Annotated in this window: 104 protein-coding genes (2 of these 104 running past the window's edge); 50 read left to right on the forward strand and 54 right to left on the reverse strand. The window is 64.3% G+C overall.

The genetic code is table 11. The features are described 5' to 3' along the window. A protein-coding gene (locus GGR23_RS00510; RefSeq protein WP_183364141.1) for an AMP-binding protein crosses the window boundary here: on the reverse strand, positions 1–371 show its start. 1,255 nt of this gene lie to the left of the window's left edge; 371 of the gene's 1,626 nt are visible here — the first part of the coding sequence; its start codon is at positions 369–371; its stop codon lies beyond the left edge, outside the window. Positions 372–592: 221 nt separating this feature from the next. Between GGR23_RS00510 and GGR23_RS00515 the strand changes: the two genes are divergently transcribed. Continuing rightward, complete coding sequence (locus GGR23_RS00515) at positions 593–1,420, forward strand: alpha/beta hydrolase (RefSeq protein ID WP_183364142.1); 828 nt, start codon at positions 593–595, stop codon at positions 1,418–1,420. A gap of 3 nt (positions 1,421–1,423) precedes the next feature. Here the strand turns inward: GGR23_RS00515 and GGR23_RS22985 are convergent, their stop codons facing one another. The 6 genes from GGR23_RS22985 to GGR23_RS00540 all read right to left on the reverse strand — a co-directional run bounded on the left by GGR23_RS22985 (position 1,424) and on the right by GGR23_RS00540 (position 5,978). Then, complete coding sequence (locus tag GGR23_RS22985; RefSeq protein ID WP_210296802.1) at positions 1,424–1,537, reverse strand: DUF2474 domain-containing protein; 114 nt, start codon at positions 1,535–1,537, stop codon at positions 1,424–1,426. Next, complete coding sequence (gene cydB / locus GGR23_RS00520) at positions 1,537–2,541, reverse strand: cytochrome d ubiquinol oxidase subunit II (RefSeq protein ID WP_183364143.1); 1,005 nt, start codon at positions 2,539–2,541, stop codon at positions 1,537–1,539. Before cydB ends, GGR23_RS22985 begins: the two co-directional genes overlap by 1 nt. After that, entirely contained in the window at positions 2,531–3,943 is a 1,413-nt protein-coding gene (locus tag GGR23_RS00525; protein ID WP_183364144.1) for a cytochrome ubiquinol oxidase subunit I, read from the reverse strand. Before GGR23_RS00525 ends, cydB begins: the two co-directional genes overlap by 11 nt. A gap of 192 nt (positions 3,944–4,135) precedes the next feature. Next, positions 4,136–4,492, reverse strand: a complete 357-nt coding sequence (locus tag GGR23_RS00530; protein ID WP_183364145.1) for a YbaN family protein — start codon at positions 4,490–4,492, stop codon at positions 4,136–4,138. 97 nt (positions 4,493–4,589) lie between these two features. Then, complete coding sequence (locus GGR23_RS00535) at positions 4,590–5,708, reverse strand: HPP family protein (protein WP_183364146.1); 1,119 nt, start codon at positions 5,706–5,708, stop codon at positions 4,590–4,592. 72 nt (positions 5,709–5,780) lie between these two features. Then, positions 5,781–5,978, reverse strand: a complete 198-nt coding sequence (locus GGR23_RS00540; RefSeq protein WP_183364147.1) for a heavy-metal-associated domain-containing protein — start codon at positions 5,976–5,978, stop codon at positions 5,781–5,783. A gap of 171 nt (positions 5,979–6,149) precedes the next feature. On the opposite strand from GGR23_RS00540, the gene GGR23_RS00545 reads away from it, so the two are divergent. Next, positions 6,150–8,606 carry a heavy metal translocating P-type ATPase gene (locus GGR23_RS00545; RefSeq protein ID WP_183364148.1) on the forward strand — a complete coding sequence of 819 codons (2,457 nt, stop codon included), beginning with the start codon at positions 6,150–6,152 and terminating at the stop codon, positions 8,604–8,606. Between the two features lie 2 nt (positions 8,607–8,608). Here GGR23_RS00545 and cueR read toward each other — a convergent pair whose 3' ends face one another. Beyond that, on the reverse strand, positions 8,609–8,998 hold the full coding sequence (cueR, locus tag GGR23_RS00550; protein WP_183364149.1) for a Cu(I)-responsive transcriptional regulator: 390 nt from the start codon (positions 8,996–8,998) through the stop codon (positions 8,609–8,611). Between the two features lie 182 nt (positions 8,999–9,180). Between cueR and GGR23_RS00555 the strand changes: the two genes are divergently transcribed. Further along, a complete protein-coding gene (locus tag GGR23_RS00555) occupies positions 9,181–10,617 on the forward strand; it encodes an aldehyde dehydrogenase family protein (protein WP_183364150.1) in 1,437 nt (478 codons plus the stop codon). Positions 10,618–10,676: 59 nt separating this feature from the next. Here GGR23_RS00555 and GGR23_RS00560 read toward each other — a convergent pair whose 3' ends face one another. Next, positions 10,677–10,889 (reverse strand): hypothetical protein, encoded by a 213-nt coding sequence (locus tag GGR23_RS00560; protein ID WP_183364151.1) that lies wholly within the window; start codon positions 10,887–10,889, stop codon positions 10,677–10,679. 221 nt (positions 10,890–11,110) lie between these two features. Between GGR23_RS00560 and GGR23_RS00565 the strand changes: the two genes are divergently transcribed. Continuing rightward, the gene (locus GGR23_RS00565; RefSeq protein ID WP_183364152.1) at positions 11,111–12,061 is read left to right on the forward strand and encodes a phosphoribosylaminoimidazolesuccinocarboxamide synthase; all 951 of its coding nucleotides are present in this window, start codon (positions 11,111–11,113) and stop codon (positions 12,059–12,061) included. Between the two features lie 180 nt (positions 12,062–12,241). Here GGR23_RS00565 and GGR23_RS00570 read toward each other — a convergent pair whose 3' ends face one another. Then, entirely contained in the window at positions 12,242–14,212 is a 1,971-nt protein-coding gene (locus GGR23_RS00570) for a polysaccharide biosynthesis protein (RefSeq protein WP_246364800.1), read from the reverse strand. Positions 14,213–14,432: 220 nt separating this feature from the next. On the opposite strand from GGR23_RS00570, the gene GGR23_RS00575 reads away from it, so the two are divergent. Continuing rightward, positions 14,433–15,884 carry an APC family permease gene (locus GGR23_RS00575; protein WP_183364153.1) on the forward strand — a complete coding sequence of 484 codons (1,452 nt, stop codon included), beginning with the start codon at positions 14,433–14,435 and terminating at the stop codon, positions 15,882–15,884. 91 nt (positions 15,885–15,975) lie between these two features. Beyond that, entirely contained in the window at positions 15,976–16,632 is a 657-nt protein-coding gene (locus GGR23_RS00580) for a GntR family transcriptional regulator (protein ID WP_183364154.1), read from the forward strand. On the opposite strand, the gene GGR23_RS00585 is transcribed toward GGR23_RS00580, so the two are convergent. Further along, positions 16,633–17,349: a glutamine amidotransferase-related protein gene (locus GGR23_RS00585; RefSeq protein ID WP_183364155.1), complete on the reverse strand. Its 717-nt coding sequence runs from the start codon at positions 17,347–17,349 to the stop codon at positions 16,633–16,635. A 112-nt stretch (positions 17,350–17,461) separates the two neighbouring features. Between GGR23_RS00585 and GGR23_RS00590 the strand changes: the two genes are divergently transcribed. From GGR23_RS00590 to GGR23_RS00600, 3 genes are all read left to right on the forward strand, one after another. Next, entirely contained in the window at positions 17,462–18,724 is a 1,263-nt protein-coding gene (locus GGR23_RS00590) for a cytochrome P450 (protein ID WP_183364157.1), read from the forward strand. A gap of 64 nt (positions 18,725–18,788) precedes the next feature. Further along, a complete protein-coding gene (locus GGR23_RS00595) occupies positions 18,789–20,063 on the forward strand; it encodes a type I glutamate--ammonia ligase (protein ID WP_183364159.1) in 1,275 nt (424 codons plus the stop codon). 34 nt (positions 20,064–20,097) lie between these two features. Continuing rightward, complete coding sequence (locus GGR23_RS00600; RefSeq protein WP_183364161.1) at positions 20,098–20,412, forward strand: 2Fe-2S iron-sulfur cluster-binding protein; 315 nt, start codon at positions 20,098–20,100, stop codon at positions 20,410–20,412. A 135-nt stretch (positions 20,413–20,547) separates the two neighbouring features. On the opposite strand, the gene GGR23_RS00605 is transcribed toward GGR23_RS00600, so the two are convergent. After that, positions 20,548–21,567: an ABC transporter substrate-binding protein gene (locus GGR23_RS00605; RefSeq protein WP_183364163.1), complete on the reverse strand. Its 1,020-nt coding sequence runs from the start codon at positions 21,565–21,567 to the stop codon at positions 20,548–20,550. A gap of 330 nt (positions 21,568–21,897) precedes the next feature. Between GGR23_RS00605 and GGR23_RS00610 the strand changes: the two genes are divergently transcribed. The 8 genes from GGR23_RS00610 to GGR23_RS00645 all read left to right on the forward strand — a co-directional run bounded on the left by GGR23_RS00610 (position 21,898) and on the right by GGR23_RS00645 (position 30,028). Further along, on the forward strand, positions 21,898–22,953 hold the full coding sequence (locus tag GGR23_RS00610) for a glycoside hydrolase family 5 protein (protein ID WP_183364165.1): 1,056 nt from the start codon (positions 21,898–21,900) through the stop codon (positions 22,951–22,953). An 87-nt stretch (positions 22,954–23,040) separates the two neighbouring features. Beyond that, positions 23,041–23,736 (forward strand): uracil-DNA glycosylase, encoded by a 696-nt coding sequence (ung, locus tag GGR23_RS00615; protein WP_343066588.1) that lies wholly within the window; start codon positions 23,041–23,043, stop codon positions 23,734–23,736. Between the two features lie 240 nt (positions 23,737–23,976). Further along, a complete protein-coding gene (locus tag GGR23_RS00620; RefSeq protein ID WP_183364169.1) occupies positions 23,977–25,404 on the forward strand; it encodes an aldehyde dehydrogenase family protein in 1,428 nt (475 codons plus the stop codon). A 184-nt stretch (positions 25,405–25,588) separates the two neighbouring features. Further along, the gene (locus tag GGR23_RS00625; RefSeq protein WP_183364171.1) at positions 25,589–26,482 is read left to right on the forward strand and encodes a DMT family transporter; all 894 of its coding nucleotides are present in this window, start codon (positions 25,589–25,591) and stop codon (positions 26,480–26,482) included. Then, the gene (locus GGR23_RS00630; protein ID WP_183364173.1) at positions 26,479–28,002 is read left to right on the forward strand and encodes an alkaline phosphatase family protein; all 1,524 of its coding nucleotides are present in this window, start codon (positions 26,479–26,481) and stop codon (positions 28,000–28,002) included. Before GGR23_RS00625 ends, GGR23_RS00630 begins: the two co-directional genes overlap by 4 nt. 76 nt (positions 28,003–28,078) lie before the next feature. Beyond that, complete coding sequence (locus tag GGR23_RS00635) at positions 28,079–28,735, forward strand: exopolysaccharide biosynthesis protein (protein ID WP_183364895.1); 657 nt, start codon at positions 28,079–28,081, stop codon at positions 28,733–28,735. 35 nt (positions 28,736–28,770) lie between these two features. Continuing rightward, a complete protein-coding gene (locus GGR23_RS00640) occupies positions 28,771–29,223 on the forward strand; it encodes an RbsD/FucU family protein (protein WP_183364175.1) in 453 nt (150 codons plus the stop codon). A 10-nt stretch (positions 29,224–29,233) separates the two neighbouring features. Further along, positions 29,234–30,028, forward strand: coding sequence for a carbon-nitrogen hydrolase family protein (locus tag GGR23_RS00645; RefSeq protein WP_183364176.1), 795 nt, complete (start codon positions 29,234–29,236; stop codon positions 30,026–30,028). An 89-nt stretch (positions 30,029–30,117) separates the two neighbouring features. Here the strand turns inward: GGR23_RS00645 and GGR23_RS00650 are convergent, their stop codons facing one another. Beyond that, positions 30,118–30,948: a MurR/RpiR family transcriptional regulator gene (locus GGR23_RS00650; protein ID WP_183364177.1), complete on the reverse strand. Its 831-nt coding sequence runs from the start codon at positions 30,946–30,948 to the stop codon at positions 30,118–30,120. Positions 30,949–31,170: 222 nt separating this feature from the next. After that, positions 31,171–31,965 carry an endonuclease III gene (gene nth, locus GGR23_RS00655; protein ID WP_183364178.1) on the reverse strand — a complete coding sequence of 265 codons (795 nt, stop codon included), beginning with the start codon at positions 31,963–31,965 and terminating at the stop codon, positions 31,171–31,173. A gap of 22 nt (positions 31,966–31,987) precedes the next feature. Here nth and GGR23_RS00660 point away from each other — a divergent pair, with 22 nt between their 5' ends. The 3 genes from GGR23_RS00660 to tal all read left to right on the forward strand — a co-directional run bounded on the left by GGR23_RS00660 (position 31,988) and on the right by tal (position 34,697). Continuing rightward, a complete protein-coding gene (locus tag GGR23_RS00660; RefSeq protein ID WP_183364179.1) occupies positions 31,988–32,485 on the forward strand; it encodes a DUF2244 domain-containing protein in 498 nt (165 codons plus the stop codon). A 60-nt stretch (positions 32,486–32,545) separates the two neighbouring features. Then, on the forward strand, positions 32,546–33,436 hold the full coding sequence (locus GGR23_RS00665) for a methylated-DNA--[protein]-cysteine S-methyltransferase (protein WP_183364180.1): 891 nt from the start codon (positions 32,546–32,548) through the stop codon (positions 33,434–33,436). A gap of 304 nt (positions 33,437–33,740) precedes the next feature. After that, complete coding sequence (tal, locus tag GGR23_RS00670) at positions 33,741–34,697, forward strand: transaldolase (RefSeq protein ID WP_183364181.1); 957 nt, start codon at positions 33,741–33,743, stop codon at positions 34,695–34,697. A 72-nt stretch (positions 34,698–34,769) separates the two neighbouring features. Here tal and GGR23_RS00675 read toward each other — a convergent pair whose 3' ends face one another. Further along, entirely contained in the window at positions 34,770–35,606 is an 837-nt protein-coding gene (locus tag GGR23_RS00675) for an amidohydrolase family protein (RefSeq protein WP_183364182.1), read from the reverse strand. A gap of 91 nt (positions 35,607–35,697) precedes the next feature. Beyond that, positions 35,698–36,516 (reverse strand): IclR family transcriptional regulator, encoded by an 819-nt coding sequence (locus GGR23_RS00680; protein ID WP_183364183.1) that lies wholly within the window; start codon positions 36,514–36,516, stop codon positions 35,698–35,700. 187 nt (positions 36,517–36,703) lie between these two features. Between GGR23_RS00680 and GGR23_RS00685 the strand changes: the two genes are divergently transcribed. Both GGR23_RS00685 and GGR23_RS00690 read left to right on the forward strand, forming a co-directional pair. Next, complete coding sequence (locus GGR23_RS00685) at positions 36,704–37,438, forward strand: SDR family oxidoreductase (RefSeq protein WP_183364184.1); 735 nt, start codon at positions 36,704–36,706, stop codon at positions 37,436–37,438. A 62-nt stretch (positions 37,439–37,500) separates the two neighbouring features. Further along, the gene (locus GGR23_RS00690) at positions 37,501–38,178 is read left to right on the forward strand and encodes a DUF1345 domain-containing protein (protein ID WP_183364185.1); all 678 of its coding nucleotides are present in this window, start codon (positions 37,501–37,503) and stop codon (positions 38,176–38,178) included. 239 nt (positions 38,179–38,417) lie between these two features. Here GGR23_RS00690 and GGR23_RS00695 read toward each other — a convergent pair whose 3' ends face one another. The 10 genes from GGR23_RS00695 to GGR23_RS00740 all read right to left on the reverse strand — a co-directional run bounded on the left by GGR23_RS00695 (position 38,418) and on the right by GGR23_RS00740 (position 50,180). Continuing rightward, positions 38,418–39,845, reverse strand: coding sequence for a gamma-aminobutyraldehyde dehydrogenase (locus GGR23_RS00695; RefSeq protein ID WP_183364186.1), 1,428 nt, complete (start codon positions 39,843–39,845; stop codon positions 38,418–38,420). A 33-nt stretch (positions 39,846–39,878) separates the two neighbouring features. Beyond that, the gene (locus GGR23_RS00700; protein WP_183364187.1) at positions 39,879–40,691 is read right to left on the reverse strand and encodes an ABC transporter permease; all 813 of its coding nucleotides are present in this window, start codon (positions 40,689–40,691) and stop codon (positions 39,879–39,881) included. Further along, the gene (locus tag GGR23_RS00705) at positions 40,681–41,634 is read right to left on the reverse strand and encodes an ABC transporter permease (RefSeq protein WP_183364188.1); all 954 of its coding nucleotides are present in this window, start codon (positions 41,632–41,634) and stop codon (positions 40,681–40,683) included. The genes GGR23_RS00700 and GGR23_RS00705 overlap by 11 nt, the downstream gene beginning before the upstream one ends. Next, entirely contained in the window at positions 41,631–42,620 is a 990-nt protein-coding gene (locus tag GGR23_RS00710) for an ABC transporter ATP-binding protein (protein ID WP_183364189.1), read from the reverse strand. The genes GGR23_RS00705 and GGR23_RS00710 overlap by 4 nt, the downstream gene beginning before the upstream one ends. A 168-nt stretch (positions 42,621–42,788) precedes the next feature. After that, positions 42,789–43,949, reverse strand: coding sequence for an ABC transporter substrate-binding protein (locus GGR23_RS00715; RefSeq protein ID WP_183364190.1), 1,161 nt, complete (start codon positions 43,947–43,949; stop codon positions 42,789–42,791). 147 nt (positions 43,950–44,096) lie between these two features. After that, a complete protein-coding gene (locus GGR23_RS00720; RefSeq protein ID WP_183364191.1) occupies positions 44,097–45,005 on the reverse strand; it encodes a LysR family transcriptional regulator in 909 nt (302 codons plus the stop codon). 25 nt (positions 45,006–45,030) lie between these two features. Next, a complete protein-coding gene (locus GGR23_RS00725; protein WP_183364192.1) occupies positions 45,031–45,984 on the reverse strand; it encodes a LysR family transcriptional regulator in 954 nt (317 codons plus the stop codon). A 76-nt stretch (positions 45,985–46,060) separates the two neighbouring features. After that, positions 46,061–47,704 carry a GMC family oxidoreductase gene (locus GGR23_RS00730; RefSeq protein ID WP_183364193.1) on the reverse strand — a complete coding sequence of 548 codons (1,644 nt, stop codon included), beginning with the start codon at positions 47,702–47,704 and terminating at the stop codon, positions 46,061–46,063. Positions 47,705–47,708: 4 nt separating this feature from the next. Beyond that, positions 47,709–48,620, reverse strand: a complete 912-nt coding sequence (locus GGR23_RS00735) for an NAD(P)-dependent oxidoreductase (protein WP_183364194.1) — start codon at positions 48,618–48,620, stop codon at positions 47,709–47,711. 345 nt (positions 48,621–48,965) lie between these two features. Next, positions 48,966–50,180, reverse strand: coding sequence for a mandelate racemase/muconate lactonizing enzyme family protein (locus tag GGR23_RS00740; protein ID WP_183364195.1), 1,215 nt, complete (start codon positions 50,178–50,180; stop codon positions 48,966–48,968). Positions 50,181–50,482: 302 nt separating this feature from the next. Here GGR23_RS00740 and GGR23_RS00745 point away from each other — a divergent pair, with 302 nt between their 5' ends. The 3 genes from GGR23_RS00745 to GGR23_RS00755 all read left to right on the forward strand — a co-directional run bounded on the left by GGR23_RS00745 (position 50,483) and on the right by GGR23_RS00755 (position 56,113). Further along, positions 50,483–52,930, forward strand: a complete 2,448-nt coding sequence (locus GGR23_RS00745) for a GcvT family protein (protein ID WP_183364196.1) — start codon at positions 50,483–50,485, stop codon at positions 52,928–52,930. 55 nt (positions 52,931–52,985) lie between these two features. Continuing rightward, positions 52,986–54,533 (forward strand): trimethylamine methyltransferase family protein, encoded by a 1,548-nt coding sequence (locus GGR23_RS00750; protein WP_183364197.1) that lies wholly within the window; start codon positions 52,986–52,988, stop codon positions 54,531–54,533. A gap of 194 nt (positions 54,534–54,727) precedes the next feature. After that, a complete protein-coding gene (locus GGR23_RS00755) occupies positions 54,728–56,113 on the forward strand; it encodes a hypothetical protein (protein WP_183364198.1) in 1,386 nt (461 codons plus the stop codon). 85 nt (positions 56,114–56,198) lie between these two features. Here GGR23_RS00755 and lysS read toward each other — a convergent pair whose 3' ends face one another. The 5 genes from lysS to GGR23_RS00780 form a co-directional block, all read right to left on the reverse strand. Next, on the reverse strand, positions 56,199–57,695 hold the full coding sequence (gene lysS, locus GGR23_RS00760; protein ID WP_183364200.1) for a lysine--tRNA ligase: 1,497 nt from the start codon (positions 57,693–57,695) through the stop codon (positions 56,199–56,201). A 15-nt stretch (positions 57,696–57,710) separates the two neighbouring features. Further along, positions 57,711–59,168, reverse strand: coding sequence for a glutamate--tRNA ligase (gltX, locus tag GGR23_RS00765; protein ID WP_183364201.1), 1,458 nt, complete (start codon positions 59,166–59,168; stop codon positions 57,711–57,713). A 131-nt stretch (positions 59,169–59,299) separates the two neighbouring features. Beyond that, the gene (locus GGR23_RS00770) at positions 59,300–61,072 is read right to left on the reverse strand and encodes an SLC13 family permease (RefSeq protein WP_183364202.1); all 1,773 of its coding nucleotides are present in this window, start codon (positions 61,070–61,072) and stop codon (positions 59,300–59,302) included. Positions 61,073–61,261: 189 nt separating this feature from the next. Next, positions 61,262–62,005, reverse strand: a complete 744-nt coding sequence (locus GGR23_RS00775; RefSeq protein ID WP_183364203.1) for a TerC family protein — start codon at positions 62,003–62,005, stop codon at positions 61,262–61,264. 160 nt (positions 62,006–62,165) lie between these two features. Continuing rightward, entirely contained in the window at positions 62,166–62,843 is a 678-nt protein-coding gene (locus GGR23_RS00780; protein ID WP_183364896.1) for a TetR/AcrR family transcriptional regulator, read from the reverse strand. A 136-nt stretch (positions 62,844–62,979) separates the two neighbouring features. Between GGR23_RS00780 and GGR23_RS00785 the strand changes: the two genes are divergently transcribed. The 5 genes from GGR23_RS00785 to xylA all read left to right on the forward strand — a co-directional run bounded on the left by GGR23_RS00785 (position 62,980) and on the right by xylA (position 69,879). After that, the gene (locus tag GGR23_RS00785) at positions 62,980–64,194 is read left to right on the forward strand and encodes an HlyD family secretion protein (RefSeq protein ID WP_183364204.1); all 1,215 of its coding nucleotides are present in this window, start codon (positions 62,980–62,982) and stop codon (positions 64,192–64,194) included. A gap of 126 nt (positions 64,195–64,320) precedes the next feature. Further along, the gene (locus GGR23_RS00790; protein ID WP_183364205.1) at positions 64,321–65,913 is read left to right on the forward strand and encodes a DHA2 family efflux MFS transporter permease subunit; all 1,593 of its coding nucleotides are present in this window, start codon (positions 64,321–64,323) and stop codon (positions 65,911–65,913) included. A gap of 116 nt (positions 65,914–66,029) precedes the next feature. Further along, a complete protein-coding gene (locus GGR23_RS00795; protein WP_183364206.1) occupies positions 66,030–67,055 on the forward strand; it encodes a LacI family DNA-binding transcriptional regulator in 1,026 nt (341 codons plus the stop codon). Between the two features lie 27 nt (positions 67,056–67,082). Continuing rightward, a complete protein-coding gene (gene xylB / locus GGR23_RS00800; protein WP_183364207.1) occupies positions 67,083–68,537 on the forward strand; it encodes a xylulokinase in 1,455 nt (484 codons plus the stop codon). A gap of 31 nt (positions 68,538–68,568) precedes the next feature. Further along, positions 68,569–69,879: a xylose isomerase gene (gene xylA, locus GGR23_RS00805; RefSeq protein WP_183364208.1), complete on the forward strand. Its 1,311-nt coding sequence runs from the start codon at positions 68,569–68,571 to the stop codon at positions 69,877–69,879. 160 nt (positions 69,880–70,039) lie between these two features. Here xylA and trhO read toward each other — a convergent pair whose 3' ends face one another. The 4 genes from trhO to GGR23_RS00825 form a co-directional block, all read right to left on the reverse strand. Beyond that, positions 70,040–70,984: an oxygen-dependent tRNA uridine(34) hydroxylase TrhO gene (gene trhO / locus GGR23_RS00810; RefSeq protein ID WP_183364209.1), complete on the reverse strand. Its 945-nt coding sequence runs from the start codon at positions 70,982–70,984 to the stop codon at positions 70,040–70,042. Positions 70,985–71,053: 69 nt separating this feature from the next. Continuing rightward, a complete protein-coding gene (locus GGR23_RS00815; protein ID WP_183364210.1) occupies positions 71,054–71,530 on the reverse strand; it encodes an EVE domain-containing protein in 477 nt (158 codons plus the stop codon). 3 nt (positions 71,531–71,533) lie between these two features. Then, positions 71,534–71,899 carry a VOC family protein gene (locus tag GGR23_RS00820; RefSeq protein ID WP_183364211.1) on the reverse strand — a complete coding sequence of 122 codons (366 nt, stop codon included), beginning with the start codon at positions 71,897–71,899 and terminating at the stop codon, positions 71,534–71,536. A gap of 84 nt (positions 71,900–71,983) precedes the next feature. After that, on the reverse strand, positions 71,984–72,679 hold the full coding sequence (locus tag GGR23_RS00825) for an HTH domain-containing protein (protein ID WP_183364212.1): 696 nt from the start codon (positions 72,677–72,679) through the stop codon (positions 71,984–71,986). A 170-nt stretch (positions 72,680–72,849) separates the two neighbouring features. On the opposite strand from GGR23_RS00825, the gene GGR23_RS00830 reads away from it, so the two are divergent. From GGR23_RS00830 to GGR23_RS00845, 4 genes are all read left to right on the forward strand, one after another. Further along, a complete protein-coding gene (locus GGR23_RS00830) occupies positions 72,850–73,488 on the forward strand; it encodes a 2-dehydro-3-deoxy-phosphogluconate aldolase (protein ID WP_183364213.1) in 639 nt (212 codons plus the stop codon). Between the two features lie 96 nt (positions 73,489–73,584). Beyond that, positions 73,585–74,286 carry a tellurite resistance TerB family protein gene (locus GGR23_RS00835; RefSeq protein ID WP_183364214.1) on the forward strand — a complete coding sequence of 234 codons (702 nt, stop codon included), beginning with the start codon at positions 73,585–73,587 and terminating at the stop codon, positions 74,284–74,286. An 84-nt stretch (positions 74,287–74,370) separates the two neighbouring features. Continuing rightward, entirely contained in the window at positions 74,371–75,066 is a 696-nt protein-coding gene (locus tag GGR23_RS00840) for a GNAT family N-acetyltransferase (RefSeq protein ID WP_183364215.1), read from the forward strand. Further along, positions 75,063–75,266 (forward strand): hypothetical protein, encoded by a 204-nt coding sequence (locus GGR23_RS00845; protein ID WP_183364216.1) that lies wholly within the window; start codon positions 75,063–75,065, stop codon positions 75,264–75,266. The genes GGR23_RS00840 and GGR23_RS00845 overlap by 4 nt, the downstream gene beginning before the upstream one ends. A gap of 9 nt (positions 75,267–75,275) precedes the next feature. Here GGR23_RS00845 and GGR23_RS00850 read toward each other — a convergent pair whose 3' ends face one another. The 3 genes from GGR23_RS00850 to GGR23_RS00860 are packed head-to-tail and all read right to left on the reverse strand — an operon-like array spanning position 75,276 to position 77,938. Continuing rightward, positions 75,276–76,328: a nickel/cobalt transporter gene (locus GGR23_RS00850; protein WP_183364217.1), complete on the reverse strand. Its 1,053-nt coding sequence runs from the start codon at positions 76,326–76,328 to the stop codon at positions 75,276–75,278. After that, entirely contained in the window at positions 76,322–76,963 is a 642-nt protein-coding gene (locus GGR23_RS00855; protein WP_183364218.1) for a DUF1007 family protein, read from the reverse strand. The genes GGR23_RS00850 and GGR23_RS00855 overlap by 7 nt, the downstream gene beginning before the upstream one ends. 60 nt (positions 76,964–77,023) lie before the next feature. Then, positions 77,024–77,938, reverse strand: coding sequence for a LysR family transcriptional regulator (locus tag GGR23_RS00860; RefSeq protein WP_183364219.1), 915 nt, complete (start codon positions 77,936–77,938; stop codon positions 77,024–77,026). 527 nt (positions 77,939–78,465) lie between these two features. On the opposite strand from GGR23_RS00860, the gene odc2 reads away from it, so the two are divergent. From odc2 to GGR23_RS00875, 3 genes are all read left to right on the forward strand, one after another. Next, positions 78,466–79,599 carry an ornithine/lysine decarboxylase gene (odc2, locus tag GGR23_RS00865; protein WP_183364220.1) on the forward strand — a complete coding sequence of 378 codons (1,134 nt, stop codon included), beginning with the start codon at positions 78,466–78,468 and terminating at the stop codon, positions 79,597–79,599. 80 nt (positions 79,600–79,679) lie between these two features. Continuing rightward, positions 79,680–80,252, forward strand: coding sequence for a GNAT family N-acetyltransferase (locus tag GGR23_RS00870; protein ID WP_183364221.1), 573 nt, complete (start codon positions 79,680–79,682; stop codon positions 80,250–80,252). 248 nt (positions 80,253–80,500) lie between these two features. Further along, complete coding sequence (locus GGR23_RS00875; protein WP_183364222.1) at positions 80,501–81,190, forward strand: OmpW/AlkL family protein; 690 nt, start codon at positions 80,501–80,503, stop codon at positions 81,188–81,190. A gap of 135 nt (positions 81,191–81,325) precedes the next feature. Here GGR23_RS00875 and GGR23_RS00880 read toward each other — a convergent pair whose 3' ends face one another. The 4 genes from GGR23_RS00880 to GGR23_RS00895 all read right to left on the reverse strand — a co-directional run bounded on the left by GGR23_RS00880 (position 81,326) and on the right by GGR23_RS00895 (position 84,841). Beyond that, positions 81,326–82,315, reverse strand: coding sequence for a WD40 repeat domain-containing protein (locus GGR23_RS00880; RefSeq protein ID WP_183364223.1), 990 nt, complete (start codon positions 82,313–82,315; stop codon positions 81,326–81,328). Then, entirely contained in the window at positions 82,315–82,674 is a 360-nt protein-coding gene (gene imm45, locus GGR23_RS00885) for an Imm45 family immunity protein (RefSeq protein WP_183364224.1), read from the reverse strand. Before imm45 ends, GGR23_RS00880 begins: the two co-directional genes overlap by 1 nt. A 4-nt stretch (positions 82,675–82,678) precedes the next feature. Then, positions 82,679–83,839 carry a CobW family GTP-binding protein gene (locus tag GGR23_RS00890; protein ID WP_183364225.1) on the reverse strand — a complete coding sequence of 387 codons (1,161 nt, stop codon included), beginning with the start codon at positions 83,837–83,839 and terminating at the stop codon, positions 82,679–82,681. Positions 83,840–84,001: 162 nt separating this feature from the next. Continuing rightward, on the reverse strand, positions 84,002–84,841 hold the full coding sequence (locus GGR23_RS00895) for an SDR family oxidoreductase (RefSeq protein WP_183364226.1): 840 nt from the start codon (positions 84,839–84,841) through the stop codon (positions 84,002–84,004). 132 nt (positions 84,842–84,973) lie between these two features. On the opposite strand from GGR23_RS00895, the gene GGR23_RS00900 reads away from it, so the two are divergent. Next, positions 84,974–85,345, forward strand: coding sequence for a winged helix-turn-helix transcriptional regulator (locus GGR23_RS00900; protein WP_183364227.1), 372 nt, complete (start codon positions 84,974–84,976; stop codon positions 85,343–85,345). On the opposite strand, the gene GGR23_RS00905 is transcribed toward GGR23_RS00900, so the two are convergent. Further along, complete coding sequence (locus GGR23_RS00905; RefSeq protein WP_183364228.1) at positions 85,312–86,082, reverse strand: creatininase family protein; 771 nt, start codon at positions 86,080–86,082, stop codon at positions 85,312–85,314. The genes GGR23_RS00900 and GGR23_RS00905 overlap by 34 nt on opposite strands. A 113-nt stretch (positions 86,083–86,195) precedes the next feature. Here GGR23_RS00905 and GGR23_RS00910 point away from each other — a divergent pair, with 113 nt between their 5' ends. Beyond that, positions 86,196–86,717, forward strand: coding sequence for a MarR family winged helix-turn-helix transcriptional regulator (locus GGR23_RS00910; RefSeq protein WP_183364229.1), 522 nt, complete (start codon positions 86,196–86,198; stop codon positions 86,715–86,717). A gap of 113 nt (positions 86,718–86,830) precedes the next feature. Then, positions 86,831–87,847, forward strand: coding sequence for a LacI family DNA-binding transcriptional regulator (locus GGR23_RS00915; protein WP_183364230.1), 1,017 nt, complete (start codon positions 86,831–86,833; stop codon positions 87,845–87,847). Between the two features lie 12 nt (positions 87,848–87,859). On the opposite strand, the gene GGR23_RS00920 is transcribed toward GGR23_RS00915, so the two are convergent. Continuing rightward, on the reverse strand, positions 87,860–88,618 hold the full coding sequence (locus GGR23_RS00920; protein WP_183364231.1) for a gamma-glutamyl-gamma-aminobutyrate hydrolase family protein: 759 nt from the start codon (positions 88,616–88,618) through the stop codon (positions 87,860–87,862). Positions 88,619–88,869: 251 nt separating this feature from the next. Here GGR23_RS00920 and GGR23_RS00925 point away from each other — a divergent pair, with 251 nt between their 5' ends. After that, positions 88,870–89,976 (forward strand): TRAP transporter substrate-binding protein, encoded by a 1,107-nt coding sequence (locus tag GGR23_RS00925; protein ID WP_183364232.1) that lies wholly within the window; start codon positions 88,870–88,872, stop codon positions 89,974–89,976. A 58-nt stretch (positions 89,977–90,034) separates the two neighbouring features. Here the strand turns inward: GGR23_RS00925 and GGR23_RS00930 are convergent, their stop codons facing one another. After that, a complete protein-coding gene (locus GGR23_RS00930; protein ID WP_183364233.1) occupies positions 90,035–91,606 on the reverse strand; it encodes a TRAP transporter large permease in 1,572 nt (523 codons plus the stop codon). A gap of 21 nt (positions 91,607–91,627) precedes the next feature. Beyond that, positions 91,628–92,167 carry a TRAP transporter small permease subunit gene (locus GGR23_RS00935; RefSeq protein ID WP_183364234.1) on the reverse strand — a complete coding sequence of 180 codons (540 nt, stop codon included), beginning with the start codon at positions 92,165–92,167 and terminating at the stop codon, positions 91,628–91,630. Positions 92,168–92,603: 436 nt separating this feature from the next. On the opposite strand from GGR23_RS00935, the gene GGR23_RS00940 reads away from it, so the two are divergent. From GGR23_RS00940 to GGR23_RS00950, 3 genes are all read left to right on the forward strand, one after another. Next, positions 92,604–94,892 (forward strand): putative bifunctional diguanylate cyclase/phosphodiesterase, encoded by a 2,289-nt coding sequence (locus GGR23_RS00940; RefSeq protein WP_183364235.1) that lies wholly within the window; start codon positions 92,604–92,606, stop codon positions 94,890–94,892. 177 nt (positions 94,893–95,069) lie between these two features. Continuing rightward, positions 95,070–95,897: an N-acyl amino acid synthase FeeM domain-containing protein gene (locus GGR23_RS00945; protein ID WP_246364804.1), complete on the forward strand. Its 828-nt coding sequence runs from the start codon at positions 95,070–95,072 to the stop codon at positions 95,895–95,897. Positions 95,898–96,108: 211 nt separating this feature from the next. Next, on the forward strand, positions 96,109–96,333 hold the full coding sequence (locus GGR23_RS00950) for an aa3-type cytochrome c oxidase subunit IV (RefSeq protein ID WP_183364236.1): 225 nt from the start codon (positions 96,109–96,111) through the stop codon (positions 96,331–96,333). 137 nt (positions 96,334–96,470) lie between these two features. Here GGR23_RS00950 and GGR23_RS00955 read toward each other — a convergent pair whose 3' ends face one another. Further along, positions 96,471–97,355 (reverse strand): tetratricopeptide repeat protein, encoded by an 885-nt coding sequence (locus tag GGR23_RS00955; protein WP_183364237.1) that lies wholly within the window; start codon positions 97,353–97,355, stop codon positions 96,471–96,473. 323 nt (positions 97,356–97,678) lie between these two features. Continuing rightward, entirely contained in the window at positions 97,679–97,906 is a 228-nt protein-coding gene (gene rpsU / locus GGR23_RS00960) for a 30S ribosomal protein S21 (RefSeq protein ID WP_183364897.1), read from the reverse strand. A gap of 299 nt (positions 97,907–98,205) precedes the next feature. On the opposite strand from rpsU, the gene GGR23_RS00965 reads away from it, so the two are divergent. The 6 genes from GGR23_RS00965 to GGR23_RS00990 all read left to right on the forward strand — a co-directional run bounded on the left by GGR23_RS00965 (position 98,206) and on the right by GGR23_RS00990 (position 104,066). Then, entirely contained in the window at positions 98,206–99,459 is a 1,254-nt protein-coding gene (locus tag GGR23_RS00965; RefSeq protein WP_183364238.1) for a sarcosine oxidase subunit beta family protein, read from the forward strand. A gap of 18 nt (positions 99,460–99,477) precedes the next feature. After that, the gene (locus tag GGR23_RS00970; protein WP_183364239.1) at positions 99,478–99,816 is read left to right on the forward strand and encodes a sarcosine oxidase subunit delta; all 339 of its coding nucleotides are present in this window, start codon (positions 99,478–99,480) and stop codon (positions 99,814–99,816) included. After that, complete coding sequence (locus GGR23_RS00975) at positions 99,813–102,809, forward strand: sarcosine oxidase subunit alpha (protein WP_183364240.1); 2,997 nt, start codon at positions 99,813–99,815, stop codon at positions 102,807–102,809. The genes GGR23_RS00970 and GGR23_RS00975 overlap by 4 nt, the downstream gene beginning before the upstream one ends. Then, a complete protein-coding gene (locus GGR23_RS00980) occupies positions 102,802–103,356 on the forward strand; it encodes a sarcosine oxidase subunit gamma (RefSeq protein ID WP_183364241.1) in 555 nt (184 codons plus the stop codon). The genes GGR23_RS00975 and GGR23_RS00980 overlap by 8 nt, the downstream gene beginning before the upstream one ends. Before the next feature lie 108 nt (positions 103,357–103,464). Then, entirely contained in the window at positions 103,465–103,746 is a 282-nt protein-coding gene (locus GGR23_RS00985) for a type II toxin-antitoxin system RelE/ParE family toxin (protein WP_246364808.1), read from the forward strand. Beyond that, entirely contained in the window at positions 103,746–104,066 is a 321-nt protein-coding gene (locus GGR23_RS00990) for an addiction module antidote protein (RefSeq protein ID WP_183364243.1), read from the forward strand. The genes GGR23_RS00985 and GGR23_RS00990 overlap by 1 nt, the downstream gene beginning before the upstream one ends. A gap of 1 nt (position 104,067) precedes the next feature. Here the strand turns inward: GGR23_RS00990 and GGR23_RS00995 are convergent, their stop codons facing one another. The 6 genes from GGR23_RS00995 to glgB form a co-directional block, all read right to left on the reverse strand. Then, positions 104,068–104,553 (reverse strand): MaoC family dehydratase, encoded by a 486-nt coding sequence (locus GGR23_RS00995; RefSeq protein WP_183364244.1) that lies wholly within the window; start codon positions 104,551–104,553, stop codon positions 104,068–104,070. 61 nt (positions 104,554–104,614) lie between these two features. Further along, positions 104,615–106,591 carry a glycogen debranching protein GlgX gene (glgX, locus tag GGR23_RS01000; RefSeq protein ID WP_183364898.1) on the reverse strand — a complete coding sequence of 659 codons (1,977 nt, stop codon included), beginning with the start codon at positions 106,589–106,591 and terminating at the stop codon, positions 104,615–104,617. Beyond that, the gene (locus tag GGR23_RS01005) at positions 106,588–108,216 is read right to left on the reverse strand and encodes an alpha-D-glucose phosphate-specific phosphoglucomutase (protein ID WP_183364245.1); all 1,629 of its coding nucleotides are present in this window, start codon (positions 108,214–108,216) and stop codon (positions 106,588–106,590) included. Before GGR23_RS01005 ends, glgX begins: the two co-directional genes overlap by 4 nt. Before the next feature lie 6 nt (positions 108,217–108,222). Further along, positions 108,223–109,665, reverse strand: a complete 1,443-nt coding sequence (gene glgA, locus GGR23_RS01010; protein ID WP_183364246.1) for a glycogen synthase GlgA — start codon at positions 109,663–109,665, stop codon at positions 108,223–108,225. Positions 109,666–109,670: 5 nt separating this feature from the next. Beyond that, positions 109,671–110,933, reverse strand: coding sequence for a glucose-1-phosphate adenylyltransferase (gene glgC, locus GGR23_RS01015; protein ID WP_183364247.1), 1,263 nt, complete (start codon positions 110,931–110,933; stop codon positions 109,671–109,673). 18 nt (positions 110,934–110,951) lie between these two features. Then, positions 110,952–112,628, reverse strand: partial view of a 1,4-alpha-glucan branching protein GlgB gene (gene glgB, locus GGR23_RS01020; RefSeq protein ID WP_183364248.1) — the 3' portion only. It continues 537 nt past the right edge of the window; the window shows 1,677 of its 2,214 coding nt (coding positions 538–2,214); the start codon falls outside the window, past its right edge; it ends in the stop codon at positions 110,952–110,954.

Below are 112,628 nucleotides of genomic sequence, written 5' to 3' on the forward strand. Positions count from 1 at the left end.
CGCAGCATGGGCATGGTATTGACGACGACGGCGCCGGCCTTGGTTGCGGCAAGCCAGCAGGCGATCATGGCGGGGTTGTTGGCGGAGCGGATCAGCACCCGGTTCCCGGGCTTCAGGCCGTAATTCTCGACCAGCGCATGGGCGAGGCGATTCGACCAGTCGGTCAGTTCCTTGTAGGTGCGCCTGCGGCCATTGCCGATCAGCGCGGTATTGTCGCCGAACCCCTTTTCCACCATGCGATCGGTGAGCTCCACGGCGGCGTTCAGGTAATCGGGATAGTCGAAGCCTTCGAGCAGGAAATCCGGCCATTCCTCCACAGGCGGCAGGTTCTTGCGGGCAAAATCGTCCACATGGGCTGACGGACTAAGCATCACGGGTGCTCCCCCCTTGGCGGGCTATTTTCGTTTTTGGATTATGGGTGCGCCTCTCTAAAGACGCTGGACCACTCCGGGTCCTCTACGGTCACCGCGTGTCACGGGCCGGAATGCACCCAAGTTTGCACACGGCTCGCTTTATTTCAAGCTTGAAATAACAGCCTTGATTGCCGCTGCCGGCGTGGCTAGGCTCCTGCCGACAGCAAGGGAGGACGGGCATGTTCGGACAGAGGGTAAGCGATTTCGAGGTTGCCTACCAGAACGGGGCGCATATCGCGGGGTCGGAGCGCTGGCCCGATGCCTGGGACAGGCCCGCAGCCCGCTTCCGCGCGGCGCTTCAGGAGAAGGGACGGGCGGAGCTCGACATCGCCTATGGCGACAATCCCCGGCATCGATACGATCTCTTCCTGCCGGAGGCCAAGCCGAAGGGACTGGCGGTCTTCGTCCATGGCGGCTACTGGATGGCCTTCGACAAATCCACCTGGTCGCATCTGGCGGCAGGCGCCCTGGCCCATGGCTTCGCGGTTGCCATGCCCTCCTACCGGCTCGCGCCGGAGGCGACGATTGCCGAAATCGCGCGGGATGTGGGTGCGGCCATCTCCGCGGCGGCCGGCCGGATCGGCGGGCCGATCCACCTTGCCGGGCATTCGGCGGGCGGGCACCTCGTCACCCGCATGGCCTGCATGGATGCGCCGCTGCCGGCGACCGTGCAGGCGCGGATCGCCCATGTGCTGTCGCTGTCCGGCGTCCACGATCTGCGCCCCATCATCCGCACGGACATGCGTCCGACGCTGAGGCTCGACGAGGAGACGGCGCGGGCCGAAAGTCCGGCGCTGCTGCGCCCCGTCGACGGCACCCGGCTGACCTGCTGGGCAGGGGGTGCGGAGCGGGCGGAATTCCGCCGGCAGAACGCGCTGCTCGCCAATATCTGGATCGGGCTCGGGGCAACCACCTTTGCCTGGGAAGAGCCGGACCGGCATCACTTCGACGTCATCGACGATCTGGCGGATCCCGCCTCGCTGCTCGTGCGCACCTGGATCGGCTGATCCTCACGCGCCGAGCCAGACCTTGATGACGAGCGCGACGAGCCCCGTCGCGCCGACGCCCAGCAGCCAGAGCGCCACGAACCAGACGAGCCGGCTTTTCATCGGGGCGCCTGCCATCAGTGGTACCCGTCGTCTTCCGAGATCTTGCCGCGGAACACCCAGTAGGAATAGGCGGTGTAGCAGAGGATCATCGGCACCAGCACGACGGCGCCGGCCAGCAGGAAGGCCAGGCTGGAATCGGGCGCCGCGGCATCCCAGATCGTCACCGACGGCGGCACGATATAGGGATAGAAGCTGATGCCGATGCCGGCATAGCCGAGCAGGAACAGCCCGAGCGAGGCCACGAAAGGCTTCCAGTCGTGCCCGTCCCTCAGGCCGCGCAGGATCACGTAGAGGCAGCCGAGCACGAGCACCGGGACGAGGAAGGAGAACACCGCCGTCGGCCCGTTGAACCAGCGTTCGACATAGAGCGGCTCGGTAAAGGGCGTCCAGAGGCTGAAGATGCCCATGGCGCCGACCGTGCCGAAGGCCGCGATCCGGGCGATCGTCCGGGCCCGTTCGTTGAGCGGTCCGTCGGTCTTCATGGCGAGCCAGGTGGCGCCGAGCAGCGTGTAGCCGATGACCAGCGCCACGCCCGTGGCGATGGAGAACGGGGTCAGCCAGTCCCACCAGCCGCCGGCATAGGCGCGGTTTTCCACCTTGATGCCCTGCACGAGCGCGCCGAGGGCAATGCCCTGGCAGAAGGCCGCGACGGTGGAGCCCCATGCAAAGGCGTGGTTCCAGAGGAATTCCGCCCGCCGCGTGCGCCAGCGGTACTCGAAGGCGACACCGCGGAAGATCAGCGCCAGCAGCATGATGATCAGCGGCATGTAGAGCGCCGGCAGCACGATCGCATAGGCGAGCGGGAAGACCGCGAGCAGCCCGCCGCCGCCCAGCACCAGCCAGGTTTCGTTGCCGTCCCAGACGGGGGCGACGGAATTCATCATCAGGTCGCGGTCGCGCTTTTCCGGAAAGAAGGGAAAGAGGATGCCGATCCCGAGATCGAAGCCGTCCATGACCACATAGGCAAGGACCGCGAAGGCGATGATGGCGGCCCAGAGGAAGGGGAGGTCAATGACCATCGTGCTCTCCTTTCGTGGCGGGATGGGCAGGGTTCGGCAGGGCGTGCGTGCGCAGCGGCCCTTCGTCCAGTTCCTCTTCCGGATCCTCCGGGAGACGCTTCATCAGGCGCAGGATGTAGAAGGTGCCGGCCCCGAAGACGAGGAAATAGACGATGATGAAGGCGATCAGCGAGGTCGCGACCGCGGGCGCGGCGATGGCCGAGCGCGATTCTGCCGTCAGCAGGTGGCCGTAGATCGTGTAGGGCTGCCGGCCGACCTCGGTGGTGATCCAGCCCGCCAGCACCGCGACGAAACCCGCGGGGCCCATGGCAAGGGCGAAGCGGTGCAGCCAGGGCGCCGTCGTCAGCGTGCCCTTGTAGCGGTGGTAGAGGCTGTAGAGGCCGAGCGCCAGCATCAGCATGCCGAGCCCCACCATCACGCGGAACGACCAGAAGACGATGGCGACGGGCGGTTCCTTGTCGTCGGGAATGGTATCGAGGCCCGCGACCGGCGCGGTCAGGCCGTGATGCAGGATGAGGCTCGAGAGATAGGGGATCGAGATCGCGTAGTCGACGCGCTTTTCCTCCTGGTTCGGCAGGCCGAAGAGGATCAGCGGCGCGCCGTTCGGATGGCTGTCGAAATGCCCTTCCATGGCCATCACCTTCGCCGGCTGGTGTTCGAGCGTGTTCAGCCCGTGCAGGTCGCCGGCAAGGATCTGGATCGGCGCGGTGATGGCCACCATGCCCATCGCCATCGAGAACATCTTCGAGGCGCGCGGATCGCGGTGGCGGGCAAGCAGATGCCAGGCGCCGACGGCACCGACCACAAGCGCGGTGGTGAGATAGGCGGCAAGCACCATGTGCGCCAGCCGGTAGGGGAAGGAGGGATTGAAGATGATCGCCCACCAGTCGACGGGGATGAACTGGCCGGCCTCGTTGATCGCAAAGCCCTGCGGCGTCTGCATCCAGGAATTCACCGCGAGGATCCAGGTGGCGGAAATCAGCGTGCCGACCGCCACCATCAGGGTGGCGAAGAAGTGCAGGCCCGGGCCGACGCGGGTGCGCCCGAAGAGCATGACGCCGAGGAAGCCGGCTTCGAGGAAGAAGGCCGTCAGCACCTCGTAGCCCATCAGGGGGCCGATCACCGGTCCGGCCTTGTCGGAGAAGACGCTCCAGTTCGTGCCGAACTGATAGGACATCACGATGCCCGAGACCACGCCCATGGCGAAGGCGATGGCGAAGATCGTCTTCCAGAAGTCGAAGAGCTCCAGGTAGAGCTTGTCCTTCTTCCACAGCCAGAGACCTTCCAGCACGGCCAGATAGCTCGCCAGGCCGATGGAGAAGGCCGGAAAGATGATGTGAAAGGACACGGTAAAGGCGAATTGCAGCCGGGCGAGCAGTTCGGCATCGGCAAAAAGGGACACGGTCGGTCATCCTCCGTTTCCGGTCGCGGCCTCTGCCACGACGCTTGCTATCGCCGGTAGAATGTCGCACTCTTTTGAGGAAGATCAAGATTATGCGGCATTATGCCTTCCGGACCGCGCAGATTGCCGCAGCGCGGCAGGATGTCCTGCGGCAAAGCGAGCCATTCCGATTGCACGCAAAAAGCGTATCCTCTACTCGTGCGGACGTGTCGCCACGAAGAGCGCGGGGGCTGCCATCAGCACGAAGACCAGCACCGCGAGGCGCGGGCCCGGCTGGTTGAGCAGGAAGAACAGGCCATAGCTTCCGGCGATCATGCTGCAGGCGACGATCTTGGCGCGCCTCGAGATCGCGCCCCGTTCACGCCAGTTGCGCAGGGGCTCGCCGAACAGCGGATGGGCCAGCAGCCAGGCTTCCAGCTCCGGCGAGGAGCGGGCAAAGCACCAGGCCGCGAGAATGAGGAAGATCGTCGTCGGCATGACCGGCAGAAAGGCCCCGATGATGCCGAGGGCGACGAAAAACCAGCCGAAGCCCAGATAGACGTAGCGCATGGAAGACCCGGCGGTTCGTGAAGCAGTCTGCCCTGATTACAGGATTCGCCCGCCGAGTGCGAAGCGGTTTTCCGTCGCGACTCACAGCCTCCCTCGCTCAGGCCACCTCGATCACGCTGCGCCGGGCAAAGAGGCCGGCGATCAGATCCGACTGGGTCAGCATGCCCGTCAGCCGCCCTTCGGCATCCACCACCGGCATGGCGTGCAGTCCGCGATCGGCCATGGCCGGCACCAGAAGGGCAATCGGCTGTTCGGCCTTCGCCGTCTCCACCTTCGCCGTCATGTAGTCGCCAACGGGATGCGTCAGCTCGTTGCGACCGTGCAGCGCCAGGGCCCGCATGAGGTCTGACTGGGTGAAGATGCCGCGCAGGTGGCCCGTCGGTTCCGTCACCGGCAGATCGCGGATGTCGTGGCGGGTCATGGCGGCCATTGCCGCCTCCAGCGTCGTGCCCGGTGCGACCGCCACCACGTCGCGGGACATGATGTGCTCCACCCGAATGCCGCCCGAGCGGCGCTCGAAGGTCTTCAGCTGAAGCTGCTGCAGGATCGCCTCCAGGTCTTCCGGGGCGATGTCGAGGATCTCGTCATACTGGGCGAGTGCGGCCTCCAGATCCGGCCGAAGGAGGCCGGCGCGCTGCGTCGGCGGCGGATCCTGGGTTGCATGCGGGACGGGCTGCGGTTTTGCCGGCAGGGCGTGCGGATAGCGGTGTCCCGTCAGATTGTTGTAGAGCAGCGCCACCACGAGCAGCAGCAGCGAATTGAGCGCGGCGGGCATCAGCACGAAATGATAGCCGGCGGAATGGATGGCGGGGGCGCCGAGAACGGCCGTCAGGGCGACCGCGCCGCCCGGCGGATGAAGGCAGCGGCACAGGATCATCGCGACGATGGCCAGCGACACGGCCAGCGCCGAGGCCAGGAAGACATCCGGCACCAGCATCGCCACCGTCACGCCGACGAGTGCGCTCACCCCGTTGCCGCCGAGGATCGACCAGGGCTGCGCAAGCGGACTTGCGGGAACGCCGAAGAGCAGCACGGCGGATGCGCCGAGCGGCGGAATGAGATAGGGAAGGGCCGAGCCCGGCACCATGATCGAGGTGAGGTAGCCGGTCAGCGCTATGCCGATCAGCGCCCCGATGCCGATCCGCACGATCTCGCGCGGCGAAATCCGCGGAAGCGCCGGTACCAGCCGCGCCAGGAAGAGGTGGATGGTTTCCATGAAGTGAGGCCTTGCCTTGGCGGGAAAGGCGGGCGGGTGACCAGACCCGCCCGAGAAGGAGCAACAGCCGCGTTATTTCACGATTGCGGGGTAGCCGGCTTCTTCAAGCGCGGCGGTGACTGTTCCCTTATCGGCTTTCGTCTCGATGCTGACGCTGCGCGTCGAGAGATCGGCCTTGACGCTAGCCGCGCTGTCGAGCGACTGAACCGTCTTGGTGATGGTGGCGATGCAATGGCCGCAGCTCATGTCCGGTACGTTGAGTTCGATCATGTCCTTGTCCTTTCGAGCCGTTGATAGATCATGCCATGCCTCTATGGTCCTTCCAGTGGCAGGAAGGTCAACCGAAAAGATTTGTTTGCCGCCTGAGAAAAAGGCAGTTGACCTTCCAGTGACTGGAAGGACTACGCCTTGGTTCATCTCGGATCAGGAAAGGAATTGACCATGGCTGAGAACGCTTTGCGCCAGGTAATCCCCGTGGAGGGAATGACCTGTGCATCCTGTGTCCGCCGGGTGGAAAAGGCGATTGCCGCCGTGCCCGGCGTTACTGCCGCAACCGTCAACCTGGCGACGGAAAGCGCCGACGTGACGCTCGATCCCGCGGCATCCGGCGCGGTCATCGCCGCCATCGAGAAGGCGGGCTATGCGGTGCCGGAGGAAACCGTGACGCTCGACATCGAGGGCATGACCTGCGCCTCCTGCGTGCGGCGTGTCGAAAAGGCGCTTGCCGGCGTGCCGGGCGTGGTGTCTGCCACCGCCAATCTCGCCACGAACCAGGCGACCGTGACGGCCATATCGGGCGTGACGCCCGCCGCCCTTGCGGCGGCCGTGGCCCGCATCGGCTACGAGGCGAAGCCCGTCACCGACCGCGCGGCTGCCGGATGGGACAGGGAGGCGGCGCGTGCGCAGGAGTACCGCCTGCTGAAGCGCGAAGTCGCGATTGCCGCCTTGCTTTCCATACCCGTCATCGTCGTGGAAATGGGCGCCCATCTCTCGGACAGCTTCCACCATGCGCTGATGATGCGTTTCGGCGAGCAGCCACTGCGGATTTTCTCCTTCCTGCTCACCACCATCGTCCTCTTCGGGCCGGGCCTGCGCTTCTTCCGCAAGGGCATTCCCGCGCTGTGGCGCCTTGCGCCGGACATGAATTCGCTCGTGGTGGTCGGCACGGCAGCGGCCTGGGCCTATTCCACCTTCGCGACCTTCTTCCCCGAGGCGCTGCCGCAGGGCACGGCGCAGGTCTATTTCGAATCCGCCGCCGTCATCGTCGTCCTCATCCTCTTCGGACGCATGATGGAGGCCCGCGCCAAGGGCCGCACCAGCGAGGCGATCAGCAAGCTGATGAAGCTGCAGGCCAAGACAGCCCGCATCGCCCGGGACGGGGCCTTCGTGGACGTGCCGGTGGAGACGGTCGTGGCGGGAGACGTGGTCCAGCTGCGGCCGGGCGAACGGGTGCCGGTGGATGGCGAGGTGCTGGAGGGCCAGTCCTTCGTCGACGAATCCATGATCTCGGGAGAGCCCGTCCCCGTCCTCAAGGAGAAGGGCGCCGAGCTCACCGGCGGCACCGTGAACGGCACGGGAGGCCTTACCTACACCGTGACCCGCGTCGGCGAGGATACCGTGCTGGCGCAGATCATCCGCATGGTGGAAAGCGCGCAGGGCGCGAAGCTGCCGGTGCAGGCCATGGTCGACCGGGTAACGGCCTGGTTCGTGCCGGCCGTGATGGCGATTGCGCTTCTCACCTTTGCCGTCTGGATGATCGTCGGTCCGGAGCCGCAGCTGTCGCATGCGCTGGTCAATGCGGTGGCGGTGCTGATCATCGCCTGCCCCTGCGCCATGGGCCTTGCCACGCCGGCCTCGATCATGACCGGTACCGGCCGCGCGGCGGAAATGGGAACCCTGTTCCGCAACGGCGAAGCCCTGCAGGACCTGCGTGACGTGACCGTGGTCGCCGTCGACAAGACGGGCACGCTGACCGAAGGCCATCCCGTCCTCACCGACGTGCTGACCGCCGAGGGCGAGGATCGTGCCGCGCTCCTGGCGCTTGCGGCCTCGATCGAGGAGCAGTCCGAGCACCCTGCCGCCCGCGCCATCGTCGATCGCGCCCGGGAGGAGGGTCTTGCCCTGCAGCCGGTCTCCGGCTTTGCCGCGGAAGCGGGGTTCGGCGTGGCTGCCGAGGTGGCCGGCCGCCGGGTTGCCATCGGCGCCCGCCGCTACATGGACCGGCTGGGCGTGGATTCCGGCCCGCTTTCGGCAGGCGTGCAAGCGCTTGCGGAAAAGGCCCGCACGCCGCTCTACATGGCGGTCGACGGACGGCTGGCCGCGGTCTTCGGCATTGCCGATCCGGTGAAGAAGACGACCCCCGATGCGATCCGCGCCCTGCACGGCCTCGGCCTCAAGGTGGTGATGATCTCCGGCGACGTCCGCTCGACCGCAGAGGCCATCGGCCGGGAACTCGGCATCGACGAGGTGGTCGCCGAAGTGTTGCCCTCGGGCAAGGTGGAGGTGATCAAGCGGCTGAAGGCCGAGGGTGCCCGCGTCGCCTTCGTCGGCGACGGCATCAACGATGCGCCGGCGCTGGCGGAAGCGGATGTGGGCCTGGCGGTCGGCACCGGAACCGACATCGCCATCGAAAGCGCCGACGTGGTGCTGATGGGTGGCGACCTCAAGGGCACCGCCAATGCCATCGCGCTCTCGCGCGCGACGATGACGAACATTGCCGGCAACCTGTTCTGGGCCTTCGCCTATAACGTGGTGCTCATCCCCGTGGCCGCCGGCCTGCTCTATCCGGTCGCCGGCATCACCCTGTCGCCCATGCTGGGCGCCGGTGCCATGGCGCTCTCCAGCGTCTTCGTCCTCGGCAATGCCCTGCGGCTGAAGCGCTTCCGGGCCGTCGCCTGATCTCAGACCCGGCCCGCCAGCCCCTCGATGATGGGGCAGTCGGGCCGGTCGTCGCCATGGCAATGGGCGACGAGATGATGGAGCGACTTCTTCAGCGACGTCAGCTCCGCGATCTTCCGCTCGATCTCGCCGAGCTTCAGTTCGGCGATTGCCTTCACCTCGCTGCTTTCGCGCGCCTCGTCGTCGTAAAGCGACAGCAGCTGGCGGCATTCCTCGACGGAAAAGCCGAGATCCCGGGCGCGGTGGACGAAGTGCAGACGGCGCACATCCTTCTCGGAATAATCCCGGTAGCCGTTCTGCCGGCGGTCCGAGCGGATCAGGCCGATCTCCTCGTAATAGCGGATGGTCTTGGGCGGCAGCCCCGATTTCAGCGATGCGGTACCGATATTCATGGCGATCTCCGTGATGATCCTTCGAGGGGCATCATAAACCTTCCAGCTGCTGGAAGCTCAAGGGGCGTCGCAAACGGGCCAAGAATTTGTTCTTTGTGTCCACACGGCATTTGCGCCCCGGTTTCGAAGTGATATATCAGCCTCGACATTCAGCCTCAGACGGAAACCCCCGGAAGGATACCATGACCATTCACCAGAATCTCATCGGCGGCACCTGGACCGGCTCCAATGCCATCGAGAACATCAATCCGTCCGATACGTCCGACATCGTGGGTCTCTATGCCCGCGCCGACGCGGCCGACGTGCAGGCGGCGATCGCGGCGGCCAAGGCGGCCTTCCCGGCCTGGTCGCGCTCCGGCATTCTCGAGCGCCACGCGATCCTGCGCAAGGCCTCCGACGAGATCATGGCCCGCAAGGAAGAGCTGGGCCGGCTGCTCTCGCGCGAGGAGGGCAAGACGCTCGCCGAAGGCATCGGCGAAACGATCCGCGCAGGCCAGATCTTCGATTTCTTCGCCGGCGAGTGCCTTCGCCTGGCGGGCGAAACCATTCCCTCCGTGCGTCCGAACATCGGCGTCGAGATCACCCGCGAGGCCGTGGGCGTGGTCGGCATCATCACGCCGTGGAACTTCCCGATCGCCATCCCGGCCTGGAAGATCGCGCCCGCGCTCGCCTATGGCAACACGGTCGTCTTCAAGCCTGCGGAACTGGTTCCGGGCTGCGCCTGGGCGATCGTCGACATCCTGCACCGCGCCGGCCTGCCGGCAGGCGTGCTGAACCTCGTTATGGGCAAGGGCTCGGTCGTTGGCCAGGCCATGCTCGACAGCCCCGATGTCAACGCAATGACCTTCACCGGCTCCACCGGCACCGGCAAGCGGGTCGCCATGGCCTCCATCGAGCATAACCGCAAGTACCAGCTGGAAATGGGCGGCAAGAACCCCTTCGTCGTGCTCGACGATGCGGACCTCAACGTCGCCGTCGAGGCGTCGCTGAACTCGGCCTTCTTCTCCACCGGCCAGCGCTGCACGGCGTCCTCGCGCCTCATCGTCACCGAGGGCATCCATGACCGGTTCGTCGCCGCGCTCACCGAGCGCATGAAGTCGGTCGTGGTCGACAACGCGCTGAAGGCCGGCACGCAGATCGGCCCGGTGGTCGATGCGAGCCAGCTGGCGCAGGACATGGATTACGTGGAAATCGGCAAGCGCGAAGGCGCTAAGCTGGTCTTCGGCGGCGAGCGGCTGAACCGCGAGACGGAGGGCTTCTACCTGCAGCCGGCGCTCTTCACCGAAGCGACCAACCAGATGCGCATCAGCCGCGAAGAGATCTTCGGGCCGGTCGCCTCGGTCATCCGGGTGAAGGATTACGAGGAAGCGCTGGCGGTGGCCAACGACACGCCCTTCGGCCTGTCCTCCGGCATCGCCACCACCAGCCTGAAACACGCAACCCACTTCAAGCGGAATGCCGAAGCCGGCATGGTGATGGTCAACCTGCCGACGGCAGGGGTGGACTTCCACGTGCCGTTCGGCGGCCGCAAGGGCTCGTCCTTCGGTCCGCGCGAGCAGGGGCGCTATGCGGCGGAATTCTTCACCACCGTGAAGACCCAGTACACGCTCGCCGGCTGAAGGCTGCCGCCCTGGCTGGACAATGGATGGAGGGCCGCCTTTCGGGCGGCCCTTTTCCGTCAGCCCTTGGTGATCGTGATCAGCACGACGAAGATCAGCGGCACGGCGACCAGCGCCGGGATGATGATCGCGGGATAGCCGAAGAAGATGGCTGCCAAGAGCCAGACAAGCGCGCAATTCACCACGAAGAGCGTCTGTGCCGTCTGCGATCCGCTGGCTGCTTCCTTCAGCATCCAGCCGAGCAGGGGGATGTGGTACAGCATTTTCATCATCGCGGATCTCCTTCGGCCGAACGGGCAATTGACGCCCGTCAATTGACATCGATCAGTTAGAGAGCCGCGCAGGGTGCCGCAATGCGGCATTTCGACCGCTCGAACCCCACGAAAACGGGGCCTGCCATGCGATCCTTGCTTGACAAAAAGGGCGTGAAAAACGAGTTTCCGGCCACGCCGAAAGCCCTGCCGGGGCTTGCCATCAAGAAGGACATCTTCCCTTGCGCATCCTCTCCGAAGCCCATTTCCCGGAACTGCCGAACTACTATCGCGGCAAGGTGCGCGAGAATTACGACCTGCCGGATGGCCGCCGCATCATCATTTCCACCGATCGCCTCTCGGCCTTCGACCGCATCCTCACCTGCATTCCCTACAAGGGCCAGGTGCTGACCCAGACGGCGCGCTACTGGTTCGAGAAGACGGCGGACATCTGCCCCAACCACGTGCTCGAATATCCCGATCCCGCCGTGGTGGTCGGCCAGCGCCTCGACATCCTCCCGGTCGAGATCGTCGTGCGCGGCTATCTCGCCGGAACGACCGGAACCTCGATCCTGACCCTCTACAAGAAGGGCGAGCGCAGCATGTACGGCGTGACCCTGCCGGAGGGCATGCGGGACAACCAGAAGCTCCCCGCGCCGATCATCACGCCCACCAGCAAGGCCTTCGACGGCGGCCATGACGAACCGCTCACTCCGGACGAGATCGTCTCGAAGGGCCTGCTCACCCAGCAGCAGTGGGATACGCTGGCGCGCTATGCCCTTGCCCTCTTCGCTCGCGGGCAGGAGCTTGCCGCGAAGAACGGGCTCATTCTGGTCGATACCAAATACGAGTTCGGCACGGATGCCTCCGGCCGGATCGTGCTTGCCGACGAGATCCATACGCCCGACAGCAGCCGCTACTGGATCGCCTCGAGCTATGACGCGGCCTTCGAGGCCGGCAAGCGTCCGGAGAGCTTCGACAAGGATTTCGTCCGCGCCTGGGTCGCGGAACGCTGCGACCCCTATCACGACGAGATCCCGGAAATTCCGGCAAGCCTGATCGAGGAAACCTCGAAGGTCTATATCCGCGCCTATGAGGCGATCACCGGGCAGCGGTTCGAGCCTGACGACAGCGGTGCCACGCCGCTGGAGCGCGTGCGTGCCAATCTCGCGGCCTATTTCCCGGCCGGCTGAGGCGGGCGCGGGACGCCATATCGGCCTTTCCGAGCCATGATTGCGCAACCCGCGGCACCGGTGCTGCGGGATTACCCGGAGAGTGTGCGGTCGAAGGCAGCAGGAACGCCCGCCGCACAGATGTGGCGGGTCAGGGGGAGCCTTTTGGGCGGGGCGTTTCCCGGGAGGAAGATGTGCTTCTCAGCCCACCTGCCGCACGGCGGGACCGGGCACGGCATGGCCCTCGGTGATCAGGAGATCGTGCAGCTCGCTTTCCGGCTTGTAGCCGGAGACCAGCTGGGAGAGGATATCCCGTGCGGTCACCAGATCCTGCTTTTCGAGCGCCGTATCGAGCTTTTCCAGCCACTCCTTGAGCTGCGGCCAGGGCATCATGTCCTCATGGGCCTTCAGGATGCGCGGGTGGTCGGTCGGCAGCGGATTGTCGCCGATCAGCAGTTCCTCGTAGAGCTTCTCGCCCGGACGCATGCCGGTGATCTCGATCTCGATATCGCCTTGCGGATTGTCCGCGTCACGAACCTGAAGGCCGGAGAGCTCGATCATCTTGCGGGCAAGATCGTAAATGCGGACGGGTTCGCCCATGTCGAGCAGGAAGACATCCCCGCCGCGCGACATGGCCCCGGCCTGGATCACCAGCTGGGACGCTTCCGGAATGGTCATGAAATAGCGGGTGACATCCGCATGGGTGAGGGTGACCGGGCCGCCCTCGCGGATCTGCTGGCGGAAGAGCGGCACGACCGAACCGGACGAGCCCAGCACGTTGCCGAAGCGGACCATGCAGAAATTCGTCGCTCTTTCGGCGGTGGTTTCGGCCGCAAGCGCCTGGAGGACCATTTCGGCAAGCCGTTTGCTGGCGCCCATGATGTTCGTCGGGCGCACGGCCTTGTCGGTGCTGATCAGCACGAAGTCGGTCACGCCATGGTCCCGTGCGGCAAGGGCGGTGACCATGGTGCCCAGCGTGTTGTTGCGCACGCCTTCGGCCGGGTTCTGCTCGACCAGCGGCACATGCTTGTAGGCGGCTGCATGGTAGAGCGTGTCCGGCCGCATCGCGGCCATGATCTGGCGCATCCGCATTTCGTCCCGCACGGAGGCGAGCATGGGGATGATCTTGACCGTGCTCTTTTCCAGCTCCCGGTGTATGGCATAGAGCGCGAATTCGCTCTGCTCGACGAGGATCAGGGCCTCGGGCTCATGGGCCACGATCTGGCGGCACAGCTCGCTGCCGATCGAGCCGCCGGCGCCCGTGACCATCACGATCTTGCCGCGGATGTTCTTGTCCATCAGGTCGGGGCGCGGCAGGATCGCGTTGCGGCCGAGCAGGTCCTCGATGTCGAGCTCCTTCAGGTCCGTGACGGTCACACGTCCCTGGGCGATGTCGTTGAGGTCCGGCACGGTTCTCACGTTGACGCGGAACCGGCGGATTTCTTCCAGGATTTCGGCGCGACGCTGACGGGAGGAGGAGGGCAGCGCCAGCAGCACTTCCTTCACGTCATGGCTCGAAATGACCGCGCCGAGCTGCTGTGGCGACCAGATGGGAACGCCGCGCAACAGGCTTCCCTGGATCTTCACGTCGTCGTCGACGAAGCCGATGACCTTCAGCTCCGTGCTGCCGTCGAGTGCGAGCGCGATCTGTCGCCCCGCGGTGCCCGCGCCGTAGATGAGCACGTTCGGCCGCGTGTTCTGCCTGATCTGGCGGCGGTAATCCGCGCCAAGCCAGTAGCGGGCCGCAAGCCGCGATACGGAGATGAAGACCAGCAGCAGCAGCGGCTGGAGGATGCCGATCGTGCGCGGCACGCCGGGCACGCTGATGATGGTGAAGGCCGCGATATAGCCGATCGAGTAGATCACCATCGCGCGGAGAATCGCCATGAAGGCCGCGACCCCCGCATAGCGGAAGATGGCCCGGTAAAAGCCGAAGGAAATGAAGATTGGGATCGCCAGGAAGAGAGACACGCCTGCCGGCAGGAACTTGTCCTCGGTCATCGCGACCCAGCCGTCCAGGCGAAGGCAGTAGGCGAACCAGACCGTCAGCACGCAGAGGAACGCATCGAAGCTGAGCGCAATCAACCGCTTGTAAAATCTCGGGATCGCCAGCACAGCTGCTATGATTTGCGCCTGATACATCGACTGCCTGGTTGTCTTCGTCGCGGGCATCATAACCGCGTTCCCGTTTCTTTATCAATCCTCTCCAGTCAGGAAAAGCACAATCTACAAGAGGTTTTATATAAGCACATTGCTAACACCTAAGCGTGTCTCGCTATAATTAACATGTGAACTATCTTGACAAGTGCCGGCTTCGTTGCGACTGTGCCGGAATTCCGGGGTTAACAATAAGCAAACATCACCTGAAGCCCCGGTCACTGAGGAGGGTTTCATGGCAGTTTCATCGTCGGAAGCTGGTGCCAACCAGCTGCGCAAGAACAGCCTCGGCGTAGGGGCAGTTACATTTCTCGTCATTTCCGCGGCAGCGCCGCTGACGGCAGTTGCCGGCGGCGTGCCGATCAGCATGCTTCTCGGCAACGGGGCCGGCATTGCCGGTTCCTTCGCCATCGTTACCGCCGTCCTGCTGCTCTTTGCGGTGGGCTATGTGGCCATGGCGCGCCACGTGAAGAATGCGGGCGCCTTCTACGCCTATGCGGCGCGGGGGCTTGGCGGCCGCATGGGCGGCGCGTCGGCGATGATCGCCATCCTGAGCTACAACGCCATGCAGATCGGCGTTCTCGGGCTTCTCGGCGCCGCCTCGGCCGGCACCTTCAATCCGCTGATCGGTGCCGACATCCCCTGGTGGGCCTGGTCGCTGATCGCGGTGGTGATCGTTGCCATCCTCGGCTACCGGCAGGTGGATCTTTCCGCCAAGATCCTGATGGTCCTGGTTCTGCTCGAGTACCTGATCGTGCTCGTCATCGACATCGCCATCTTCGTCAAGGGCGGCGATGCGGGCCTGACCCTCGAGCCCTTCTCGCCGTCGCAGATTGCCAGCGGCTCGCCCGCCATCGGCATCCTGTTCTGCTTCGCGGCCTTCATCGGCTTCGAGGCCACGACGATCTATTCCGAGGAGGCGCGCGATCCGGAGCGGACCGTTCCCCGTGCGACCTACATGTCGGTGGTCCTCATCGGCGTCTTCTACATGATCACCGCCTGGCTGATGGCAGCCGGTGCCGGCATCGACAAGCTGGTGCCGACGCTGCAGGGCCTGAAGGACCCGACCACCTTCCTGTTCGAGCTGGCAGGCCGCTATGTCGGCGAGCCGGTGCCGACGATCATGGGCTTCCTCTTCGTCTCCAGCCTGTTTGCGGCGGTGCTTGCCTTCCACAATGGCGTTGCCCGCTACAAGTATGTCGCCGGCCGCGAGGGCCTGCTGCCGGACAGCGTCGGCGTCACCCATGCCCAGTTCCAGAGCCCGCACGTGGGTTCGATGATCCAGACCGTGATCGCGGTCGCGGTGGTCGCGCTCTTTGCCTATCTGCAGCTCGATCCGGTGCTGGCCATGTTCACCTGGCTTACCCAGCTCGGCACGCTCGGCATTCTCGGCCTGATGGCGGTCACCTCGTTCTCGGTGATCGGCTTCTTCATGCGCAACGGCGCGATGGGCGAAAACGCCGTGGTGACCAAGGTGCTGCCGGCCATCTGCGGCCTCGTGCTGGTCTATCTCTTCGTCTACATCTTCGCCCATTTCGGCGATCTGACGGGGGCAGCCGGCTCGCTCGGCGTCATCCTGCCCTCGCTGGTGCTGGTGGCGGCGGCGATCGGCTTCATCCTCTCGCACCGGCTTGCCGGGCGCGATCCCTCGCGCTTCCAGAAGCTCGGTTCGGGCGCCTATTCCTGATCCTGCAGGCGGGGGCGGGGACCGACAGGTTCCCGCCCCTTTCTCATTATTGTATATTTACGTTGCTTATAAAAATACATATACTGCCCGCATGGGCAATCAAACCGACCTCATCGTCAACCATATCGTGAAGAGCATCGAGGACGGCCGGCTGAACCCGGGTGACGTCATCGAGGAAAAGGCGCTCGTGTCCGAATTCGGGGTGTCGCGCACGCCCGTTCGCGAGGCCCTGCTGCAGCTCGACGCGGTGGGCATCCTGAAGCGCAAGCCGAGGGGCGGGGCGGAAGTCTTCCGGCCGACGCTGGAAGAGTTCCTGGCGATCCTGGAGGTGCACGGCAAGCTGGAAGGCCATGCCGCCGCGCTTGCCGCCCGCCGGCTCTCCCCCGCGGATGCGATGGCGCTGGACATGGCCTGTTCGGCCTGCGACGGGCATGCGATGATCTATGGCGACGACAAGCCCGATCTCTACTACCAGCACAATCTCGAATTCCACCGGACGATCGCGATCGCCTCCCACAACGATGTGCTGCTCGATCTGATCCGCACCAATGGCCGGAAGCTGCTCGCCTATTACCGGGCGCGCTACCGCTACAAGGGCAGCATCGGGAAATCCGCGACCGAGCACCGGCAGATCGCGCAACTGATCCTCGACCGGGATTCGGCGGCCGCCGAGGCGCTGATGGTCAGCCACGTGACCTTCGACAGCGTGACCGCGATGGACCTTCTGGCGGTGCTGTTCAAGCCCTGATCACCGATCTCCGCCTTCCAGGAAGGCCGCGATCCACCGGGCAAAGAACCGCCCATCTTCCTCGAGCGCGAGGCTCGTGCGGGCCCGCCCGATCGTTTCCGCATCCAGATGATCGGCGAGATAGTCGATGAGGCCGCCGATGAAATCGGGCGTCATCTCCGGATGGAATTCTGTCGTGAAGACATGGGAGCCGATGCGGAAGGCGCCGATGGGGCAGAAATCGTCCCCGCCGAGCACTTCCGCGGCGTCCGGCAGGCGCGTGACCTGTTCCTGATGGGCAGAGTAGAGCCGCACCGTTTCGCGGCGCGGTTCCATCCAGGGGGCGAAGCGGTCGAAGACCGTCAGCGAGGTGCCGAGGCCCCATCCCTTCGGCGAACGCTGCACGTCTCCGCCGAGCGCCAGGGCCAGCGCCTGATGGCCGAAGCAGGCGCCGAACTGCGGCACCTTGCGCGCTTCCGTCTCGCGAATGAACTCGAGAAGCTTCAGGATCCACGCGTCCCGGCCCTGGACCGAGGCCGGGCTGCCGGTGATGATGTAGCCGTCGAACGCTTCGGGCCGGTCGGGGAAAATGCCGTCCTTGACGGAAACGGTGGTAAAGTTCCAGTCCGGCCTCAGCGGCGCCAGCAGATTGGTGAAGCGCACGCCGTCGTGATCGAACCTTTTGGCAAAGTCGGACGTGTCGTTGCTGGTCAACAGGATGCCGATCGACCGGGACATGGGCTCTGCTCCTTTGCATGCCGGCTGCAGCACTTTTGTGTGCAGAACGCTCTTGTAAATATACTTAACATGTGTTCTATTTTTCCGCAACGGTCAAGCGAGGGAGGAAGCTATGACGGTCTGGACGCCTGTGGACGACGGTTTTGCCGATCTTTCCAGCCATGACACCTTCACGCGCGGCGCGCCGCACAACACCTTTGCGCGGCTCCGCCGCGAGGATCCGCTTGCCTGGTGCGACTTCCCCGGCGGCAAGGGCTTCTGGTCCGTGACGCGGCATGCGGACATTCTGGAACTCAACCGCGACAACAAGCTGCTCAGCTCTGCCCGGGGCATCCGGATGGAGGACCAGACCTACGAGGAATATCTCGCCCGCCGCACCTTCCAGGAAACCGACCCGCCCGAACATACCCGCGTCAGGACGCTCGTCGCCAAGGCCTTTTCCAAGCCGGTCATCGCGCTCTTCGAGGAGCAGATCCGGGAACTGTGCGACGAGATCCTCGATCAGGCGCTGCAGTCGCGCGAGCTTGACGCCGTGAAGACGATCGCACGCCAGCTGCCGATGCGCATGCTGGGCCGGATCATCGGCACGCCGGACGAGGACCTGGACTGGCTGGTGGAAAAGGGCGATGCGCTGATTGCCAATACCGACCCCGACTTTACCGACCACGTGCTCGACAAGACGGATACGGATGCCTATCGCTTCATGCCTTTCCGCTCCCCCGCCGGTGCCGATCTCTTCGATTACGCGCAGCGGCTGATGGAGGACAAGCGCCGGCGCGGCGACGACAGCGGCGTGCTGAGCCTGATCACCAAGCCCGATGCCGAGGGCAACGTGATTTCGGAAACGGAATTCCGCAATTTCTTCTGCCTGCTGGTGGCGGCCGGCAACGACACGACGCGCTATTCCATCGCTGCAGGCCTGCACGCGCTGGCCAACCAGCCGGGGCTGCTCTCCGACCTGCAGTCGGGCGAGGGCGCCATCTGGGAGACCATGCCGGACGAGGTGATCCGCTGGGCTTCGCCGGCCATGTATTTCCGCCGCACCGCGACCCGGGATTTCGAGATGCACGGCAAGACGGTGCGGGAGGGCGACAAGGTGCTCTTCTGGTTCGTTTCCGGCAACCGCGACGAGACCGCCTTCGACGATCCGATGAAGGTGGATTTCCGCCGCACGCCCAACCGGCACCTCTCCTTCGGTCAGGGTGGGGCGCATGTCTGCCTCGGCATGTGGCTCGCCCGGCTCGAGGTCCGGCTTCTGTTCCAGGAATTCGCCAAGCGGGTGAAATCGGTCGAGCAGACCGCGCCGCACGCCTTCCTGCGTTCCAATTTCGTCGGCGGGATCAAGTCGCTGCCGGTCCGCATTCATCTGAAATGACGGGTGGTCCGGCCGCCCGCGCCCACATCAGGAAAAAAACTGCCGTTTCTGGGAGGAGACAGCAATGACCAATGAACGCTTGCGGGTGCTCTTCTGCGATCACCTGAACCTTGCCCGCGGGAAATACCTGCCGATCAAGAAGGCCTCGTCCGGCAGCACCCGCGTCTGCCAGGGCACCTTTGGCGTCACCTATGACAAGGACCTCATCCCCGCGCCGGGCTCCAAGGTGCTGGAAGGGCTTCCGGACATCGAGATCCGCTTTCGCGAGGAGGACATCCGGGACAGCTGGTATCCGGACACCAAGGTGGTCGTGGGCGATCTCTACGAAGAGGGAGCACCGTTCGGCGCCTGCGGCCGGCATGCGCTGAAGCGCGCAATAGCCGACTGGAACGCGCTCGGCTTCGACCCCATGGTGGGGCTTGAGCTGGAGGCCTTTGCCTTCCAGCAGCGCGAGGACGGCAGTCTCGTTCCCTACGACACGCCGAAATCCTATGTCTATTCCACCGGTCCCTTTGCCGATCCGCACGGCTTTACCGAGGCGGTATGGGACCGGGCAAGCGAACTCGGCTTCGCCATCGACAGCCATACCTCGGAATTCGACTCGCCGCAGTTCGAGTTCACCCTCACCTTCGATCACGCGCTGAAGGCGGTGGACGACATCTTCCTGTTTCGCCAGCTCGCCCGCGAGGTGGCGCTGGAACACGGCATCATCCTGACCTTCCTGCCGAAACCCATCCTGCCCAAGGGCGGAAGCGGCCTGCACGTCAACTTCTCCTTCCGCGACCGGGACGGAAACAATGCGGTGGGCGAGCCGGACCGGCTGAGCACGGTTGCCGAGGGCTGCATTGCCGGGCTGATGCATCACCACCGGTCCATGGCGGCGCTGGTCGCCCCGATCGTCAATTCCTACCAGCGCCTGAGGCCGTCATCCATGAGCGGCTACTGGCGGAACTGGGGTGGCGACCATCGGGGTGTGACCACCCGCATCTCGGCCGAACGCGGCCCGAAGGCCCGCATCGAGCACCGCATGGGCGATGGCGCCGCCAACCCTTACACGCTGGTGGCAACGGTGCTTCAGGCGGCACGGCTCGGCTATGTCAACCGCTATCCCCTTCCGCCGGCGGAAACCGGCGACTGCTTCGGCGAGATCGATGCGCGGGACGGTGTGCCGGATGATCTCGCCGGTGCGCTCGACGCGCTGGAGGCGGACGGCGTGTTGATGGATGCCGTCGGACGGCTGCTCTGCGAGAACCACATCTTCATCAAGCGGGACGAGATCGGCAAGACGGCGGGGCTGGAAGGCGATGCCCTTCGCGATTTCTACATCCACTACATCTGAGACCCGCCGACGAACAAGACGAGGAGGAGCTAACATGGCCAAAGTCACCTGGATTCTGGCGGACGGGCGCGCGATCGTGGCCGAGGTCGCCGACGGCACCAACATGATGAATGCCGCGGCGATGGCGAATGTCCCCGGCATCATCGGGGAATGCGGCGGCTGTCTTTCCTGCGCCACCTGCCATGTCTACGTGGACGAGGCCTGGGCGGAAAGAACGGGCGAGCCCGACGGCACGGAGGACGCGATGCTGGACGCGACCGATGCGCCGCGCCGGGAAACAAGCCGCTTGTCCTGCCAGATCGTCGCGAGCGGCAGTCTGGACGGCCTCGTGCTGCATGTTCCCGCCTGACAGGCCACGAATTGACGACGGGTTGAAACTTTTGGCGAGCCCTCTGCGTCTTGCGCTTCGAGGGCGCCCCTACTGCCCTTATACCCCGCCTTGCCAGCCGGTTTACCGGCTGGCATTTTTTGTGACGGTTCCGGTTCAGGCCTTGCGAAGCTCCAGCCCGACACCCTTGTTGACGAAGGAGTAATCGGCAACGGCGGCAAGATCCACGCTTCCCGCTTCGAGAACGCCTGCATCGACGCAGAGATCGTAGAAGGCCTTGATGCGCTCGGCATTCATGGCGCCGATCCCGCTCTTCTCCGCTTCGCCGCTGTCGACGATGCCGAGACTGCGCAGCGCCTCGTTTTCCCATGTCAGGCGCCCGACGGACTGGTCCGGATTGGCAGCGACGATCGCCTCGATGCCGGGGGTCGCATCGCCGTAGAGATAGTTGTACCAGCCGACGGTCGAGGCATCGAGGAACTTCTGCACCACGTCAGGCCTGGTGAGGATGACCTCGTCGCGGGTCTGCACCATGCAGGAATAGGTGTTCCATCCCTCGTCGGCCAGCAGCCAGCTGTCGATTTCCACATTGGCCGCAAGCGCCTCATAGGGCTCGGATACGGCATAGCCCTGCTGCACGAGCTGGGTATCCTCGAAGAAGGGCTTCATGTCGTAGTTGTAGGGGGCGACGCGCTCCTCCTTGAAGCCCTTCGTCTTCATCATCCATCGCCCGTAGCTCTCCATGCCCTGGGAACCGAGCAGGATCTTGGGCGCGTTGGCGAGATCGGCAAAATCCTTGTAGACGCCCTTGTGGGCCATCATCATCTGCGGGTCCTTCTGGAAGTGGGCCGCGACGATCTTGAGCGGCAGCCCCTTGCGGATATCCTCGAAGGGCAGGAGCAGGTTTCCCGACATCAGGAAATCGACTTCTCCCGAGACAAGCAGCGGGCGGGTGTCGTTCTTCGGGCCGCCGGAGACGATCTCCACATCGAGGCCCATCTTCTCATAGGTGCCATCCGCCACGGCCTGGTAGTAGCCGCCATGGGCGCCCTGGGGCAGCCAGTCGGTCGCGAACTTCACCTTGACCCTGTCCTCCGCACGGGCCGGCATGGACAGGCCCGTACCGGCCAGAAGCGCGGCTGCACCCATCGTGAATTGACGCCTGTTCAACATCATGTCCTGTCATCCTTTCGTTGCTGTTCGTACCCGCCGTTTTCCGATGGGGATTGTCCTGTTTCCTGAAGACTGCGTTCGCGGTGCCGCCGGCAGCCGCACCGCCTGTCCGCGATGGCCGCGGGTTCTTCCGCCGGTGCATTGCAACCTCTGTAACAGGCTTCCATTGAAAATAAGTAAAAAAGAATGTTCTGATTTAAACGCGGGCGGATGGGGTGCGGCCCCTTCGGGCGGGATTGCGGGGCACTGGCCTTGCGGTCTATGTTTCGCCGGCCGTTTCCCCGACGAGGCGGCGCGCGGTGAAGCGCCTTCAAGGATCCATGAGAGATGCCGATGCCCCGACTTGTCCGCCTGACGGCTCTTGCCTGCCTGCTGACCGCAGCGATGCTGGCAAGGGCGGAGGAGGGTGCGGCGGCCGGCCTCTGCTATCGCGGCATCAATCTTTCGGGCGCCGAATATGGCAAGCGCGGCGGCGTGGTCGGCACCGACTACATCTATCCGTCGGAGGAGACGATCCGCTATTTCGCCGACAAGGGCATGAATGCGGTCCGGCTGCCCTTCCGCTGGGAGCGCCTGCAGCCGCGCCTCGGCGAACCGCTTTCCGAAGAGGAGCTGCTGCTGCTCAGGCAGGCCGTGGGGCTGGCGCGCAAGGCGGGCATGACGGTGATCCTCGACCCCCACAACTATGCCAAGTATGACGAGCGGACGATCGGAACGCCGGACGTGCCCGTTTCTGCCTTCGCGGATTTCTGGCGGCGGGTGGCAGCGGAGTTCGCCGCCGACCACGGCATCGTCTTTGGCCTGATGAACGAACCCTACGACATCGACGGCCCGGCCTGGGTGGCGGCGGCAAACGAGGCCGTCGCCGCGATCCGCGAGACCGGCGCCACCAATCTGGTGCTCGTTCCGGGCACCATCTGGAGCGGCGGCGCCACCTGGTTCGACGAGAAGCCCTGGGGTTCCAATGCGGGCGTCATGACCGGCTTTCGCGACCCCGCCAATCACTACGCCTTCGAGATCCACCAGTATCTCGATGTCGACTATTCCGGAAAGCATGCGACCTGCGAGAAGGCGGACGAGGTCAACGACCGGCTGCTCCGTCTCTCCGACTGGATGCGGCAGAATGGCAGCCGCGCCTTTCTGGGCGAGTTCGGCGGCTCGAAGGACCCGGCCTGCCTTGCCGGGCTCTCCCGGCTTGGCCGGATGATGGCCGACAACAGCGACGTCTGGATCGGCTGGACCTATTGGGCGGCCGGCGAATGGTGGCCGGAAGAGGAGCCGCTCAACATCCAGCCGCGCCCGGGCAAGGGCACGCCAGCGCAGCTCGAGGCCCTCAAGGCGGCGCTGGATGGCCCCGCCGATCCCGACCGCTGCCTTCCCGGGCACTGAACCCTGCGCCGGTCCCCCGTCCTCCGTTTGAAGTCGGGCGAGGGGCGGGCTAAGTAAACCATGAATGGAACAGGGAGGATCGCACGCGTGGGTGCCGGTGAGGTGAAGCTTGAGGACAGCTGGAAGGCGGCGCTCTCCGCCGAATTTGCAAGCCCCTACATGCAGGAGCTGCGCTCCTTCCTGATGGCCGAGAAGGCATCGGGAAAGCGCATCTTTCCGCGCGGGCCGGACTATTTTCGCGCGCTCGATCTGACCCCGGTGGAAAAGGTGCGGGTGGTCATTCTCGGTCAGGACCCCTATCACGGCGCGGGCCAGGCCCATGGCCTCTGCTTCAGCGTCCAGCCCGGGGTGCGCATTCCGCCCTCGCTCGTCAACATCTACAAGGAGCTGAAGAGCGATCTGGGAATCGAGCCCGCCCGGCACGGCTTTCTGGAAAGCTGGGCCCGCCAGGGGGTGCTTCTGCTCAACAGCGTGCTGACCGTCGAGGAGGCGCGTGCCGCCTCGCATCAGGGAAGGGGATGGGAGCGCTTCACCGATTCCGTGATCCGCATCGTCAACGAACGGGTCGAGCATTGCGTCTTCATGCTGTGGGGCTCCTATGCGCAGAAGAAGGCGAGCTTCGTCGACCGCGACCGGCATCTCGTGCTGAAGGCCCCCCATCCCTCGCCGCTCTCCGCCCATCAGGGTTTTCTCGGCTGCCGGCATTTCTCGCAGGCCAACGACTGGCTCGAGCGCATGGGGCGCGGGCGAATCGAGTGGCAGCTTCCGGAAAACCCGGCCTGATATCGGGGCGCTTCAGCCCCCTCGAGGCATCTGCCCCGACCGATTGCGCCATGGCTCCGTCGCAAACGGAGTGGGTGCGCGTATAACAAGGCGAGCCCCCGAAAATATAGCGGGTTCGGCTGCGAAATGCGGCTGCGCAGGCCGTTTTTCCTGTGCTACGCCTTTGCCCAGCGTTCCTGTGGCCCGTGGCAGGTGGGGTGCCGGCCGCGGATCGCCCAAAACGACAAATGGGAGTGAAACATGAGCCATCATCTGCAGTTCTTCATCGACGGCGCCTGGGTGGATCCGGTGACGCCGGCGCGCATCGACGTGATCGACCCGTCCACCGAAGAGGTCTATACCCAGATCTCGGCCGGCTCCAGGGCCGATGTGGACCGTGCCGTCGCTGCCGCGAAGGCTGCCTTTGCCAGCTTCTCCCTCGTGCCGAAGGAAGAGCGCCTGGCGCTGCTGAAGCGCATTCTCGAGGTCTACAACGCCCGTTACGAGGACATCGCCAGGGCCGTCAGCCAAGAAATGGGCGCGCCGATTTCCTTTGCCCGCAACGCGCAGGCCTGGGCCGGACAGGCCCACATGGAAGCCACCATCCGCGCCATGGAGGAATTCGAGTTCAGCCATCGCCGCGGAAGCTCGATGATCGTCAAGGAGCCGATCGGCGTCTGCGCGCTCATCACGCCGTGGAACTGGCCGCTGAACCAGATCGTCTGCAAGGTGGCGCCCGCGATTGCCGCCGGCTGCACCGTGGTGCTGAAGCCGTCCGAGATCGCGCCGATATCCGGCATCGTCTGGGCGGAGATCATGGAAGAAGCCGGCACGCCGAAGGGTGTGTTCAACCTCGTCAACGGCACCGGCCCCGATGTCGGACAGGTCATGGCCGGCCATCCCGACGTGGACATGGTCTCCTTCACCGGCTCCACCCGCGCCGGCATCATCGTGGCGAAGACCGCCGCCGATACGGTCAAGCGCGTGGCGCAGGAACTCGGCGGCAAATCCGCCAACATCATCCTGCCTGACGCGGATTTCGAGAATGCGGTGATCCAGGGCGTGCAGGGCTGCTTCGGCAATACCGGCCAGTCCTGCGACGCGCCGACGCGCATGCTGGTGCCCGCAGACCGACACGACGAGGCGCTGGCCATTGCGAAGACCGCCGCCGAGGCCATGAAGGTCGGCGATCCCCGCTCGGAGGAAACCGAGCTCGGCCCCGTCGTCTCGGAGATGCAGTACAACAAGATCCAGGGTCTCATCGAGAAGGGCATCAAGGAAGGGGCAACGCTCGTCACCGGCGGCCTCGGCCGGCCGGAAGGGCTGAACCGCGGCTACTATGTCCGCCCCACTGTCTTCGGCCACGTGAAGCCGGGCATGACCATCGAGCGGGAGGAGATCTTCGGGCCGGTTCTCTCCGTCATTTCCTACGAGAACGAGGAAGAGGCGATCCGCATCGCCAACGACACGGTCTACGGCCTTGCCGCCTACATCCAGTCGAAGGACATCGAGCACGCCCGGCGGGTGGCGCTCCGGATGCGTGCGGGCACGGTGAATCTCAACTATCCGGACTGGGACACGATGGCACCCTTCGGCGGCTACAAGCAGTCCGGCAACGGGCGCGAATATGCCGACTGGGGCATCCACGATTTCCTGGAGATCAAGGGCATCGTCGGCTACGGCGACTGATACCCGCGTCTTTCGGCCGGGGCGTGAGGACCGCGCCCCGGCCAAACCCATGCCATTTCGCATTATGCCTTTGAATTATTTGTGGGAAGCCTGCATTCCCGGGCATCCGGCAATCGGATAGCCTCTCGAACCGAACCGCCACCCGGCCGGTGCATGTCCCGACGCCCTTTCGACCGAAGCTGCCATGACAAGCCACGAACAGCATCAATACCGCCTGGGCGCCTTCTACGTCGCGATGTCGGCGCTGGCCTGGTCGCTGTCCGGTCTGTTCGTCCGATCCATCACGACGGACCTGACCACGCTCCTGTGCGTGCGCGGCATGATATCCGGCACGGCGGTCTTTGCCTTCTTCTTCTATCTCGAAGGCGCGCGCGGCTTTGCCATCCTGCGCTCCATGGGCTGGCCCTTCGTCGTCATCACCTTCTTCTCGGCGGCGAGCATGATCTCCGGGATCGGCTCGATGTGGTATGCCTCGGTGGCGGATGCGATGGTCATCTATGCCACCACGCCGTTCCTCACCGCAGGCGTCGCCTTCCTGATGATCCGGGAAATCCCCAGCCGCTCGACCATCGTCGCGGCCGGCGTCGCGCTGTTCGGCGTCCTGATCATGCTCGCCGATCGCAGCGGCGGCACGGGCAGCCTCTTCGGCAAGTTCCTGGCCTTCGTCATGGCGGTCACGGTTGCCTTCATGGCCACCTTCATGCGCCAGCACAAGACGATGAACATGCTGCCGGCCATGGCGGCCTCTGCCTGGCTCTGCTCGCTTTCCACCATCTGGTTTGCCAGTCCGCTTTCCGTTTCCGCCCATAATCTCGGGCTGATCTTTGCCTTCGCCATCCTGCAGAACGCGATGGGCCTCATCCTCTATACCTTCGGCAGCCACCGCATTCCCGCTGCCGATGCAAGCCTGCTGGTTTCGCTGGAAGTGCCGTTGACACCGCTCTGGGTGTGGCTCTTCATGAGCGAGACGCCGAGCCTCGGCACCATCATCGGCGGCAGCGTGGTGGCGATTGCGCTCTTCTCGCATATCGCCGTCGAGATGCGCCGCAACCGCGCGCCTTCCGGAGCAACCGCATGAAACCCAATGTTCTTCTGATCACCGCCGACCAGTGGCGCGGCGACAGCCTTTCGGCCGTCGGCCATCCGCTGGTGAAGACGCCGCATGTGGATGCGCTGGCCGCCGAGGGCGTGCTCTTCGAGCGACACTATGCCAGCGCCGCGCCCTGCTCGCCGGCCCGTGCCGGCCTTTATACCGGCCTCTACCAGATGAACCACCGGGTCTGCCGCAACGGTTCGCCCCTCGACCATCGCTTCGACAACGTGGCCCTTGCCGCCCGCCGTGCGGGCTATGATGCCACGCTGTTCGGCTATACCGATACCGCGCCCGATCCGCGCCGGCTCGATCCGAACGATCCCCATCTCACCACCTATGAAGGGGTGCTTCCGGGGTTCACCGTGCGCCAGCTGCTGACCGAGGACGAAAAGCAGTGGCTGTCCTGGCTGCGCGCCCGCGGTCATGCCGGGGCCACGAGCCGCGACGTGCACCTGCCCGTGGAGGCGCGGCCGGGCGAGGTGACCCGCAATCCGCCGGCCTATGCCGCGGAGGAAACCCAGTCGGCCTTCCTCGCCGGCGAGTTCCTGCGCTGGGTGGAAGAGCAGGACCGGCCATGGTTTGCCCATGTGTCCTTCATCCGCCCGCATCCGCCCTTCGTCGTTCCAGAACCGTTCAACCGTCTCTACCCGCCCCAGCCGGAGGAGGGCTTCCACCGGGCGGCAAGCCGCGATGCGGAGATGGCGCTTCATCCCTATCTTGCCTTCGACCTGCCGAACCAGCGCAAGGCAAGCTTCCTGCACGGAGCGCCCGGCCGCGTGAGCGAATGGAGCGCTGCCGAGATCGCCGAGATCCGCGCGATCTATCACGGCATGATCACCGAGACCGACCATCAGCTCGGCCGCATCTTCGACCAGCTGAAGGCGCTCGGCGCGTGGGACAACACCATCGTCGTCTTCACGTCCGATCACGCGGAAATGGCCGGAGACCACTGGTCCTTCGGAAAGGGCGGCTTCTTCGACGGCAGCTATCACATCCCGCTCGTCATCCGCGACCCGCGCCGGAAGGCTTCGGCCGGAGGCCGGGTGCGGCACTTCACTTCGGCAGCAGACATTTTCCCCACTCTCTCGCAGATCTGGGCGGTCGAGCCCGCAAATGCGCTCGACGGCGCTTCTCTCGTGCCGTTCCTCGATGGCGCCACGCCGCGGCACTGGCGGGACGCAGCCTTCTTCGAGTTCGATTTCCGCGATGTGGAAACGGGCCTTGCGGAAAGCCACTTCGGCCTTGCGCCGCAGGAATGCAATCTCGCGGTGCTGAGGGACGAGCGGTACAAGTACGTGCATTTCAACCGCCTGCCGCCGCTGCTCTTCGATCTCGCCGAAGATCCGTCCGAACGGATCAATCGTGCCGAGGACCCCGCCTATCTTCCGATCCGCCTCGCTTTCGCCGAAAAGCTCCTGTCTCTCAGGGCCACGCATCTGGACCAGACGCTTGCGCTCACCACCTTGACCGACAGGGGAGCCATTTCGGCAGGGCCGCGAACGTGAGTGCGCCAAGCCCGGTCCGCATGCGGACCTGCCACCCGCTGGCAGGGAGGCGGAACAGGGATCGTGTGGAGTGAGCGTGCAAACGGGATCAGCCGAGGACATCAGGGAACAGAACCGGCGCGACGACGGAACCAATCACCGGCTATCTGAAACGCTGGAGGCACTGGCAACCGACGAAAGCCGCGAGCGCATCTCGGTCCGGGACATCTTCGAGGCCATGGGCGATCGGGCCTTCGGAGCCCTGATGCTCGTCTTCGCCCTGCCGAACATCATACCGACGCCGCCGGGCACCTCTGCCGTCCTGGGCGCGCCGCTCGTCTTCCTGACGGCGCAGCTGGCGCTCGGGCTGAAGCCCTGGCTGCCAGGGCTGATTGCCGACCGTTCCATGAGCCGCCTGGATTTTGCCGCCCTGACGGAGCGTATCGCGCCCTGGCTTGCCAAGGCGGAGCGTCTGCTGAAGCCGCGCCTGACGGGCCTCGTCGGACATCCGGCCGAATATGTGGTGGGGGCGATCTGCCTGATCCTCGCCGTCATCCTCACCTTGCCGATACCGCTCGGCAACATGCTGCCGGCGCTTTCGATCTGCCTTTTCTCGCTCGCCATTCTCGAGCGGGACGGTCTGTTCACCATCCTCGGCACGCTGATGGCGGCCGTCTCCGTCGTGGTTGTGGGCGGTGTCGTCTATGCGCTCGTCAAGACATTGATCTTCCTCGTCTCCTCTGCTCTGATGTGATCGATTTCAACGGTTCCTGAAGGCCGGGAGGACAGATGCTCAAGGGAATTTCACCGCTGCTCGATGCGGATCTGCTGCATGCGTTGCGCTCGATGGGACATGGCGACCTCATCGCCATCGTCGACACCAATTTTCCCGCCGACACCTTTGCCCGCAGCACGGTTCTCGGCAGGCCGCTGAAGATCGGCTGCAACACGGCGGCCGAGGCAGTACAGGCCATTCTCGGCGTGATGCCGCTCGATACCTTCGTGGATCACGCCGCCTTCCGCATGGAGGTGGTCGGCGCCCCCGACGAGGTGCCCGAGGTGCAGCGCGAGGTCCAGGCGGAAGTAAACCGGGCGGAGGGCAAGGACTGGGCCCTTCATCCGGTGGAGCGCTACGCCTTCTACGAAAAGGCAAGGTCTGCCTATTGCATCGTCCAGACCGGGGATCGCCGTTTCTATGGTTGCTTCGCCTTCATGATGGGCGTGATCCCGCCGGAGGCGTGAGCGTTCGTCCATGCTGATCGCTGCCCTGCAGATGGAGCCGGTGCCGGCCGATACCGGCGCCAATCTTGCCAAGATAGAGCGCGCGGCCAGAAGCGCCGCGGCCATGGGCGTGACCCTGCTGGTTGCGCCGGAACTCGCCGTCTCCGGCTATTCGCTGGGTGCGCGCTTTGCCACCATCGCAGAGCCGGCCGAAGGGCCGTCGATTGCCCGCATCCGCGCCATGGCGGCGGAGCAGGGCATGGCCATTTGCGTCGGCTTTCCGGAGCGGGCCGACGGGGTGGTCTACAACTCGGCCGTCCTCGCAACACCCTCGGGCGATCTCCACATCTACCGCAAATGCCATCTCTACGGCCCGAAGGAGCGGGCGGCCTTTGCAGTCTCCACCGCGCCGCCGGCGGTCTTCGAGCTCGGCGGGCTGAAGGTCGGCATGCTGATCTGCTACGACGTGGAGTTCCCGGAAATGGTGCGGGGGCTGGCCCTTCAGGGCGCGCAGCTCGTGCTCGTGCCGACGGCGCTGCCGGCGGGGCCATCTGCCCGGCAGGTCTCGCGCCTCATCGTCCCCTCGCGGGCGATGGAGAACCAGCTGTTCATCGCCTATGCGGATCTCTGCGGGGTGGAAAACGGGGCTGCCTATGAAGGGCGCTCCGTCATTGCCGCACCGGATGGCGAGTATCTTGCCCGTGCCGGCCGGGACGAGACGCTGCTCTTTGCCCGGATCAACCCGGCGGCCTATGCGGTGACGGAGGCGGAAACGCCATACCTCGCGGACCGGATGCCCGAAGTTTACCGCAAGCTGCTTCCCTGAAGACGGCAGGAGGCTAAACCGACCTCATCGCGCGGCAGCCCGGCATGGCGTCCTGCCCGCACGGCGACCCGGTACGGGAGTCCGACGCCTCAGGCGCCCGCTTCGAAATAGGTCTGAAGCTCTGCCACCCGCCCGGCCCGCTCCATCGCCAGCGGCCCCTTCGCGGCGCCGATGCCATGGACCGCAAGCTCGATGAGCGCTGCCACCGCGATGGGGTCCATCGCGCTGCCGCGGGGACATGCGGGCAGCCGGATGACCATGTCGGCGGCCTGCGCCGGCTCGACGCGCATGCGATGGGTGAAGAGCAGCACGCGCAGGCCCGTTTCCTTCGCCGCGCGACAGAGCCGCTCGAGGCGCGATGCCCCGACACGGTCGTCCAGCACCGTCAGCAGCCCGTCGTCCCGACGGGTCGCCAGCAGTTCGAGATAGATGCCATCCGTGCCGTCGACGTGGCGCACGCGATCGCGCACTTCGGCAAGGCGGCAGGCGAAATGGGCTGCCAGCGGCTGGGTCGGGCCCCAGGATGCGACGAAGACCTCTGCCGGCCGCGCAAGAAGTTCGATCATCTGGCGCCAGGCCGGCTCTGCCCGGAGAGCCTGGACCTGGTGGAGCGATTCCACCTGGTCACGCAGGTGGTCGAAACCGCGCTGCGGCTCGCTGACACCGGGATTGGCATGGGCCACCTCGGCCGATGCCGCGGCGGCGCTGGTGCGAACCTGCCGCAGCTGATGCGACTCGATATCCATGGCCCGCAGGAAGCGGCCGACCGTCATGGGGCTGAGGTCGAGCCTGTCGGCCACGGTTGCCGCCGTCTCGAAGGAGATGTCTGCCGGATGCTCGAGGTAGTAGCGGGCAAGGCGCTTCTCCGCCGGGGTGCCACTTTTCAGGCTTTGGTTGAATTTTTCAAACAAGCTGTCCAACAGTCCCCGAGCTCCCGCATGCTCGTGTGTTCGGGAAAGCCTTGGAAAATCCTCAGGCTAACCACTACCCCACGTATCTCATTAAGCGTCAATTTATATAAGGATATTCTTTGTTTACAAGTGGGATTTGTGGATAACCGCAGAAAAATTGCAAAAAACGTATCGCGTCTCGCCTCTGTTGAAACGGGGGCAAGGTTTTCGGAACACGGCGCGGGTCCGGTGTCAGCCGGGCTGGGGGCCTGGCAGGGGAACGGGAACATCGGCCGTCTTGCCCTCGAACTTGCAGATGTCGGCGATGACGCAATGCTCGCATTCGGGCCGGCGCGCCTTGCAGCAATAGCGTCCGTGCAGGATCAGCCAGTGATGGGCGTGGAAGAGGTAGTCCTCGGGGATGATCCGCATCAGCTTGTCCTCCACCTCGTCCGGCGTCTTGCCGGGGGCGAGCTTCAGCCGGTTTCCGAGGCGGAAGACATGGGTATCCACGGCCATGGTGGGGATGCCGAAGGCCATGGACATCACCACATTCGCCGTCTTGCGTCCCACGCCGGGCAGCGTCATCAGCTCCTCGCGCGTGCGCGGCACCTCGCCGCCGTAATCGCGGATGAGCTTCTCGCTGAGCGCGATCACGTTCTTTGCCTTGTTGCGGTAGAGGCCGATGGTCCTGATGTAGCCGATCAGCCGTTCCTCGCCGAGATCGAGCATCTTCTGCGGCGTGTCCGCCACCTTGAAGAGGTCGCGGGTCGCCCTGTTCACGCCGACATCCGTCGCCTGCGCGGACAGCGCCACCGCCACCACCAGCGTGAAGGGGTTTACATGCTCGAGCTCGCCCTTGGGTTCGGGCCGCACGATCGAGAAGCGGCGGAAGATCTCGCGGATCTCCGCCTCGCTATAGGCGGTGAGCGAGGTCCGGCGCCGGCGCGAGGCGCCTGCCTTCTGCGCGGCTGCCCCTTTGCGGCGTCCTGTCGCGTTTGACTTTTTCCAATTTTCGGTGCTGGATTCCGGCTTCGGTGTCTTCATGGAAAACCTATAGCGAGACGCGATGACGGAAATCAACGGCGAGCTGATCAACGAACATCCGGTCTTTGCGGCCGAGCTGGTGCCGCACCGTTCGCTCGGGCGGCGGGGCTGGAAGGTTCTCATGCTGCTGACGGGCGTGCTGACTGTGGCGCATGTGGCCGTCTTCCTGATGAGCGGCGCCTGGCCGGTGGCGCTGTTCTTCGGCATCGATTTCGCCCTGCTGTACGGCGCCTTCTATCTGAACTACCGCGCGGGCCTGGAGCGCGAGGAGGTGTTCGTCTCGCGCACCCGCCTTCTGGTGCGCAAGATCAAGCCCTCGGGGCAGGCCAGGGAGATCGGCTTCAATCCCTTTCGTGCCCGTTTCGACGTGAAGCGGCATACGGATATCGGCATCGTTTCCATGCTGCTCTCCGGGGAAGGCCGGCGCACCGATATCGGCTCCTTCCTGAACCTCGACGACCGGGAGAGCTTCGCCAAGGCGCTGACCGGCGCGCTTGCCACCGTCAAGCGCCGGATCTGACAAGAAACGGGTGGCGGGAGCGGGGCTTTCGGTGTTCTCTGGGCCTCAAGGAGAACGACCATGACCATCAATCAGGCCATCTACAAGGACATCACCCCCGAGGGCAGCGATTACGAAACGGTCAGCCGGGTGATCGAGCTCGTCACCGAGGATTATCGCAGCCAGCCCAGCCTGGACGAGATCGCCAGGCGGCTCGGCCAGTCGCCGACGCAGCTGCAGAAGACCTTCACCCGCTGGGCCGGCCTTTCGCCCAAGGCCTTCCTGCAGGCCGTCACGCTCGACCACGCCAAGCGGCTTCTCGCCACGGAGGGCCTGCCGCTTCTCGAAACCGCGCTGGAGGTCGGTCTTTCCGGACCGGGCCGGCTCCACGATCTCTTCGTCACCCATGAGGCGATGTCGCCCGGCGAATGGAAGGCGAGGGGCGGCGGGCTGGTGATTCGCTGGGGTTTCCATCCCTCTCCCTTCGGCCTCGCCCTCGTGATGGCGACGGAGCGGGGCCTTGCCGGTCTCGCCTTCGCGGACGGCGACGAGGAGGCCTGCTTCAGGGACATGGCGGAGCGCTGGCCGAATGCGGAATTCGTCCGCGATCAGGCGCTGACGGCCCCCTATGTCGGGCGCATCTTCGATCCCGCCAGCTGGAACAGCGACCAACCCTTGCGCGTTGTGCTGATAGGAACGGATTTCCAGGTGCGGGTCTGGGAAAGCCTGCTGCGCATTCCGCTTGGACGGGCGGTCACCTATTCGGACATCGCCCGCGATATCGGGCAGCCGACCGCCTCCCGGGCCGTCGGCGCGGCTGTAGGGCGCAACCCCCTGTCCTTCGTGGTGCCCTGCCATCGGGCGCTCGGCAAGAGCGGCGCGCTGACCGGCTACCACTGGGGTCTCACCCGCAAGCGTGCCATGCTCGGCTGGGAAGCCGCGCGGGCAAACGGCATCCTCGCGGAGGCCTGAGCCACCGAACCCCTTGGCCCGCCGGCGTGCTTGACAAGCGGCCGGCTCGGTGGCGATAGTCGGATCGCGACACCGGGCCAGCCCCGGGGAGGATATCGATGGTTTCGACAGGTGCGACATCGCAGGCAGTGAAAGGCCCACGGGGCCTTTTCGGCGTTTGCGTGCCCTTTGCCCGGCGATATTGGCGGGTCCGGTTTGGCCGCCTTGCGGGCTATCGCGGCTGAGAGACCGCCTGCTTTCCCCGCTCCATTCCGCACCGCCTCCACAGACTATCGTCTTCAAGCATCACAAGGACCAGGATCCCATGACTTCCAAGCTTGACCAGCTCCGCGCCATGACCACCGTGGTGGCCGATACCGGCGACATCGAGGCGGTCGCCCGCCTGAAACCGGTGGATTGCACCACGAACCCCACCATCGTCCTGAAGGCCTTGGGAACGCCGATGTTCGCCGATGCGATCAAGGAAGCCGTTGCCTGGGGCAAGAGCCAGGGCGGCTCCGCGGAAGCGGTGGTGGCCGCCGTGGCCGACCGTCTAGCGATTTCCGTCGGGGCGGCACTGGCCGGCCTCGTGCCGGGCCGCGTCTCGACCGAAGTCGATGCCGACCTTTCCTTCGATACCTATGCCTCGGTCGAGAAGGGCCGGGCCATCATCAAGGCCTATGAGGCGCGCGGCATTGCACGCGAACGCATCCTCATCAAGCTCGCCTCCACCTGGGAGGGCATCCGGGCCGCCGAGCAGTTGCAGAAGGAAGGCATCGACTGCAACCTGACGCTCCTCTTCTCCAAGGCCCAGGCGATTGCCTGCGCCGATGCCGGGGCCTTCCTCATCTCGCCCTTCGTGGGCCGCATCCTCGACTGGTACGCCAAGTCGACCGGCCAGACCTACACCGCGGAAGAGGATCCGGGCGTGCAGTCGGTCCGCGCCATCTACAACTACTACAAGGCGAACGGCATCAAGACGATCGTGATGGGCGCTTCCTTCCGCAATGCGGGCGAGATCGAGGCCCTTGCCGGTTGCGACCGCCTGACCATCAGCCCGGCGCTGCTGGACGAGCTTTCCAAGGCCGAAGGCACCCTTGCACGCCGCCTCTCGCCGGAAAAGGCGGAAGCCGAAGCCCCGGTCACGATGGACGAGAAGACCTTCCGCTGGATGATGAACGAAGATGCCATGGCGACCGAGAAGCTGTCGGAAGGCATCCGCCTCTTTGCCAAGGACCTCGTTGCGCTGCGCAGCATGGTCGCCAAGGAAATGGCAGCCTGAACCGGACCGTTTCCGCAGACAGGCAAGGCGCCGCCCCGCGCGGCGCCTTTTTTCATGGGTACCCGCCGTTCGTCAGAGCGACCAGATCCGGCGGGCATTGAGCCCGAGAATGGCCCTGCGGTCATCGGGGGCGAGATCGGCGAGAAGCGCATGCGTCGCCGCCACCCAGGTGGACAGCGTGCCGCCCAGCGTCACGACCGGCCAGTCGCTGCCCCAGACCATGCGCGCCGGACCGAAGCATTCCAGCACCGTATCCACATAGGGCCGGAGCGTCGCCACCTCCCAGCTGCCGGGATCGGCATAGGCGACGATGCCGGAAAGCTTGACCGTCACGTTCGGCCGCTCGGCAACGCGGGCAATGCCTCTCGCCCAGCCTTCATGGGCGGCGGAGGCGATATCCGGCACGCCGCAATGATCGAGGACGAAGGTAACGTCGGGGGCGAGATCGAGGAGGGCGAGAACCTTCTCCACCTGATGCGGCAGCGTGCAGAGATCGAAGGTCAGCCGCGTGCCGGACAGGCGGCGGATGTTTTCGCGGAACAGGGCGCCTTCGGACACCTCATCCGGAACGACATGCAGCACGCGGCGGAACCCCTTGACGAAGGGATCGGCCAGCGACTGGTCGAGGAAGGCGGGAAAATCCGGGCTTTCGGGCCGGCAGGAGGAAATCGCGCCGCGGATCAGCGAGCCCGGCGCAGCGGCAATATCCGCCACCATCCGGGTTTCCTGCGAAATATCCGTTTCCGCCACGTCCACTTCCATGTGCAGCACGTCGGTGATGCCGGCCCGGCGCGCCTCGCGGGCATAGGCATCGTAGAGATGATCCCGATTCAGCGCTTCCACCCCGGCAAGCCAGGGATAGGACAGGCGCGACCTGTCGATCAGGTGGAGATGGCTATCCACGAACATCCGTCAATCCTCCCGCGGGCCCTCCGGGCCCGATGCGGCAAGACTATACTCACGGAAAAATAGTTCATTCAAATAGAAAAAGCGGAAGGCGTCAGATCTCCGTCTCGGCTCGCCCTGCGACGATGTCCGAAATCTGCTCCGCAGCCGACCTCACATGGGCAATCACGTCCTCGAAGCGCGGCGCGCCCGGGGTCAGCGGCGAGATATAGGGGCAGGTGAGGGCCGCAAGGGCATTGCCATCGAGGGACAGGACCGGCGCGGAAATGTTGCGGACGCCCGCAGTCTGCAGACTGTCCATGGTTTCGAAGCCGCGCGCCACGATCTGCTCCAGCCGTGCCTCGAAATCGTCCGGCCGGCGCGTTTCCTGTTTCAGGCGCTCCTGTTCGCTCATCATCATGGCCCGCTGTCCGGCGTCCCGGAAGGCGAGAAGCACATGGCCGGAGCCGGTGTTGTAAAGGCTGATGCTGGCCCCCACGCGGATCGAAATGCCCCAGTAGGTGGGACTGTCCTGCTGGGCGATCACGACGACCGAGCCGCGATCGTAGACGGCGAGATGGCAGGATTGCTCCGCCTTGTTGGAAAACTCGCGCATGATGGGTGTGGCAAAGGACACAAGCCGCCGCACCGGCGCATGGAAATGCGCCAGGCCAAAGAGCTTGAGCGTGAGGAAGAAGCGGTCGCCGCCCTGCCGCTCCACATAGCCGCGGCGCACCAGACGGTCCAGCATCCGGTAGAACTCGTTGGGGCTCTTGTTCAGCGCCTTGGCAATCTCGGCCTGTGTCAGCCCGCCATCCGTATGGGCAAGCAGTTCGAGGATATCCAGCCCCTTGTCGAGGGCGGGGGCGCGGTAGCGTTCCGTTTCGTCTTCCGTGGCCAAGGCCGTCTTCCCGATCGATGTTTTCGTCTTCATATAGGAATGGCGGGCGCCTGCAAATCGGCTGCGGTCCCGCCTTGACGCCGCAGCGTCTCGCTGTTTACATATAAATGGTCTTCCCATATTTGCAAAGCGGAGGATCGATCTGCCCGGGAGCCCGTCTCCCGCGGGATCATGGCGCAGGCATTCGATCCTGCGCGGCATCGGAGGGAGGGCAATGGCAATGGCACATCACGGTCTGGAAGGCAGGACGGTTCTGGTGACGGCCGCGGCGCAGGGCATCGGCCGCGCGACGGCGGAGCGCTTCGTTGCCCTCGGTGCCCATGTCGTTGCCACCGACATCAACATGGATGCGCTGGCGAGCCTCGAAGGGGCGCAGAAGGAAAGGCTCAACGTGCTTGACGGGGATGAGGTCCGGGCATTCGTCGGAGGCCTCGGCACCGTGGACGTGCTCTTCAACTGTGCCGGCTTCGTTCATGCGGGCACCATCCTCGACTGCGAGGAAAAGGATTGGGACTTCTCCTTCGACCTGAATGCCAAGGCCATGTTCCGGCTCTGCAAGGCGGTGCTGCCGGGCATGCTCGCCAAGGGCGGGGGATCCATCCTCAACATGGCCTCGGTCGCCTCCAGCGTGAAGGGCGTGCCCAACCGTTTCGCCTATTGCGCTTCGAAGGCCGCGGTCATCGGACTGACCAAATCCATCGCGGCGGATTTCGTCACCCGGGGCATCCGTTGCAACGCCATCTGCCCGGGCACCGTGGACAGCCCGTCGCTGCATGACCGGCTGCGGGCGACGGGCGACTACGAGAAGGCGCTCGGCGATTTCATTGCCCGCCAGCCCATGGGGCGGATCGGCACGCCGGAGGAGATCGCGGCGCTGGTGACCTACCTTGCCGGCGACGAGGCCGCCTTCACGACAGGGCAGATCCACATCATCGATGGTGGCTGGTCGAACTGAGCCCGCTTTTGCTCCGTCCCATCCTGCGCTAGAGCTGTGTCGATGCGGGAGGCGGGTGCGGCATGGCGGATGACGGTCAGCGGGACGTGAAATGGTCGGGCGGGGCGCTGTTCCGCCTGCACCCGGCGCTCATCATCGGGCTCGGCGTCGGGGTGACGGCATGGCTGGTCCTGCATACCGGCTCCTTCAGCGCCGACAATCTGGTGATCGGCTGGGATGTGGGCGTCTTCGCCTATCTCGTCGTCAGCTGGTATTTTATGCTCACCAGCACGGTTGCACGGATGAAGCGCCGGGCCAACGACATCGACCTTCCCGACAGCCAGATCCTGTTCTTCTCGCTGGTTTCGGCCGTGGCGAGCCTTTCGGTAATCTTCCTCTTGCTGCAGGGGGTTCACCAGTCTCCCGCCCATCCCTTCTCCGCAAGGCCCATCGAGACCGTCGGCACGCTGGTGCTGTCATGGATCTTCGTGCACACGCTCTTCACGGTGCATTACGCCCATACCTTCTACGCGAACGAGGGCGCGGCGCGGGGGCTTCGCTTCCCGGAGGATTGCAGCGAGCCCGTCTACTGGGATTTCCTCTATTTCTCCTTCACCATCGGCGTCGCGGCGCAGACCGCCGACGTCTCCGTCACCAGCATGCCCATGCGGCGGCTGGTGCTTGCCCATTCCATCCTGTCCTTCCTGTTCAACACGACGATCCTGGCGTTGGCAGTAAATGTGGGCGCGAGCTTGATCTGAAGGCCTTGAGGAGGGCCTGAAGCATTGTCTGCCGTCATCCTCGGGCTTGTCCCGAGGATCTGTCCCCTGTCTTTGTGGGCGCGAGAGCGGAATTTGAGGAAGTGTCGGCAGATCCTCGGGACAAGCCCGAGGATGACGGCTTCAGATGCGAACGTCCGGCAGAACGTATTGCCGCAATGGCCTGCGGTTCCCCGAAGATCGCGGGGCCCGACGTGGAGAACGCCAGGCCCCGCCATCGATTATCCGTGCGCGATCATCACGTGGCGGACGGCGGTGTAGTCTTCCAGCGCGTAGATCGACATGTCTTTGCCATAGCCCGACTGCTTCACGCCGCCATGGGGCATTTCATTGGTCAGCATGAAGTGGGTGTTCACCCAGGTGCAGCCATACTGCAGGCGGGAGGCGGTCTTCATGGCGAGCGAGATGTCCTTGGTCCAGACGGAGGAGGCAAGGCCGTAGTCGCTGTCATTGGCCCAGGCAATCGCCTGATCCGTCTCGTCGAAGCGGGTGACGGAGACGACAGGGCCGAAGACTTCGCGGCGGACGATCTCGTCGTCCTGCAGCGCGCCGGCCACCACCGTCGGCTGGAAGAAATAGCCCCTGTCGCCCAGCACCTTGCCGCCGGCGGTGATCTCGATGTGCTTCAGCTCCGCGGCGCGGGAAACGAAGCTTTCCACGCGGTCGCGCTGGCGGCGCGAGATGAGCGGGCCGATTTCGTTTTCGGTGTCGTCGGCCTGGTTGAGCTTGATGGTCGAGACGGCCGAAGAGAGATCGGCGACGAGACGGTCATAGATCTTCGCATCCGCATAGATGCGGCAGGCGGCGGTGCAGTCCTGGCCGGCATTGTAATAGCCGAAGGTGCGGATGCCGGCGACGACGGCTTCGAGATCGGCATCGGCATGCACGATGACCGGGGCCTTGCCGCCGAGTTCCAGGTGGGTGCGCTTGACGGTCTTGGAGGCTGCCGCGAGCACCTTCTTGCCGGTCGCGACGTCGCCCGTGATCGAGACCATCGCGATCTTCGGATGGTTGATCAGCGCGTTGCCGACGCTTTCGCCGCGGCCGAGCACGACATTGACGACGCCCTCCGGCAGGATGTCGGCAAGCACCTTGGCGAGCTTCAGCGCCGTCAGCGGCGTCTGTTCCGACGGCTTGAAGACGACCGTGTTGCCGGCGCCGATGGCGGGTGCAAGCTTCCAGGCCATCATCATCAGCGGATAGTTCCACGGCGCGATGGAGCCGATGATGCCGATGGGATCGCGACGGATCATCGAGGTGTGACCGGGCAGATACTCGCCGGCCACAGGGCCATGAAGCGAGCGCACCGCGCCGGCAAAGAAGCGCCAGCAATCCACGATGGCGGGGATTTCGTCATTCTTCACCGCATTGATCGGCTTGCCGCAGTTCAGCGCTTCGAGCGCCGCGAAGCCGTCGGCATCCCTCTCGATGGCGTCGGCGATCTGCAGCAGATAGGCCGAGCGCTGGGCCGGCGTGGTCTGCGACCAGCTCGCGAAAGCCTTCTCGGCCGCATCCACCGCCTGGTCGAGCTGCGACAGCGAGGCTTCGGCGATCTTCAGGATGGTTTCGCCGGTCTTCGGGTTGAAGATCTGTTCCTCGGTTTCCGTGCCCGCTTCGAAGGCGGAACCGATCAGCATTTGCGTGTCCATGGTAGTCTCCCTTGGCATGTGCAGATTGGAGTGTCATTTGCCGCCGCCGGCGATCTGGTCGCCGTCGCGGGTGAGGTAGTAGGCTGCCAGGATGGGCAGGAAGGTCGCGAGCACCACGATCATCGCCACCACGTTGGTGACAGGCCGCTGGCGCGGACGGATCAGCTCTTCCAGCATCCAGATCGGCAAGGTGGACTGCTGGCCGCCGGTGAAGGTGGTCACGATCACCTCGTCGAAGGAGAGCGCGAAGGCCAGCATGCCGCCTGCCAGCAGCGCGGTCGCGATGTTGGGCAGGATCACGTGGCGGAACGTCTGGAAGCCGTCCGCCCCGAGATCGTAGGAGGCCTCGATCAGCGAGCCCGAGGTGCGCCGGAACCGGGCCACCGCGTTGTTGTAGACCACGACGACGCAGAAGGTGGCGTGGCCGAGGATGATCGTCCACATCGAGAAGGGGATGTCGAGGATCGAGAAGGCGGAGCGCAGGGCGATGCCGGTGATGATGCCGGGCAGGGCGATCGGCAGGATGACGAGGAGCGAGATCGCTTCCCGCCCGAAGAACTTCGAGCGCGAGACTGCCGCCGCCGCGAGCGTGCCGAGCACCAGCGCGATGGCCGTGGCGATGGCGCCCACCTTCAGCGAGAGGGTCAGCGCCTGCCAGACATCCGGCCGCTCCCAGGCCACACCGAACCACTTCAGCGTGAAGCCCGGTGGCGGCCACTGGTAGCTCTTCTCTTCCGTGGTGAAGGCATAGGCGAAGATCAGCAGGATCGGCAGGTGCAGGAAGAGCAGGCCACCGATGGCGGCGATCTTCAGCGCCGGAGAGGCGGTGTGACGGTCAGAGCGCATCGAAGGCTCCCTTCTTCTTGGCAGCCCAGAGATAGACGGCCATTATCAGGATCGGCACGACGGAGAAGGCGGCGGCAAGCGGCACGTTGCCGGCTGTGCCCTGCTGGGTGTAGACCGCCTGCCCGATGAAGAGCCTCGACGAACCGATGATCTGCGGGATGATGTAGTCGCCGAGCGTGAGCGAGAAGGTGAAGATCGAGCCCGCGATCACGCCCGGCAGGGCCAGCGGCAGAAGCACCGTGCGGAAGGTCTGGTTCGGCGTTGCCCCGAGGTCGCCCGCCGCTTCGATGAGGTTGGAGGGCACCCGCTCCAGCGCGGCCTGCGTCGGCAGGATCATGTAGGGCAGCCAGATGTAGACGAAGACGATGAAGGTGCCGAGATAGCTGACGGACAGCGAATTGCCGCCGATCACGGGCAGGGAGAGGATGCCTTCCAGCAGCCAGGTGAGATGCAGCTGCTCGAAGCCCCAGGTGAGGATGCCCTCCTTGGCGAGGATCAGCTTCCAGGCATAGATCTTCACGAGATAGCTGGACCAGAGCGGCAGCATCACGCCCAGATAGAAGAGCGCCTTCCATTTGCCGTGCGCATAGCGCGCCGCGTAATAGGCGATCGGGAAGGCGATGATGGCCGACGCGACCGTCACCAGCGTCGCCATGGCGACCGTTCTCAGGATGATGTCGAAATTCGAGGCAAGCAGCAGCTGCTTGTAGGTCGACAGCGTGAATTCGTAGACGATCAGGCCGGAGAACTCGTCGATCGAAAAGAAGCTCTGCGCCAGAAGCGACAGGAGCGAACCGATATAGATGATGCCGAGCCACAGCAGCGGCGGGCTCAGCATCAGGATCAAAAGCAGGTTCGGCCTGCGCCAGAAGAGGTCCGAAAGCCGCGCCGTGATGCCGGAGCGCCCCTCGAGAACCGCGGAATTGGAGGTTGCCGTGCTCATGCCGCGCCATCCATGTAGTGCACGTCCGCAGGGTTCCAGCCGAGGCGAACGGTCTCGCCCGGTTCCGGCACCCGTTCCCCGGCCGGCAGCATCACGTGCAGCCGCACGCCTTCCGCCTCGACGCTGAGGCGGGTGGTGGAGCCGAGGAAATTGCTGACGAGGGTCTGCGCGGGAACGCCGCCTTCGGCAACCAGCCGGATCGCTTCCGGCCGCAGGCTTGCCCATTCCGCCTTGCCGCCCATGCGCTGCATGGCCTCGGGCGAGATGACGTTGGACGAGCCGACGAAGTCTGCGACGAAGCGGCTCTGCGGACGCTTGTAGATTTCTTCCGGCGTGCCGGCCTGAACGATCTTGCCGTTGTTGAAGACCGCCACGCGGTCGGCCATCGACAGGGCTTCGCCCTGGTCGTGGGTCACGAAGATGAAGGTGATGCCGAGGGAGCGCTGCAGGGTCTTCAGTTCTTCCTGCATCTGCTCGCGCAGCTTCAGGTCCAGCGCGCCGAGCGGTTCGTCGAGAAGCAGCACCCGGGGCTTGTTGACGAGGGCGCGGGCGAGCGCCACGCGCTGCCGCTGGCCACCGGACAGCTGGCCGGGCTTGCGGCTGCCATAGCCGGGCAGCTTGACGAGTTCGAGCGCCTTTTCCGCTTCCCGGTAGCGCGTCTGCCGGTCGACGCCCTTGACCATCAGTCCGTAGGCGACGTTGTCGAGGATGCTCATGTGGGGGAAGAGCGCGTAATCCTGGAAAACGGTGTTGACGTTGCGCCGGTAGGGCGGCACGCCCCCGGCAGGTTCGCCGAAGATCTTGATTTCGCCGCCGGTCGGCTGCTCGAAGCCCGCGATCAGGCGCAGGCATGTGGTCTTGCCCGAACCGGAGGGGCCGAGCATGGCGAAGAATTCGCCGGGCTTCACGGCGAGATTGACATCGTCGACGGCGCGGACGGCGCCGAAGTGACGGGACGTATGGATGAATTCGACGGCGGGGGTCATGGTTGCTCCAAAAGGGGCGGCCTGCCCGCACGCGGGCAAGCGGGTTTCATGCGGCAAGACGGGGGCGTTTCCGCGCCGGACTGTCCGCACAGACTGATGGTAGAGATCGATCCTCTCCCGCGTCACTTGGCGGGATAGGGCCTCCGGAGACCGGAGGCCCTGGCAAAATCAGCGGCCGCCGATCACGCCGATATAGTCGGATACCCAGCGGTGGTAGGGAACGCACTCACCCTGGGTTTCGCACTTTGCCTTCGGGGTGCGCCAGAACTTGATCTGCTCGAAGTGACCGAAGCCGTTGGTTTCGCAGCCGGCGTCGCCAAGCAGTTCGTTGCCCTTGCACGCTGCCGGCACGGACGGCACGGCGCCGAACCAGGCGGCGACGTCACCCTGAACCTTCGGCTTCAGGGAATGTTCCATCCACATGTAGGCGCAGTTCGGATGCTCGCTGTCGGCATGCAGCATGGTGGTGTCGGCCCAGCCCGTCACGCCTTCTTCCGGGAAGGTGGAGGCGACCTTGGCCTTTTCTGCAGCAAGCAGGTTTACCTGGAACGGCCAGGAACCGGTGGCGACCACGCCTTCGTTCTTGAAGTCGTCGATCTGGATCATGGCGTCGTGCCAGTAGCGGGAGACGAGCTCGCGCTGGCCGCGCAGCAGGTCGAGAGCGGCCTTGTACTGGTCCTCGTTCAGCTCGTAGGGATCCTTGATGCCGAGTTCCGGCTTGTGGGCCATCAGGTAGAGGGCGGCGTCGGCGATGTAGATCGGGCCGTCATAGGCCTGCACGCGGCCCTTGTTGGACTTGCCGTCCGGCAGGGTGGTTTCCTCGAAGACCACCTTCCAGCTCTTCGGAGCTTCGCCCTTGAAGGCATCGGTGTTGTACATCAGCACGTTCGGACCCCAGACATAGGGCGTGCCGTAGTGGGTGCCGTCGACGGTGTGCCAGGGCGCGTTCTGCAGGCGCTCGTCGAGCGACTTCCAGCTGGGAATGAGATCGGTGTTGATCGGCTGCACGCGCTTGCCGGCGATCAGGCGCAGCGAGGCGTCGCCGGAGGCGGTGACGAGGTCGAAGCCGCCCTCGTTCATCAGCGCCACCATTTCGTCGGAGGTGGCCGCGGTCTTGACGGTGACCTTGCAGCCCGTTTCCTTTTCGAAATCGGTGACCCAGTCGTAATTCTTGTCGGTTTCCCCGCGCTCGATGTAGCCGGCCCAGGCGACGATCGAAAGTTCGCCCTCGCCCTTGCCCAACTCCTTCAGCGCTTCTGCGGCAACGGCCTGCGTGGCAAGGCTCATGACCGCAACGAGGCCAGTGCAGGCTTTCAGTAGTTTCTTCATGGTCTTCTCCCGTTTGGCGTTCTTGTAAGAGTTCCGCTCGATGGGGAGAGTGGCGAAAAACCTCAGCTTTCGCAAATTCATTAATCAGAATGTCGGTATCGGAAAATCCGATAGTGTCCGCTCCGCTCGGCGCTAAGAACGTCGGCCTCAGCGCTGCCGGCCGCTGCGGAGCGTCTCGGCGATGCCGACAAAATCGCGCGCGGCCTGCGGAAGACTGGAGCCCTTGCGCCAAACGATGCCCACCTGCACCACCGGAAGCGAGCCCGACACGTCGCGGCTTTCGATGCGGTCGCCTTCGAGCGACCAGGGGCGGTAGACCAGATCCGGCAGGAGGGCGATGCCCGCCCCGGTCGCCACGAGGCTTCGCACCGCTTCCACCGAGCGGGTGCGGAAGGCGACATGCGGTCTTGCGCCGAGCGCGGAAAGAAGCTTGCCCGTATTCTCCTCGATCTCGTCGATGGTGAGCATGATCAGCGGTTCGCGCGCGATGTCCTGCACGCCGATGATCTCGGCACTCACGAGCGGATGTCCGAGCGGAAGCCAGAGGCGATAGGGCGAAGTCTCGAGGATTTCCGCCTGCAGCGCCATGCGGTCGCGCAGGTTCGAGATCACCATGACCGCCACGTCGAGTTCGCCGCCGATGAGCAGGTGTTCCAGATAGCTGCCATTGTCCTCGATCGCCGTCACCTCGACCTCGGGGCAGGCGCGGCGATAGCGGGCGAGAAGATCGGACAGCACGTAACCGGCCACCAGCGAGGTGACGCCGATGTTCAGGCTGCCGGTCGACTGGCTGCGCTCGGTGGAAAAGCTGTTCCGCGCATCGGAAACGGTGGCGAGGATCTTCGTCGCGTGCCGCAGGAACTGGTGTCCGTTGTGGGTGATCGAAAGCCCCCGGGAGTGGCGCTCGAAGAGCTCGACGCCGAGATCGGATTCGAGTTCCCGGATGGCCTCCGTCACGGAAGATTGCGAGATCGACAGGCTGTGGGCAGCGCGCGTGACGGAGCCCAGTTCGGCCACTGCCACGAAATACTGCAATTGCCTCAGGGTGAAAGCCATCAGACCCCTCCCGGCGCCACGCGCCTCACGTGATGACCGGTTCGGGGCCGGCGGGAATGCTCAAGGGGTTCTTCGCCGCCTCGTCGAGCAGCCACTGACGGAATTTCACCGCATCGGGGTTTGGCCGGCGCTTGCCCTCCGTCGTCAGCAGGTAGTGGCCCTGCTCGATGCTGACGGTTCCCGGAAGGCAGCGCACCAGCCTGCCCGTCGACAGCGCCGTTTCCGCCAGGCAGGAGAGAACCACGGCAGGACCCACGCCGGCGGCCGCATATTCCAGTGCCGCAATGGAGGTATCGGTGTTCAGCCCCTCGCTGTTCGGCGGGTTGATGCCGAGCGGCTTCAGGAACCGGTGCCACAGGTTTTCATAGCCCGTGACGTGGATCAGCGGCATGCGGCGGATGAGCTGCTCGATGCCTTCCTTCGTCGACATGTCTTTCACGAGATCCGGGTGGCACACCGCGATCGAGGACGACTGGAGCAGCAGGTAGGCGGTATAGCCGGGCCAGATGCCGTCGCCGAGGCGGATGTCGATATCGGTAGCCTCGTCCGGGTCCGTATGGGACCAGACGACCGACACAAGGCGGATCGAGATTTCCGGATGGGCGGCGAGGAAACTCGGAATGCGGCGCGACAGCCAGAGCCCCAGGAAGGAGATCGGTGCGCGTATGGTGAGGGTGCGCTTCGAGGAGGTGCCGAAAAGCCCGGCGGTCGCCGCGGCCAGTTCGCCGAAGGATCGGCGAAGCGGCGGCAGATAGGCGGCCCCCATCTCCGTCAGCCGGAGACTGCGCGGCAGGCGCTCGAAGAGCGTGACGCCGAGGTGCTTTTCCAGCGAACGGACCTGATGGCTGACGGCGGCCTGCGTGAGGTTCAGTTCCTCGGCTGCGGCAGTGAAGCTGGAATGGCGCGCGGCAGCCTCGAAGGCACGCAGCCAGGGAAGCGGCGGCAGGTGGTAGCCGGTCGGTTGAAGGGTATCGGACATTGCACGCGATGCTGTATGGTCGGAGCCCAATTCTATACATAAATGATCGGCCATGGGAAGCGAGCCGCGCCGTCGTTCAGGGTCGGTCCGCAAGGATCAGGTCTCCCGCCCTGGCGCCGATCATGATGGCCGCGGCATTGGTGTTTCCGGAAATGACCGACGGGAAAACCGATGCATCCGCCACCCGAAGGCCTTGCAGGCCATGGACCTTCAGCCTGCTGTCGACGACCGCCCTTGCCGGGTCCGGCCCCATCCGGGCCGTGCCGCAGGCATGATAGACCGTGCCCGAGCGGCGGCGGTAATCCTCCATGAGTTCCTCGTCGCCCGAAATCTTTGGCCCTGGCGCCAGCTCCTCCTCGATGATCGCGGCTAGTGCCGGCTGGGCCGCAATCCGGCGCAGCAGCTTGACGCCCTCCAGCATGTCCCGCCGGTCTTCCTCCGTGCCGAAGGCGTTGGGGCGGATGGCCGGCGCCTCGAAGGGATCGGGCGAACGGGCAAGGATGGTTCCGCGGCTCGTCGGCCGGCAGGAGGAGAGCCCGAGATTGAAGCCGGGGAACGGGTCCGGCGTCAGCAGCGGCCGGGTGCCCACCTTGCCGGTGAAGGTGCTGATGGCCTGCAGGTAGAGCTGGATGTTCGGCCGCTCCAGCCCCGGCCGCGATTTGACGAAACCGCCGCCCTGATTGAGGCTGAGGCTGAGGGGCCCCCCCCCGCGCAGCAGGAAATCCGTGCCGACGGCAAGCTTGCCCCAGAAGGAGCGCAGCTGGGCGTTGAGGCTCTCGCCCTTGGCCCGGTAGCTGTAGTTGATGCCGAGGTGATCCTGCAGATGATGGCCGACGGCGGGGCTTTCGTGGACGATGGGAAGGCCCGCGACCTTCAGGTCCTCGCCCCTGCCGATGCCGGAAAGCTGCAGGAGATGGGGCGTATTGACCGCACCGGCGGCGAGGATGACCTCGCCGGATGCCTCGATGATGGCGTCCGATCCCTGCCGGATCACGGCAATGCCGGTCACGCGGCCGTCCTTCAGGATCAGGCGGGTGACCATGGTGCGCGCGAAGAGGGCCAGGTTCGGCCGCCGCATGGCGGGCCACAGGAAGGCGCGGGCGGAGGAACAGCGCCAGCCGCCCTTGGTGTTGATCTGGTAGATGCCGATCCCTTCCTGGCTCGGCCCGTTGAAATCGTCGTTGTAGCGAAAGCCCGCCTCCACACCCGCCCGGATGAAGCGCTGGGTGAGGGGGTGAAGCATGTCGGAGGGATCGGTGATGTGGATCGGCCCGCCGCGTCCGCGCCATTCGTCCTCGCCCGCCTCGCTGTCCTCGATCTCCTTGAAGGTGGGCAGCACGTCGCGGAAGGCCCAGCCGGGATTTCCTTCCGCCGCCCAGTCGTCATAGTCGGCGGCCGCGCCCCTGATCCAGACCATGGCGTTGATCGATCCCGACCCGCCGATGACCTTGCCGCGTGGCCAGTAGTCGGACTGGCCGGCAAGGCCGGGATCGGGCTCCGCCCGGTAGCCCCAGTTCAGCCGCCGGTCGTAGAAGGTCTTGCCGTAGCCGAGCGGCATCTGCACGAAGAAGCGCCGGTCCGTGCCGCCCGCTTCCACCACCGCGACACGGATCGCGGGGTTGCGCGAGAGCTTTTCGGCGAGCGCCGAGCCTGCCGAACCCGCGCCGACGACGATGTAGTCGAAGCGCCCGAGCGAGGGTGCTGCCTTCGGGCCTGCCATAGGCTCAGGCCTCCAGCTCTGCCGGGAAACCGGGGGCGCGCAGATCCGTGCCGGTCGCGTCCTCCAGCAGCTTCACCACCTGGCTCGACCAGGCATCGCCGCCATACATGGCCTTGGCCCGCACGAAGGTCTGCTCGACGAGCCCGGCAAGCTCCAGCGGCACGCCGAATTCGCGGCCGAAGCCAAGCGCAAAGCCCAGATCCTTCAGCGCCAGATCCATGGTGAAGTTGATGTTGTAGGAGCCGTTGAGGATCACCTGACCCTCCGTCTCGTGCACGAAGGAATTGCCGGACGAGGCGGCGATGATGTGGAAGGCCTGGGTGAGATCGATGCCGCCCTTCTTCGCCAGCATCAATGCCTCGCCCGTGGCGCAGAGATGGATGAAGGCGAGCATGTTGGTGATGACCTTGATGACCGCCGCCTTGCCGAGATCGCCCGCATGGAAGATGCGCTTGCCCATGGCCTTGAAGGCGGGCCCGTGCAGTTCGAACAGGTCCTTGTCGCCGCCGGCAATGACGGTGATTTCGCCGCTGGCGGCCAGATGCACGCCTCCCGTTACGGGCGCTTCCATCATCCTTATGCCGCCCTCGGCCGCGATTTTCGCGAGTCGTGTGACCGCATCCGTATCGAGCGTCGACATCTCGATCCATGTGGCGCCCTTCTTCAGACCCGCCAGAATGCCGTCCGGGGCGGTCAGCACCTGTTCGGACACCTTGGGCGAGGGCAGGCAGGTGATCACGGCATCCACCTTCTCGGCCACTTCCCGTGCCGACGATGCCCAGACCGCGCCCTTCTCGATCAGCTTTTCGCCGTTCTTCCGGTCGATGTCGGTGATGGTGACCCTGAACCCGTTGCGGATCAGGCTGCCCGCCAGATTGCGACCGAGATTGCCGAGGCCGATGAAACCGTAATGCATGATGTTTCCCCTGTCTTGTTGTTCATGCCGTGTATGCGGGCGCGCGGTGTGCGGTGTGTTGTGCTGCATCCCCGCCTATGCCTTGCGCGGCGTTGCATTTGCCGCGCCGCACCCCCCTCTGTCCCTGCCGGGACATCTCCCCCTCAAGGGGGGAGATCGACCGTGGTCTTTTGGTTTCCCCAAATAACAAGCGTCTCATTTGCAGAGACGTTTGCGAGGGACTTCCCCAAGAATCCCCATCCCGATCTCCCCCCTTGAGGGGGAGATGCCCGGCAGGGCAGAGGGGGGTGCGGTACCACAAACTCGACGCCGTGCGGGGGTTGCGGTGCCGCATACTCTACCCGCTCACTCCCCCCGTCCGACCGGCCCGAAGGTGGGCACGAGATGCAGCGCGCTTCCCTCGTAGAGATGGGCGAGCGCCACCTCCTCGTTCAGCTCGACTCCGAGGCCGGGACCGGAGGGCGGGATGACGTAGCCTTCTTCCCACTGGATCGGCTTTTTCAGCAGGCTTGCCTGGAAACCGTCCCAGCGCTCGATGCTTTCGAGGATGAGGAAATTCGGGCTGCAGGCGGAAATCTGGATGTTGGCGGCGCCGACGACAGGACCGCAATAGAGATGCGGGGCGATCTGCGCGTAATGGGCTTCCGCCATGCCGGCGATCTTCTTCGCCTCGAGAATGCCGCCGACACGGCCGAGATTCATCTGGATGATCGAGGCGGCGCCGAGCTGCAGCACCCGCTGGAATTCGTATTTCGTGCAGAGACGCTCGCCGGCAGAAATGGGGATCGACACCGCACGGGCCACTTCCGCCATCTGTTCGGGCATTTCCGGCGGCGTCGGCTCCTCGAACCAGAGCGGCAGATAGGGCTCCAGCACCTTGCCGAGGCGGATGGCGCCCGAGGTGGTGAACTGGCCATGGGTGCCGAAGAGCAGGTCGCAGGAGGTGCCGACCGCCTCGCGGATGCGGGCGCAGAACTTCCGGGAAATCTCGATGCGCTCCAGGCTCGGCTGGCGCGGATCGAAGGTGGAATAGGCGCCGGCCGGATCGAACTTCACCGCGGTGAAGCCCTGGCGAACGTAATGCAACGCCCGCTCCGCAGCCGTATCCGGGTCGCTGTAGGCCTTGCTGTCCGAATAGGCATGTTCCCCGGCGGCAAAATCGGGGTAGATGTAGGTGTAGCTTCTCAGCCGCTCGTGCACCTTGCCGCCGAGCAGCTCGTAGACCGGCTTTTCCGTCGCCTTGCCGACGAGGTCCCACATGGCCATTTCCAGGCCGGAGATGACGCCCATCAGCGAGATGTCGGGGCGCTGGGAGTAGCCGCGCCCATAGGCGTTGCGCCAGAAGGTCTCGATGCGGAAGGGATCGGTATCGAGCAGGTGGTATTCGAAGATGTCGCGCACCATCGCTTCCACCACTTTCGGGCTGAAGGAGGCGGCATAGACTTCCCCCAGCCCCTCCAGTCCGTTGTCGGCGACGAGCTTGACGAAGATGAAATAGCGGCCGCCTGCGAAGGGCGAGGGATTTCCGACGATGAAGGTCTTGAGACCGGTGATTTTCATGAGCTGGCATCCTCCTCGGGCATGCAGGAAGGTGAGCCATCCGCCGCTTATATGACAAGCCCACGAAATTTGACCTATGGGGCGGTTTTGTTTGTGCGTGGCGTCATCTCGCGGGCCAATTTCATCGGGAAGCGCACTCCTACAAATGAAACATGGCCTATGGCTTGAATTCCTTTGTTTGCGGCGGCCGGAGCCGCCGGGCCAAATTGGCGCCGGGAAAAGGGCGGTTCGGATCTGCCGGACGGTTGCCGGCCTTGATCGCCGCCCTTCCGGAACAGCGTCGGGATGGGGGAAGGCAAGGCATGGCAAAGGCGGTACCGTCAAAGGCACGGGTGGTCATCATCGGGGGCGGCGTGTCCGGCTGTTCGGTCGCCTATCACCTTGCAAAGCTTGGCTGGACCAATGTGGTGCTGCTCGAGCGCAAGCAGCTGACCTGCGGCACGACCTGGCACGCGGCGGGGCTGATCGGGCAGCTGCGCGGCTCGCAGAACATGACCCGTCTCGCCAAATATTCCGCCGATCTCTACGTCAAGCTCGAGGCGGAGACGGGCATCGGCACCGGCATGCGCCAGTGCGGGTCGATCTCGGTTGCGCTCACCAACGAGCGCAAGGAAGAACTCTTCCGGCAGGCCTCGCTCGCCCGCGCCTTCAATGTCGATGTGCGCGAGATCTCCCCGCAGGAAATCAAGGAGATGTATCCGCATCTCAACGTCGCCGACGTGGTTGCGGGCGTGCATCTGCCGCTCGACGGCCAGTGCGATCCGGCCAACATCGCCATGGCGCTCGCCAAGGGCGCGCGGCAGAACGGGGCACAGGTGATCGAGGGCGTGAAGGTGACCTCGGTGACACACAAGGACGGCCGCGTGACGGGCGTCACCTGCGTGCAGGAGGGCGAGACCTACACGATCGAGGCGGATCATGTGGTTAATTGCGCGGGCATGTGGGCCCGCGATCTCGCCGGCACGTCGGGCGTGACCGTGCCGCTGCATGCCTGCGAGCATTTCTACATCGTCACCGAGCCGATCCCGGGCCTCACGCGCCTGCCGGTGCTGCGCGTGCCCGACGAGGCGACCTACTACAAGGAAGATGCGGGCAAGATGCTCGTCGGCGCCTTCGAGCTGAAGGCCAAGCCCTGGGGCATGGAGGGCATCCGCGAGGACTTCTGCTTCGACCAGCTGCCCGACGATTTCGACCATTTCCAGCCGATCCTGGAAGATGCGATCAAGCGCATGCCCATGCTGGAGACGGCGGGCATCCACACCTTCTTCAACGGGCCGGAAAGCTTCACGCCGGACGACCGCTACTATCTCGGCGAGGTGCCGGAGCTGAAGAACTACTGGGTGGCGACCGGCTACAATTCCATCGGTATCGTCTCCTCGGGCGGCGCCGGCATGGCGCTTGCCCAGTGGATGAACGACGGCGAGCCGCCCTTCGATCTCTGGGAGGTGGATATCCGCCGCGCCCAGCCCTTCCAGAAGAACCGCCGCTATCTGAAGGAGCGGGTCACCGAAACGCTCGGGCTGCTCTATGCCGATCATTTCCCCTACCGCCAGATGGCAACGGCCCGCGGCGTGCGGCGCACGCCGCTGCACGAACATCTGAAGGCCCGCGGTGCGGTCTTCGGCGAAGTCGCCGGCTGGGAGCGCGCCAACTGGTTCGCCAAGCCCGGACAGGAGCGGGAATATCGCTACAGCTGGCAGCGCCAGAACTGGTTCGAGAACCAGCGCGAGGAGCACCTCGCGGTGCGCAACGGCGTCGGCTTCTTCGACATGACCTCCTTCGGCAAGATCAGGGTCGAGGGCCGGGATGCGCTCTCCTTCCTGCAGCGGCTTTGCGCCGGCGAGATGGACGTGGCGGCGGGGCGCATCGTCTATACCCAGATGCTCAACGAGCGCGGCGGGATCGAGAGCGATCTCACCGTCACGCGGCTTTCGGAAACCGCCTTCCTGCTGGTGGTTCCGGGTGCAACCCTGCAACGCGATCTTGCCTGGCTCCGGAAACATATCGCCGATGAGTTCGTTGTCGTCACGGATGTGACGGCGGCGGAATCGGTTCTCTGCATCATGGGGCCGAAGGCGCGCGACCTGATGCGCCGCGTCAGCCCGAACGATTTCTCCAATGCCGCCCATCCCTTCGGAACGGCGCGGCAGATCGAGGTGGGCATGGGGCTCGCCCGGGCGCACCGTGTCACCTATGTCGGCGAGCTCGGCTGGGAGCTTTACGTCTCCACCGACCAGACGGCCCATGTCTTCGAGGCGCTGGAAGAGGCTGGCGCCGACCTCGGCCTCAAGCTCTGCGGCATCCATACGCTGGACAGCTGCCGCATCGAAAAGGCGTTCCGCCATTTCGGCCACGACATCACCGACGAGGATCACGTTCTGGAAGCGGGCCTCGGCTTTGCGGTGAAGACGGCAAAGCCTGCCTTCATCGGCCGCGAGGCGGTGCTGCGCAAGCAGGAAGCAGGGCTCGACCGCCGTCTGGTGCAGTTCCGGCTCACCGATCCCGAACCGCTGCTCTTCCACAACGAGGCGGTGGTGCGTGACGGCAAGATCGTCTCGATCGTCACCTCGGGCAATTACGGCCATCATCTCGGCGGGGCCATCGGCCTCGGCTACGTGCCCTGCCGGGGCGAGAGCGAGGAGGAGGTGCTCGCCTCGACCTACGAGATCGAGATCGCCGGCCGCCGGGTGAAGGCGGAAGCCTCGCTGAAGCCCATGTACGACCCGCGCGCCGAACGGGTGCGCGCCTGACCTTTTTCATGATTGTGAAGCCGGCTTGCGCCGGCGATTGAGGAGATGAAGTCTGATGTCCCTGGCTGAAGCAGAATCCGCGCCGAAGCGCAGATCCGGTGGTCGCGCCGGCCGTATCGCCGTCCGTTCCGCACCGCTGGCGGATAACATCCGGCCGATCCGCCCCGGCCTGTCCGGCGGGCAGTATCGCCCGCTGACCGACCAGCAGGTCAACCGCATCCACAATGCCGCGCTCGCTGCGCTGGAAGAGATCGGGCTTTCGAATGCCCCGAAATCCGGCATCGAGATCATGACGGGGGCCGGCGCGATCCTCGGAGAGGACGGGCGCCTGCGCTTCCCGCGCGCGCTGGTCGAGGACATGCTGGCAAAGGCTGCCCGCAACATCACCCTTCACGGCCGCGAGGAGAAATACGACCTTCATCTCAGCGGCAGCAAGGTGCATTTCGGCACCGCGGGTGCTGCCGTGCATGTGGTGGACGTGGAGAAACGGGAGTATCGCGAATCCACCTCCGTCGACCTGCTCAACGCCGCCCGCCTCGTCCATCATCTGGACAACATCCATTTCTTCCAGCGCAGCATGGTGTGCCGTGACGTGCCGGACAATTTCATGATGGATGCCAACACGCTCTATGCCTGCTGTGCCGGCACCACGAAGCACGTGGGCACCAGCTTCTCCGATCCCTCCCATGTGAAGGGGTGCATGGAGATGCTGCACATGATCGCCGGTGGCGAGGACAAGTGGCGCGCGCGCCCATTCGTGTCCAATTCCAACTGCTTTGTCGTACCGCCGATGAAGTTTGCCGAGGAAAGCTGCGTCGCGATGGAAAACTGCATCCGGGCGGGCATGCCTGTGCTGCTGCTTTCTGCCGGACAGGCGGGTGCGACGGCGCCCGCGCCCCTCGGCACGGCAATCGTCCAGGCGGTCGCGGAATGCCTGGCGGGCGTGGTCTATGTCAATGCGATGAGCCCCGGCTTCCCGGCGATCTTCGGCACCTGGCCCTTCGTCTCGGATCTCAGGACCGGCGCGATGTCCGGCGGTTCGGGCGAACAGGCGCTGCTGACGGCCGGATGTGCCCAGATGCACCGCTTCTACGATCTGCCGGGTGGTGCCGCCGCCGGCATCGCAGACAGCAAGCTGCCCGACATGCAGGCGGGCTGGGAACAGGCGATCTCCAACGTGATGGCCGGCCTTTCCGGTCTGAACATGGTCTACGAGGCCGTCGGCATGCATGCCTCGCTGCTGGGTTTCTGCCTCGAAAGCCTCGTTCTCGGCGACGACATGCTGGGTCAGGTGCAGCGCTGCATCCGCGGCATCGATTTCTCCGAGGACAGCCTGTCGGTGGAAACCATCCGTTCGGTCTGCCTCGAGGGTCCCGGCCACTATCTCGGCCATACGGAAACCCTCAGCGTCATGCAGACGGAGTATGTCTACCCCGCGGTCGCCGACCGGACGAGCCCGAAGGAATGGGTCGAAATCGGCCGCCCCGATCTCGTGCAGAAGGCCATCGAGCGGAAGAACCGCATTCTCTCCGAATGCGCCCCGACGCTCATCGATCCCGAGGTGGATGCCGCCATCCGGCAGAAATTCCAGATTTATTGCTGATCCGGATCGGGCTCCCCCCTTGGATCCGGTCTACTGGCCGCGTGGGTTTCCACGCGGCTTTTTTACGCCGGCCGTATCCGTGGGATTGATATAAAACATCATTGGTATGTTTAAACTTTCCGAAACGCTGCTGCCATAGGATGTAGCGGACCCCTGTTGTATCGAGTGGAGTGGGCCATGGCGGAGCAGAGAGCGTGAAGATCTCCCTGCGAATCTTCCGGTTTTCCCGGAAACTGGTGATCATCCTGTGTGGCGTCCTGCTTCTGGGCGGCGTCGCGGGTGCAACCGCCGTCTATATCGGCAAGGACAAGCTGCTCGGGCCACCCGAGGAGGATCATTCCGGGCTCGAATGCACCGCCGTGCAGGTCTACAAGGACCGGCGGGACCATCAGCTCTGGCTGCGCAAGTTCATCCGCACCGAATCCGCGGATGGCCTGACCCGCGTCAAGACGGCCTTGCGGGTGGCCGCCGCCGTCTACGAGAAGGAGAAGCCCGATCTGGTCCAGATCGTGGTGCTGGCGGAAAACGGTCCCGACAAGCGCTCCGACATGAACGGCCATGCCATCGGCGCGGACGTCATCTACGTGCCGCATCCGGAAAAGCTCGCCAGCCTGGGCGATATCCCCGTGCTCCAGGCGAGCTATGTGGACAGCCTCGCCAACGCGACCGGCGAATTCTACGGCACGAAGATGAAGCTGCCCGAAGACGAGGCGCATCACATCATCGCATCTCTGCCCGAACGCACCGATTGCATCGATCCGCCGGCGCCGGAAGGCGCTGCAACCGCCGAAGGCGAGGGCGGCAAGGCGGAAGGTGGCGGGCATGGCGAGGCGGCCAAGCCTGCCGAAGGTGGCGAGGGTGGCGAAGGCGGTGGACACGAGGCCGCCAAGGCGCCCGAAGGCGAAGGTGGCGAAGGCGGCCACGAGTCCGGTGCTGCGCCTGCCGAAGGCGGTGGCGAAGCCAAGCCCGCGGAAGGTCATGGCGCCGAAGGCGGAAAGGCCGAGGGCGCCGCGGCGGGCGAAGAAAAGCCTGCCGAGGAGCAGGCCGAAGAAAAGCCGGCCGCAGAACAGCCGGCCGAGGGCGGCGCCGACCACGGCGAGGCGAAGCCCGCCGACGCGCAGCCCGCCGAGACCGGCCATGGAGATGCTGCTCCGGCGGAAACCCCCGAGGAGGTCTCCGCGGGCCACGAAGCACCTGCCGGCGAAGGCGCATCCGCAGCACACGCCACGGCGGAGGAAGGCCATGCCGCTCCCGAAGGCGAGGGCCACGGTGCGGCTGCGCCGGAAGGCACGGACCATGCGGCAAAGCAGGCCCCTGCGGAAGGGCACGGGACTGCGGCGCCGGCCAGTCAGAAAGCCGGGGCTGAGCATGCCGCGCCCGCGGAAGATGCCGCACAGTCAGACGCCGCCCACGCGCCCGCGCCCCAGGGCCACGGGGAGCAGGCAAAGGAGGCATCTCCGCCGCCGCCTGCCGGGGGCGAGGGCGCCGGCCATGCGGCAGGCGAACCTGTAAAGCCTGGCGCAGGTCATGCGCCGGAGGGCGAGGCAAAGGCCGAGGAGCCCGAACAGCCGCACGGCTGACGGGCCGCGACGGCAGGACGAACAAAAGAAAAGACCGGCGGATCGCTCCGCCGGTCTTTTTCGTTCGCCCGTGGGCCGCGGGTAATCAGTCCGCCTTCTGGCGCCGCGCCGGGAAGAGGATGACGTCGCGGATCGACGGCGCATTGGTGAGCAGCATGATCAGGCGGTCGACGCCGATCCCGAGGCCACCGGCCGGCGGCATGCCCTGGTCCATGGCATCGAGGAACTCGTCGTCCAGCTGCTTTTCCTTCTCGCCGCGGGAATGGGCCTGGGTCAGCTGCTCGACCATGCGGGCCCGCTGCTCGACAGGATCGTTGAGCTCGGAGAAGGCGTTGCCGATTTCCCAGCCGTTGCAATAGGTCTCGAAGCGCTCGACGAGGCGCGGCTCGCCCGGCACTTCCTTGGCGAAGGGGGAGATGTCCTTCGGGAAATGGGTGACATGCGAAGGCTGGATGAGCGAGCCCTCGACCGTTTCCTCGAAGATGAAGGCGAGGCATTCGCCCCAGGTTGCGTCCTTCTCCACCTCGAAGCCCTTGGCCTTTGCGGCGGCGCGGGCTTCCTCGTCCGACTTGATGGCGAGGAAGTCGATGCCGGTCTGCTCGAGCACCGCCTGCGGCATGGGCACGCGGCGGAAGGGACCCTTGAAGGAGATCTGCTTGTCGCCATAGGTGAATTCGGGAGAGCCGTGGATCTTCACCGCCAGTTCCTCGAACAGGCGCTCCACGAGGTCCATGATGTCCTCGTAATCGGCATAGGCCCAGTAGCATTCCATCATGGTGAACTCGGGATTGTGCCTTGTGGACACGCCCTCGTTGCGGAAGTTGCGGTTGATCTCGAAGACCTTGTCGGTGAGGCCCGAAACCAGCGTGCGCTTCAGGAACAGCTCCGGCGCGATGCGCAGGTACATGTCGAGCTTCAGCGTGTTGTGGTGCGTCTTGAAGGGCTCGGCCGTCGCGCCGCCATAGACGGAGTGCAGCATGGGCGTCTCGACTTCCATGAAGCCGTCGTTCTCCATGAAGCGGCGAATGCCCGAGACGATCTTCGAGCGCTGCTGGAAGCGCAGCTTCGATTCCTCGTTGGTGAGGATGTCGAGGTGGCGCTTGCGGTAGCGAAGCTCGATGTCGGCGAGACCGTGATACTTCTCCGGCATGGGAAGAAGCGTCTTGGTCAGCATGGTGATTTCATGGGCGTTGATGGTCAGCTCGCCGCGCTTGGTGCGGCGGACGGCACCCGTGACGCCGATGATGTCGCCGAGATCGATCATCGGCAGAAGCGCACGCGCGGCTTCCGGCGTCGTGTCCTTGTGCGAGAAGATCTGGATCTTGCCCGAGGCGTCGTGGATGTCCATGAACATGCCGGAGTTGCGCGAGGAATAGACGCGGCCTGCGACCGTCACGATGTCGCCGGATTCGGTGTCCGGCTCCAGCCCGGCATATTTCTCCGCCAGCTCCGCATTGGTGATCGTGCGGTGGAAATGGGCGGGATAAACGTCGCCGATCTGCTCGCGCAGCAGCTGAAGCTTCTGGCGGCGCACTTCCGTCGCATCGGAAGAAAGGGCGGTTTCGGTGGTCTTTTCAGTCATCTTCGCGTCCTGAAATCAGTTCTTCGGGCCGACCATGGAGGCGGCGATCTGGATGGCGAGCTTCAGCCGCTGGCGCACGACCGAGCGGCCGAGCAGCGCCATGCTGTCGAAGAGCGGCAGCGAGCGCGAGCTGCCGGTGACCGCGACGAAGAGCGGCGCGACGACGACCTTCAGCTTCTTGCCGAGCCGGTCTGCGACAGCGCGCAGTTCCGCCTCGATGGAGGCGACGGTCCATTCCGGCATCTTCTCGAGATCGGCCTGAACGGTCGAGAGGATCTCGTGCAGCTCTTCCGGCGTCGACTTCACCTTGGCGAAATCGGCAGCCGTCAGGCCGAGCTCCGACTTCAGCAGGAAGCCGGCAAGATCGGGCAGTTCGCCGAGCTTGGTGATGCGCGAGCGCGACAGCTTCAGGCCTTCCTTCAGGCGGTCGTTCTCGGATGCCCACTCCAGCACGCGGGCGAGGAAGCTTTCTTCCGTGATCGCCTCGCGGATCCAGCGGCCGTTCAGCCAGTCGAGCTTCTGGATGTCGAAGATCGCGCCGGCCTTGGAGAGGTTTTCCGGATCGAACTTCTCGGCAAGCTCGTCCATGGTCAGAAGCTCTTCGCCCTCGGCGATCTGGATGAAGAACAGGCCGAGGAAATTCATCAGCGCTTCCGGCAGATAGCCGAGCGCGGAATAATAGGAAATCGAGGTCGGGTTCTTGCGCTTGGAAAGCTTCGACTTGTCGGCATTGCGCATCAGCGAGAGATGCATGAAGACCGGCGGCTTGAGCCCGAGATACTGGTAGATGAGGATGTGCTTCGGCACGGAGGCGAGCCATTCTTCGCCGCGCGCCACATGGGTGATCTTCATCAGGTGGTCGTCGACCACGTTTGCCATGTGGTAGGTCGGCATGCCGTCGGCCTTGAGCAGCACCTGCATGTCGACCGCATCCCACGGGATTTCCACTTCGCCGTAGACGCCGTCGACGAACTTGCACGAACCTTCGGTGGGGATCTTCATGCGCACGACATGGGGTTCGCCGGCGGCCATGCGCGCCGTCACTTCCTCGGCCTTCAGGTTCAGGCAGAGGCCGTCATATTTCGGCGGCTTGCCGGCCGCGCGCTGGTCCTCGCGCATCTTCTCCAGCCGCTCGGGCGTGCAGAAGCAGCAGAAGGCGTGTCCGTCCTTGACCATCTTCTCGACGAAGGGACGGTAGATCTCCTTGCGGTCGGACTGGCGGTAGGGGCCGTAGGGGCCGCCGACATCGGGGCCTTCCGACCATTTCAGTCCGCACCATTTCAGGGCGTCCAGCACCTTCTGCTCGAATTCCGGCGTGGAGCGGGTCGCGTCCGTATCCTCGATGCGCAGGATGAACTCGCCACCGTGCTTCTTGGCGAAGAGGTAGTTGAACAGCGCGATATAGGCGGTGCCGACATGCGGTTCGCCGGTGGGAGAAGGTGCAATGCGTACGCGGACGCCGGAAGTGGTCATGATGCTTGCCCGTGCTGCGGTGAAGGGTCGGTGCCGGTGCTCGCGCGCCATGCGCTGGCGGGCCGCCCTCGTTCATTCAGGATAGGTCTGGCCTTAGGCCATATTCAGCCCGGTCCGTCAAGCAAAAGGCACTAATGGATCGGCCATACCCAGAGAAGCGCCGGTATGCTTGCAGCGCTGATCATGAGCGAGAGCGGCAGGCCGAGGCGGGCGTAATCGCTGAAGCGGTAGCCGCCCGGACCCATGACCAGCGTGTTGCACTGGTGGCCGATGGGGGTGAGAAAGTCGCAGGCCGCGCCGATCGCGACGGCCATGAGAAAGGCCTCCGGCCGGTAGTCGAGTTCGGTCGCGAAGCTCGCCGCAATGGGTCCCATCACAAGCACGGTCGCGGCATTGTTGAGAAAGGGGGTCACCGCCATCGTCGTGACGAGCAGGATCGCCAGCGCGCCATAGGCCGGAAGACCGGAGGCCACGCTGCCCAGCCAGTGGGCAATCAGGTCGGTTGCTCCGGTGGTTCTCAGGCTGTCGCTGACGGGAATGAGCGCGGCGAGCATCACGAGGATCGGCCCGTCGACCGACTTGTAGACGTCGGCAAGCGGCAGCTCGCGGAAGACCACCATCATCACCGCCGCGGCAAAGAAGGCGACCGGCACAGGCACCCAGCCGAAGGCGGTCACGATCATCGCGAGCCCGAGAATGGCCAGCGGGACCCACACGTTGCGCGGGGTGCCGAGCAGGATTGCCCGTTCCGCAAGCGGCAGCAGGCCGAAATCCTGCAGGAAGCCCGGAAGGCTGCGCCGCGTGCCCTGGAGAAGCAGGAGGTCGCCGGCTCGGATGGTGATGTCGGCGGTGCGGTCCGAAAGGCGCTGGCCCTGCCGGTTTATCGCCAGCAGGCTGATGCCGTAATTGTTGAGAAGGGCGATCTCCCGTGCAGAGACGCCGATGAGACCGGAATTGACCGATACCGATACCTCGATGGCGGCAAGGTCGCCCGCCGGGCTCGCCTGTCCCGAGGCATTGGCGGCAGGAATGGTCAGCCTTGCGCCCGCGACCAGCCGGTCCAGTGCGGCCGGCGGGCCCTCGAGCAGCAGCGTATCCCCGGCCTTGAGTGTGAGGTCCGGGAAGGGGGCCCTGCGCGAAACGCCGCGCAGCACGCCGGTGGCGATCACCTCCCCGTCGCCGAGCGACAGCACCTCGCGCAGCTCGCGGCCGTTCATCGGGCTCTGCTCGGCCACGATGGCCTCCGCCGAGTAGGTCTCGTTCTCAAGCGTCTCGTTCAGCGATCCGCCCTGGGCGGTACGTGTCGGGACAAGCCGGTTGAACAGCAGCAGGAAGAGGAAGCCGATCCCGGCGAGAATCGCGCCGACGGGGGTGAAGTCGAACATGGTGAAGGGTTCGCCGCCGAACTCTGCCCGCAGGCGCGAGACCACGATGTTGGGCGAGGTGCCGATCTGCGTCATCAGCCCGCCGAGAAGGGCCGCAAAGGCCATCGGCATCAGGTAGCGGGAGGGGGAGCGCCCGGACTTCTTCGCAAACTGGAAGGCGACCGGCATCATGATGGCCAGGGCGCCGATGTTCTTGATGAACGCGGAGAGGATCGTCACGACCCCCACGAGAAGCGCCAGCTGCGCGTGGAAGGAGGAGAGGTTCGGAAAGAAGCGCTTGATGGCGAGATCCACCACGCCGGAGCGGGCAACGCCGGCACTGACAATCAGCGCGCTGGCGACGATGATGACGATGTCGTCACTGAAACCGCTGAAGGCCTTTTCGAAGGGAACGATGCCCACGCCGACGGCGATCAGGAGGGACAGGACGGCCACGAGGTCATAGCGCAGCTTTTCCACGACGAAGGCGATCATCATCAGGGCGATGACGCCGAAGGCGAGCGCTTGGGGAAGGGTCATGCGATGTCAATCCTTGCTTGTCCGATGCGCCAGACAAGGATTGCACCGCAGTGCATGCGCCGCCTTGCCGGACGCATGCGTCCGGCTGCGTGCTCAAGCCCCCCTTGAATTGGCACCGAGCCAGAATGCGCGAGGGGCAGAAAGGTTCCGGCCAGCTGTAACGCTCGGGCCGGAACCGGGCTGATGCCGTCAGTGGGCGGTCGGCTTCTTCTTCTTGCGCCGCGCCAGCATGTTGAGGATCTCGACCAGCGCCGAGAAGGCCATGGCGGCGTAGATGTAGCCCTTGGGCACATGGAAGCCCATGCCGTCGGCAATGAGCGTCATGCCGATCATCATCAGGAAGCCGAGTGCCAGCATCACGATGGTGGGATTGCGCTCGATGAAGGCGGACAGCGGACCCGAGGCCACGAGCATGACCGTCACGGCGAAGACGACGGCGATGACCATGATCGGCAGGTGCGGCGTCATGCCGACCGCGGTGATGATGCTGTCGATGGAGAAGACGAGGTCGAGCAGGAGGATCTGGCCGATCGCGGAGGCCAGCGTGTTGTTCGCCGAGCTTGCGATGAAGTCCTCGCCCTTTTCTTCGGGGTCCACGTTGTGGTGAATTTCCTTGGTGGCCTTCCACACGAGGAAGAGACCGCCGCCGATCAGGATCATATCCTTCCAGGAGAAGGCATGGCCGAAGAGTTCGAAGACCGGTTCGGTAAGGTGGACGATCCAGGCAGCGGTGCCGAGCAGGGCAAGCCGGAGGATGAGCGCCAGGGCGATGCCGATGTTGCGGGCCGGGCGGCGCTGTTCGGGCGGCAGCTTGTTGGTCAGGATCGAAATGAAGACCAGGTTGTCGATGCCGAGAACCACCTCCATGACGATGAGGGTGATGAGGGCAATCCAGGCGGAAGGGTCCTGGAGAAGGGCGGCGATGTCCTGCATGAGGGGCGTCTCCTGTCGTGGCGGCTCTCGGTCCCGGCACCGGGCCTGTCGCAGTCTGCGCGATAGGCCGCGTCAGCCACCGGAATACCGATTCCGAGCCTGGTCGGGAAGGCGCGCTTAGCACAGTCCGCGCCTGCCTGCAAAGCAGGCGGAGCCCGCTTTATCCCCTTTGCTTGCCGTAGGTTGCAAGAAACATCCTGACGGCGCTGGCTACGGTGCGGTCGATCTCCTCCCGCGGCACGGCCTTGTCGAGCTTGCCGAAGAGGCGAGGCTTGAAGAGCCCGGCGGTCGACAGCTCCATGAACTGGATCGCGGCGAGCGGCACGTCGTCCAGCTCGACATGACCGGCTTCCACCTGGCTGGCAAGGTAGGTTTCGATGACGGAGCGGACGCTGTCCGGACCGGTCGTGAAGAAGCGGTTGGCAAGTTGCGGCATCCGCTCGATGACGCCGATCACCGTGCGCATCGCATAGATGGTGCCCGGGCTCAGCACATGCGTGGCAAGGGCGGTTCCGAAACTGGTGAGGTTTTCCTCGATGGAGCCGTCGCCGGACAGCGCGCTGCGCATGGAGGCAACCAGCCGCGATCTTTCCCGTTCTATGAGCGCGGCGAAGAGATCTTCCTTGTTGTTGAAGTAGACGTAGATCGTGCCCTTCGAAACCTGCGCCTCGCGGGTGATGTCGTTCATCGTGGCGGCATCGAAGCCCGCCTTCATGAAGACGCGCTTCGCCCCCTCGAGGATCTGGTCGCGCTTGCGCGGATCCTCGCCCGCCGCCCGTCGTCCGACGCCGGCGGGTTCGGCGCAGACGGTCACGGCGCCAGGCACAGGGGAGGACATATCAGACATGCTTTACCATTGATCAGAACTTTTCGAACCGGATGGTTCGATTTCGCTTGATATGAAACTTTAATGACCCTATGTCAATGTCACAAATCAAACCGTTCGGTTCGATAGATTCTCAACAGGCGCGACGATGGCATCCAATACCAGAGCAGGCAAGATCAGGGCGGTCGAAAGCGAAGAGCCCCGGGCGGACGTGACCGGCGAGGAGAACGTCGGCGCGGCCGCACAGGCCCCGGAGGCAGAAGCTCCGCGCGCCGTGGAGGCCGAGGAGCGCGCGCCCATGGCGGCGGCCGCACCGGCGCCCGCCAAGAAGAAACGCCGCGGCTTCGTGCTGCCGGTGATCCTGCTGGCGCTTCTCGGCGCCGGCGGCTGGTATGGCTACAATTACTGGGTCGACGGCCGCTTCATGGTGTCGACCGACGATGCCTATATCCAGGGTGACATGGCGACGATCTCGCCGAAGGTGTCCGGCTATGTGGAAAAGGTCCATGTGGTGGCGAACCAGCCGGTCAAGGCCGGCGACCCTCTGGTGACGCTCGATTCCGGCGATTACCGCATCGCGGCCGATCAGGCCAAGGCACAGATTGCATCCGCCAAGCTCTCGCTCGACCGTATCGATGCGCAGATCGTCGGCGCAGAGGCGCAGCTCAAGCAGGCGGAAGCCCAGCAGCAGGCCAACATCGCCCAGCAGCGCGGCGCGCGCCTGACCCAGAACCGGGCCAAGGAGCTGTCGAGCCGTGCCGTCAGCAGCGCGGCATCGCTGGATGCAGCCGACGTGACGCTCGCCCAGGCCGATGCTTCCGTCCATGCCGGCGAGGCGGCCATTGCGGTTGCCAAGGCCAATATCGGCCTTCTGCATGCACAGCGCGCCGAGGCCGAAAGCACCATCCGCACCATGGAACTGGCGCTCGAGAAGGCGCAACGGGATCTTTCCTTCACCACCCTGAAGGCCCCCTATGACGGCGTGATCGGCAATGTGTCCGTGCAGGCAGGCGACCTGGTCTCGCCCGGTGCCCGCCTTGCGGCTCTGGTTCCGGTCAGCGATCTCTTCATCGAGGCCAACTTCAAGGAAACGCAGGTCGCGCGCATCGTTCCGGGCTCCAGGGTGCATATCCATGTCGACGCCTACAAGGACCAGGATCTGGTCGGCACGGTGACCTCGATTTCGCCGGCCTCGGGTTCCGTCTTCTCCATGCTGCCGGCCGAAAACGCCACCGGCAACTTCACCAAGGTGGTGCAGCGCATTCCGGTTCGGATCGCCATCCCCGCCGACAAGCTGAAGGAAGGCCATCTGCGGGCCGGCATGAGCGTCGTGGTGGATGTCGATACCCGCACGGCTCCCTGAGCGGACCGGCTGACGGGGAGTGTTTCCGGGCGGCTTGTCGGATGGCGGGCCGCCCCATTGTTTCGGCTTTGTCGCGAAGCGGACGGGGTTGAGCCCGGCTTCGGCGGGAATGAGTGAGGCCAGGCCATGGCGGCCACAGCTACGATGAAGGCACCCGGCTCCGTTGCCGTGGCACGCGAGGACGAGCGCATGGACCCGAAACGGGTCATCGCCTTCTTCGCCATGGTGTTCGGCATGTTCATGGCGATCCTGGACATCCAGATCGTCTCGGCATCGCTTGCCGAGATCCAGGCGGGCCTTTCTGCCGGTTCCGACGAGATCGCCTGGGTGCAGACGGCCTATCTGATCGCGGAAGTGATCATGATCCCGCTTTCGGGCACGCTGGCGCGCATCGTGTCGACGCGCGTGCTGTTCTCGGTATCCGCCGCCGGCTTCACCCTCGCCTCGGCGATGGCGGCGACCGCCACCAACATCGACCAGATGATCATCTACCGCGCCATTCAGGGCTTCATCGGCGGGGGAATGATCCCTTCGGTCTTTGCCGCGGCCTTCACGATCTTCCCGGCCTCCAAGCGCCCGATCGTCTCCCCTCTGATCGGTCTCGTGGCGACGCTTGCGCCGACCATCGGCCCGACTGTCGGCGGCTATCTCAGCCATGCCTTCTCCTGGCACTGGCTGTTCCTCATCAACGTCATTCCCGGCATCATCGTCACCGCGGTGACCTGGACGCTGATCGATTTCGACGAGCCCGATTTCTCGCTCTTCAAGAAATTCGACTGGTGGGGCCTTGCCTCCATGGCGGTCTTCCTGGGCTCGCTCGAATATGTGCTCGAGGAAGGCAACAACAAGGACTGGTTCAGCGACGACAAGATCGTGATCGGCACGGTCGTGATGAGCATCGGCGCGATCTTCTTCTTCTACAGGGCGCTTACCCGCGCCTTTCCGGTGGTGGATCTGCGTGCCTTCAAGGACACGAACTTCGCCGTCGGCTCGATCTTCTCCTTCATCATGGGCATCGGCCTTTACGGGCTCACCTATCTCTATCCGCTCTATCTCGGGCGCATCCGCGGCTACGATTCGCTCATGATCGGTGAGACCATGTTCGTCTCGGGTCTCGCCATGTTCATGACGGCGCCCGTGGCGGGGGCGCTTTCCAGCCGCTTCGATCCGCGCTTCATGATGGCTCTCGGCTTTACGGGATTTGCCTGCGGCACCTATCTGATGAGCCACCTGACGGCGGACTGGGACTTCTACGAGCTTCTGGTGCCCCAGATCCTGCGCGGTTGCTCGCTGATGATCTGCATGGTGCCGATCAACAACCTGGCGCTCGGAACGCTGCCTCCCGACCGGATCCGCAACGCCTCCGGCCTCTTCAACCTCACCCGGAACCTCGGCGGTGCGGTGGGGCTCGCGGTCATCAACACGCAGCTCACCAGCCGCTCGCAGGAGCATTTCGCCCGCCTCTCGGAGCATATCAACTTCTCCAACAAGGAAGCCCTCAACTGGCTGAAATCTGTGGCCGGCAACTACCAGAGCTACGGGCTGGACGGGAACGCGGTTGCGCTCAAGAAGCTGAACGGCATGGTCATCCAGCAGAGCTGGATCCTGTCCTTCATCGACATCTTCATGGGGCTCACCGTGCTCTTCGCCGCCCTCGTGCTGCTGGTCGCGCTGATGAAGAAGCCGAAGGCGGCGGGAGCAGGGGGCTCCGGCCACTGATCCTGCCCATCATCGACACCCAGCGGATGGCGCCCCTGAGGCGCCATTTTCATGCCTGCCGAAAAATCTGATTTACGTACCTCAAAAATCCCGCTAAGCAGGCTGCGGGAGAAAACATGAAGCCGACCGTCCACGATATCGCCAGTGAAGCGGGCGTCAGCCTCGCGACCGTCGACCGGGTGCTGAACGGGCGTCCGGGGGTCAGGGCGCCGACGCGCGAGCGCGTGCTCGCCGCGATCCAGAAGCTCGGCTTCGTGCGCGATGTCGCTGCCGCCAATCTTGCCAAGGGCAGGGTCTACCCGCTCGTCTTCATCGTTCCCGCGAACGACAATTCCTTCATGGCCGCACTGCGCGGGGAAATCGCGGCCGCAGGCATGCGGGGCGCACAGGAACGCACCGCGATCTCGATCCTGACCGTTCCCGCATTCGACATTCCGGCGCTTGTCCGGGCGCTCGACGCGGCGCGCGCGGAAAAGCCGGCAGGCGTCGCGGTCGTTGCCATCGATGCCGAACCGGTGCGCGAGGCGGTTGCCCGGCTTGCCGCAGACGGCATTCCCGTGGTGACGCTCGTCTCGGACCTTCCCGACAGCGCCAGAAGCCACTTCGCCGGGATCGACAACGAGGCAGCGGGCCGCACGGCGGGCTCGCTGATGGGACGCTTCCTCGACGGCCGGCGCGGTGCCATCGGCATCATCGTCGGCTCGCTCGACGTGCGCGACCATCGCGAGCGCCTGGATGGCTTTCGCGCGGCGATATCCGCGCCCTACCCAGACCTTTCGCTGCTCTCGCCGCTGGAAGGGCGCGACGAGCCGGAGCGTGTCCATCAGATGGTGTCGCGGCTTCTCGCCGAGGAGCCGGAGCTTCTCGGACTCTACAGCCTCGGCGCCGGCAATCGCGGCCTGATCCGGGCGCTCGAGGAGCGACGACCGGCCCGGCCGATCCGGGTGATTGCCCATGAACTCACGCCCCACACCCGCGGCGCACTCGAGACGGGGCTGATCGACACGGTGCTCAACCAGGATGCGGGGCACGAGGTGCGCAGCGCGATCCGCGTGCTGAAGGCCCGGGCAGACGGCCAGCCGGTCATTGCCGCGCAGGAGCGCATCCGCATCGACATTTTCCTCAAGGACAATCTTCCATGACCCTTTTTCCAGCAAGGAGCTTTTGCCATGTATCTCGGGCTTGATCTCGGCACCTCGGGCGTCAAGGCGCTTCTGATCGACGATGCGCAGCGGATCGTCGGATCCACCAATGCGCCGGTCTCGCTCTCCCGGCTGCATCCCGGCTGGTCCGAACAGGATCCGGCCGAATGGGTGAGCGCGACAGAGGCCGCGATGGCGGCGCTGAAGGCAGCCCATCCGCAGGAACTCGCCGCCGTCAGGGGCATTGGCCTTTCGGGCCACATGCATGGCGCAACGCTGATCGGTGCCGACGATGCGGTTCTTCGCCCCTGCATCATGTGGAACGATACCCGCTCCCATAAGGAAGCGGCCGAACTCGACGCCAATCCGGCCTTCCGCAGGATTTCCGGCAATATCGTCTTTCCGGGCTTCACCGCGCCGAAGCTCGCCTGGGTCGCCAGGAACGAGCCGGAGATTTTCGCCCAGGTGAAGAAGGTGCTGCTGCCGAAGGATTACCTGCGCCTCTGGCTGACGGGAGAACATCTCTCCGAAATGTCCGATAGCGCCGGCACCTCCTGGCTCGATACGGCGGGGCGCAAATGGTCGGCGGAACTGCTTGCCGCGACCGGTCTCGACGAAAGCCACATGCCCGGCCTCGTCGAGGGCACTCAGGCAGCGGGCACGCTGAAGCCCGCGCTTGCCGCCCGCTGGGGCATGGCACCCGGCGTGGTGATTGCCGGCGGCGCGGGGGACAATGCCGCCTCCGCCTGCGGCATGGGAACAGTCGCCGAAGGCCGCGCCTTCGTCTCCCTCGGCACATCCGGCGTGCTCTTTGCCGCCAATGCCAGCTACCTGCCGAAGCCGGAAAGCGCGGTGCATACCTTCTGCCATGCGCTGCCCGACACCTGGCACCAGATGGGCGTGATCCTCTCCGCTACCGATGCTCTCAACTGGTACAGCGGCGTGACGGGTCAAACCGCATCCGCGCTGACGGCGGAACTTGGCGACAGCCTGAAAGCCCCGTCCTCCGTCACCTTCCTGCCCTATCTCGCCGGTGAGCGCACACCGCTCAACGATGCCGCGATCCGCGGCGCCTTCATCGGTCTCGGCCACGAATCCTCCCGCGCGGTGCTGACACAGGCGGTGCTGGAAGGGGTGGCCTTCGCGCTTCGCGACAACCTCGAAGCCCTGCGTTCGGCCGGAACCGAGCTTTCCCGGGTGACGGCCATCGGCGGCGGCTCTCGCTCCCGCTACTGGCTGGCAGCCATGTCGACCGCGCTCGGCCTGCCCATCGACGTCCCGCAGGACGGCGATTTCGGCGCGGCCTTCGGAGCGGCGCGCCTCGGGCTGGTTGCTGCGACGGGGGCCGATCCGCTCGCCGTCTTCACCCCGCCGGAAACGGAAGAGACCATCGATCCCGATCCCGCCCATGGCGACGCCTATGCAGCAGCCTATGAGCGCTACCGCGCGCTCTACCCGGCGCTGAAGACCCTTTCACACTGATCCAGAAGAACAGACCACAGGAGAACCTGACATGAGCACCGGCTTTTTCGGCGATATCGCCAAGGTGAAATATGAAGGCCCCGAGAGCACCAATCCGCTCGCCTTCCGTCATTACAATCCCGACGAGATCGTCATGGGCAAGCGCATGGAAGATCACCTGCGCTTTGCCGTGGCCTACTGGCACACCTTCACCTGGCCGGGCGGCGACCCCTTCGGCGGCCAGACCTTCCAGCGCCCCTGGTTCAACGACAGCATGGAAGCGGCGAAAATGAAGGCGGATGTCGCCTTCGAATTCTACGACCTCCTCGGCGTGCCCTTCTATTGCTTCCACGATGCGGACGTGCGCCCCGAGGGCAAGGATTTCCGCGAGAATACCCGCAATCTCGAGGAGATCGTCGATTACCTCGGCAAGAAGCAGGGCGAGACCGGCAAGAAGCTCCTCTGGGGCACGGCGAACCTCTTCTCCAACCGCCGCTACATGTCGGGCGCTGCCACCAATCCGGATCCCGATGTCTTCGCCTTTGCGGCTGCAACCGTGAAGACCTGCATCGACGCCACCATGAAGCTCGGCGGCGAAAACTACGTGCTCTGGGGCGGTCGCGAAGGCTACGAGACGCTGCTCAACACCGATCTCAAGCGCGAGCTTTCCCAGCTCGGCCGCTTCTTGAACATGGTTGTGGACTACAAGCACAAGATCGGCTTCAAGGGCACCATCCTCGTCGAGCCGAAGCCGCAGGAACCCTCCAAGCACCAGTATGACTACGATGTCGCGACCGTCTACGGCTTCCTCAAGGAGTACGGGCTGGAGAAGGAAGTGAAGGTCAATATCGAGCAGGGCCATGCGATCCTTGCCGGGCACTCCTTCGAGCACGAGCTGGCGCTTGCCAATGCGCTCGGCATCTTCGGCTCCATCGACATGAACCGCAACGACTACCAGTCGGGCTGGGACACGGACCAGTTCCCGAACAACGTCCCGGAAATGGCGCTTGCCTATTACCACGTCCTTTCGGGCGGCGGCTTCACCACGGGCGGCACCAATTTCGATGCCAAGCTGCGCCGCCAGTCGATCGATCCGGCAGACCTGCTGATCGGCCATATCGGCGGCATGGATTGCTGCGCCCGCGGCCTGAAGGCGGCGGCGAAGATGATCGAGGACGGCGCGCTGTCGAAGCCGCTCGAGGATCGTTACAGCGGTTGGGAGAGCCCGGAAGCCCAGGCGATCCTGCGCGGCGAAGTCTCGCTGGACGAACTCGCTGCCCGGGTCGAGGCCGGCAACGTCAACCCCGAGCCGCGCTCGGGCCGCCAGGAATATCTGGAAAACGTGGTCAACCGCTACGTCTGACGGCCCATCGGCCTTATGCTCGGGCTTGTCCCGGGCATCCGCCTCTGGTGACGGCGGGCGAAACGGCCGAGACGTGCGAAACGAAAGCAGATCCTCGCCACAGGGGCGGGGATCACGGGCAGTGATTTCGCCCGGACATGAGCCTGTCGGCGAAGGAAAATCAGCTGCCCATGTGCCTTTCGCCGCGCTTCCTGGCGAGCGCGATCTGGCGCTGCCGCTCGCGGTAGCGTTCGAGATCGGCTGCACTGCGGGTGCCGTGGCAATGGGGGCAGGAAACGCCCTCTTCGAAAAGCGGCGAGGCGCGATCCTCCGGGGTGAGGGGATAGCGGCAGGCGTGGCAGAGCGTGTGCTCGCCCTGATTGAGCCCATGGGTGATCGAGACGCGTTCGTCGAAGACGAAGCAGGCGCCTTCCCAGAGGCTTTCCTCCGGCGGCACCTCCTCCAGATATTTCAGGATGCCGCCCTTGAGATGATAGACCTCGTCGAAGCCGTTCTCCTTCATGAAGGCAGTGGCCTTTTCGCAGCGGATGCCGCCGGTGCAATACATGGCGAGCTTCGGCTTGTTGTGCAGGCCGGGGTTCTGGCGCACCCATTCGGGAAATTCGCGGAAGGTCTTGGTGTTCGGATCGACCGCACCCTTGAAGATGCCGATGGCCGTCTCGTAATCGTTGCGCGTGTCGATGACGATGGTGTCGGGGTCCGAAATCAGCGCGTTCCAGTCTTTCGGCTCCACATAGGTGCCGACAACCTTGAGCGGATCGATGTTCTCGACGCCCATGGTGACGATTTCCTTCTTCAGGCGCACCTTCATGCGCAGGAAGGGCATCTTCGCGGCGCCGCTTTCCTTGTGCTCGAGGTTCTGGAACTCGGGCTGCGCGCGGAGGAAGGCAAGCACCCTGCGCAGGCCCTCTTCCGGCCCGGCGATGGTGCCGTTTATGCCCTCATGGGCCAGGAGAAGCGTCCCCTTCACGCCGTTTTCGTCGCATGTCGCCTGCAGCGGCGCGCGAAAATCGCGGAAGCGGGCAAAGGGCGTGAAATGGTAGAGGGCGGCCACCAGGAAGGGGCCGTCCGTTGCGGCGGGGGCGTTTTCAAGCGTCTGTGTCATGCCCCGGAAATAATCCCTGGGGGCGTCCGGTGCAACCGCTTTCCGCACCGCGCTGCGCTTTGCCTTTTGTCAAAAGAGCTGGAATTGCGGGCTTTCCGGCCTCCGGGGAGGTGCTGGCATATCCGCCGGCGAATGTCCGGCACCCATCGCTTCCGCGATCGTGTCCATGTCTTCCTGGCAGAGCGGAACAAGCCCGAAGCGGAAGGGATAGGCCCAGTTGCTCCTGCCGCGGGTCAGCGAGAGCCGGTCGAGAAGCAGCCTGATCGGCACGGCCCGCGCCTCGGTCCAGCGGACATCGAGCCGGAAGGGCACGAAGCCGCCGCCCATATCATGGCGATAGGGGGCAAGGCCGATGGCCGTGCCGAAGGCGGTGAGCTGCATCAGCCCGTCCCGCACCCCGAAGCGTTGCGAGGGCGAATAGTAGACCACCCGGTCGCCCGGGCCGATGCGGCGCAGCGGCCCGCCCTTGCCGTGGCAGACCTGCATGAAGCCTCCCCGTTTGCCGATCTCCACGTGATCGGCCGAGGCAACGGCGAGCCAGTCCATCCCTCAGCCCTCCGCCTTCAGGACCCGGAGACGCTCGCCGTCCGGGCCTTCCGCGGTGAAGGAATAGCCGAACTCGCGCCGGGTCGGAGGATCGACGATGGCAAGGCCCTGGGCCTTCCAGCCGTCGTGGAGCCGCTCGACCTCATGCTCTTCGTCGACATGCAGCACCAGTTCGCAAGAGAGGCCGGGACCGTTTACGGCCGGCTTCACCGCATCGCGTTTCCAGAGGCCGAGCTTCACGCCGCCCGGGACGAGGAAGAGGGCGAAGCCGGGAGAAACTTCTGCAGGCGGAAGGCCGAGCGCCTTCTGGAAGAAGTCGGTGCTTCCGGCCACATCGGTCACGTAGAGAATGGTCATGTCGAGTTTCATCACGCGTGCTCCTTTTTGGTGATGAACCCGGTATACAGAAGGTAACTGACAGTTTTTGTCAGTATCAGATTTCGGGTGAAATGCTCACAGAGGTTGTTCCGGAATGCTGTTTTCCTGGCGCCATTCCTTCAGCAGCTGCTGGCGCCGGCGCGGATAGCGCCGGCCCGTACCGGCCAGCGCCTCGATGCGGTCCGCCCGGAAATGGCGAAACCCCTTCCTCAGCTCGCACCAGGCAATCACCACCCGCACCTGTTCGAAGAAGCCGAGCGCGAAGGGCCAGATGTCGCGCTCCGTGCCGTTGCCGCGTTCGTCGGAATAGAGAAGGTGCAGCACTTCCTCGTTGCGGATCGCGCTGCGGATGCGGGAAATGTCGACCTTGACCGGCTTCGGCCCGGGGGCCGGCCCTATGAGAAGATGCGTCGCGGCAAGGTGATCGCGCAGATCCTCCGGAAGAACATGGGTAATCTTGGCGAGCGCCTGGCCCGCGGCAGCAGCCAGATGGTCGTCCGTCTTGCGCGAGACCCAGCGCGCGCCGAGCACGAGCGCCTCGATTTCCTCCCGCGTCAGCATCAGGGGTGGCAAGAGGAAGCCGGGCTTCAGCACGTAGCCGAGGCCGGGTTCGCCTTCGATGTCGGCGCCCTGTGCCTGCAGCGTCGCGATGTCGCGGTAGACGGTGCGAAGCGATATGCCGAGCGTATCGGCCAGATGCTGCCCCGCCACCGGATAGCGGTGGCTGCGCAGCAGTTGCAAGAGATCGAGAAGTCGCTGGGCCCGGGCCACGGTGTTCTCCTGCCAAAAGATGGCAGCAACCATAGAATAAAACGAGGCGTTGTGCATCTTGAATCGAGACGCGGGCCGAAACCGGGTTTCCCGGTCGCGGCACCTCGACAAGGGCGCGCGGATTGTGTAGGTCTGGCGAAAATTCAATCGTTTTAAATCTGGAGGCGCAGATGCCGGGAAAAACCGAGAAGCTCCTTTCTATCCTGAAGTTGCAGCCGGTGGTTCCGGTGCTGATCGTCGAGGACGTGCGATCGGCCGTGCCTCTTGCACGGGCCCTGGTGGCAGGGGGCCTGCGCGCCATCGAGATCACCATGCGCACGCCTGCCGCGCTTGAGGCGATCCGCGCCGTGGCGGACGAGGTGGAGGGCGCCTATGCGGGTGCCGGCACCATTCTCAATCCCGCCCATTTCGAGGCTGCCGAGAAGGCCGGCTCCACCTTCATCGTGAGCCCGGGCGTCACGCGGCCGCTGATCGAGGCGGCACGGCAATCGGAGGTCCCGCTGCTTCCGGGCGCGGCAACCGCAAGCGAAGTCATGACGCTTCGCGACGAAGGCTACGAGGTGCTGAAGTTCTTCCCCGCCGAACAGGCGGGCGGTGCCGCCTATCTGAAGTCGCTCGCCTCGCCGCTTGCCGGCACGCTCTTCTGCCCCACCGGCGGAATCAGCCTGAAGATTGCCCCGGATTACCTGTCGGCCCCCAATGTCGTCTGCGTCGGCGGCTCCTGGGTGGCGCCGAAGGAGATGGTGGCCTCGGGCGACTGGGCCGGGATTACGCGCCTGGCGGCAGAGGCGTTTGCACTGCGCAAATAGGCCTTGCCCGCGGCAATAAAATCTCCGCACGCGTTTGTAACTCGGTTGCGTCTCGCCTATCTTTTGCGCGAACCATCGCGAACGGAGACCTGAACCATGTTTGATGCGAAGCAGCTTCTCGACCAGTTTCTCGGCGCGCCGGTGCCCGGCACCAACGGGACCGTCAAGGACAAGGCGACCGATCTGACGAAGCTCGCGCAGGAAAACCCGCTGGCAACCGGTGCTGTCGCGGCCGTGCTGCTCGGAACGGGCTTCGGGCGCCGCCTGACGGGGGAGGTGCTGAAGCTCGGCGGCCTCGCGGCCATTGCCGGCCTCGGCTATCAGGCCTATCGCAACTGGAAGGCGGGAAGCGCCCCCGAGCAGGACAATGCGCCTGCCCCGGGGCCGGTACTCGTGCCGCCGCCGGCCGATTCCGGTTTCTCCCCCAGTTCGCCGGCCAATTCTGCCGATTTTGCGCTTGTGCTCGTGCGGGCGATGATTGCCGCTGCCCGTGCCGACGGCCAGATCGACGATGCCGAGCGTGCCATGATCCTCGACAAGATCCGCCTGTCCGGCCTCGGCCAGGAGGCGGAGGGCTTCATCGCCGATGAGCTGAAGCGCCCCCTCGATCTCGACCAGCTCGTTGCGCTTGCCGTGACCGAGGAGCAGAAGGTCGAGCTCTACACGGCCTCCCGGCTGACCATCAATCCCGAGACGCGGGCAGAGCGCGGCTATCTCGACATGCTCGCCGGCCGGCTGGGACTGCCGGACGATCTGGTGCGCCATATCGAGGCGACCGTTGCCACCGCAAACGCCTGATGCCGATCCATCAGGGAAATTGACTTGCCAATCAGCCGCGCCCGGTGAGAGATCGGGAAAACGAGGAACACCGGGGGGCATGCGATGCAAGACCTGAAGAACTGGAAACCCTGTCCGCCGCCGCAGGGCGTGACGCTGAAGGGCCGTTTCGTCACCGTGGAAGGCTATGACCGCGACAGGCATCTGAAGGCGCTGTGGGACGCCTTCGGCGGCCTCGAGGTCAATCGCCTGATGCAGTATTTCACCCAGCCCGATTTTGCCGGGATCGAGGATTTCGACGACTGGCTGACCGCCTGCCAGACCAAGGGTGGCTGGGTCGCGGAAGTGTTCCGCGACAACGCAACCGGAAATGTCGTCGGCATGGCGAACTACATGCGGGCGGATCCCGCCAACGGTGTCGTCGAGGTGGGCGGCGTCTGCCACGGGCCGGCCATGGCACGCACCCCGCTTGCCACGGAAGCCCATTATCTGATGGCGCGCCACGTCTTCGAGGATCTCGGCTACCGCCGCTACGAATGGAAGTGCAACAACGACAACAAGCCGAGCCATGCCTCGGCCCGCCGTTACGGCTTCACCTTCGAGGGCGTCTTCCGCCAGCACATGCTGTCGAAGGGCGGCAATCGCGACACGGCCTGGTACGCGATCATCGACAAGGACTGGCCCGTTATCGGCAAGGCGTTCGCGGCCTGGCTTTCTCCCGAGAACTTCAATGCGGACGGAAGCCAGAAGAAAACCCTTGAGGCCGTTCGGGCCGAAATTCAGGAAAAGGCAGGCGCATGAGCGAAGGCAGCAACCGTTCCAATGCCATTGCTGCGGCGGTCATTCTCCTCGGGGCCGGGCTTCTCTTCTATGCCATGCCGAAGATCATGCTGTGTATCGGGGAATTCTCGCCGATCCTCGCCGGCATCTTCGGCGCCGCATCCGTCCTGGCCTTCTTCGGCATTTTCTGGCTGAGAGGCCGCTATCAGCGGCGGAAGTGATTTCCGCCTCTAGGCCTGCAGCGATGCGCCGAGCAGCAGCAGGCCCATGATCAGCACGAAAAGCGCGCCGCCGATTTCGGCCACGTGACCGACAATGCGGCCAGCGGAGCTTTCGGCACCCGCAATGCGCAGGGCAAGACCCTTTGCCAGCACGGCCAGCGTTGCCAGCAGGGCCACGGTGATGGCCGTCCCGAGCGACATGGCGACAACCGAGAGCACGCCCCCCAGCATCAGCCCGTTCAGCATGGAAAAGCTGAGGACAAGGAGCGCGCCGGAGCAGGGGCGCAGACCCACGGCGATGATCGCCGACCAGGCCTCGCTGAGGCCGAAACGGCCCGACCGCAAGGCCGAGGGATCCGGCAGATGGGCATGGCCGCAGGATTCGCAGACGAAGCCCTGCGGCGCAGACCCTGCCGGGGCGAAATCGCCGAAGCCATGCCGGCAATCGGGACCGTGGACATGCGGCTCGCTGCCGGCCCCGGCAAAGAGCATCTGCGTGGCCGCCTGCCGCGCCGGGAACAGCGCCCGGAGCTTGCGCACGAGAAGCCAGGCGCCGAAGAGCGCAATCATCGCGAAGCTTGCCCGTTCGAGCGCCGTCGTCGCTTCGGTCATGGAAATGCCCGTGCCGCGCAGCACCAGCCAGGCAGCGCCCACGGTGAGGATGGCCGTCAGGCCCTGCAGGAAGGCCGAGGCGAAGGAAATGAAGATGCCACGCTTCAGCTCCACCTCGTTTGCCACCATGTAGGAGGAAATGACGGCCTTGCCGTGGCCCGGGCCTGCCGCATGGAAGATGCCATAGGCGAAGGAGAGGCCGACGAGAACGGATAGTTTTGCAGGATCTTCCCGCATGGCCTTCAGCGCACCCGTCAGTGCCCGGTAGAATTCCTGCTGATAGGCATTGATCTTGAAGAGGAGCGGACCGAAGAGGCCCGTCGCCGGCATCGAGGGTTCCGCCGTGCCGATCCCGAGGGGAGATTGCGCATGGGCGAGCCCGGCTGCGCAAAGCACAACGAGCACGGCCGGCAGGAGGATCCTCGCGTGGCGGTTCAGGCGGTTCAGCATGTCACCTCCAGGCGGGTGGCAAAGAGCTTCGACATGTTCGTGCCGGTCGGATCGTTGAAGAAGGCCTGGGTCAGGTTCGCCTGGTTCTGTTTCAGGACTTCGTCCGCATCGGGGCGCACCACGGCCCGCTGGCAGGCCTTGAAGCTGTCGCCGACGGTTGCCATGTCCTCGTCCCTGGCAAAATCGATGGACGTGTAGAGGGTCGGATCGTAAACGCCGAAGGAAAGCTTGCCCTTGAGCTGCATCGGTGCCTCGGGGGTGACGGCAAAGAACATCAGCAGCTGGCCGTCCTGATAATTCACATGAATGACGTCGGGCGCCTTCACCTTCACCGGCTTACCGTCCGAAGACAGGTTGGTGTAGTAGCTGTAATCCCCGAGCGAGGTGCGGACGGTCTGGCCCACCTCGTCCAGCTCGTCCTGATCAAGGGTCGCGTTGCCGTTCTTGTCGAAATCCATCACCACGCTGGACGAAAAGACATCGTCGAAGCGCCAGACATTGCGCAGTTCGCTCACAAAGCCCTTGTCGTCGGCCACCACCTCGAGGCGGGCTTCTGCAAAGATGTGCGGATGCGCCAGCGCCAGGCCCGGCATGCCGGTCAGTGCCACTGCGGTGAACAGGATCGTGCGTCTCATGCGGTTCCCCCGGGGTGCTGGCGAATCACTCGCACCCGACTGGGGCGAATTTGCGGAAAGTCACTGCCGGAAGGGCTGGCATTGCTCGCTCTTGCGGAACCAGTTGTGCAGGAAGTCGACGAAGATGCGAACCTTGGCGGGCAGGTAGCGGCGGTGCGGGTAGATGGCGTAGATCCCCCGGTCCTTCGGTATGTACTCGTCGAAAAGCGGAACGAGCGCGCCGGAATCCATGTGATTGCGGGCAATGAAATTCGGCACCACCGCAACCCCCAGCCCGGCCAGTGCGGCGCGAAGGCTGGCACTCGGGCTGTTCACCTCGATTCGCCCGGAGATGGGGATCGAGAACGGGGCTCCATCGGGCGCCTGCAGCCGCAGCGCATTGTGCGAGCGGGAATTGGTATCGATGATGAAGGGCAGGCTGCTCAGCTCGGAAGGGGAGGAGAGCGGCCCGTTCTCCGCGATGAAGGCGGGTGTGGCGCAGATGTAGACCTGAAAATCCGTGAGCTTGCGCGCAATCAGCCCGGAATCCTCGAGCTTGGTGATTCGCACCGCGACATCGAAGCCCTCCTCGATCAGGTCGACGAAGCGGTCTTCGCCGACGATCTCGAGGCTGAGATCCGGATAGGCCTTGGCGAAATCCACCAGAGACTGGCCGATTTCCGCGTCCATGAAGGTGCGGGGGGCGGAGATGCGCAGACGGCCCTTGAGGTCCTGGTTGTTTTCCCGGACGAGGTCCGCGAGATTGTCGATCTCCTTCAGGATATCGGCCGCGGTGCGGTAATAGGTGTGGCCGGCCTCCGTCAGCGAAAACTGCCGTGTGGTGCGGTTGATCAGCAGTGCGCCGATCTCGTCCTCCAGCTCGCGGACATATTTCGACAGCAACGCCTTCGAGCGTCCGACCTTGCGGGACGCGGCGGAAAAGCCTTCCGCTTCAACGACATCGATGAAGGCGCGGATGCGGGTGAGGGTGTCCATCGGCGGCAGTCTCCTGTTCGCTGCAAAAGTGAACAATGAAGCCCGATCGTTCAATCATAAAATTCGCGAGGGGGTTAAAATTCCGCTTGATTATGACGGGCAGAATCCTTATCTCCCCTCTTGCCCAAAGTCGCACGTGCCTGTGGGTGTCCGCCGAACCCTCGATAAGGTGAGGAAATCGGTAAGGTACCTGGAATTAACCCCTCCAGTCGCTATTCCGGCCAACCGGGAAATGCGAGGACATCTTGAAGCAACGACGGTGCGGGCCTTTCTGGTGTCTGCCGGCTTTCCATCAGCCGGGGTTACTGTAGAGGCACACCCTCATTGCCGGAAGTGCGGTCGGGTTCATCCCCCCAATCCAAGGCAGACAAAGCGGAATGCACGCCCTGGCAGGCGTCGTTCCACCAATCGCGCATACATGCGCATGCTTGGTTCCGGGGTCTCCACCGGCTGGTTCCATAGCGTGCACGCGTATGCCCTTTGTCCTTCGGGTTTTCCCGAAGATCTGACCGTTGAAAGGGATGACCATGACCACTGCACGCATCATCGACTTCATCAAGAACCGACGTCCCGAAGGTCCCTGCCTCGTGGTCGACCTCGACGTGGTTAAGAACAACTACCATGCCTTCCGCCATGCCATGCCGGACAGCGCGATCTACTATGCCGTCAAGGCAAACCCGGCTCCGGAAATCCTGTCGCTGCTCGCCTCCCAGGGCTCGAGCTTCGATTGCGCCTCCGTGGCCGAGATCCAGATGGCGCTCGATGCCGGCGCGACCGCCGACCGCATCTCCTTCGGCAACACCATCAAGAAGGAGCGGGACATTGCCCGCGCCCATGCGCTCGGCGTGAACCTCTTTGCGGTCGATGCCCATGAGGAAGTGGAAAAGGTTGCCCGTGCCGCTCCCGGCGCCCGCGTGTTCTGCCGCGTGCTGACCTCGGGCGAAGGCGCCGAATGGCCGCTCTCGCGCAAGTTCGGCTGTGTGCCGCAGATGGCCGTCGACGTGCTCGTCTACGCCCATCAGCTGGGGCTGGAGTCCTATGGCGTATCCTTCCACGTCGGCTCGCAGATGACGCAGGTCGACGCCTGGGATTCGGCGCTCGCCGACGCCAAGCGGGTGTTCTCGCAGCTTTCCAAGCAGGGCATCCACCTGCAGATGGTTAACATGGGCGGCGGTTTCCCGACCCGTTACCTCAAGGACATCCCGTCCGCCGAGGCCTACGGCAAGGCGATCTATGCCGCACTGCGCAAGCACTTCGGCAACCACATCCCGCACACCATCATCGAGCCGGGCCGCGGCATGGTCGGCAATGCCGGCGTGATCAAGGCGGAAGTGGTGCTGATCTCGCGCAAGTCGGACAATGACGATGCACGCTGGGTCTTCCTCGACATCGGCAAGTTCGGCGGTCTCGCAGAAACCATGGACGAGGCGATCCGCTATCCGATCCGCACCGTGCATGACGGCGGCGAGATGGAGCCCTGCGTCATTGCCGGCCCGACCTGCGACAGCGCCGACGTGCTCTACGAGAAGAACATGTATCCGCTGCCGCTGTCGCTGACCATCGGCGACGAGGTCCTGATCGAAGGTACGGGTGCCTACACCACGACCTATTCCGCAGTCGCCTTCAACGGCTTCGAGCCGCTCAAGGCCTATGTGATCTGATCGCTTCCGCCCCGGCGAACCGGGGCGGGCCTTCACCTTCATCGTCATCGCCGGAAACGGATCGGGTACGGGAGGCCACCATGGCCGCTGTTCTTCTGTCTGAGCGCGCCCTTTCGCGCGCCACCACCATCACCATTGCCGAGGAGCGGATCTACGACGTTGCGGCTCGCGAGGCGCTGCTCGACCGCGCCATGGGCGAAGGCCGCACGCGCAAGTCTTCCGAAAAGCTCCGCCGCAACCGCCTGCCGGCCGAGGGGCTTGCCCTCGTCGCGCGTCATGCCGATGGCGAAGTCGCGGGCACCGTGCGCCTCTGGAACATCCAGGCCGGCGTCGGCAAGGATGGCAAGGGCGTGCCGGCGCTCCTCCTCGGGCCGCTTGCGGTCGATCCGCGCGCCGAAGGGCAGGGGATCGGCTCTGCCCTCATGCGCGAGGCAGTCCGCCGTGCGGGCGAGGCCGGGCATGGCGCAATCCTGCTCGTGGGCGATGCACCCTATTATGCCCGCTTCGGTTTTTCCGCGGAGAAGACCGAACATCTGGTCATGCCGGGCCCCTTCGAGCGGAACCGGTTTCTGGCTCTCGAACTCGTGCCCGGCTGGCTCGATGGCGCCACTGGCTTGCTTACCGCAACCGGCAGCCTCGCGAAGCACGGCTGAGGGCCGCGCTCCGCTTGTCCGCAGGGACAGCGTCGAGCGCCCCGTGGCACGAAAGGCGGGCGGTCCCCAAGGGCCGCCCGCCTTTTCTTTTGTCAATTATCCCGTTGTTTTTTCGCCACAATCACCCGCTTTGCCGCGCAGCAACATAAGACAAAACTGTTATATTGATCTGGCTCAACTCGACTCGTCCGGCGCGGTGCCATTCCGGTTCCCGTGTTGACAGGAAATGCTCTTAAAGGAGAGACGAGATGACCAAGACAATGTGGGCCGCCGCGCTTGCTGCCTCCACCCTGCTTTCGCTCGGCGCCACCATGGCGACGGCCGCAGACCTGACGGCTGCCCCGGAGGCGGCGCCGGTTGCAACGGAAGCCGTTTCGGTTTCCAGCCCCTGGCAGGTGCGCGTGCGCGGCCTCGGCGTCATCACCCAGGACAGCGGCTCGGTCACGGGCGTTCCCGGCTCCGATCTCTCCTTCAGCGACAGCGTCGTGCCGGAACTGGACATCAGCTACTACTTCAATGACAACATCGCCGCCGAACTGATCCTCGGCACCACCTATGCGAATGTTTATGGCGAAGGCTCCATCGCCGGTCTCGACCGGATCGGCCGCACCTGGGTGCTGCCGCCGACGCTGACCCTCCAGTATCACTTCACGGACCTGGGCGCGTTCAAGCCCTATGTCGGCGCCGGCATCAACTACACGCTGTTCTACAATCAGGAAGGCGCCAGCGCCAACAGCCTGGATGTCAAGAACAAGTTCGGCGCGGCCCTGCAGGTCGGCGCGGACTACATGTTCGACGATCACTGGGGCGTGAACTTCGACGTCAAGAAGCTGTTCCTGGAGCCGAGCTTCGACGTGAATGTCGGCGGTACGGATCTGTCCGGCCGGGCGAACCTGAACCCCTGGCTGATCGGCACCGGTATCACCTACCGCTTCTGATGCGCACCTGCGCCCCTTGCGAGGGGCGTGGCCATTTCCCGAGTCCCGGCTGCCCACCGCGCCGGGACATGCGGAAAGGCGGACCTCCTTGGCAAGGTGGAGGTCCGCCTTCTTTGTTCTTGCTACAGTTGATGTTCAGGCAGAGATGTCGATGACGCCGCAATCGCCGGCCTCGGAGGCAAAGGCGAGCAGCTTGCCGTTCGGGCTCCAGTTCATGGCGGTGATCGCGCCCTTGCCCGGCCGGCGCAGCAGCGCTTCCTTGTTGTCCGCCAGACGCACGCCAAGCACCATGCCATCGATGTAGCCGATTGCCAGCACCTCCTCCGCGGGATGGAAGGAAACGGCCGTCACCAGGATGTTCGCGCGCGTGCCAAGCTCGAGCGGCGCCTTGCCCATCGGGCCGTCCTTGCCGCTGAAGGGCCAGACGATCGCGGCGGGAGCGCCCGTCGTGGCGAGCCACTTCCCCTTCGGAGACCAGGAGGTTCCCTTCACCTTGGCAGGATAGCCCGTCATGCGCATGTGGCGGGTGTCGGAACCGGGCTTCGTATCGAGCTTCCAGCCGTGCAGCGCGTTTTCCTGCATGGTGGTCACGACGAAACGGCCATCGGGCGAGAAGGTGACGCCGGTATGGGCGCCCTTCCATTCCAGATCGACCGGCTGGCCGGGCGTCGCGACCCAGTGAAGGGAAACCCCGTTGTAGCGGGCGACCGCCAGGCGCAGCCCCTTGGGTGCGAAGGCAAGACCCTCGACAGTGCGTTCCTCGGTGAATTCGCTGCGCTTGCCATCCGCCATGACGACGGTTGCGACCTTGCCATGGGCAAAGGCTGCGGCGCCGGAAGGCCCGGCGGCAACGACGGTGATCCACTTGCGGGGAACGCTGGCGATTTCCTCGCTCGAGCCGTCGGCGCGGCTGCGCACCACGCGACCGTCCTCGCCGCCGGTGATCAGGCTGTTGGTGGCCGCATCGCGCACGGCAGAGAGCAGGCCCTCATGGGCCTTCGCGGACTTGTGTCCCTGATCCAGCCGGTGGATGGTGCCGTCGGCAGCGGCAAAGACGGGCACCTGGCCCAGAAACTCGGCGGTCACGACATGGCTGTCGAGATCGAGGGGGGCGACGGTCGGCATCAGGCGGTCTCCACGATTTCCCGCTTGTCCCAGCCGAACACGCGGGTCTTGTTCAGGTCCATCACCTTCATGCCGTCCCCATGGGCATAGCAGAACCAGCGGTCCCACTCCCGCCGCAACCAGTCGATGCAGATCGCGCGAGAGCCGCCTTTCATGGATTCGGTCGGCAGAAGGGCATAGATGAGGCCGGACTTGTAGCCCGATATGACCAGCAGGCCAAGCCCGCATTCCTCGTCGTTCGGTTCGAAGACGATGAGATCGACGGGGCCCGTATCGGGCCCCAGGTCGTAATTGTCAGGCAGGCGGATGATGTCGCCGACGAAGAGGGCCTCTTCGCCGGTTTCGGCAAGCAGTGCCATGGGATCAGGCGGCCTCGCAGGCCTTGAAGCTCTTTTCCAGCTTCTCCCGGTCGAGGTTGCGGCCGATGAAGACGAGCCGGCTCTCGCGCTTCTCGCCATCCTTCCACGGGCGCTGGTGGTCGCCCTCGACGATCATGTGAACCCCCTGAACGACATAGCGTTCGTCATCGCCCTTGAAGGAAATGATGCCCTTCAGGCGCAGGATGTTCGGGCCGTCGGTCTGGGTGACCTTCTGGATCCAGGGGAAGAAGCGGTCGGGGTTCATCTCGCCGCCGCGCAGCGAGATGGAGGTGACCGTCACGTCGTGGATCGGCGCCATGCCGGGCTTGTGGTCATGGTCGTGGTGGTGGTGATCATGGGTGCAGTTCGGGCCGCATTCGTGATCGTGATGCTCATGACCATGACCGTGCTCATGATCATGGGCGTGGTGGTGATGCCCGTGGTCATGGTCGTGGTGGTGGTGATCGTGATCGCAGTCGGGGCCGCAGACGTGATCGGGATGATCGTGATCGAGGAAGTGCGGATCGTTCTCAAGCGCGCGCTCGAGATTGAAGGCGCCCTGGTTCAGCACCTTGGAAAGCTCCACCCTGGAACGTTCGGCGCGGTGGATCCGGGCAGACGGATTGATCGCGCGCACGGTGGCTTCGATGCGGGCGAGCTCTTCCGGGGTCACGAGGTCGGTCTTGTTGATGATGACCACGTCCGCAAAGGCGATCTGGTCTTCGGCTTCGCGGCTGTCCTTGAGGCGCAGCGGCAGATGGCGCGCGTCGACCAGCGCCACGACCGCATCCAGCTCGGTCTTGGCGCGCACGTCGTCATCCATGAAGAAGGTCTGGGCAACCGGAACCGGATCGGCAAGACCCGTGGTCTCCACGATGATGCCGTCGAAGCGGCCGGGACGGCGCATCAGGCCTTCGACGACGCGGATCAGGTCGCCGCGCACCGTGCAGCAGACGCAGCCGTTGTTCATCTCATAGATTTCTTCGTCCGACTCGACGATCAGGTCGTTGTCGATGCCGATCTCGCCGAACTCGTTGACGATGACGGCGTATTTCTTGCCGTGGCTTTCGGTCAGGATGCGGTTCAGAAGCGTGGTTTTGCCCGCGCCGAGATAGCCGGTGAGAACCGTGACGGGCGTGGGCTTGGGAAGAGCTGCTTCGGTCATCGTAACCTCGATTGCAATGGAGGCCGGCTCGGCCGGCGGAAAATCTCGGCCTCCATATAAGGTCTCGCCGGGGGCGTTTCAAAGACTTTCGATGGCTTAATCCATGAGGCGGGATCGAACGGCCCGACGGCGGATGCTCTGATCGGCCGTCGGGCACGGGGATCAGTCGGTCAGGGCCGCCCTGTTGTCCGTGGCGTAGGTCCGGAGCGTCCGCGCCGGCTTGCCCGTGAGCTTTTCCACGTCGCCGGACACGCCAGCCGTCCAGCCCTCGCGGACGGGATGGAAGATGGCGGCAAGGAAGTTCGCGTAGTCGGCGGGCACGCCGGCACCCGTCAGCAGGGCAACGAAGGCGGCATCGTCAACCGGCTGGTAGGCGATCGGCTTGCCGACGACGTCCGAGAGAATGGCTGCCGCTTCACCGTAGGACAGCGCTTCCGGGCCGGTGAGGTTGAAGGCCTGGCCGTCGAAATCGCTGCGGGTGAGGAGCGCTACGGCGCTTTCGGCGATATCGCGCGTATCGATGAAGCTCGACTTGCCCTCAGCGGCCGGAACGGCGATCGCGCCATGGCGGATGCCTTCCCGCCAGTAGCTGTGGAAATTGTCGGAGAACCAGTTCGGACGGATGATGCCATAGGGCGTTCCCGACGCGATGAGTTTCAGTTCCAGCTGGCGATAGGGAATGCTGTCATCCGCATCGACGCCCAGCACGGTCATCAGCACGACCTTGATCCCGCGTGCCGCAGCCGCCTCGATGACGGGGCCGAGCAGGCCGACGGGATCGAGATAGCCGGCGGGAACATTGGCGAAAATCCGGTCCACACCTTCGAGGGCCGCCCCGAGCGCTGCGGGATTGGCGAGATCGAGCGCAACGGCTTCCGCCCCGGCAACCGGCGTTGCATTGCGGCTCACTGCCTTGACTTTCTCGCCGCGCGCCACCAGAAGCGCCGCCACCTTGCTGCCGATCGTGCCGGTCGCGCCGAGCACCAGAACCTTGCCTGCCATGTTTCTCTCCTTGGTATATATTTGAAACCACGTTTTCTATGGAAACCAGATATGAAATATGCGATAGGGTGTAAAGAAGGCACCTTCGAGTGACGTGGTTACCGCCTCGAAACCGGCATGCGGAGATGAGTGATGAAGTTCGATGTCTATGCGGAAAATTGCCCGACGCGTCTGGTCATGGACCGGATCGCGGACAAATGGGCGGTGCTGGTCCTGGTCAAGCTGTCTGCGGGCAAGATGCGGTTCAACCAGCTGCGCCGGGAGATCGAAGGCATTTCGCAGAAGGTGCTCTCCCAGTTGCTCAAGAAGCTGGAGCGCGACGGGCTGGTGAGTCGCGAGGTGTTTCCGACCGTGCCTGTGACGGTGGAATATGCCATCACGCCGCTCGGCCAGACGCTGACCGCCACCGTGAGCGCGCTGACGGTCTGGGCGGAGGAAAACATGCCCCGCATCATCGAGGCGCAGCGCCGTTACGACGGCGTGGAGGCGCGCGAGTCCGCCTGATCGAGATCGGCGAGGTCGAAGGCATCGACGTCGCGGATCAGTGCCGCGAGGCCCTGGACCGCGTGTTCGATCAGCAGCTCGCCCTTCTCGGCGCTTGCCGCCGCAGCATTTCCGGCAGCGCCTTCGGGATTGAGGTCGGTCATCTTCCATCCGAAGGCATGTGGCCCGTAGGCCCTCAGATGAGCGAAGCGGCTCTCGAATTCCCGCTGCCGGGACGGGAAGGATTTCGCTTTCGTCATGTCCACAAGGTCGGGGCGGAGCGCCAGCATCACCGAGGTCTCGATATCGCCGGCATGAATGTCGATTGCCTTGTCCGCGGCCGTCATGAAGCCTTCGGGAACGCCGAAACGCGTCCAGCTCGTCGCCACCACCAGCATTCCAAGCCGGATGCGCGCCTCGGTCGCCACGATGGTCAGAAGCGGCGAGTTGCCGCCATGGGCATTGAGAAGCACGAGCTTGCGGACACCCTGCGCCTGCTGTGCCCCAGCGATGGAAAGCCATCGCTCCACCGCCTCTCCGTATCCGAGCGTGCGCGTGCCGGCGACATCCATGTGTTCGATCGAATAACCCACCGGCTCCACCGGAAGGAAGCGGATGTCGAGCGTCGGGGGCAGGACCTCCGCCAGCCGCGCCGCAATGCCCGCGGCAATCAGCGTATCGGTTTCGAACGGCAGATGCGGCCCATGCTGCTCATGGGCGCCGAGCGGAAGGATGGCGATGGGGGCCTTTTCTGACATGGTCTGGTTCCCGTGGACTCGGTCTGGCGATTGACCTTACTGTCGGCTAATGTCCGTTTTGGCGAACGGGCAGCAAAAGCACAAGCCGAAACAGACCGGTGACGGAGGGCATCTTGGGCAAGAAGAAGGAAGAGAAGAAAAAGAAGGACGGCAAGGAGAAGCCGCCCCTCGAAAGCGTCATGGCCGATATTCCCCAGGCGATCACCCAGGCCGCCCGCTCCATGCGCACCGTTCTCTCCCGCAATCTTCTCGATGCCGGGCTTTATGCCGGGCAGGATGGCGTGATGCTTGCGCTGGCCGCGGAGGATGGGCTGACACCGGGCGGCCTTGCCCAGCGGCTCGGCGTCAAGGCGCCCACCATGACCCGCACCATCGGCCGCATGGAGGCGCAGGGCTTTCTGATCCGCCGCGCCGACGGCACGGACCAGCGCCTCACCAAGGTCTATCTGACGGAAACCGGACGCGAGCGGCTGGAGCGCATTTCGCAATCCGTCGAAACCTGCACCGCCCAGGCGCTCGCGGGCTTCAGCGGCAAGGAAATGCGCAGCCTGCTTAAACTCTTGAAGGCGGTTGACGAAAATTTGAAATCCGATGGCGTTTCCGCGCTTCATCCTGCCGATGACGACGAGGAATAGACACAGGTTTTAGAAGCCCTCCCAAAAAGAAAGATTGATTTTCAAAGCACGACAAACTATTTAAATTTTTTAAATGGGTGTCCATCCATCGGCGTGCTGTTTCGGGAGGGCGCATGGCTCAGAAAGTCAAACTGTCCACGATCGCGGAGTCGCTCGGCATTTCCACCGCCACCGTGTCGCTGGCGCTGAGGGACAGCCCCCTTGTTGCCGGGGCAACCCGCGACCGGATCAAGGACCAGGCCCGGGCCCTCGGCTACATCTACAATCGTCGCGCCGCCAGCCTGCGGACCTCGCGCTCCGGCATCATCGGCGTCGTCGTGCATGACATCATGAACCCCTTCTACGGGGAAATCCTGAAGGCCATCGAGAGCGAGCTCGACCGCAGCCGGCATACCTTCATCCTGTCGAACCATTACGACTCCGTCGAAAAGCAGCGCACCTTCATCGAAACCCTGCTCCAGCTCGGTGGCGACGGTCTCATCGTGTCGCCGGCCATCGGCACGCCGCCGGAGGATCTCCGGCTTTCGGAAGACAATGGCATGCCCGCCATCCTGATCGCCCGCTCCATGGAAGGGGTCGACATGCCGACCTTCCGCGGTGACGACAGCTACGGGATCTCGCTCGCCACGAACCACCTGATCGGGCTCGGCCATCGCTGCATCGCCATGATCGGCGGAACGGACCAGACGTCTACCGGCCGCGACCGCTACCAGGGCTATGTGAACGCGCTGAAGAAGGCGGGCATCGAGGTGGATCCGGAGCTGCGCATTCCCGGGCCGCGCTCCAAGCAGGGCGGCTTCGAGGCGGCCGTTCATTTCCTCTCGCTTCCGCAGAAGCCGACGGCCGCCGTCTGCTGGAACGATCTGGTGGCCATCGGCCTGATGAACGGCATCGCCCGCGCCGGCCTGGTCCCCGGCAAGGATATCTCGGTCACCGGCTATGACGATCTGGAGGAAGCCTCCATCGCGACGCCGGCGCTGACGACCGTGTGGAACGGGCAGGCGGAGGTGGGGCGGCTTGCCGCGCGCGCCCTGCTCGACCGCCTCGACGGCAGCCACGAGCCGGATGGCATTCACCTCATCAAGCCGGAAATGCGGATCCGCCAATCGACCGGGCCAATCCGTCGGTAAGCGGACGGTTCCTCAGGCCTTGGCCCGGGTGGCCGCATAGGCGCGGACAGCCTTGCCGAAATCCTCGAAAAGCCGGCGCGACGGGGTATCCGTCTCTGCCCAGTATTCCGGGTGCCACTGCACGCCCACCGCATATCCCCTGGCATCGATGACGGAAACCGCCTCGATGGTGCCGTCTTCCGCGGTTGCCTCGACCTGCAGGCGCGGGGCGATGTCGGAGATCGCCTGGCGATGCAGGGAGTTCACCTGGATTTCCCCGGTGCCGAGCGCGCGGGCGATGCAGCTGCCTTCCTTGACGTAGACCGGCTGGCGGATGGAGTACATCACGTCGCGGTCGGGGGAGACAGGCTTGCGATGGTCCCAGATGCCCGGCTGCTCCTGGATTTCGGAGGCCAGCGTTCCGCCAAGGGCGACGTTCAGCTCCTGGATTCCGCGGCAGATGCAGAGCAGCGGAATGCCCCGCTCGATGGCGCGGCGGATCAGCGGCAGCGTGGTTGCGTCGCGGGCCGGATCGAAGGGGCCATCTTCCGGGCGGGCTTCCCGGCCGTACAGCGAGGGGTGCACGTTCGTGGCCGAGCCGGTGATCATCACCCCGTCCACCCGGTCCAGGATCGCATCGCTGTCGTTGCCCTGTTCCAGGGCCGGAATGATGAAGGTCATCACGTCGGCAACCTTCACGGCGGCGCGCACATACTGGACCTGAACCGAATGCCAGTCTGTCCCGTCGAATGCACGAATATCGGCAGGGACGGCGACGATGGGTTTCGACATGGCATGCTCCGCTTCGATGTGTCGGCGTTTTTGAGAAACCAGAATTCGCCCGGTGTCAACCATATCCGCGCGGCCGGCTCTTCACGATTGTCCAGTTTTTGCCGCGAAACCGTGATTTCAGGGGAGGGGCGGCCGGGGCATTTGCGCGCGGGACCGCTTGAAACACAACACTTATTGGGGATAGGCTTTCACCTGTGGTTCGTCCAAGGCGAGCACCGAATTCCACCAATAAACACACAAGGGGAGGTTACATGGATCGTCGTTCGTTCTTTCGCAAGGCAGGTGCCGCCGGTGTCGGCGCGGTAGCCGCCTCCGGCCTTGCGGCACCCGCGATTGCCCAGGAAAATCCGAAGATTTCCTGGCGCCTCACCTCCTCCTTCCCGAAGAGCCTCGACACGATCTATGGCGGCGCGGAAGACATTGCCAAGCATCTGGAAGCCGCCACCGACGGCAATTTCACCATCCAGCCCTTCGCTGCCGGCGAGATCGTACCCGGCCTGCAGGCCGTGGATGCGGTCACGGCAAACACGGTGGAAATGGCCCACACCTGCTCCTATTACTTCTGGGGCAAGGACCCGACCTATGCCATCGGCACGGCCATTCCCTTCGGCCTCAACGGACGGCTGCAGAACTCCTGGTTCTACCAGGGCAACGGCAATACGCTGATGAACGAGTTTTATGCCACGCAGGGCATCTACGGTCTGCCCGCCGGCAATACCGGCGCCCAGATGGGTGGCTGGTTCCGCAAGGAAATCAACACGGTCGATGACCTCAAGGGCCTCAAGATGCGCATCGCCGGCATGGCCGGCAAGATCGTCGAGAAGCTCGGTGTCATTCCGCAGCAGATCGCCGGCGGCGATATCTATCCCGCACTCGAGAAGGGCGCGATCGACGCGGCCGAATTCGTCGGCCCCTATGACGACCAGAAGCTCGGCTTCGAGAAGGTGGCAAAGTACTACTATTATCCCGGCTGGTGGGAGGGTGGTCCCGTCGTGCATGCCTTCATCAACCTGGAGAAGTGGAACAGCCTGCCGAAGCACTACCAGGCTGCGCTCACCGATGCCTGCGCCTTTGCCAACACCAACATGATGGCGCGCTACGACATGAAGAACCCGCAGGCGCTGAAGCAGCTCGTGGCAAACGGCGCCGAGCTTCGACCCTTCAGCCAGGAAATCCTCGAAGCCTGCTATGCGGCCGCGCTTTCGGTCTATGAGGAGATTTCGGCCTCCAACGCCACCTTCAAGAAGATCTACGACGACCAGCTTGCCTTCAAGAAGGACGCCTATCTCTGGATGCAGCTTTCCGAATACACCTTCGACACCTTCATGATGATCCAGCAGCGCGCCGGAAAGCTCTGAAGCGTCACCATCCCAAAAGGAAAAGGAAAACCCGGCCGGGAGGCCGGGTTTTTTTATATCATGGCGTGATTTTCGGCGGCTGGCTGAGGTCGATGGCGGGTGCTGCCGGGGCAGGCGCCGGCCCGGGCTGGGGTGCCGGCATTGCAGGCGGCGCTCCCGGCAGGCCGTTGAGGCTCGGAAGCCCGAGGCCCGGCAGGCCGCCGTTTCCACCACCCGTGCCGGGCGGCGGCAGGGACAGCCCGCCGCCATTGCCGAAGGCGGGGATCTCGATCTTGATGGAATTCGGATCGACCTTCGGCGAATTGTCCAGCCAGTAGGTCACCGATTGCGGCCAGAAGATCAGCACGCCCACGAGAATGAGCTGCATCACCAGCCAGGGAATGGCGCCCATGTAGATGTCCGATGTCTTCACCTCGTTCCGGGGCGCTATGCTGCGGAGATAGAAAAGCGCGAAGCCGAAGGGCGGATGCATGAAGCTCGTCTGCATGTTGACGCAGAGCAGCACGCCGAACCAGACGAGGTCGATGCCGAGGTTCTGGGCGACCGGCGCCAGCATCGGGATGATGATGAAGGCGATCTCGAAGAAGTCGAGAAAGAAGGCCAGCACGAAGACGAAGATGTTCACGAAGATCAGGAAGCCGATCGGGCCGCCCGGCAGGCCTGACAGCATGTGCTCGATCCATCGTCCGCCATCCATGCCCTGGAAGACGAGACTGAAGCAGGTGGAGCCGATCAGGATGAAGACCACCATCGTCGTGATGTGCATGGTCGACTGCATGCCCTCGCGGATGAGCTTCCAGCTGAGGCGACCGTGCATGGCGGCGAGAAGCATCGCACCGACCACGCCCAATGCGCCCGCCTCGGTCGGGGTCGCAAGACCGATGAAGATGGTGCCGAGGACGAGGAAGATCAGCACGATCGACGGGATCATCCCGGCGAGAACGGTCATCACGAGCTTGGCGTCGAGCTTCCCGCGCGCCTCGGGCGGCAGCGGCGGCATGTAATGCGGCTTCAGGATCGAAAGCAGCGCGATGTAGCCCATGAAGATGCCGACCTGCAGGATCGACGGGCCGATGGCACCGAGATACATGTCGCCGACGGAACGTCCCAGCTGGTCGGCCAGCACCACCAGCACCAGCGAGGGCGGAATGACCTGCGTGATCGTGCCGGAGGCGGCGATCACGCCGGTCGCCAGGCGCTTGTTGTAGCCGTAGCGCAGCATCACCGGCAGGGAGATGACGCCCATGGTGATGACCGACGCGGCAACGGTGCCGGTGATGGCGCCGAGGATGGCACCCACCACGATCACGGCATAGGCGAGGCCACCCGGAATGGCGCCGAACAGCCGCCCTGTCCCTTCCAGCAGATCCTCCGCAAGGCCGCAGCGCTCGAGGATGGCGCCCATCAGCGTGAAGAACGGGATCGCCAGCAGCAGGTCGTTGGAAATGATGCCGAAAAAGCGGAACGGCAGGGAGTGAAGGAAGACCATGTCGAAATGGCCGGTCGCCACCCCGACGAGACCGAAGAACAGGCCCACCGCCGACAGCGAGAAGGCGACGGGAAAGCCGTAGAGCATGAACACGACCATGCCCAGAAACATCAGCGGCGGCAGGATGCCGAAATCGAACATGTCAGGTCTCCCGGCTCGGCCTTACTGAAGGGGCTTTTCGTAGGATGTGTCGACGGCCAGCCGGCCGGTGAGGCCGGCAACGCGCTTGATCAGCTCCGAAAGGCCCTGCAGCGCCAGCAGCACGAAGCCGGCAACCAGCACCAGCTTGACCGGCCAGCGGATGAGCCCGCCGGCATTCTGGGACATCTCACCCTGGTGCCAGGAGAGTTCGAAAAAGGGCCAGCATATCCAGGCGAGATAGATGCAGGCGGGGATGAGGAACAGTGCGAGTCCCAGTGCATCGATCCACATCCGGATCCGGTCGGAAACGTTGCCGTAGATCAGGTCCACCCGCACATGCTCGTTGCGCTGGAGCGTGTAGGACGCGCCCATCAGCACCACGAAGGCGAAGAGATACCACTGTATTTCCAGAAGGGCATTGGAGCTGTAGCTGAAGAGATAGCGGGAGATCGCGTTTCCCGCAGATATCAGGCAGCAGAACAGCACCATGTATTCGGCGGCCTTGCCGAAGAGGCGGCTGAAGGCGTCGATGGCCGCGCTGAGTTTCAGGAGGCTTGGCATCGTATCTCCCCTTTTATCGGCGGTACCGCGATGCGGGCCACCTCTTTTGGGACCATCCAAACTGAATCGGTTGTGCTTGGCAACCTCGCTCTTTTTCGGTTGCAACTTCTGAAGCGTGTCTTGCTTTCAAACTGATTATCTTTGGTTTTATATTGCTGATGAAACATATCCCAGATTGCAGCGTTCTTCTGCCGGGGAGAATGGTTTTCCAACCAAAACGATTGATCATCGTTTATTTACTATCTGGTGCGGGTCTTTTTTATCGAATATTGGAATAATAAACTAAAAATTGTGGTATGCTGAAATCATTCGTTAAAAACTAGAGGATACTCTTCCACCCGTCGCGAGGCCTGTGGCGGGCTTTGCAAGAATAGGCGCCATACCGTTTGCCGGGCTCATCAGGATGCTTGGCTGGAATGGCCCGGGGGGACTCCTCATGAGGATTCAGAGTCCGAACGCCGTACCGACAGATGTGTATCTGTCTTTCGTCAGTTCGCTTTTCGGTAACCGGCAGACGCTGTTTACCGGCATGGTCGTCCACATCCTGACCTATGCCGCCGTCTATGCCAAAACCGGCGATTCCTTCTATGTCAGCCTGACTGCCGTCTTCCTCGCCGTCTGCATTTTCCGAATCTACTGGTTCCAGCGCTTCGACGCCGTGTCCAAGGCCGGCCTCAGCCATCGCGAGATCGCGTTGTGGGAGAACCGTTATCTCTGGGGTGGCGTGGCCACCACGGCCATCCTCGGCATCGGCAGCGCCTATGCCATCGCCTTTGCCCGCGACCAGTTCGCGATCCTCGCCTGTGTGGCCGTAACGCTTGCCTCCATGGTATCCGTCGTCGGCCGCAACTACGGATCTTCGAGGGCCGTCAACCTGCAGACGCTCACCGCCTGCCTGCCGATCATGATCGGCTTCGCGCTGGTGTCTGACCCCTTCATGGTCGCCTTTGCCGGCTTGCTGATCCCGTTTCTGCTCACCACGCGGATGATGGCCAATGGCGTGCGCGAATTCCTTTACAACAACGTCATCGCCTCGCGGGAGAAGGCGGAGCTTGTCGACCGTTTCGACATGGCGCTGAACAACATGCCGCACGGCCTGTTCATGCTGGACGCCAACAACCGCATTCTGGTGGTGAACCGCAAGGCCTGCGACCTGCTGAAGCTGGGAGACCAGGAGCGGCTGAAGGATTGCGACCTCGATCTCGTGCTGCGCTATGGCGCGCGCCATTCCTTCATCGACGGCTCTCTGCCCGCGCTCATCCAGCGCCAGCTGGCACAGCTGGTGGATGGCACGCTCTCCCGCACGCTGGTGCAGTATTCCGACGACCTCTTTCTGGAATTCTCGGCAAGCCGCCGGCCGGACGGCGTCGTCGTTCTGATTTTCGAAGACGTGACGGCCCGCATCCGTGCGGAACGCCGCGTGCTGCACATGGTGCGCTACGACCCGCTCACGGGCCTGCCCAACCGGGAGCATTTCAGCGAGCTGGTGCAGGAGCGCCTCGCAGCGCTTGCGGACCGGCAGCTGGTCGGCCTGCTCCTCATCGATGTCGACGAGTTCAAGCATGTCAACGACATGAAGGGCCATGTGGCCGGGGACCGGCTGCTCTGCCAGATCGCGCACCGCCTCACGGCGGTTGCCGGCTCGGAGGCGATCGTCGGTCACCTCATGGGCGACCAGTTCGTGGTCTTCGTCCACGGCAATGGCCGCGTCGGTGTCGAGGGCTTGATCCGCAGGCTGCATGCCGACATGCGCGGCAGCTTCGATGTCGACGGATCGCAGATGCGCATCACCTTCAGCGCCGGCGCGCTGGTCACGCCGCGGGCGCAGCTGCGCATGGAAGAATGGCAGATCAAGGTGGATCTCGCCCTCTTCGAGGCAAAATACAAGGCGCGCGGCACCTGCGCCTTCTTCGAACAGGAGATGGACGCCCGCTATGTCGACCATCAGCGGCTGAAGGTGGAGCTTCGCGATGCCGTGGAAGCGGGATCGCTGCACGTGCTCTACCAGCCGATGTACCGTCCCGACGGCCATTCGATCGAATGCTGCGAGGCGCTGACCCGCTGGGTTCATCCGGAGCGGGGCGCCATTCCGCCCTCGAGTTTCATCCAGCTCGCAGAGGAAATGGGAATCGTGTCCGATATCACCCATTTCGTCATCCGCCAAGCCTGCCTGGATTGTGCCACCTGGGATGCCGGGATGTCGGTCTCCGTCAACCTCTCCGTCCACGACCTGCGCAACGACCGAATCGTCGCGGCGGTGGAGAGGGCGCTGGCCGAAAGCGGCCTTCACCCGAGCCGCCTGCACCTGGAGATCACCGAGAGCTGCCTCGTCGAGGAACCGGCAACGGTGCAGAACATCCTCAACATCTTCCGCAATCGCGGCATCACCATCGCTCTGGACGATTTCGGCACCGGCTTCTCGAGCCTCAGCTACCTCGATGCGCTGCCGGTGGACATCGTCAAGATCGATCGCTCCTTCGTCCGCAACATCGGCGAGGATGCACGCCGGCTGAAGCTCTTGCGCGGTACGGTCAACCTCATCCGCGAGCTGGGTCTCGGCATCACCATCGAAGGCGTGGAAACGGAGGACCAGCTGGAGCTGATCAACCGCTACCGGTGCGCAGACCTGATCCAGGGCTATGTCTTCTCCGCCGCCGTGCCGCCCGAGAACATCGCGATTCTCGCCGAGGAGCAGGCTGTTCGCTCCGCTCAGGCCGCTAGCTGAAATTTCATGTATCGGCGTGCTGCAGGCTTCGCTGGCCTGCATGTCCATGTATTGTTAACCATATCGGTTAATGTTTTATTTACCATAAAAAGTAAAACTTTATTAAAATTATAATCAATAGTTGTCATTGGCAACGCAACCCCGCATTAACGTCTTGTTAACGAAGCGGAGGTTGCCATGCTGGATCATGCGGCAGGAGAGGGGAATTTCTCCCGCAAGCTTATGGATCTCCTGGACCGGGTCGAATATCGCAGGGTCGAGTCGACCGAGGACATGGAGGAGGTCGCCCGCATCAGGTACAAGGCCTACAAGATGGCCGACATCCTGACGCTGAAGGGCACAACCCTGATCGACGACATCGATTACGACAGCCACGCCTATAATTTCGGGGTCTATTTCGAAGAGCGCCTGATTTCGACCGTGCGGATCCATCACGTGACGCCGGATCACCGGGTCAGCTCGACGCGCAGCGTCTATCCGGAAGAGATCGATGCCTTTCTGGATGCGGGCATGTCGCTGATCGACCCCGTGCGCTTCGCTGCGGATCCCGCAATCATGCGCGAAATGCCGGCGATCCCCTATTTCACGCTGCGCATCGCCACCATGGCGACGGACTATTTCAATGCGGATCGGGTGCTGCAGCTGGTCAGCCCCCAGCATTCGGCCTTCTACAAGCGGGTCTTCCTTGCCAATACCATTGTGGAGCCGCGCAAGAACTGCGGGAAATACAACATCGAACTGACGCTGATGTCGACCGATGCGAATGCCATCCGCAGCGATCTCTACCGTCGCTACCCGTTCTTCCAGTCCGAGGCCTTCGAGCGGCGGATGATGTTCGAGCGCGGGCCGAATGCCGGCTTCACCCCGCTGACGATCCTGCCGACGGCGCGTTTCGCGAGCCAGCAGTCCAGACTGGCGGCCGCCAGCAATGCCAATCAGGGTCTGATGGGTGGCAGCGGGAATGGCCTGCGCAACGGCGGCGGCCGGAACGGCCGCGCCGGCTGAGCCAAGATCGCCGAACCTGCGGCATTCGTTCCGGGGAGATGCCGCAATATGCGGCGCAAGCGGGATTGCACCTTTTCTGCGGCTGCGCTATTTCCTGAGACAGAATTCCCCGCACGGGCGCGTTCCGGTGTGGCGGCAGGATCGACACTTTTTGCACAGGGGTGCCCGGGTTTGAGTGAAACCGCCGGCGCCTCACGAGGGAGACGAGAGAATGAGCGAACATCATACCGGCCCGGTCGAAACTGGCGCGGCTATGGATTACCGGGAGCATGAGCGCACCTACGAAGGCTTCCTGAGCGTTGCCAAGTATGGCACCGCGGCCTGCGTTGCCCTGCTCGTCGCAATGGCTGCGGGCTTCTTCACGGCCGGCGGCTGGATCGGCGGCCTGCTGACCTTCATCGTGCTCTTCATCGCGAGCATCGTGTTCCTGCGCTGATACCAGCCTGAACCGACCGGTTTCTTGCAATCCCCGCTGCGGAAACGTAGCGGGGATTTTTCATGTCGAGGCCATGGGCATGAAAAAACCCGGCCTGGCCGGGTTTCCTCTCGGGTCGTCGATGGTCGGCAGCGCGCTCAGCTTGCGACCTTGCCGCGGGTGCGGGCAAGGCCGTCCTTGGCCGGCTGGTATTTCGGGTCGAGGCCCACGGCGTGGGCATAGGACTTGGCAGCCTTCTTCAGATCGCCGCGACGTTCGTAGATCAGCGCCTGGTTTGCCCAGGATTCCGCCATCTTGTCGTTCAGCTCGATGGCGTGGTTGAAATCGGCAAAGGCATTCTCGTCATCCCCGAGCGCGACGTAGGAAATGCCGCGGCCGTTATAGGGTTCGGGCGAGTTCGGCGACAGCGAGATCGCCTTGGCGAAATCCTCGATCGCCTTCTCGTGCTGGCCGCGCTTCTGGTAGATGAGGCCGCGGTTGTGATAGGCGCGCCCGTCTGTGGTGTCGAGCTGGATGGCCTGGTTGAAATCGTTGAAGGCTTCGTCGATGCGGCCCGCCTGCCGGTAGATGTTGCCGCGGCCGATCAGCGCCACGTCGTAGGAGGGGTTGAGCTTCAGCGCCATGTTGTAATCGTTCACGGCCTCTGCGGGCTGGCCGATGTTGCGATAGGCAAGAGCCCGATTCGCATAGGCCTGGTAGAAGCGCGGGTTGAGCTCGATGGCCTTGCTGAAGTCGTCGACGGCGGCAGAGAAGTTGCCGGCGCGTCCATAGGCGGAGCCGCGGACATTGTAGCCTTCCGGGTCCTGCGGGTTCTGGTTGATCACCGCCGTCAGAGAGGAGATGTTCTCGTTGGAGCCCTGCGCCTTTTCCACGCGGATGACGTCGTCGCTGGTGGTTGTGTTGCAGCCGGCGAGGGCGAAGGCACCAAGTCCCAGCCATGCGGCTGTCACCAGCGCACGGCCGCGAGTGCGGCGATTGGCATTGTCTTTGCGGGCGGGGATGTGAAGGGTCATGTCGGCCATCGGCGGTATAGGTTCCTTTGCGGCAATCCCGATAGGCCAGGCGGGCCCGTGGGGACATCATGCGGCATGCAAATGTGGTCCAGCGCGGCTCGGCATCTCGGCAAGCCCCTCATGGGCGGATCCGACTGCCTCGTTTCAGCGATACCCCATTTTGCCGCCGGCAGGAAGCGCGGTTTCGTCTCAAGGCCGTGCGGGTTGAGGTGGGGCCCCGGCGCTGGCCGGGCAGCGGGCAACATCCATGCCCGCATGCATTCATCAAAAAAGGCGGCGGCGATACGATCGCCCCCGCCATATTCATCCGATTGTCGTCACGGGGACGATAATCAACGACCGGTACGGCCGCCGCTGATCAGGCCTTCGCGCTGCATGCGCTTGCGGGCCAGCTTGCGAACGCGGCGAACGGCTTCAGCCTTTTCGCGGGCGCGCTTCTGAGACGGCTTTTCGTAGTAATCGCGCATCTTCATTTCACGGAAGATGCCTTCGCGCTGCATCTTCTTCTTGAGCGCCCGGAGGGCCTGATCGACGTTGTTATCGCGGACGAGTACCTGCACGTGAATCCCATTCCTTGTCTTGGTTGCTTGCCAGCTGCGAAAGCCCGCGGCAAATAAAAACACGTTCGTTCGGCGGGAAGGCCGATCGATTGGGGAACGGAGATACCAGAAGCGACCAATGAAGTCCATATGCCATATGCGTCATCCTGCCAAAAAGTGATCCCCTTGGATTTCAAGCCTTGACGTGTCAAAACGCGCCATGCGGTTCGTCGCAAAATAGCCGTTGTCCGCGGCCCGGATTTGCGATTGCTATGCCCGATCCCCATAAGCAGGGCCTGATTGACAGGAGAATGACGCGTATGCGCAAATATTCGGTTTTTGCCGTTGTCCGCGAGGCAATGCGCGGCCACAAGGGCTGGGAAGCCCAGTGGGCCTCGCCCGAGCCCCGCAAGGAATATGATGCCATCATCATCGGCGGCGGCGGCCATGGCCTGGGTGCTGCCTATTATCTGGCCAAGGAGCACGGCATCACCAATGTGGCCGTGCTGGAAAAGGGCTGGATCGGCGGCGGCAACACCGGCCGCAACACCACGATCATCCGCTCCAACTATCTCTACGAAGAGAGCATGCACATCTACGAGCATTCTCTCAAGCTGTGGGAAAACCTGTCGCAGGACCTTAACTACAACGTCATGTACTCGCCGCGCGGCGTGATGATGCTGTCGCACAACGTCCATGACCAGCAGTCCTTCAAGCGCCACATCAATGCGAACCGTCTCTACGGCATCGACAACGAGTGGCTGACGCCCGAGCAGGCCAAGGCCTATTGCCCGCCGCTCGATATCTCGAAGACGGCACGCTATCCCATCAACGGCGCCGCCCTGCAGCGTCGCGGCGGCACGGCCCGCCACGATGCGGTGGCCTGGGGCTATGCGCGCGCTGCCTCCGACCGCGGCGTGCACATCATCCAGAACTGCGAAGTGACGGCCATCCGTCGCGGCCCGGACGGTCGCGTCGTCGGGGTCGAGACCAGCAAGGGCTTCATCGGCGCGAAGAAGATCGGCGTCTCGGCCGCGGGTCACACCTCCGTCGTCATGCAGACGGCCGACGTGCGGGTGCCGCTGCAGAGCCAGCCGCTCCAGGCGCTCGTTTCCGAGCCGCTCAAGCCCATCTTCCCCTGCGTGGTCATGTCCAACTCCGTGCATGCGTATATCTCCCAGTCGGACAAGGGCGAGTTCGTCATCGGGGCCGGTACCGACCAGTACAACTCCTACTCCCAGACGGGCGGCATGCAGATCATCACCCACACGCTGGATGCGATCTGCGAGCTCTTCCCGATGTTCCGCCGCGTGAAGATGATGCGCCAGTGGGGCGGTATCGTCGACGTCACCGTCGACCGCTCGCCGATCCAGGGCATCACCCCGGTTCCGGGTCTCTTCATCAATGCAGGCTGGGGTACCGGCGGCTTCAAGGCCACGCCGGGTTCGGCCCATCTCTTCGCCCATCTCATCGCCAAGGGCGAGCCGCACAAGTTCGCGGCCGGCCTGACCCTCGATCGCTTCCGCACCGGTCGCCTGATCGACGAGGCGGCAGCGGCCGCCGTGGCGCACTAATCCGGGAGATCTCACACCATGTTGCTGATTTACTGCCCCTACTGCGAGGAAGAGCGTAACGAGCTCGAATTCCGCAATGGCGGCGATGCGCATATCGCGCGTCCGACCAATATTGCCGACATCACGGACGAGGAATTCGAAGAGTATTTCTTCATCCGCCAGAACCCGAAGGGCCTGATCTATGAGCGCTGGCGCCATGTCCATGGCTGCGGCAAGTTCTTCAATGCCGCCCGCGACACGGTGAGCGACCGCTTCTACCTGAGCTACAAGGCGGGCGAGCCGAAGCCCGATCCGGCCACCTTCCTCAACAACGGAAATGAGTCTGCTCTGAATAAAGACAAGGGAGCCTCGAAATGAGCGGTGCCAATCGCATTTCGGGCTGGGGGCGCCTGACCCCCGCCAAGACCGCGCGCTTCACCTTTGACGGCAAGTCCTACACCGCCCTCGAGGGCGATACGGTTGCCTCCGCGCTTCTCGCCAACGGCGTGCATCTGCTCGGCCGTTCCTTCAAGTATCACCGCCCGCGCGGCATCCTGACCGCCGGTCCGGAAGAGCCGAACGCGCTGCTCGACGTGTCGCGCGATGCGGCCCGGCGCCAGCCGAACGTCCGCGCCACCGTGCAGGAAGTCTTCGACGGCATGGTGACGAGCTCGCAGAACCGCTGGCCGTCGCTCGCCCTCGATATCGGCGCGGTCAACGACCTGATGTCGCCCTTCTTTGCCGCCGGCTTCTACTACAAGACCTTCATGTGGCCGAAGAAGGCCTGGGAGAAGGTCTACGAGCCCTTCATCCGCAAGGCTGCCGGTCTCGGCGAGGCTCCGAAGGAAGAGGATCCGGACCATTATGCCGGCCGCTACGCCCATACGGACGTGCTGGTCGTCGGCGCCGGCGTTGCCGGCCTGTCGGCGGCACTTGCCGCTGCCAAGTCGGGTGCGAAGGTCATGCTCGTCGACGAGCAGCCGGAAGTCGGTGGCGCCCTTCACTATGACACGGGCGTCAAGATCAACGGCAAGGACGGTTTCACCTGGGCACAGGAAACCGCTGCCGAACTGAAGGCCATGGACAATGTGACGGTGCTTTCCCGCACCACCGCCTTCGGTTACTACAACCACAACATGATCGCGCTCTGCGAGCGCGTGACCGACCACAAGGCCAAGCCCGGCAAGAACGAGCCGCGCGAGCGCCTCTGGCAGGTCCGCGCCAAGCGCGTGATCCTGGCGACCGGCCAGATCGAACGTCACATGGTGTTCGAGAACAACGACCGCCCCGGCGTGATGCTCGCATCCGCCGGCCGTACCTTCCTGAACCACTTCGGCGTCGCCGTCGGCCAGAAGGTCGGCATCTACACCGCGCATGATTCGGCCTATGAAGCGGCCTTCGACCTGAAGCGCGCCGGCATTTCCGTGCCCGCCATCGTCGACAGCCGCGAAAAGCCGGGCGAGGCCGTTCTGGCCCAGGCCCGCGCGATGGGCATCGAAGTGCTGACCGGTCATGCGGTCCTGACCGTCGGCGGCAAGCTGCGCGTCAACTCCATGACCGTGGGCCGCCATGCGGGCAGCGCCACGCGCAAGATCGCCATCGACGCGCTTCTGGTTTCTGCCGGCTGGACGCCTTCCGTGCATCTCTTCTCCCAGTCGCGCGGCAAGCTGCGCTGGGATGCGGAAACGCAGCGCTTCCTGCCAGGCACCTATGCGCAGGATTCGCTCTCCGTCGGCGCGTGCAACGGCACCGACGATCTGCAGGCCACCATCGAGGAGGCGCTCGCCGCCGGTGAACTGATGGCCAAGGCGGCCGGCGCCGAAGGCAATGGCAAGATCGAGATCACCGGCGAGGCTCCGTTCTCCTGGACCGGCGGCATGATCGGTGCGGCAGAAGGCGCAGGCCCGGACACCACCGTGAAAGCCTTCATCGACTTCCAGCACGACGTTTGCGCCAAGGATATCCGTCTGGCGGTGCGCGAGGGCATGCAGTCGATCGAGCACATCAAGCGCTTCACGACCAATGGCATGGCCTCCGACCAGGGCAAGCTTTCCAACATGCATGGCCTTGCCATCGCTGCGGAAATGCTTGGCAAGGATATCCCGCAGGTGGGTCTCACCACCTTCCGCCAGCCCTATACGCCGGTCACCTTCGGGACGATCATCAACCACTCCCGCGGCGATCTCTTCGATCCGGCCCGCAAGACCCCGATCCACCCCTGGGCGGTCGCCAAGGGCGCGGAATTCGAAGACGTCGGCAACTGGAAGCGCGCCTGGTACTACGCCAAGCCCGGCGAGGACATGCATGCCGCCGTTGCGCGCGAGTGCAAGACGGTTCGCGATGTCGCCGGTATCTTCGATGCCTCCACCCTCGGCAAGATCGAGGTGGTCGGCCCGGATGCGGCGAAGTTCCTGAACCTCATGTACACCAATGCATGGGACACGCTGAAGCCCGGCAAGTGCCGCTACGGCATCATGACCCGCGAAGACGGCTTCATCTATGACGACGGCGTCGTCGGCCGCATGGCGGAAGACCGCTTCCACGTGACGACGACGACGGGCGGTGCGCCGCGCGTCCTCCAGCACATGGAAGACTATCTCCAGACCGAATTCCCGGATCTGAAGGTATGGCTCACCTCCACCACCGAACAGTGGGCCGTCATCGCCGTGCAGGGGCCGAAGGCCCGCGAGATCATCGCACCGCTCGTCGAGGGCATCGATATCTCGAACGAAGCCTTCCCGCACATGAGCGTGGCCGAAGGCAAGATCTGCGGCGTGCCGACACGGCTCTTCCGCATGTCCTTCACCGGTGAACTCGGCTTCGAAATCAACGTGCCGGCCGATTACGGCCAGGCCGTCTGGGAAGCCGTCTGGGCCCGGGCGGAGCCGATGGGCGCTTGCCCCTACGGCACCGAGACCATGCACGTGCTGCGCGCCGAAAAGGGCTACATCATCGTCGGCCAGGACACCGACGGCACCGTCACCCCTGACGATGCCTCGCTCAACTGGGCCGTTTCGAAGAAGAAGCCCGACTTCGTCGGCATCCGCGGCCTGAAGCGCCCCGATCTCGTGGCCCCCGGCCGCAAGCAGCTCGTCGGCCTTCTGACGAAGGACCCGAACGGGGTGCTGGAAGAGGGCGCCCAGGTGGTTGCCGATCCTAACGAGCCGAAGCCGATGACCATGCTCGGTCACGTGACTTCGTCCTACTGGTCGAGCAATTGCGGCCGGTCCATTGCCATGGCGCTCATCGCCGATGGCAAGAACCGCAACGGCAAGACGCTCTATGTGCCCATGGCCGATCGGACCATCGCCGTCGAGGTCGTGACCGACATGGTATTCTTTGACAAGGAAGGAGGACGCCTCAATGTCTGACCTGATGCAAGCAACCCGCCGCGGCGTCCTCGATGGCATGCATGGTGGCTCCGCCGTCGCGCGGCTGACGCCGGCAGCGCCGGCAAGCCGCATCTCTCTGCGTGCGCCTGCGGCCTCCGTCGAGGCTCTTTCCGGCGCGCTCGCCGTAGCGCTTCCGGTGAAGCCGAAGACCTCGGCTTCCGCCAATGGCCGCCATGCGCTCTGGATCGGTCCGGACGAGTGGCTGATCATCGACGAGAGCGGTGCCGATCTGGTGGCCGAGGCCGGCAAGTCGGGTGCGCTGCACTCGGCGGCCGATGTCTCCCACCGCAACACGGCGGTGATCGTCTCCGGGCCCAAGGCCGATGTGGCGATCAATGCCGGTTGCCCGCAGGATCTGTCGCTCGCGATCTTCCCGGTCGGCGCCTGCTCGCGCACGCTGGTCGGCAAGGCCGAAGTGGTGCTCTACCGCACCGCAGCCGACACCTTCCGTGTGGAAGTCTGGCGCTCCTTCGCCGCTTACGTCTTCGGCCTCATCGCCGAAGGCGCGGAGGATGCGGCTCTTTAACGAGCTCAAAAATTAGGATATCGTAATCGACGCCCGAAGCCTGGCTCCGGGCGTTTTTTATTGCCGATATTGTATCTATTTGGATACGTGCTAATGTATGAGATAAGAATGACAGTGCAGTTCGAGGCCTGGTTGCGTGGTCTACGGAGCGAGGTAATCCAGGTTCGGATTGCGGCCCGCTTCCCGCACGTGGCCAAAGGCAACCTTGGGGACTGCAAGCCAGTCGGGCAAGGCGTCTTCGAGCTCCGATATCACTTCGGGCCCGGGTACCGTGTCTATTTCACGCGCCGGGGTAACAGCATCATTCTTTTGCTGGCCGGGGGCGAGAAGAGCACCCAATCGAGGGATATCGCGACCGCAATCAGTTTGGCGAACTTGGAAAATGGATGATGGCGGAAAAACCCGAGACAACGCGATTTGACCCCGCGGAATACATCGTTTCCGAAGAAGGGGAGATTGCGTATCTCAAGGCCCTATTCGAAGACGAGGAATTTGATGCCGACATATTCCTGGCGGCTCTTGGCGACATCGCCCGTGCGCGATCCATGGCGAAGATCGCGGAGGCCACCGGCCTTGGCCGGGAAAGCCTCTACAAGGCGCTTCAGCCGGGTTCGAAAGTGCGCTTCGAGACGATCCAGAAGGTTCTTCAGGCTTTGGGGCTGAAGCTGACGGTGGAGGCTATCGGACCGGGGAAGAGTGCCGCCGAATAGGTCAGGCCTCCGACGGCCGGTCTTTCGGATCGAACTGCACGATGGTGATCCAGTTGGCCGTCAGTGCCGGCTTGCGCTCGTTCTCGATCTCGATCGAAACGTCATAGGTGGTCATCAGCATTCCCGCACCGCGGAAGCGCGCTTCCCTGAGAACGAACTGTCCGCGTACGCGCGCGCCGCACTTCACGGGTGCGACGAAGCGCAGCTTGTCGAAACCGTAATTGATGCCCATCGTCTGTTCCCGGATCTTTGGCAGGCAGTCGTAGTTCATTGCCGAAAGCAGGGAGACAGAAAGGAACCCGTGGGCGATCGTGCCGCCAAAGGGGCTTTCGGCTGCCGCGCGTACCGGGTCCGTGTGGATGAACTGGTGATCCTCGGTTGCGTCCGCAAAAGCGTTGATCATCTCTTGGGTCACGGTGAACCAGCGCGATGTCCGCTCGACGCCGATTTCATCCTTCACATCCGCCAGTGAGATTTCCTTGGGCATCGAATCCATCCATGGAAGCTCTTGATTTGCATGTCATAGGGGAGGGCGAAGCGCGCCGCAATCACCCGGATGCGAAATTGCCGACGAGGAACTCGACGCTGCGGGGAGCGAGCGCGATCCGATGGGAGATCGGGTCGCCCGCCTCCTCGTCAAGGCGCAGCCACGAACCCTCCGGCAGCCTGAAGTCTTGAGGATTCTGCTCGGGGTTGAAGAGAATGGCGAGCTGGACCGGAGCTCCCCGTTCCCGATCCTCGCTGGTCAACACCATTACAAGGCAGGAGGAGGCGTGATCCTGCCATTCCCGGTCCTCGAGAGGCCTTCCTTCGGAGCTCAGCCACCGCACGTCCCCCTGGCCGTGGAAGAAGTCTGTCCCGGAAAAGACGGAGAAGCGGCGGCGGATGCGGGCCAGAAAGGCGGCATGCGCCAGAAGCGCCCCGTCCGCGGTCTGCCAGTCGAGCCAGGTAATGGCGTTGTCCTGGGCGTAGGCGTTGTTGTTGCCCTGCTGGGTGCGGCCGAACTCGTCGCCGGCGGTCAGCATGATCGCGCCGCGGCAGGCAAACAGCGTGGAAAGAAGCGCCTTCACGTCTTGCCGGCGCGCCGCGCGGATGGCCGGATCCGCGGTCTTGCCTTCCATGCCATTGTTCCAGGAGTGGTTATCGTCATGGCCGTCGCGGTTATCCTCGCCGTTGGCCTCGTTGTGCTTGTGGGCATGGGCGACGAGGTCGGCCAGCGTGAAGCCGTCATGGGCGGCGATGAAGGTCACGCCCCGCGCCCTCTCTCCGGAAAAGACATCGGAAGAGCCGGAAAGCACGGTTGCCAGGTCTCCCCGCATGCCGCGGTCACCCCGCCAGATGCGGCGCAGTCGGTCCCGGGCGCGGTCGTTCCATTCGAGAAAGCGATCCGGAAACTGCCCGAGCTGGTAGCCGCCGGGTCCGATATCCCACGGTTCGGCAATCAGGATGCGGTCGGCAAGAACCGGGTCGGCAAGCAGTTCCCTCGCCATGATAACGTTCGGATCGAATCCCTGGCCGGTGCGGAAGAGCACCGGCGCGAGGTCGAAGCGGAAACCGTCCACGCCTGCATGCCGCACGAAATGGCGCAGCGTGTCGAGGATCAGCCGGCGCATCACCGGATGGTCGCAGGCCAGCGTGTTGCCGCAGCCGGTGTCGTTGACGAGAAAGCCCGGATCGTCCTGAAGATGCCGGTAGGCTGTCCGGTTGTCGAGGCCGCGAAGGGAAAGCGTGGCGCCGTAACGGTCGCTTTCGCCCGTATGATTGAAGACGAGGTCGAGGATGACGGCGATGCCCTCCGCATGGAGGATCTCGACCGTTTCCCGGAGCTCGGCCACGCCGCCCGGGACCAGACGCGGATCGAGCGCCATGAGCGCGACGGGATTGTAGCCCCAGCCGTTGGCAAGGCCGAGGGGAGGCAGGTGACGCTCGTCGATCCAGGCGGTGATCGGCATCAGCTCGACGGCGGAAACGCCGAGCTTCTTCAGGTGGGAGAGGACGGCCGGATGACCGAGCGCCCGCACCGTGCCCCGTTGTTCAGCGGGAATATCCGGGTGGAGGATCGTGAATGGCTTGACCGCGACTTCATAGATGGGGCCGGCAGGATCGAAGCGTGGTGTCTGCGTTCGTAGAGGCGCATGCTGTTTGAGAACTGCGCGCGGCACAAGATCGGCCGTTTCTTCGCCGAAGCGGCAGAGCCGCGGGTCGTGGCAGAATGGCCGGTCGAGTTCGGTTGCGTAAGGGTCGACCAGGAGTTTGGCGGGATCGAACCACAGGCCCCGGTCGGGATCGAAGACCCCTTCGGCCCGGAAGCCATAGCGCTGGCCTTCCCGGAGGCCGGGCACGCGGAGCAGATGCCAATCGCCCTCCCGGCGGAAGGGCAGGCGGTCGGTCTCGCGGTTGCCCGCTTCGTCGAAGAGGCACAGATGGAGGAGGGAGGCATCGGGCGCGTGAACGCGGAAGGTTGCGCCTTCCGCGTCAAGGACGGCCCCCGGCTGTGGACCGGTATCTGTCCCGCTGGCGCTCAGGTGATGACGCTCGGCGTATCGCGGCCGGTACGGGACCGAATGTCGGCAATGCTTTCTGCCGCGGCAATCAGGTCGGCCAGCGCCTCCTGCGTGTCGAGGTCGTGCTTCATGCAGTCTTCCTCGTAGCGCTCGATGTAGACGCGCAGCGTTGCGCCGGAGGTGCCGGTGCCGGACAGACGGAACACGATGCGCGAGCCGCCCTCGAAGAGAATGCGGATGCCCTGGTTCTTGGAGACCGAACCGTCGATCTTGTCGTGATAGGCGAAATCGTCGGCGGCGGTGACCTTGAGGTGGCCGATCATCGTTCCCGGAAGAGTGTCGAGCCTGTTCCTCAATGCCTCGATGAGGCTGTTTGCCGCTGCTGCATCCACTTCCTCGTAATCATGGCGGGAGTAGTAGTTGCGGCCATAGGTGGCCCAGTGCTGGCGCACGATGTCGGCGACGCTTTCTCCGCGCACGGCGAGAATGTTGAGCCACAGCAGGACGGCCCAGAGCCCGTCCTTCTCGCGGACGTGGCTGGAGCCGGTGCCGGCGCTTTCCTCGCCGCAGATGGTCACGAGATCCTCGTCCAGCAGGTTGCCGAAGAACTTCCAGCCGGTGGGCGTCTCGAACATGTTGACCCCGAGGCGCGCGGCCACGCGGTCCGCTGCCTGGCTGGTGGGCATGGAGCGGGCGATGCCCGAAATGCCGGAAGAGTAGCCGGGCGCGAGATTGGCGTTGGCCGCAAGGATCGCGAGGCTGTCGGACGGGGTCACGAAAATGCCTTCGCCGAGGATTAGGTTCCGGTCGCCGTCACCGTCCGAGGCGGCACCGAAGCCGGGGGCGTTGTCGCCCATCATTTCGTCGTAGAGCTCCTTGGCATGCACGAGGTTCGGGTCCGGATGATGGCCGCCGAAATCGGGCAGGGGAACGAAGTTGCGCACCGAGCCGAGCGGCGCGCCGAGGCGGTTTTCGAAGATTTCCTTCGCATAGGGGCCGGTGACCGCATGCATGGCGTCGAAGACGATGCGGAAGCCGAGGTTGAGCAGGTTGCGGATCGCCGGAAAGTCGAACAGGCTCTCCATCAGGTTCGCATAGTCTTCCACCGGGTCGATGACCGAAACGGTCATGCCCGCAATGGACTGGCTGCCGATGCGATCCAGATTGATGTCGGGGATATTCGCGATCTTGTAGGCGTCGATCACCTTGGAGCGCACATAGATGGCGTCGGTGATCTTTTCCGGCGCCGGTCCGCCGTTGCCGATGTTGTACTTGATCCCGAAGTCTTCGGTCGGGCCGCCGGGATTGTGGCTGGCAGAAAGGATGATGCCGCCGAAGGCCTTGTATTTGCGGATGATGTGGGAGGCTGCCGGCGTCGACAGGATGCCGCCCTGGCCGACCATGACCTTGCCGAAGCCGTTGGCGGCGGCCATCTTGATCGCGGTCTGGATGACCTCGCGGTTATAGAAGCGTCCGTCGCCGCCGATCACCAGGGTCTTGCCCTGATAGCCGTCGAGCGAATCGAAGATCGACTGGATGAAGTTCTCCGCATAGTTCGGCTGCTGGAACACCGGCACCTTCTTGCGAAGGCCGGAGGTGCCCGGCTTCTGGTCCTGATAGGGAGTTGTGGGAACGATCTTGATCATGATTGCTCACGCGGTTCTTGATATGAGGCTGGAATAGAGCTCGGCATAGCGGCCGGCGCTCCGTATCCAGGAAACGTCCGCTTTCATGCCCTGCTTTTGAATTTGCGTCCAGAGCTTCCTGTCGGCGTAGAGGCGGATGGTCCGGTGGATCGCCTGGCGCAAACCATCGGCATTGATCGGCGAAAACTGCACGCCGGTGGCGCATTTCGCCTGCAGGGCAGCGTGATTGGCGTCGATGACCGTATCGGCCAGTCCCCCCGTCCGGGCCACCACGGGAATGCATCCGTAGCGCAGGGCATAAAGCTGGGTGAGGCCGCATGGCTCGAATCGGGAGGGCACGAGAATCGCATCCGCGCCCGCCTGAAGCAGGTGCGAAAGCTGCTCGTTGTAGCCGATCGTGATGCCGATCCGGCCGCGATGACGGGCAGCCGCGTTCAGCAGCGCACCTTCGAGCGCCGCATCGCCGCTGCCGAGAATGGCAAGCTTGCCGCCATGGGCGACCAGATCGTCCACCACCTCGGGCAACAGGTCCATGCCCTTCTGCCAGGTCAGCCGGCTGACGATGGAGAAGATCGGACCGGAATCGCGGTCGAGATTGAAATGCTCGCAAAGGGCTTCCCGGCTTGCCGCCCGCGGCTTGAGATTGGCTGCCGAATAGGGAGCCGCGATCTCAGGATCGCGCGCCGGGTCCCATGTCTCGACATCGATGCCGTTGACGATGCCGTGGAGGACGTTCTCGCGGGCGGCAATCACCCCCTCGAGCCCCATTCCGAAGGAAGGCTGGAGGATTTCGCCCGCATAGGAGGGACTGACGGTGGTGATGGCCGTTGCCGATTGCAGGCCGCCCTTCAGATAGCCGATATCGCCGTAGTATTCGATGCCGTCCATCGCGAAGGCATGGGGCGGCAGGCGAAGCTCTGCGAAGATGTTGAAGCCGAACTGCCCCTGGAAGGCGATGTTGTGGATGGTCAGCACGCTCGGCACCGCATGGGCGCGGCCATAGCGCATGTAGACCGGGGTCAGTGCACCCTGCCAGTCATGGGCATGAACGAGATCGGGCTGAAAGTCGTCGAGAAGGCCGCCCGCGATTTCCGCCCCAACCCAGGACAGGGCCGCAAACCGCTTCCAGTTGTCGGGAAAGTCGTTGCCGGTGGCATCGAGATAGGGGCCGCCCACCCGGTCGTAGAGGGCGGGGCAGTCGAGAACGAGCAATTCCAGCCCCTCGCAGGTCACCTCGAGCAATCTCGCCCCGACGCCCAGCACATCGGGAAGGTGAAGCCGCTCCACCGGCTTGGCAAGCCTCTTCATGACGGCCGGATAGCCGGGCACCAGCGTCCGCGTCCGGATGCCGAGGCTCTTCAGCGCCAGCGGAAGAGCACCCGCCACGTCGGCAAGCCCGCCGGTCTTCACCAGCGGGTAGATTTCGGATGTCACCGAAAGAATGTTCATCGGGTTCAGATTCCCAGTTTGTCTATCATGGCCTGGGTTATCAGGCAGATGCCGTTCTCGGTGCGGCGGAAACGCTGTGCATCCAGTTCCGCATCCTCCCCGACAACAAGTCCTTCCGGAATGGTGACCCCGTGGTCGATGACCACGTTCTTCAGCTGGGCGCGCCGGCCGATCTTCACGCTTGGCAGCACGACGGCATTTTCCAGCCGGGAATAGGAATTGGCGCGCACCCCGGTAAACAGCAGCGAGCGGTAAAGGGTTGCGCCCGAGATGATGCAGTCGCCCGAGACCAGCGAGGAAATGGCGGAGCCCCGGCGGTTTTCGTCGTCATGGACGAATTTCGCAGGCGGGGTGATTTCCGCATAGGTCCAGATCGGCCAGGACTTGTCGTAGATGTCGAGTTCGGGCACCACATCCGTCAGGTCGATGTTCGCCTGCCAGTAGGCATCGATGGTGCCGACATCGCGCCAGTAGGGCTCGCGCTCGAAATTGGAGCGCACGCAGGACTGGGCGAAGCGATGGGCAACGGCCTTTCCGTTCTTGACGATGTAGGGGATGATGTCCTTGCCGAAATCGCGGCTCGAATTCGGATCCTCTGCGTCCCGCCTCAGGCAGTCGAGCAGGAAGCGCGTGTGGAAGACGTAGATGCCCATGGAGGCGAGCGCCAGGTCCTCGTTGCCTGGAATTCCGGGCGGATCGGCCGGCTTTTCCACGAAGTCGATGATCCGGTCGTGCTCGTCCACATGCATGACGCCGAAGCCGGTTGCCTCCATGCGCGGCACTTCCAGGCAACCGATCGTGACATCGGCGCCGGAATCCACGTGCTGCTGCAGCATCAGCTCGTAGTCCATCTTGTAGATGTGGTCGCCGGCTAGGATGACCATGTATTCCGGTCCATAGGGCTCGATGATGTCGATGTTCTGATAGACGGCGTCCGCCGTACCCTCGTACCACTGCGTCTCCGACACGCGCTGGCTGGCGGGCAGGATGTCGAAGCTTTCGTTTCGCTCGGGTCTGAAGAAGTTCCAGCCGCGCTGCAGGTGGCGGATCAGCGAATGCGCCTTGTACTGGGTCGCCACGCCGATTCGGCGGATACCGGAATTCAGCGCGTTGGACAGCGCGAAATCAATGATGCGGGCCTTGCCGCCGAAATAGACCGCGGGCTTGGCGCGGCGGTCGGTCAGCTCCTTGAGGCGGCTGCCTCGCCCGCCCGCCAGCACATAGGCCATGGCATCACGGGACAGGGGTTGTATGCGCTTTTCGACCATGTCTTCCTCCCGAAAAAATCATGCTTCCAGTTTCAGCATCAGCGTTGCCAGAGGTGGCAGGACGAGCTGTGCCGATACGTCCCCAGTGGCGGATTTGCGGGCTTCTACGTGGCCCTGATTGCCCATGCCGGACCCGCCATAAAGCCCGGCATCGGTGTTCATGATCTCGCGCCACCGGCCTTCGGCGGGCATCCGCAGCCGGTAGGCCTGTTGCGGCACGGGCGTAAAGTTGGTGATCACCACCACCGGCGTATCGCCCGGCGCACGGCGCACCCAGGCAAAGACCGAATTGGTGGAATCGTCCGCCTGCAGCCACTCGAAGCCCTCGCCCTCGCAATCCCGGGCATGCAGCGCCACGGTGTCCCGGTAGGTGCGGTTGAGATCCTTGACGAGCTGCTTCATGCCCGCATGGGGGCCTTCCGAAAGCAGGTGCCAGTCGAGCGAGCGGTTCTCGTCCCATTCCCGCCACTGGGCGAATTCCTGTCCCATGAACAGCAGCTTCTTGCCGGGATAGCCCCACATGAAGGCGTAATAGGCGCGGAGCGTCGCGAATTTCTGCCAGGTATCCCCCGCCATCTTCTGGATCAGCGATCCCTTGCCATGCACCACTTCGTCGTGGGAGAGCGGCAGCACGAAATTCTCCGAGAAGGCGTAGATCAGCCCGAAGGTCATCTCGTTGTGGTGGTATCGGCGATGCACCGGGTCGCGCTTCAGGTAGGAAAGCGTGTCGTGCATGAAGCCCATGTTCCACTTGAAGCCGAAGCCGAGGCCTCCGGTGTTGGTGGGATGGGAGACCTTGGGCCAGGAGGTGGATTCCTCGGCGATCGTCATGATGCCCTGGTGGGTGCCGTAGACGCGGGCATTCAGTTCCTGCAGGAAGCGGACGGCCTCCAGGTTTTCCCGCCCGCCATGCTCGTTGGGCACCCACTCGCCTTCCTTGCGGGAGTAATCGAGGTAGAGCATCGAGGCGACGGCATCGACGCGCAGCCCGTCGAGATGGAAGACCTCCCGCCAGTAGAGCGCATTGTTGATCAGATAGGAGCGCACTTCCGTGCGGCCGAAATTGTAGATCGCGGTGTTCCAGTCCGGATGGAAGCCCTTTCGGGGATCGGCATGTTCGTAAAGCGCGGTTCCGTCGAACCAGCCGAGCCCGTGGGCGTCGGTCGGAAAATGCGCCGGCACCCAGTCGAGGATCACGCCGAGACCGGCCTTGTGGCAGCCGTTGACGAAGCGGGCAAAGCCCTCCGGTTCGCCGAAACGTGCGGTGGGCGCATAGAGCCCCGTCGTCTGGTAGCCCCAGGACGGATCATAGGGATGCTCGGTGATCGGCAGGAACTCGATATGGGTGAAGCCCATGTCCACGCAATAGGGGATCAGCCGGTCGGCAAGCTCGTCCCAGGAAAGGAAGGTGCCGTCGTCCCGGCGCTGCCAGCTGCCGGCATGCACCTCGTAGATGGAGATCGGCTGGCGGCGCTGGTCGAGGCTTGCCCAGTGGCGCATGTGCGCCTCGTCTTCCCAGACCTGCGCGATGGCGGGCGTCGTCAGCGATGCGGTCTCCGGCCGCAGCTCCGCCTTGCGGGCGAAGGGATCGGCCTTCAGCGGCAGGGGCGTGCCGTTCGGCCCCACGATCTCGAACTTGTAGGCTTCGTTGGGTCCGACTCCGGGGATGAAGATTTCCCAGATGCCGCTGTCGCG

Origin of the sequence: Gellertiella hungarica (assembly GCF_014197145.1) — a bacterium.
GTDB classification, from domain to species: domain Bacteria; phylum Pseudomonadota; class Alphaproteobacteria; order Rhizobiales; family Rhizobiaceae; genus Gellertiella; species Gellertiella hungarica.

What these genes read in the sequence shown, in the direction of transcription:
- GGR23_RS00515 (WP_183364142.1), top strand. Translation starts at nt 593, where the DNA reads ATGTTCGGACAGAGGGTAAGCGATTTCGAGGTTGCCTACCAGAACGGG.
- GGR23_RS22985 (WP_210296802.1), bottom strand. Translation starts at nt 1,537, where the DNA reads ATGGCAGGCGCCCCGATGAAAAGCCGGCTCGTCTGGTTCGTGGCGCTC.
- cydB (WP_183364143.1), bottom strand. Translation starts at nt 2,541, where the DNA reads ATGGTCATTGACCTCCCCTTCCTCTGGGCCGCCATCATCGCCTTCGCG.
- GGR23_RS00530 (WP_183364145.1), bottom strand. Translation starts at nt 4,492, where the DNA reads ATGCGCTACGTCTATCTGGGCTTCGGCTGGTTTTTCGTCGCCCTCGGC.
- GGR23_RS00535 (WP_183364146.1), bottom strand. Translation starts at nt 5,708, where the DNA reads ATGGAAACCATCCACCTCTTCCTGGCGCGGCTGGTACCGGCGCTTCCG.
- GGR23_RS00540 (WP_183364147.1), bottom strand. Translation starts at nt 5,978, where the DNA reads ATGATCGAACTCAACGTACCGGACATGAGCTGCGGCCATTGCATCGCC.
- GGR23_RS00545 (WP_183364148.1), top strand. Translation starts at nt 6,150, where the DNA reads ATGGCTGAGAACGCTTTGCGCCAGGTAATCCCCGTGGAGGGAATGACC.
- cueR (WP_183364149.1), bottom strand. Translation starts at nt 8,998, where the DNA reads ATGAATATCGGTACCGCATCGCTGAAATCGGGGCTGCCGCCCAAGACC.
- GGR23_RS00555 (WP_183364150.1), top strand. Translation starts at nt 9,181, where the DNA reads ATGACCATTCACCAGAATCTCATCGGCGGCACCTGGACCGGCTCCAAT.
- GGR23_RS00560 (WP_183364151.1), bottom strand. Translation starts at nt 10,889, where the DNA reads ATGATGAAAATGCTGTACCACATCCCCCTGCTCGGCTGGATGCTGAAG.
- GGR23_RS00570 (WP_246364800.1), bottom strand. Translation starts at nt 14,212, where the DNA reads ATGCCCGCGACGAAGACAACCAGGCAGTCGATGTATCAGGCGCAAATC.
- GGR23_RS00575 (WP_183364153.1), top strand. Translation starts at nt 14,433, where the DNA reads ATGGCAGTTTCATCGTCGGAAGCTGGTGCCAACCAGCTGCGCAAGAAC.
- GGR23_RS00580 (WP_183364154.1), top strand. Translation starts at nt 15,976, where the DNA reads ATGGGCAATCAAACCGACCTCATCGTCAACCATATCGTGAAGAGCATC.
- GGR23_RS00585 (WP_183364155.1), bottom strand. Translation starts at nt 17,349, where the DNA reads ATGTCCCGGTCGATCGGCATCCTGTTGACCAGCAACGACACGTCCGAC.
- GGR23_RS00590 (WP_183364157.1), top strand. Translation starts at nt 17,462, where the DNA reads ATGACGGTCTGGACGCCTGTGGACGACGGTTTTGCCGATCTTTCCAGC.
- GGR23_RS00595 (WP_183364159.1), top strand. Translation starts at nt 18,789, where the DNA reads ATGACCAATGAACGCTTGCGGGTGCTCTTCTGCGATCACCTGAACCTT.
- GGR23_RS00600 (WP_183364161.1), top strand. Translation starts at nt 20,098, where the DNA reads ATGGCCAAAGTCACCTGGATTCTGGCGGACGGGCGCGCGATCGTGGCC.
- GGR23_RS00605 (WP_183364163.1), bottom strand. Translation starts at nt 21,567, where the DNA reads ATGATGTTGAACAGGCGTCAATTCACGATGGGTGCAGCCGCGCTTCTG.
- GGR23_RS00610 (WP_183364165.1), top strand. Translation starts at nt 21,898, where the DNA reads ATGCCCCGACTTGTCCGCCTGACGGCTCTTGCCTGCCTGCTGACCGCA.
- GGR23_RS00620 (WP_183364169.1), top strand. Translation starts at nt 23,977, where the DNA reads ATGAGCCATCATCTGCAGTTCTTCATCGACGGCGCCTGGGTGGATCCG.
- GGR23_RS00625 (WP_183364171.1), top strand. Translation starts at nt 25,589, where the DNA reads ATGACAAGCCACGAACAGCATCAATACCGCCTGGGCGCCTTCTACGTC.
- GGR23_RS00630 (WP_183364173.1), top strand. Translation starts at nt 26,479, where the DNA reads ATGAAACCCAATGTTCTTCTGATCACCGCCGACCAGTGGCGCGGCGAC.
- GGR23_RS00640 (WP_183364175.1), top strand. Translation starts at nt 28,771, where the DNA reads ATGCTCAAGGGAATTTCACCGCTGCTCGATGCGGATCTGCTGCATGCG.
- GGR23_RS00645 (WP_183364176.1), top strand. Translation starts at nt 29,234, where the DNA reads ATGCTGATCGCTGCCCTGCAGATGGAGCCGGTGCCGGCCGATACCGGC.
- nth (WP_183364178.1), bottom strand. Translation starts at nt 31,965, where the DNA reads ATGAAGACACCGAAGCCGGAATCCAGCACCGAAAATTGGAAAAAGTCA.
- GGR23_RS00660 (WP_183364179.1), top strand. Translation starts at nt 31,988, where the DNA reads ATGACGGAAATCAACGGCGAGCTGATCAACGAACATCCGGTCTTTGCG.
- GGR23_RS00665 (WP_183364180.1), top strand. Translation starts at nt 32,546, where the DNA reads ATGACCATCAATCAGGCCATCTACAAGGACATCACCCCCGAGGGCAGC.
- tal (WP_183364181.1), top strand. Translation starts at nt 33,741, where the DNA reads ATGACTTCCAAGCTTGACCAGCTCCGCGCCATGACCACCGTGGTGGCC.
- GGR23_RS00675 (WP_183364182.1), bottom strand. Translation starts at nt 35,606, where the DNA reads ATGTTCGTGGATAGCCATCTCCACCTGATCGACAGGTCGCGCCTGTCC.
- GGR23_RS00680 (WP_183364183.1), bottom strand. Translation starts at nt 36,516, where the DNA reads ATGAAGACGAAAACATCGATCGGGAAGACGGCCTTGGCCACGGAAGAC.
- GGR23_RS00685 (WP_183364184.1), top strand. Translation starts at nt 36,704, where the DNA reads ATGGCACATCACGGTCTGGAAGGCAGGACGGTTCTGGTGACGGCCGCG.
- GGR23_RS00690 (WP_183364185.1), top strand. Translation starts at nt 37,501, where the DNA reads ATGGCGGATGACGGTCAGCGGGACGTGAAATGGTCGGGCGGGGCGCTG.
- GGR23_RS00695 (WP_183364186.1), bottom strand. Translation starts at nt 39,845, where the DNA reads ATGGACACGCAAATGCTGATCGGTTCCGCCTTCGAAGCGGGCACGGAA.
- GGR23_RS00700 (WP_183364187.1), bottom strand. Translation starts at nt 40,691, where the DNA reads ATGCGCTCTGACCGTCACACCGCCTCTCCGGCGCTGAAGATCGCCGCC.
- GGR23_RS00705 (WP_183364188.1), bottom strand. Translation starts at nt 41,634, where the DNA reads ATGAGCACGGCAACCTCCAATTCCGCGGTTCTCGAGGGGCGCTCCGGC.
- GGR23_RS00710 (WP_183364189.1), bottom strand. Translation starts at nt 42,620, where the DNA reads ATGACCCCCGCCGTCGAATTCATCCATACGTCCCGTCACTTCGGCGCC.
- GGR23_RS00715 (WP_183364190.1), bottom strand. Translation starts at nt 43,949, where the DNA reads ATGAAGAAACTACTGAAAGCCTGCACTGGCCTCGTTGCGGTCATGAGC.
- GGR23_RS00720 (WP_183364191.1), bottom strand. Translation starts at nt 45,005, where the DNA reads ATGGCTTTCACCCTGAGGCAATTGCAGTATTTCGTGGCAGTGGCCGAA.
- GGR23_RS00725 (WP_183364192.1), bottom strand. Translation starts at nt 45,984, where the DNA reads ATGTCCGATACCCTTCAACCGACCGGCTACCACCTGCCGCCGCTTCCC.
- GGR23_RS00730 (WP_183364193.1), bottom strand. Translation starts at nt 47,704, where the DNA reads ATGGCAGGCCCGAAGGCAGCACCCTCGCTCGGGCGCTTCGACTACATC.
- GGR23_RS00735 (WP_183364194.1), bottom strand. Translation starts at nt 48,620, where the DNA reads ATGCATTACGGTTTCATCGGCCTCGGCAATCTCGGTCGCAATCTGGCG.
- GGR23_RS00740 (WP_183364195.1), bottom strand. Translation starts at nt 50,180, where the DNA reads ATGAAAATCACCGGTCTCAAGACCTTCATCGTCGGAAATCCCTCGCCC.
- GGR23_RS00745 (WP_183364196.1), top strand. Translation starts at nt 50,483, where the DNA reads ATGGCAAAGGCGGTACCGTCAAAGGCACGGGTGGTCATCATCGGGGGC.
- GGR23_RS00750 (WP_183364197.1), top strand. Translation starts at nt 52,986, where the DNA reads ATGTCCCTGGCTGAAGCAGAATCCGCGCCGAAGCGCAGATCCGGTGGT.
- lysS (WP_183364200.1), bottom strand. Translation starts at nt 57,695, where the DNA reads ATGACTGAAAAGACCACCGAAACCGCCCTTTCTTCCGATGCGACGGAA.
- gltX (WP_183364201.1), bottom strand. Translation starts at nt 59,168, where the DNA reads ATGACCACTTCCGGCGTCCGCGTACGCATTGCACCTTCTCCCACCGGC.
- GGR23_RS00770 (WP_183364202.1), bottom strand. Translation starts at nt 61,072, where the DNA reads ATGACCCTTCCCCAAGCGCTCGCCTTCGGCGTCATCGCCCTGATGATG.
- GGR23_RS00775 (WP_183364203.1), bottom strand. Translation starts at nt 62,005, where the DNA reads ATGCAGGACATCGCCGCCCTTCTCCAGGACCCTTCCGCCTGGATTGCC.
- GGR23_RS00780 (WP_183364896.1), bottom strand. Translation starts at nt 62,843, where the DNA reads ATGTCCTCCCCTGTGCCTGGCGCCGTGACCGTCTGCGCCGAACCCGCC.
- GGR23_RS00785 (WP_183364204.1), top strand. Translation starts at nt 62,980, where the DNA reads ATGGCATCCAATACCAGAGCAGGCAAGATCAGGGCGGTCGAAAGCGAA.
- GGR23_RS00790 (WP_183364205.1), top strand. Translation starts at nt 64,321, where the DNA reads ATGGCGGCCACAGCTACGATGAAGGCACCCGGCTCCGTTGCCGTGGCA.
- GGR23_RS00795 (WP_183364206.1), top strand. Translation starts at nt 66,030, where the DNA reads ATGAAGCCGACCGTCCACGATATCGCCAGTGAAGCGGGCGTCAGCCTC.
- xylB (WP_183364207.1), top strand. Translation starts at nt 67,083, where the DNA reads ATGTATCTCGGGCTTGATCTCGGCACCTCGGGCGTCAAGGCGCTTCTG.
- xylA (WP_183364208.1), top strand. Translation starts at nt 68,569, where the DNA reads ATGAGCACCGGCTTTTTCGGCGATATCGCCAAGGTGAAATATGAAGGC.
- trhO (WP_183364209.1), bottom strand. Translation starts at nt 70,984, where the DNA reads ATGACACAGACGCTTGAAAACGCCCCCGCCGCAACGGACGGCCCCTTC.
- GGR23_RS00815 (WP_183364210.1), bottom strand. Translation starts at nt 71,530, where the DNA reads ATGGACTGGCTCGCCGTTGCCTCGGCCGATCACGTGGAGATCGGCAAA.
- GGR23_RS00820 (WP_183364211.1), bottom strand. Translation starts at nt 71,899, where the DNA reads ATGAAACTCGACATGACCATTCTCTACGTGACCGATGTGGCCGGAAGC.
- GGR23_RS00830 (WP_183364213.1), top strand. Translation starts at nt 72,850, where the DNA reads ATGCCGGGAAAAACCGAGAAGCTCCTTTCTATCCTGAAGTTGCAGCCG.
- GGR23_RS00835 (WP_183364214.1), top strand. Translation starts at nt 73,585, where the DNA reads ATGTTTGATGCGAAGCAGCTTCTCGACCAGTTTCTCGGCGCGCCGGTG.
- GGR23_RS00840 (WP_183364215.1), top strand. Translation starts at nt 74,371, where the DNA reads ATGCAAGACCTGAAGAACTGGAAACCCTGTCCGCCGCCGCAGGGCGTG.
- GGR23_RS00845 (WP_183364216.1), top strand. Translation starts at nt 75,063, where the DNA reads ATGAGCGAAGGCAGCAACCGTTCCAATGCCATTGCTGCGGCGGTCATT.
- GGR23_RS00850 (WP_183364217.1), bottom strand. Translation starts at nt 76,328, where the DNA reads ATGCTGAACCGCCTGAACCGCCACGCGAGGATCCTCCTGCCGGCCGTG.
- GGR23_RS00855 (WP_183364218.1), bottom strand. Translation starts at nt 76,963, where the DNA reads ATGAGACGCACGATCCTGTTCACCGCAGTGGCACTGACCGGCATGCCG.
- GGR23_RS00860 (WP_183364219.1), bottom strand. Translation starts at nt 77,938, where the DNA reads ATGGACACCCTCACCCGCATCCGCGCCTTCATCGATGTCGTTGAAGCG.
- odc2 (WP_183364220.1), top strand. Translation starts at nt 78,466, where the DNA reads ATGACCACTGCACGCATCATCGACTTCATCAAGAACCGACGTCCCGAA.
- GGR23_RS00870 (WP_183364221.1), top strand. Translation starts at nt 79,680, where the DNA reads ATGGCCGCTGTTCTTCTGTCTGAGCGCGCCCTTTCGCGCGCCACCACC.
- GGR23_RS00875 (WP_183364222.1), top strand. Translation starts at nt 80,501, where the DNA reads ATGACCAAGACAATGTGGGCCGCCGCGCTTGCTGCCTCCACCCTGCTT.
- GGR23_RS00880 (WP_183364223.1), bottom strand. Translation starts at nt 82,315, where the DNA reads ATGCCGACCGTCGCCCCCCTCGATCTCGACAGCCATGTCGTGACCGCC.
- imm45 (WP_183364224.1), bottom strand. Translation starts at nt 82,674, where the DNA reads ATGGCACTGCTTGCCGAAACCGGCGAAGAGGCCCTCTTCGTCGGCGAC.
- GGR23_RS00890 (WP_183364225.1), bottom strand. Translation starts at nt 83,839, where the DNA reads ATGACCGAAGCAGCTCTTCCCAAGCCCACGCCCGTCACGGTTCTCACC.
- GGR23_RS00895 (WP_183364226.1), bottom strand. Translation starts at nt 84,841, where the DNA reads ATGGCAGGCAAGGTTCTGGTGCTCGGCGCGACCGGCACGATCGGCAGC.
- GGR23_RS00900 (WP_183364227.1), top strand. Translation starts at nt 84,974, where the DNA reads ATGAAGTTCGATGTCTATGCGGAAAATTGCCCGACGCGTCTGGTCATG.
- GGR23_RS00905 (WP_183364228.1), bottom strand. Translation starts at nt 86,082, where the DNA reads ATGTCAGAAAAGGCCCCCATCGCCATCCTTCCGCTCGGCGCCCATGAG.
- GGR23_RS00915 (WP_183364230.1), top strand. Translation starts at nt 86,831, where the DNA reads ATGGCTCAGAAAGTCAAACTGTCCACGATCGCGGAGTCGCTCGGCATT.
- GGR23_RS00920 (WP_183364231.1), bottom strand. Translation starts at nt 88,618, where the DNA reads ATGTCGAAACCCATCGTCGCCGTCCCTGCCGATATTCGTGCATTCGAC.
- GGR23_RS00925 (WP_183364232.1), top strand. Translation starts at nt 88,870, where the DNA reads ATGGATCGTCGTTCGTTCTTTCGCAAGGCAGGTGCCGCCGGTGTCGGC.
- GGR23_RS00930 (WP_183364233.1), bottom strand. Translation starts at nt 91,606, where the DNA reads ATGTTCGATTTCGGCATCCTGCCGCCGCTGATGTTTCTGGGCATGGTC.
- GGR23_RS00935 (WP_183364234.1), bottom strand. Translation starts at nt 92,167, where the DNA reads ATGCCAAGCCTCCTGAAACTCAGCGCGGCCATCGACGCCTTCAGCCGC.
- GGR23_RS00940 (WP_183364235.1), top strand. Translation starts at nt 92,604, where the DNA reads ATGAGGATTCAGAGTCCGAACGCCGTACCGACAGATGTGTATCTGTCT.
- GGR23_RS00945 (WP_246364804.1), top strand. Translation starts at nt 95,070, where the DNA reads ATGCTGGATCATGCGGCAGGAGAGGGGAATTTCTCCCGCAAGCTTATG.
- GGR23_RS00950 (WP_183364236.1), top strand. Translation starts at nt 96,109, where the DNA reads ATGAGCGAACATCATACCGGCCCGGTCGAAACTGGCGCGGCTATGGAT.
- GGR23_RS00955 (WP_183364237.1), bottom strand. Translation starts at nt 97,355, where the DNA reads ATGGCCGACATGACCCTTCACATCCCCGCCCGCAAAGACAATGCCAAT.
- GGR23_RS00965 (WP_183364238.1), top strand. Translation starts at nt 98,206, where the DNA reads ATGCGCAAATATTCGGTTTTTGCCGTTGTCCGCGAGGCAATGCGCGGC.
- GGR23_RS00970 (WP_183364239.1), top strand. Translation starts at nt 99,478, where the DNA reads ATGTTGCTGATTTACTGCCCCTACTGCGAGGAAGAGCGTAACGAGCTC.
- GGR23_RS00975 (WP_183364240.1), top strand. Translation starts at nt 99,813, where the DNA reads ATGAGCGGTGCCAATCGCATTTCGGGCTGGGGGCGCCTGACCCCCGCC.
- GGR23_RS00980 (WP_183364241.1), top strand. Translation starts at nt 102,802, where the DNA reads ATGTCTGACCTGATGCAAGCAACCCGCCGCGGCGTCCTCGATGGCATG.
- GGR23_RS00985 (WP_246364808.1), top strand. Translation starts at nt 103,465, where the DNA reads ATGACAGTGCAGTTCGAGGCCTGGTTGCGTGGTCTACGGAGCGAGGTA.
- GGR23_RS00990 (WP_183364243.1), top strand. Translation starts at nt 103,746, where the DNA reads ATGGCGGAAAAACCCGAGACAACGCGATTTGACCCCGCGGAATACATC.
- GGR23_RS00995 (WP_183364244.1), bottom strand. Translation starts at nt 104,553, where the DNA reads ATGCCCAAGGAAATCTCACTGGCGGATGTGAAGGATGAAATCGGCGTC.
- GGR23_RS01005 (WP_183364245.1), bottom strand. Translation starts at nt 108,216, where the DNA reads ATGATCAAGATCGTTCCCACAACTCCCTATCAGGACCAGAAGCCGGGC.
- glgA (WP_183364246.1), bottom strand. Translation starts at nt 109,665, where the DNA reads ATGAACATTCTTTCGGTGACATCCGAAATCTACCCGCTGGTGAAGACC.
- glgC (WP_183364247.1), bottom strand. Translation starts at nt 110,933, where the DNA reads ATGGTCGAAAAGCGCATACAACCCCTGTCCCGTGATGCCATGGCCTAT.